The 114381-nt window shown below is 61.5% G+C and carries 110 protein-coding genes (1 of these 110 only partly in view); 51 read left to right on the top strand and 59 right to left on the bottom strand.

The window, feature by feature from the left end:
- The 5 genes from C8D92_RS10195 to C8D92_RS10175 all read right to left on the bottom strand — a co-directional run.
- A protein-coding gene (locus C8D92_RS10195; RefSeq protein ID WP_243402422.1) for a TonB-dependent receptor family protein crosses the window boundary here: on the bottom strand, nt 1-1261 show its 5' portion. The gene continues 800 nt to the left of window position 1, outside the view; only the first 1261 of its 2061 coding nucleotides appear in the window; it begins with the start codon at nt 1259-1261; its stop codon lies beyond the left edge, outside the window.
- Nucleotides 1262-1281: 20 nt separating this feature from the next.
- Nucleotides 1282-2814, bottom strand: a complete 1533-nt coding sequence (locus tag C8D92_RS10190) for a cryptochrome/photolyase family protein (protein WP_116919314.1) — start codon at nt 2812-2814, stop codon at nt 1282-1284.
- 52 nt (nt 2815-2866) lie between these two features.
- Nucleotides 2867-3859 carry a GTP 3',8-cyclase MoaA gene (gene moaA, locus C8D92_RS10185; RefSeq protein WP_095610411.1) on the bottom strand — a complete coding sequence of 331 codons (993 nt, stop codon included), beginning with the start codon at nt 3857-3859 and terminating at the stop codon, nt 2867-2869.
- A 118-nt stretch (nt 3860-3977) separates the two neighbouring features.
- On the bottom strand, nt 3978-5051 hold the full coding sequence (locus C8D92_RS10180; protein ID WP_116919313.1) for a fatty acid desaturase family protein: 1074 nt from the start codon (nt 5049-5051) through the stop codon (nt 3978-3980).
- A gap of 53 nt (nt 5052-5104) precedes the next feature.
- Nucleotides 5105-6208, bottom strand: coding sequence for a ferredoxin reductase (locus C8D92_RS10175; protein ID WP_095610413.1), 1104 nt, complete (start codon nt 6206-6208; stop codon nt 5105-5107).
- A gap of 259 nt (nt 6209-6467) precedes the next feature.
- On the opposite strand from C8D92_RS10175, the gene C8D92_RS10170 reads away from it, so the two are divergent.
- Complete coding sequence (locus tag C8D92_RS10170; protein ID WP_095610414.1) at nt 6468-7118, top strand: TetR family transcriptional regulator; 651 nt, start codon at nt 6468-6470, stop codon at nt 7116-7118.
- A gap of 84 nt (nt 7119-7202) precedes the next feature.
- Here the strand turns inward: C8D92_RS10170 and C8D92_RS10165 are convergent, their stop codons facing one another.
- Together C8D92_RS10165 and C8D92_RS10160 are read right to left on the bottom strand one after the other, a co-directional pair.
- A complete protein-coding gene (locus tag C8D92_RS10165) occupies nt 7203-8603 on the bottom strand; it encodes a WS/DGAT/MGAT family O-acyltransferase (RefSeq protein WP_095610415.1) in 1401 nt (466 codons plus the stop codon).
- 192 nt (nt 8604-8795) lie between these two features.
- Nucleotides 8796-9725 (bottom strand): lipase family alpha/beta hydrolase, encoded by a 930-nt coding sequence (locus C8D92_RS10160; RefSeq protein ID WP_116919390.1) that lies wholly within the window; start codon nt 9723-9725, stop codon nt 8796-8798.
- Between the two features lie 233 nt (nt 9726-9958).
- Here C8D92_RS10160 and C8D92_RS10155 point away from each other — a divergent pair, with 233 nt between their 5' ends.
- Nucleotides 9959-11020 (top strand): lipase secretion chaperone, encoded by a 1062-nt coding sequence (locus C8D92_RS10155; RefSeq protein ID WP_165819268.1) that lies wholly within the window; start codon nt 9959-9961, stop codon nt 11018-11020.
- On the opposite strand, the gene C8D92_RS10150 is transcribed toward C8D92_RS10155, so the two are convergent.
- The gene (locus tag C8D92_RS10150; RefSeq protein ID WP_116919311.1) at nt 10993-11610 is read right to left on the bottom strand and encodes a LysE/ArgO family amino acid transporter; all 618 of its coding nucleotides are present in this window, start codon (nt 11608-11610) and stop codon (nt 10993-10995) included. The genes C8D92_RS10155 and C8D92_RS10150 overlap by 28 nt on opposite strands.
- A gap of 101 nt (nt 11611-11711) precedes the next feature.
- Between C8D92_RS10150 and C8D92_RS10145 the strand changes: the two genes are divergently transcribed.
- The gene (locus C8D92_RS10145; RefSeq protein ID WP_095610418.1) at nt 11712-12581 is read left to right on the top strand and encodes a LysR family transcriptional regulator ArgP; all 870 of its coding nucleotides are present in this window, start codon (nt 11712-11714) and stop codon (nt 12579-12581) included.
- 2 nt (nt 12582-12583) lie between these two features.
- Here C8D92_RS10145 and C8D92_RS10140 read toward each other — a convergent pair whose 3' ends face one another.
- Nucleotides 12584-14524: a metallophosphoesterase family protein gene (locus C8D92_RS10140; protein ID WP_116919310.1), complete on the bottom strand. Its 1941-nt coding sequence runs from the start codon at nt 14522-14524 to the stop codon at nt 12584-12586.
- A 101-nt stretch (nt 14525-14625) separates the two neighbouring features.
- On the opposite strand from C8D92_RS10140, the gene C8D92_RS10135 reads away from it, so the two are divergent.
- A complete protein-coding gene (locus tag C8D92_RS10135) occupies nt 14626-15585 on the top strand; it encodes a threonine ammonia-lyase (RefSeq protein ID WP_116919309.1) in 960 nt (319 codons plus the stop codon).
- A 226-nt stretch (nt 15586-15811) separates the two neighbouring features.
- Entirely contained in the window at nt 15812-16888 is a 1077-nt protein-coding gene (locus C8D92_RS10130; protein ID WP_116919308.1) for a DUF2156 domain-containing protein, read from the top strand.
- 53 nt (nt 16889-16941) lie between these two features.
- On the opposite strand, the gene C8D92_RS10125 is transcribed toward C8D92_RS10130, so the two are convergent.
- The 5 genes from C8D92_RS10125 to tmpT all read right to left on the bottom strand — a co-directional run bounded on the left by C8D92_RS10125 (nt 16942) and on the right by tmpT (nt 23508).
- Nucleotides 16942-17712, bottom strand: coding sequence for a class II aldolase/adducin family protein (locus tag C8D92_RS10125; protein WP_116919307.1), 771 nt, complete (start codon nt 17710-17712; stop codon nt 16942-16944).
- An 82-nt stretch (nt 17713-17794) separates the two neighbouring features.
- Nucleotides 17795-19333 (bottom strand): SpoVR family protein, encoded by a 1539-nt coding sequence (locus C8D92_RS10120; protein WP_116919306.1) that lies wholly within the window; start codon nt 19331-19333, stop codon nt 17795-17797.
- A complete protein-coding gene (locus C8D92_RS10115; RefSeq protein WP_095610424.1) occupies nt 19330-20628 on the bottom strand; it encodes a YeaH/YhbH family protein in 1299 nt (432 codons plus the stop codon). Before C8D92_RS10115 ends, C8D92_RS10120 begins: the two co-directional genes overlap by 4 nt.
- 66 nt (nt 20629-20694) lie before the next feature.
- On the bottom strand, nt 20695-22617 hold the full coding sequence (locus C8D92_RS10110) for a PrkA family serine protein kinase (RefSeq protein ID WP_095610425.1): 1923 nt from the start codon (nt 22615-22617) through the stop codon (nt 20695-20697).
- A 228-nt stretch (nt 22618-22845) separates the two neighbouring features.
- On the bottom strand, nt 22846-23508 hold the full coding sequence (tmpT, locus tag C8D92_RS10105; protein ID WP_116919305.1) for a thiopurine S-methyltransferase: 663 nt from the start codon (nt 23506-23508) through the stop codon (nt 22846-22848).
- 255 nt (nt 23509-23763) lie between these two features.
- On the opposite strand from tmpT, the gene C8D92_RS10095 reads away from it, so the two are divergent.
- From C8D92_RS10095 to C8D92_RS10075, 5 genes are all read left to right on the top strand, one after another.
- A complete protein-coding gene (locus C8D92_RS10095; RefSeq protein ID WP_095610428.1) occupies nt 23764-25293 on the top strand; it encodes a methyl-accepting chemotaxis protein in 1530 nt (509 codons plus the stop codon).
- Nucleotides 25294-25354: 61 nt separating this feature from the next.
- The gene (locus C8D92_RS10090) at nt 25355-26104 is read left to right on the top strand and encodes a substrate-binding periplasmic protein (RefSeq protein ID WP_095610429.1); all 750 of its coding nucleotides are present in this window, start codon (nt 25355-25357) and stop codon (nt 26102-26104) included.
- A gap of 219 nt (nt 26105-26323) precedes the next feature.
- Nucleotides 26324-27277: a D-2-hydroxyacid dehydrogenase gene (locus tag C8D92_RS10085; protein WP_116919303.1), complete on the top strand. Its 954-nt coding sequence runs from the start codon at nt 26324-26326 to the stop codon at nt 27275-27277.
- Between the two features lie 49 nt (nt 27278-27326).
- On the top strand, nt 27327-27884 hold the full coding sequence (locus tag C8D92_RS10080; RefSeq protein WP_116919302.1) for a class I SAM-dependent methyltransferase: 558 nt from the start codon (nt 27327-27329) through the stop codon (nt 27882-27884).
- Between the two features lie 37 nt (nt 27885-27921).
- Complete coding sequence (locus C8D92_RS10075; protein ID WP_116919301.1) at nt 27922-29274, top strand: YihY/virulence factor BrkB family protein; 1353 nt, start codon at nt 27922-27924, stop codon at nt 29272-29274.
- A 1-nt stretch (nt 29275) separates the two neighbouring features.
- Here the strand turns inward: C8D92_RS10075 and C8D92_RS10070 are convergent, their stop codons facing one another.
- The 6 genes from C8D92_RS10070 to C8D92_RS10045 all read right to left on the bottom strand — a co-directional run bounded on the left by C8D92_RS10070 (nt 29276) and on the right by C8D92_RS10045 (nt 38461).
- The gene (locus C8D92_RS10070) at nt 29276-30250 is read right to left on the bottom strand and encodes an HDOD domain-containing protein (RefSeq protein WP_243402420.1); all 975 of its coding nucleotides are present in this window, start codon (nt 30248-30250) and stop codon (nt 29276-29278) included.
- 203 nt (nt 30251-30453) lie between these two features.
- On the bottom strand, nt 30454-31683 hold the full coding sequence (locus C8D92_RS10065) for a DUF445 domain-containing protein (protein WP_116919299.1): 1230 nt from the start codon (nt 31681-31683) through the stop codon (nt 30454-30456).
- 192 nt (nt 31684-31875) lie between these two features.
- Complete coding sequence (locus C8D92_RS10060) at nt 31876-35052, bottom strand: efflux RND transporter permease subunit (RefSeq protein WP_116919298.1); 3177 nt, start codon at nt 35050-35052, stop codon at nt 31876-31878.
- Nucleotides 35049-36317: an efflux RND transporter periplasmic adaptor subunit gene (locus C8D92_RS10055; protein WP_116919297.1), complete on the bottom strand. Its 1269-nt coding sequence runs from the start codon at nt 36315-36317 to the stop codon at nt 35049-35051. Before C8D92_RS10055 ends, C8D92_RS10060 begins: the two co-directional genes overlap by 4 nt.
- 48 nt (nt 36318-36365) lie before the next feature.
- Nucleotides 36366-37106, bottom strand: coding sequence for a 16S rRNA (uracil(1498)-N(3))-methyltransferase (locus C8D92_RS10050; RefSeq protein WP_116919296.1), 741 nt, complete (start codon nt 37104-37106; stop codon nt 36366-36368).
- A 5-nt stretch (nt 37107-37111) separates the two neighbouring features.
- Nucleotides 37112-38461 (bottom strand): adenosylmethionine--8-amino-7-oxononanoate transaminase, encoded by a 1350-nt coding sequence (locus tag C8D92_RS10045; RefSeq protein WP_116919295.1) that lies wholly within the window; start codon nt 38459-38461, stop codon nt 37112-37114.
- A gap of 198 nt (nt 38462-38659) precedes the next feature.
- On the opposite strand from C8D92_RS10045, the gene C8D92_RS10040 reads away from it, so the two are divergent.
- Nucleotides 38660-39151 carry a DUF2505 domain-containing protein gene (locus C8D92_RS10040; protein WP_095610439.1) on the top strand — a complete coding sequence of 164 codons (492 nt, stop codon included), beginning with the start codon at nt 38660-38662 and terminating at the stop codon, nt 39149-39151.
- A gap of 13 nt (nt 39152-39164) precedes the next feature.
- Here the strand turns inward: C8D92_RS10040 and C8D92_RS10035 are convergent, their stop codons facing one another.
- The 4 genes from C8D92_RS10035 to C8D92_RS10020 form a co-directional block, all read right to left on the bottom strand.
- On the bottom strand, nt 39165-39911 hold the full coding sequence (locus tag C8D92_RS10035; protein WP_095610440.1) for an amino acid ABC transporter ATP-binding protein: 747 nt from the start codon (nt 39909-39911) through the stop codon (nt 39165-39167).
- Nucleotides 39912-39923: 12 nt separating this feature from the next.
- Nucleotides 39924-40595 (bottom strand): amino acid ABC transporter permease, encoded by a 672-nt coding sequence (locus C8D92_RS10030; protein ID WP_095610441.1) that lies wholly within the window; start codon nt 40593-40595, stop codon nt 39924-39926.
- An 84-nt stretch (nt 40596-40679) separates the two neighbouring features.
- Complete coding sequence (locus tag C8D92_RS10025) at nt 40680-41444, bottom strand: transporter substrate-binding domain-containing protein (protein ID WP_095610442.1); 765 nt, start codon at nt 41442-41444, stop codon at nt 40680-40682.
- A 128-nt stretch (nt 41445-41572) separates the two neighbouring features.
- Nucleotides 41573-42853 carry a cyclic di-GMP phosphodiesterase gene (locus tag C8D92_RS10020; RefSeq protein ID WP_116919294.1) on the bottom strand — a complete coding sequence of 427 codons (1281 nt, stop codon included), beginning with the start codon at nt 42851-42853 and terminating at the stop codon, nt 41573-41575.
- 235 nt (nt 42854-43088) lie between these two features.
- Between C8D92_RS10020 and C8D92_RS10015 the strand changes: the two genes are divergently transcribed.
- Complete coding sequence (locus C8D92_RS10015) at nt 43089-43328, top strand: TIGR02647 family protein (RefSeq protein ID WP_095611177.1); 240 nt, start codon at nt 43089-43091, stop codon at nt 43326-43328.
- Here C8D92_RS10015 and C8D92_RS10010 read toward each other — a convergent pair.
- The 3 genes from C8D92_RS10010 to C8D92_RS10005 are packed head-to-tail and all read right to left on the bottom strand — an operon-like array spanning nt 43317 to nt 44741.
- A complete protein-coding gene (locus tag C8D92_RS10010) occupies nt 43317-44321 on the bottom strand; it encodes a 2-dehydropantoate 2-reductase (protein ID WP_116919293.1) in 1005 nt (334 codons plus the stop codon). The two genes, C8D92_RS10015 and C8D92_RS10010, sit on opposite strands and share 12 nt — an antisense overlap.
- Before the next feature lie 55 nt (nt 44322-44376).
- Nucleotides 44377-44520 (bottom strand): hypothetical protein, encoded by a 144-nt coding sequence (locus C8D92_RS15695; protein WP_165819267.1) that lies wholly within the window; start codon nt 44518-44520, stop codon nt 44377-44379.
- Entirely contained in the window at nt 44520-44741 is a 222-nt protein-coding gene (locus C8D92_RS10005; RefSeq protein WP_116919292.1) for an aldo-keto reductase family protein, read from the bottom strand. Before C8D92_RS10005 ends, C8D92_RS15695 begins: the two co-directional genes overlap by 1 nt.
- Nucleotides 44742-44830: 89 nt before the next feature.
- Here C8D92_RS10005 and C8D92_RS10000 point away from each other — a divergent pair, with 89 nt between their 5' ends.
- Nucleotides 44831-45304, top strand: coding sequence for a DUF4112 domain-containing protein (locus C8D92_RS10000; protein ID WP_116919291.1), 474 nt, complete (start codon nt 44831-44833; stop codon nt 45302-45304).
- Here the strand turns inward: C8D92_RS10000 and C8D92_RS09995 are convergent, their stop codons facing one another.
- From C8D92_RS09995 to C8D92_RS09965, 7 genes are all read right to left on the bottom strand, one after another.
- Nucleotides 45305-45811, bottom strand: a complete 507-nt coding sequence (locus tag C8D92_RS09995) for a DUF2244 domain-containing protein (protein WP_116919290.1) — start codon at nt 45809-45811, stop codon at nt 45305-45307.
- A gap of 66 nt (nt 45812-45877) precedes the next feature.
- Complete coding sequence (locus tag C8D92_RS09990; RefSeq protein ID WP_116919289.1) at nt 45878-46678, bottom strand: SDR family NAD(P)-dependent oxidoreductase; 801 nt, start codon at nt 46676-46678, stop codon at nt 45878-45880.
- Between the two features lie 121 nt (nt 46679-46799).
- Entirely contained in the window at nt 46800-47693 is an 894-nt protein-coding gene (locus C8D92_RS09985) for an alpha/beta hydrolase (RefSeq protein WP_116919288.1), read from the bottom strand.
- Between the two features lie 125 nt (nt 47694-47818).
- Complete coding sequence (gene metF, locus C8D92_RS09980) at nt 47819-48688, bottom strand: methylenetetrahydrofolate reductase [NAD(P)H] (protein ID WP_095611169.1); 870 nt, start codon at nt 48686-48688, stop codon at nt 47819-47821.
- A gap of 62 nt (nt 48689-48750) precedes the next feature.
- Nucleotides 48751-50145, bottom strand: coding sequence for an adenosylhomocysteinase (gene ahcY, locus C8D92_RS09975; RefSeq protein WP_095611168.1), 1395 nt, complete (start codon nt 50143-50145; stop codon nt 48751-48753).
- 240 nt (nt 50146-50385) lie between these two features.
- Nucleotides 50386-51576: a methionine adenosyltransferase gene (gene metK, locus C8D92_RS09970; protein WP_095611167.1), complete on the bottom strand. Its 1191-nt coding sequence runs from the start codon at nt 51574-51576 to the stop codon at nt 50386-50388.
- 140 nt (nt 51577-51716) lie between these two features.
- Nucleotides 51717-52784, bottom strand: coding sequence for an ArsR/SmtB family transcription factor (locus C8D92_RS09965; protein WP_116919287.1), 1068 nt, complete (start codon nt 52782-52784; stop codon nt 51717-51719).
- Between the two features lie 216 nt (nt 52785-53000).
- On the opposite strand from C8D92_RS09965, the gene tkt reads away from it, so the two are divergent.
- The 6 genes from tkt to C8D92_RS09935 all read left to right on the top strand — a co-directional run bounded on the left by tkt (nt 53001) and on the right by C8D92_RS09935 (nt 59863).
- Nucleotides 53001-55001, top strand: coding sequence for a transketolase (tkt, locus tag C8D92_RS09960; RefSeq protein ID WP_116919286.1), 2001 nt, complete (start codon nt 53001-53003; stop codon nt 54999-55001).
- On the top strand, nt 55002-56012 hold the full coding sequence (locus C8D92_RS09955) for a type I glyceraldehyde-3-phosphate dehydrogenase (protein WP_116919285.1): 1011 nt from the start codon (nt 55002-55004) through the stop codon (nt 56010-56012).
- A gap of 114 nt (nt 56013-56126) precedes the next feature.
- On the top strand, nt 56127-57287 hold the full coding sequence (locus C8D92_RS09950) for a phosphoglycerate kinase (protein WP_116919284.1): 1161 nt from the start codon (nt 56127-56129) through the stop codon (nt 57285-57287).
- Nucleotides 57288-57310: 23 nt separating this feature from the next.
- Nucleotides 57311-58375 carry a class II fructose-bisphosphate aldolase gene (fba, locus tag C8D92_RS09945; RefSeq protein ID WP_095611162.1) on the top strand — a complete coding sequence of 355 codons (1065 nt, stop codon included), beginning with the start codon at nt 57311-57313 and terminating at the stop codon, nt 58373-58375.
- 172 nt (nt 58376-58547) lie between these two features.
- Nucleotides 58548-59522: a DnaJ C-terminal domain-containing protein gene (locus C8D92_RS09940; protein WP_095611182.1), complete on the top strand. Its 975-nt coding sequence runs from the start codon at nt 58548-58550 to the stop codon at nt 59520-59522.
- Nucleotides 59519-59863: a chaperone modulator CbpM gene (locus C8D92_RS09935; RefSeq protein WP_116919283.1), complete on the top strand. Its 345-nt coding sequence runs from the start codon at nt 59519-59521 to the stop codon at nt 59861-59863. Before C8D92_RS09940 ends, C8D92_RS09935 begins: the two co-directional genes overlap by 4 nt.
- On the opposite strand, the gene C8D92_RS09930 is transcribed toward C8D92_RS09935, so the two are convergent.
- Complete coding sequence (locus C8D92_RS09930; protein WP_116919282.1) at nt 59860-60825, bottom strand: NAD(P)H-dependent flavin oxidoreductase; 966 nt, start codon at nt 60823-60825, stop codon at nt 59860-59862. The genes C8D92_RS09935 and C8D92_RS09930 overlap by 4 nt on opposite strands.
- A 162-nt stretch (nt 60826-60987) precedes the next feature.
- Here C8D92_RS09930 and C8D92_RS09925 point away from each other — a divergent pair, with 162 nt between their 5' ends.
- Both C8D92_RS09925 and trhO read left to right on the top strand, forming a co-directional pair.
- Nucleotides 60988-61716 carry a DsbA family protein gene (locus C8D92_RS09925; protein WP_207775159.1) on the top strand — a complete coding sequence of 243 codons (729 nt, stop codon included), beginning with the start codon at nt 60988-60990 and terminating at the stop codon, nt 61714-61716.
- A gap of 147 nt (nt 61717-61863) precedes the next feature.
- On the top strand, nt 61864-62847 hold the full coding sequence (gene trhO, locus C8D92_RS09920) for an oxygen-dependent tRNA uridine(34) hydroxylase TrhO (protein ID WP_095611157.1): 984 nt from the start codon (nt 61864-61866) through the stop codon (nt 62845-62847).
- Between the two features lie 116 nt (nt 62848-62963).
- Here trhO and C8D92_RS09915 read toward each other — a convergent pair whose 3' ends face one another.
- The 5 genes from C8D92_RS09915 to C8D92_RS09895 form a co-directional block, all read right to left on the bottom strand.
- A complete protein-coding gene (locus C8D92_RS09915) occupies nt 62964-63908 on the bottom strand; it encodes a YbgA family protein (protein ID WP_095611156.1) in 945 nt (314 codons plus the stop codon).
- Nucleotides 63909-63976: 68 nt separating this feature from the next.
- Nucleotides 63977-66220 (bottom strand): glycosyltransferase, encoded by a 2244-nt coding sequence (locus tag C8D92_RS09910; protein WP_116919281.1) that lies wholly within the window; start codon nt 66218-66220, stop codon nt 63977-63979.
- On the bottom strand, nt 66217-67269 hold the full coding sequence (locus C8D92_RS09905; RefSeq protein WP_116919280.1) for a lysylphosphatidylglycerol synthase transmembrane domain-containing protein: 1053 nt from the start codon (nt 67267-67269) through the stop codon (nt 66217-66219). The genes C8D92_RS09910 and C8D92_RS09905 overlap by 4 nt, the downstream gene beginning before the upstream one ends.
- A 97-nt stretch (nt 67270-67366) precedes the next feature.
- Nucleotides 67367-68365 carry a DUF6160 family protein gene (locus C8D92_RS09900; protein ID WP_116919279.1) on the bottom strand — a complete coding sequence of 333 codons (999 nt, stop codon included), beginning with the start codon at nt 68363-68365 and terminating at the stop codon, nt 67367-67369.
- A 161-nt stretch (nt 68366-68526) separates the two neighbouring features.
- A complete protein-coding gene (locus tag C8D92_RS09895) occupies nt 68527-69189 on the bottom strand; it encodes a GntR family transcriptional regulator (RefSeq protein ID WP_095611152.1) in 663 nt (220 codons plus the stop codon).
- 188 nt (nt 69190-69377) lie between these two features.
- On the opposite strand from C8D92_RS09895, the gene gloA reads away from it, so the two are divergent.
- Nucleotides 69378-69926, top strand: coding sequence for a lactoylglutathione lyase (gene gloA, locus C8D92_RS09890; RefSeq protein ID WP_116919278.1), 549 nt, complete (start codon nt 69378-69380; stop codon nt 69924-69926).
- Nucleotides 69927-69981: 55 nt separating this feature from the next.
- Here gloA and C8D92_RS09885 read toward each other — a convergent pair whose 3' ends face one another.
- Nucleotides 69982-70287 (bottom strand): ComEA family DNA-binding protein, encoded by a 306-nt coding sequence (locus C8D92_RS09885; RefSeq protein ID WP_116919277.1) that lies wholly within the window; start codon nt 70285-70287, stop codon nt 69982-69984.
- 489 nt (nt 70288-70776) lie between these two features.
- Between C8D92_RS09885 and C8D92_RS09880 the strand changes: the two genes are divergently transcribed.
- Nucleotides 70777-71328 carry an isochorismatase family protein gene (locus tag C8D92_RS09880; protein WP_116919276.1) on the top strand — a complete coding sequence of 184 codons (552 nt, stop codon included), beginning with the start codon at nt 70777-70779 and terminating at the stop codon, nt 71326-71328.
- 49 nt (nt 71329-71377) lie between these two features.
- Entirely contained in the window at nt 71378-72721 is a 1344-nt protein-coding gene (locus C8D92_RS09875; protein ID WP_116919275.1) for a nicotinate phosphoribosyltransferase, read from the top strand.
- Nucleotide 72722: 1 nt separating this feature from the next.
- On the opposite strand, the gene C8D92_RS09870 is transcribed toward C8D92_RS09875, so the two are convergent.
- The 3 genes from C8D92_RS09870 to C8D92_RS09860 all read right to left on the bottom strand — a co-directional run bounded on the left by C8D92_RS09870 (nt 72723) and on the right by C8D92_RS09860 (nt 76134).
- Entirely contained in the window at nt 72723-72986 is a 264-nt protein-coding gene (locus tag C8D92_RS09870; RefSeq protein ID WP_243402419.1) for an ACT domain-containing protein, read from the bottom strand.
- The gene (ilvG, locus tag C8D92_RS09865; protein WP_116919274.1) at nt 72983-74683 is read right to left on the bottom strand and encodes an acetolactate synthase 2 catalytic subunit; all 1701 of its coding nucleotides are present in this window, start codon (nt 74681-74683) and stop codon (nt 72983-72985) included. Before ilvG ends, C8D92_RS09870 begins: the two co-directional genes overlap by 4 nt.
- 287 nt (nt 74684-74970) lie before the next feature.
- Nucleotides 74971-76134 (bottom strand): GNAT family N-acetyltransferase, encoded by a 1164-nt coding sequence (locus tag C8D92_RS09860; RefSeq protein ID WP_095611146.1) that lies wholly within the window; start codon nt 76132-76134, stop codon nt 74971-74973.
- Nucleotides 76135-76199: 65 nt separating this feature from the next.
- On the opposite strand from C8D92_RS09860, the gene C8D92_RS09855 reads away from it, so the two are divergent.
- From C8D92_RS09855 to C8D92_RS09825, 7 genes are read left to right on the top strand one after another with little or no spacing between them, the layout of a single operon-like run.
- Nucleotides 76200-76808 (top strand): YigZ family protein, encoded by a 609-nt coding sequence (locus C8D92_RS09855; RefSeq protein ID WP_095611145.1) that lies wholly within the window; start codon nt 76200-76202, stop codon nt 76806-76808.
- A gap of 14 nt (nt 76809-76822) precedes the next feature.
- Complete coding sequence (locus C8D92_RS09850; RefSeq protein ID WP_095611144.1) at nt 76823-77365, top strand: DUF4136 domain-containing protein; 543 nt, start codon at nt 76823-76825, stop codon at nt 77363-77365.
- Nucleotides 77366-77378: 13 nt separating this feature from the next.
- Complete coding sequence (locus tag C8D92_RS09845; RefSeq protein WP_095611143.1) at nt 77379-77729, top strand: putative signal transducing protein; 351 nt, start codon at nt 77379-77381, stop codon at nt 77727-77729.
- Nucleotides 77730-77748: 19 nt separating this feature from the next.
- Nucleotides 77749-78111: a translation initiation factor Sui1 gene (locus C8D92_RS09840; RefSeq protein WP_095611142.1), complete on the top strand. Its 363-nt coding sequence runs from the start codon at nt 77749-77751 to the stop codon at nt 78109-78111.
- A gap of 59 nt (nt 78112-78170) precedes the next feature.
- Nucleotides 78171-79424 carry a D-amino acid dehydrogenase gene (locus C8D92_RS09835; protein ID WP_095611141.1) on the top strand — a complete coding sequence of 418 codons (1254 nt, stop codon included), beginning with the start codon at nt 78171-78173 and terminating at the stop codon, nt 79422-79424.
- Nucleotides 79425-79483: 59 nt separating this feature from the next.
- Nucleotides 79484-80149: a glutathione S-transferase family protein gene (locus C8D92_RS09830; protein ID WP_116919273.1), complete on the top strand. Its 666-nt coding sequence runs from the start codon at nt 79484-79486 to the stop codon at nt 80147-80149.
- Nucleotides 80136-80582, top strand: a complete 447-nt coding sequence (locus C8D92_RS09825; protein ID WP_095611139.1) for a hypothetical protein — start codon at nt 80136-80138, stop codon at nt 80580-80582. Before C8D92_RS09830 ends, C8D92_RS09825 begins: the two co-directional genes overlap by 14 nt.
- 5 nt (nt 80583-80587) lie before the next feature.
- On the opposite strand, the gene C8D92_RS09820 is transcribed toward C8D92_RS09825, so the two are convergent.
- From C8D92_RS09820 to C8D92_RS09750, 15 genes are all read right to left on the bottom strand, one after another.
- Nucleotides 80588-82237 carry a fatty acid--CoA ligase gene (locus C8D92_RS09820; RefSeq protein ID WP_116919272.1) on the bottom strand — a complete coding sequence of 550 codons (1650 nt, stop codon included), beginning with the start codon at nt 82235-82237 and terminating at the stop codon, nt 80588-80590.
- Between the two features lie 210 nt (nt 82238-82447).
- The gene (gene mnhG, locus C8D92_RS09815) at nt 82448-82846 is read right to left on the bottom strand and encodes a monovalent cation/H(+) antiporter subunit G (protein ID WP_095611137.1); all 399 of its coding nucleotides are present in this window, start codon (nt 82844-82846) and stop codon (nt 82448-82450) included.
- Entirely contained in the window at nt 82843-83109 is a 267-nt protein-coding gene (locus C8D92_RS09810; protein WP_095611136.1) for an MrpF/PhaF family protein, read from the bottom strand. The genes mnhG and C8D92_RS09810 overlap by 4 nt, the downstream gene beginning before the upstream one ends.
- Before the next feature lie 9 nt (nt 83110-83118).
- Nucleotides 83119-83592: a Na+/H+ antiporter subunit E gene (locus C8D92_RS09805; RefSeq protein ID WP_116919271.1), complete on the bottom strand. Its 474-nt coding sequence runs from the start codon at nt 83590-83592 to the stop codon at nt 83119-83121.
- Nucleotides 83589-85103: a Na+/H+ antiporter subunit D gene (locus C8D92_RS09800; RefSeq protein WP_116919270.1), complete on the bottom strand. Its 1515-nt coding sequence runs from the start codon at nt 85101-85103 to the stop codon at nt 83589-83591. The genes C8D92_RS09805 and C8D92_RS09800 overlap by 4 nt, the downstream gene beginning before the upstream one ends.
- On the bottom strand, nt 85100-85447 hold the full coding sequence (locus C8D92_RS09795) for a Na+/H+ antiporter subunit C (protein WP_095611133.1): 348 nt from the start codon (nt 85445-85447) through the stop codon (nt 85100-85102). Before C8D92_RS09795 ends, C8D92_RS09800 begins: the two co-directional genes overlap by 4 nt.
- Nucleotides 85448-85487: 40 nt before the next feature.
- Nucleotides 85488-85907, bottom strand: coding sequence for a Na+/H+ antiporter subunit B (locus C8D92_RS09790; protein ID WP_116919269.1), 420 nt, complete (start codon nt 85905-85907; stop codon nt 85488-85490).
- The gene (locus tag C8D92_RS09785; RefSeq protein ID WP_116919268.1) at nt 85904-88213 is read right to left on the bottom strand and encodes a putative monovalent cation/H+ antiporter subunit A; all 2310 of its coding nucleotides are present in this window, start codon (nt 88211-88213) and stop codon (nt 85904-85906) included. The genes C8D92_RS09790 and C8D92_RS09785 overlap by 4 nt, the downstream gene beginning before the upstream one ends.
- A gap of 187 nt (nt 88214-88400) precedes the next feature.
- Complete coding sequence (locus tag C8D92_RS09780) at nt 88401-88733, bottom strand: Na+/H+ antiporter subunit G (protein WP_095611130.1); 333 nt, start codon at nt 88731-88733, stop codon at nt 88401-88403.
- A gap of 52 nt (nt 88734-88785) precedes the next feature.
- A complete protein-coding gene (locus C8D92_RS09775; RefSeq protein WP_095611129.1) occupies nt 88786-89055 on the bottom strand; it encodes a K+/H+ antiporter subunit F in 270 nt (89 codons plus the stop codon).
- The gene (locus C8D92_RS09770) at nt 89052-89540 is read right to left on the bottom strand and encodes a Na+/H+ antiporter subunit E (RefSeq protein WP_095611128.1); all 489 of its coding nucleotides are present in this window, start codon (nt 89538-89540) and stop codon (nt 89052-89054) included. The genes C8D92_RS09775 and C8D92_RS09770 overlap by 4 nt, the downstream gene beginning before the upstream one ends.
- On the bottom strand, nt 89537-91057 hold the full coding sequence (locus C8D92_RS09765; RefSeq protein WP_116919267.1) for a monovalent cation/H+ antiporter subunit D: 1521 nt from the start codon (nt 91055-91057) through the stop codon (nt 89537-89539). Before C8D92_RS09765 ends, C8D92_RS09770 begins: the two co-directional genes overlap by 4 nt.
- Nucleotides 91054-91422 (bottom strand): Na+/H+ antiporter subunit C, encoded by a 369-nt coding sequence (locus C8D92_RS09760; protein WP_095611126.1) that lies wholly within the window; start codon nt 91420-91422, stop codon nt 91054-91056. The genes C8D92_RS09765 and C8D92_RS09760 overlap by 4 nt, the downstream gene beginning before the upstream one ends.
- Before the next feature lies 1 nt (nt 91423).
- On the bottom strand, nt 91424-94234 hold the full coding sequence (locus C8D92_RS09755) for a monovalent cation/H+ antiporter subunit A (protein WP_116919266.1): 2811 nt from the start codon (nt 94232-94234) through the stop codon (nt 91424-91426).
- A 207-nt stretch (nt 94235-94441) separates the two neighbouring features.
- Nucleotides 94442-95257, bottom strand: coding sequence for a crotonase/enoyl-CoA hydratase family protein (locus C8D92_RS09750; RefSeq protein ID WP_116919265.1), 816 nt, complete (start codon nt 95255-95257; stop codon nt 94442-94444).
- A 140-nt stretch (nt 95258-95397) separates the two neighbouring features.
- Between C8D92_RS09750 and C8D92_RS09745 the strand changes: the two genes are divergently transcribed.
- The 20 genes from C8D92_RS09745 to C8D92_RS09655 all read left to right on the top strand — a co-directional run bounded on the left by C8D92_RS09745 (nt 95398) and on the right by C8D92_RS09655 (nt 114136).
- Nucleotides 95398-97452, top strand: a complete 2055-nt coding sequence (locus tag C8D92_RS09745) for an NADPH-dependent 2,4-dienoyl-CoA reductase (protein WP_116919264.1) — start codon at nt 95398-95400, stop codon at nt 97450-97452.
- A gap of 10 nt (nt 97453-97462) precedes the next feature.
- The gene (locus C8D92_RS09740) at nt 97463-98527 is read left to right on the top strand and encodes a helix-turn-helix transcriptional regulator (RefSeq protein ID WP_116919263.1); all 1065 of its coding nucleotides are present in this window, start codon (nt 97463-97465) and stop codon (nt 98525-98527) included.
- Between the two features lie 142 nt (nt 98528-98669).
- Nucleotides 98670-100325, top strand: a complete 1656-nt coding sequence (locus tag C8D92_RS09735; protein ID WP_133243124.1) for a carboxypeptidase-like regulatory domain-containing protein — start codon at nt 98670-98672, stop codon at nt 100323-100325.
- 86 nt (nt 100326-100411) lie between these two features.
- A complete protein-coding gene (locus C8D92_RS15690; protein WP_165819266.1) occupies nt 100412-100579 on the top strand; it encodes an FXYD domain-containing ion transport regulator in 168 nt (55 codons plus the stop codon).
- Between the two features lie 37 nt (nt 100580-100616).
- Entirely contained in the window at nt 100617-101489 is an 873-nt protein-coding gene (locus C8D92_RS09730) for a hypothetical protein (RefSeq protein ID WP_116919261.1), read from the top strand.
- Nucleotides 101490-101870: 381 nt separating this feature from the next.
- Complete coding sequence (gene urtA, locus C8D92_RS09725; protein ID WP_243402427.1) at nt 101871-103148, top strand: urea ABC transporter substrate-binding protein; 1278 nt, start codon at nt 101871-101873, stop codon at nt 103146-103148.
- A gap of 81 nt (nt 103149-103229) precedes the next feature.
- Nucleotides 103230-104813, top strand: coding sequence for an urea ABC transporter permease subunit UrtB (gene urtB / locus C8D92_RS09720; RefSeq protein ID WP_116919259.1), 1584 nt, complete (start codon nt 103230-103232; stop codon nt 104811-104813).
- A gap of 19 nt (nt 104814-104832) precedes the next feature.
- On the top strand, nt 104833-105957 hold the full coding sequence (urtC, locus tag C8D92_RS09715) for an urea ABC transporter permease subunit UrtC (RefSeq protein WP_116919388.1): 1125 nt from the start codon (nt 104833-104835) through the stop codon (nt 105955-105957).
- Entirely contained in the window at nt 105954-106778 is an 825-nt protein-coding gene (gene urtD, locus C8D92_RS09710) for an urea ABC transporter ATP-binding protein UrtD (protein ID WP_116919258.1), read from the top strand. The genes urtC and urtD overlap by 4 nt, the downstream gene beginning before the upstream one ends.
- On the top strand, nt 106778-107476 hold the full coding sequence (gene urtE / locus C8D92_RS09705) for an urea ABC transporter ATP-binding subunit UrtE (RefSeq protein ID WP_116919257.1): 699 nt from the start codon (nt 106778-106780) through the stop codon (nt 107474-107476). Before urtD ends, urtE begins: the two co-directional genes overlap by 1 nt.
- Nucleotides 107477-107479: 3 nt before the next feature.
- Nucleotides 107480-108376 (top strand): urease accessory protein UreD, encoded by an 897-nt coding sequence (locus C8D92_RS09700; RefSeq protein WP_116919256.1) that lies wholly within the window; start codon nt 107480-107482, stop codon nt 108374-108376.
- Between the two features lie 3 nt (nt 108377-108379).
- Nucleotides 108380-108682, top strand: coding sequence for an urease subunit gamma (locus C8D92_RS09695; protein WP_095611115.1), 303 nt, complete (start codon nt 108380-108382; stop codon nt 108680-108682).
- An 11-nt stretch (nt 108683-108693) separates the two neighbouring features.
- Complete coding sequence (locus C8D92_RS09690) at nt 108694-109020, top strand: urease subunit beta (protein ID WP_095611114.1); 327 nt, start codon at nt 108694-108696, stop codon at nt 109018-109020.
- Entirely contained in the window at nt 109017-110720 is a 1704-nt protein-coding gene (gene ureC / locus C8D92_RS09685; RefSeq protein ID WP_116919255.1) for an urease subunit alpha, read from the top strand. Before C8D92_RS09690 ends, ureC begins: the two co-directional genes overlap by 4 nt.
- A gap of 12 nt (nt 110721-110732) precedes the next feature.
- Complete coding sequence (ureE, locus tag C8D92_RS09680; RefSeq protein WP_116919254.1) at nt 110733-111209, top strand: urease accessory protein UreE; 477 nt, start codon at nt 110733-110735, stop codon at nt 111207-111209.
- Entirely contained in the window at nt 111187-111873 is a 687-nt protein-coding gene (locus C8D92_RS09675) for an urease accessory protein UreF (protein ID WP_116919253.1), read from the top strand. The genes ureE and C8D92_RS09675 overlap by 23 nt, the downstream gene beginning before the upstream one ends.
- 178 nt (nt 111874-112051) lie before the next feature.
- Nucleotides 112052-112690, top strand: a complete 639-nt coding sequence (gene ureG / locus C8D92_RS09670) for an urease accessory protein UreG (RefSeq protein ID WP_116919252.1) — start codon at nt 112052-112054, stop codon at nt 112688-112690.
- 37 nt (nt 112691-112727) lie between these two features.
- Nucleotides 112728-113303 carry a HupE/UreJ family protein gene (locus C8D92_RS09665; protein WP_116919251.1) on the top strand — a complete coding sequence of 192 codons (576 nt, stop codon included), beginning with the start codon at nt 112728-112730 and terminating at the stop codon, nt 113301-113303.
- 18 nt (nt 113304-113321) lie between these two features.
- Nucleotides 113322-113672 (top strand): SMI1/KNR4 family protein, encoded by a 351-nt coding sequence (locus C8D92_RS09660; RefSeq protein WP_116919250.1) that lies wholly within the window; start codon nt 113322-113324, stop codon nt 113670-113672.
- Nucleotides 113673-113785: 113 nt separating this feature from the next.
- A complete protein-coding gene (locus tag C8D92_RS09655; RefSeq protein WP_116919249.1) occupies nt 113786-114136 on the top strand; it encodes a hypothetical protein in 351 nt (116 codons plus the stop codon).
- The last annotated feature ends 245 nt before the right edge of the window (nt 114137-114381 follow it).

The following is a 114381-nucleotide window of genomic DNA, read 5'->3' as shown; positions in this document are numbered from 1 at the left end:
CATCCCCGTCCGAAAGCCGCTGGTCGTCGATGGCCAGGCGCAGCCGGTCGAACCGGGCGCCCAGTGATAGCGACAGGGCCGATGTCAGGGCCAGATCGCCCTGGGCAAACACACCGGCTTCGGTCGCCGTCTGGGTTTCGTCCTGAACCTGCCCCTGATTGTCGCCATTCACGCCGATCTCGTACCGGCGTCGTTCGTCGGACTGGTGGTTGACCTCGGCACCGACGCTGTAGCGCAGGCGATGCCCGACCAGTGACGTGCGACCCTGGTAGTCGGCACCCGAGCCGTAGAAAAGCCGGTCGTAGGAGATGCGGCTGCTGCCGGGAAAGGGCAACTGTTGGGCGAAGTCCCGGTGAGTGAAAAAGGTATTGAGGGTCAGTGTGCCCGGCAGCAGGGCCGGGTCTTCGTAATTGAGGCCGATCGTTTGCTGATCGACCGTCTGTCCGGAATCCAGGCTTCGGGCGAATTCCGTGGCCTGTTGCCGGTCCTCGGCGACTTCCGTCCGGCTCAGGCCGCTGGGATCTTCCGCTGTCGGCGTATCCAGCGCATTGAGCGTGACCGTCAGGCGCTGTCCGCCCGACCAGTCATGGGCGATGCGGGTGTTGAGCCGGCCCTGTCGGACCTCGCTCTGCTCCCGGTAGCCCTCGAAGTCCAGCCAGCTCAGGCTGGCATGGGCGCTGGTGTCCGCCCACTGTTCGCTGGCTTCCACCGTGCCCTTGCGATAGCCATGGCTACCACCGTCGAGCCGCAGCGTGGCGCCGGGCGGTGACTGATCGCCGGAGGCGGTGGTGACGGCGATGGCTCCGCCCGCCGCATTGCCATACTGGACGGACGATGGCCCGCGGACGATCTCAATCCGTTCGGTGGAATCCAGGCTCAGGGCATCGATCTGGGCCTGTCCGTCCGGAAGGGTGGAGGGAATACCGTCGACCTGGATGTGAATGCCCCGGATGCCGAACGGTGCGCGCGCCCCGAACCCGCGTGTCGACAGCCGCAGGCCCTGTGCGAAGTTGGTCCGATTCTGGAAAAACAGCCCCGGGACCGTGTCGAGTGACTCCGACAGATGCAGCCGTTGCTGACCGGTCTGTATGGCGGGGCGATTCACCACCGAGACCGCCGCTGGCGTCTCGTAGAGTGGTCGGGTGAGGCGGGGCGAACTGACCTTGATTACCGTATCATCCGGGTGGCTCGGACCTTGACTCTGCGCCGCCTCGGCCAGGAGCAGAATACTGAATACGCCGATAAGGTGTCGCTGTCTCACGTTGATGCCCTGTCTCGTGATTAGAGCGTTTCGAGTTGTGACAGAAGGTACTCGCCCCTGGCAATGATGGCGTCTCGGCGTTCGGTCGGCTGGCGGTCCCAGTTCCGGTAGATCATTCCCATCCGATGATTGCTGCCGAACTGATCCCGGTGGCGATCGACGAAATGCCAGTACAAAGCGTTGAATGGACAGGCGTTTTCGCCAAAAGACTGCTTTACGTCGTAGCGGCAGTGCTTGCAGTAGTCGGACATGCGCTGAATGTATTTGCCGCTGGCGGCGTAGGGCTTGGAGCCCAGATAGCCACCATCGGCGTGCATGACCATGCCCAGCGTGTTAGGCAGCTCCACCCAGTCGTAGGCGTCCGCATAGACGGCCAGATACCAGTCGCAGATTTCCGCCGGTGTGACGCCGGCCAACAGGGCAAAGTTGCCGGTCACCATCAGACGCTGGATGTGGTGAGCGTAGCCGTTCCGGCGGGTGGCGTCGATGGCTCGGTGCATGCAGTGCATGTCCGTGTCGCCGGTCCAGTAGAACCAGGGCAGGGCGCGGGTGTTGCCGAGTCGGTTCTCCTCCGCGTAGGCGGGCATATGAAGCCAGTAGATGCCGCGCACGAATTCGCGCCAGCCGATGATCTGGCGGACGAAGCCTTCGACGGCGTTTAGCGGTGCCATGCCGTCGTGGTAGCGATCCACCGCAGCCTGGCAGACGGCAAGCGGATCCAGAAGGCCGCAGTTGATGTAGGGCGACAACACGGAGTGGAACAGCCAGTCCTCGTCGTCGGACATGGCGTCCTGGTAGTCGCCGAAACACGGCAGTGCGAAGTCGAGGAAGTGCTCGAGAGCGCCCTGTGCGTCTTGGTGTGTGACGGCGAAGTGGAAGTCGTCAGTGGTGCCAAAATGGTCCGGGAAGAACTCGTTTACCGATTCGATCACGTCACGGGTCATGGCATCTGGCGTGACACGGAACGGGCCCGGAGCCGGAGGGGCGCCCTTCCATTTGCGGCGGTTGTCGGCGTCGAAGTTCCACTGACCACCCTCGGGCTGGCCATCGTCCGTCATCAGCAGGCCGGTCTTGCGACGCATCTCCCGGTAGAAAAATTCCATCCGCAGCTGTTTTCGGTCTTTGGCCCAGGCGGCGAATTCGGATTTGCTGGCCAGAAACCGGGTGTCTTCGCGGATGTCGACCGGGCAGCTCAGCCGGTCCGCCCACCCCATCATCTGCTCATGCAGCCGCCACTCGCCGCATTCGGTGACGACCACGCGTTCCGGCGCGTTCTCCCGGATGGTGCGATCAAGCACGGCTTCAAGAGACTGATTGGGGTTGTCCGGATGATAGCGCTGGTAATCCACCGTCCAGCCGACGTCTTCGAGTGCTGCCGCGAAGTGGCGCATGGCGCTGAACAGCAAAACCAGTTTCTTGCGGTGATGGTTGGTGTAGGAGGCCTCGTTGTGCACCTCGGCCATCACGATCCGGTCCTGAGCCGGATCGGCATCGGCCAGGGCACTGATGCCGGTTGTAAGTTGATCGCCGAGTATAAGGATGAGGTGGCGCATGTGGTGTCTCCTGACAGTGGTCCTCCGGGTACGCGTCGGGAGACGGACCGGTTCAGCCGCCGGTCATGTTCATGAAGCGCAGGATCTGGACGTCGCCGTCGGTGCTGAAGTGGTGGCGTTCGGGCTTGAGGTCCATCGCCTTGATGATGGTATCGCGCACGGGCGTGTCATCGGTCGGATGGTTGCGCAGGACCTCCCGCAGGTCCACCGAGTGCTCGTTGCCCAGGCAGAGCAGCAGCCGGCCTTCCACCGTCAAGCGGACGCGATTGCAGGTGTCGCAGAAGTTGTGGGAGTGCGGTGAGATGAATCCGACCCGGATCGGGCTGTCGGGCATTCGGTAGTAGCGGGACGGGCCGCCGGTGTCAGTGGCAGCCGGCAGCAGCTCGTGACGCTGGCGGATGATGTCCCGCACCTCGTCGCTGCTGCAGAAGCTTTCTGCCCGGCTGTGCTCGCTGATTTCCCCCAGCGGCATTTCTTCGATGAAGCTGATGTCGATCTGTTTTTTCCGGGCAAACTCGATCAGCTCCGGAACCTCGTCGTCGTTCCGGCCCTTCAGGATCACGGTGTTGAGCTTGATGCCCGGGAATCCCGCTTCGCGGGCCGCGTCTATGCCGTCCAGAACACGCTCGAGGCGACCCGTTCGGGTGATCTGCGAGAACCGTTGCGGGTCGAGGGAATCCAGGCTGATGTTGACCCGGTGCAGACCCGCTGCGCGCAGCTCATCGGCAAATCGCGGGAGCTGGTTGCCGTTGGTGGTCATGGTGAAATCCCGCAGGCCCATACCACCGATTTCCCGCACCAGCTCCATCACATCGCGGCGGACCAATGGCTCGCCGCCGGTCAGGCGGATCTTGTCGGTGCCGAGATCGACGAATGACCGTGCCACCCGGGCCAGTTCCTCCAGCGAGAGGATCTGGGGTTTGGGCAGGAATTCCATGTCTTCGGCCATGCAGTAGACGCAGCGGAAGTCACAGCGGTCCGTTACGGACAGCCGGACATACCGGATGGTCCGGCCGAAGCGGTCCACCAGTTGACTGGTTCCCATGACAGCTCCGAAACGAGAAACGCCGGGACCGCCGCTGGCGGCCCCGGATGAATGCGTCGGGAACAGTATGACAAATCAGGTCGGCCCTGCCGATAGCGGGATCGGCAGGGAATGGTCTTTATGCGGCCTGCAGGCGGGTGCGGATCCGATCCGGCAGGGAGTAGTGGAACACCTTGCGCAGCACGGTCTTGTACTGGCTGGCGAAGCTGGCGGAGTTGTAATGCAGGCCGTACTTCTCACAGATCTTCTGGACACGCGGCGCGATTTCCCGGTACCGGTGGGCCGGCATGTCCGGGAACACGTGATGTTCGATCTGGTGGCTCAGATGGCCGCTCAGGATGTGCATCCACTTGTTGCCCGTGAAGTTGCTGGAGCCGGTGAGCTGACGCAGGTACCACTGACCGCGGCTCTCGCCTTCCAGCATGTCTTCACTGAAGGTTTCCGCGTCTTCGGTAAAGTGGCCCAGGAAGATGACGTTGGATGCCCAGAGGTTACGGATCAGGTTCGCCCCGATGTTACCGGCCAGCACGATCGGTGCGACCGGAAAGGTCAACAGCGGGAAGAATACATAGTCCTTGAACGCCTGCCGGCCGCCTTTGCGCATCAGGTCGCGAAGCACCTCGCGCTTGTCCGACAGCTTGATTTCACCCCGACGCATACGCTCGGTTTCCAGCTCGTGCAGGCCCACACCCCACTGGAAGAACACACTGAGCAGCGTGAAATTGATGAACTGCAGCAGGTGCCCCGGATGCCATTTCACGTCGTCGCTCAGGCGCAGGACGGCATAGCCGTAGTCCCGGTCCTTGCCGATGACATTGGTGTAGGTGTGGTGCTCGTAGTTGTGGGTATAGCGCCAGGAATCGCCGGTGCAGACCGTGTCCCACTCGTAGGTCTGGGAGTGGAGCGACGGATCGTTCATCCAGTCGTACTGGCCGTGCATGACGTTGTGGCCAATCTCCATGTTTTCCAGGATCTTGGCGATGCCCAACGATGCCGTGCCCGCGATGAATAGCGGCGGCAGGAAGCCGAACGGCAGCATGGCGCGGCCGCCGATTTCCAGGGCACGGTGTGTGCGGATGACGCGGCGGATGTAGCGGGCATCCCGCTCGCCGACATCGGCCATGACCTCATCGCGGATCGCGTCCAGGTCACGGGCCAGGTTATCGAGTTGTTCGTTGGTCAGCTGTTGCATGTCGATTTCCTCCTGTGTGCGTCCGATCAACCGGTGGGTGATGAACAGCCGGTTCAGACATCCACTTCAACGTCGCCCTGCGGCACTGAAATGCAGAGCTGAATGGTCTCCTCGCCGGGCCCGGATGCTTTGCCGGTCAGCCGGTTAACGACAGTGCCGCTGGTCTTGCGGCAGCTGCACTGGTGGCAGATGCCCATGCGGCAGCCGTGCTTGGGGTTGAGCTTCGCCGCTTCGGCAATTTCCAGAAGCGGGGCATCCCCCTCGGATTCGACGGTAACGTCGCTGCCGGCAAAGCGGACTTCGCCGCCCAGCGGCTCGCTCACCTCGACCGGCGTCGGTGCGGTAAAGAAGGTGGCGCTGATCTGCTCCTCCCGGATGCCAAAGCGGCCGAGCAGGTCCTGCGCCAGATCCATCAGCCCGGGCGGGCCGCACAGGAAGCAGTGACGGGCTTTGATGCCCGGAACCTGCTCCAGATGCGCCTCGTTCATCAGGGCCGACGGGCCGTCCTCATCCGTGCGATGAATGACCAGCGTGAGCGCCGGCCAGCGCGCTTGCAGCGCCCGCAGCGTTTCGGCGCCGATCTCATCGGCCTGGGTGCGCACGTAATAGAGCACAGTGACCGGCGCGCGGTAGTCCTGATCCGCCAGTGTCACCAGGTGGCTCAGTACCGGCGTCACGCCGCTGCCGCCCGCAAGATAGAGCAGCGGTTGCTCGACGTTGGGGATGTCGAATTCGCCGAACGCCTCACTGATGCCAACGACCGTGCCGGTCTCCAGCCGGTCGTGGAGCCAGTTGGTCACCTTGCCGCCCGGCAGGCGCTTGATGGTCAGGGTGATCGTGCCGTCCTGTTCCCATTGCGCCGGCGCGGAGGACAGGCTGAACGTGCGGTGGCAGCGAACGCCGTCGATTTCCACGTTGATGTTGATGTGCTGACCGGCCCGGAAGCCGGACCAGCGCGGTGACGGCTTGAGGTGAAAGGTCTTCGTGTCCCGCGCGGCGTGGGTGATGGCTTCCACGCGCGCCGGGGTCAGACCGCGGACCATCATCGGGTTGATGATGGACAGGATCGGGTCGAAAAACGCGGCCGGATCCTCGCGGTTAAAAAGCTGTTTGCCGAGCCAGCGCATGGCGCTGTTGTTCTCAAAAACCGACAGCATGGTGCGTCTCCTCATCTGCCGTGTGTACGACTGTTCACATTCTGTGAACGAATGTACACACAGAGACTTTTGCTGTCAAACACTAAAATCGGATTTCCATCGGTATTTTTATGGGGAGCTGAGAAGTGACTGTTCTGAATAGGGTTTTATATTGATGGATGTTGGTTTGGCCGGATCGGAGTCGTGTGTGCGGGTGTGTTTTAGTTACTGAGGCGGGCTGGAAAAGGTAGACTAACGGTTTTGTGAAGTGACGCCCCCTATGACCGATCGCAAAAAGCGCCGGAAGCCGGGAGAGACCCGGGAAAAACTCATGGAATCGGCCCTGACACTCGTGGGCAAGGGCCGCCACTATGCCTCACTCGGTATCCGGGAAGTCACCCGGCAGGCTGGTGTGGTGCCGACCTCGTTCTATCGCAATTTCCGCAACATGGACGATCTGGGCCTGGAACTGGTGGATCAGCTTGGGTTGGTACTGCGCCGTATGATGCGCGAGGCGAGGATCAATGTCGTCCAGGCGGACGAGCGCCTGATTGAGGAGTCCGTGGATATCTTCATTCGCCACGTGGAGGCGAACCGCGATTTCTTCTTTTTTATGGCGCAGGGTCTGGCGGGTGAAAGTCGGGCGGTCCAGGACGGCATCCGCAGCGAGATGCGCTATTTCGCCACCGAGCTGGCCAACGACCTGCGCCGGATGGGGGTCATGAGCCATCTTGGCGACGCCGATCTCGAACTGACCTGCGACCTGGTGGTCCGGACCGTGGCGTTCAGCTTTACGGATCTGCTCGGTGTCTCTCCGGACGACGACGCCCAGATCCAGCAGATCCGTGACCGCACAACCCGCTTCCTGCAGCTCATCTTTATCGGGGCGGAGCACTGGGAGTCGGGGCGGAAGGCAAAGGAAGGGGTTTAAAACTTTCAGACTTTAAAACCTCATAGTCCGTCCGAAGGACGCGTCCGTGATTGCCGTGTTCTTCCGTGGCAATACAGCGTTGTTCTACGACGCCCCCGCCAACACTCCTTCCAACTCATCCAATGCCTCGCCGGTGTATACCGCCAGTCGTTGCATGCTCGGCAGGGTGTCGCGACAGCCGGTGTAGCCGAAGTTCAGCGAGCCCGCGTAGCTCAGGCAGGTGATATTGAGTGCACCGCCATGGGCGATCAGGGACACCGGGTACATTGCCTCCAGCCGGGCGCCCTCATAGTAGAGCGGTTCTTCGGGGCCGGGCACGTTGGAAATCGTGACGTTGAACACCGGCCGCATCCGGCCGCCCAGTCCTGACATCAACTGCAGGATGTAGGGTGACATCAGCAGCATGGTGTATTGATTCAGCGCATGACGGGGCAGGCTCTGCAGGTGCTCCTTGGCGATGCGCGTCGACGTCTTGATGGCCTCCAATCGCGCTTTCGGCGTCGCTTCGTCCGTGGCGAGACTGGCAATCATGAAGCTGATGGCCGTGCCCGTTCCTTCATCGTCCGCCGGGCGGATGTTCACGGGGATGCCCGCCGTCAGCGGTGCTTCCGGCAGATTGTTTTGCTCCACCAGGAAGCGTCGCAGAGCCGTGCCACAAAGATACAGCACGATGTCGTTGAGCGAGGCGTCCGCCTGTTTGGCGAGGCGTTTCAGCCGGTCCAGATCATAGTGCTGTGTGGCGAACCGGCGCTGACCCGTCACCCGGCGATTAATGCTGGACCGCGGGCCCGTGAATGGTGCTGTCAGCCGGTCATCGTCGTGCCGGGCTGCGTTGGCCAGTCGCGTCATCGCACTGGTCAGTCGCGGGAGGGTATCCGCCTGGATGCGCAGCGCCTTCATGGCTTCACGATAGGCGGACGGGATCGTCGGCGCGGTTTCGGGTGTGCTGCGGTCGCGCTTCTGTGGCGCCACCGACCAGGGGGCCAGCATGTTGCGCTTGTCCGGATCGGTGGAAAGGATTTTCTGCATCAGCCGCACACCACTGATGCCATCGATCAGTGAGTGGTGCATCTTGGTGTAGAGCGCGAACCGGTTGTCTTCCAGCCCCTCAATGATGTGGCACTCCCACAGTGGGCGGGAGAAATCCAGCGGGTGGGAGTGCAGCCGGGAGACCAGAACACCGAGTTCCCGCTCACTGCCGGGGCTAGGCAGCGCGGAATGGCGGACGTGATAGTCCAGATCAATGTGCTTGTCGACTTTCCAGGCCGGAGCGAGTATCCGACCGATGGTGCCGGGACGAAAAAGCTTGTCGTTCCACGGAGGTTCCACCTCACAGTTGGCCTTCATGCGCTGGACCATATCCCGCAGGAACGTGTCGGAGGCGTCCGACGGCAGCGAGAAGATCTGCAGGGTGCCAACGTGCATGGGCGTGTCGTCAGACTCGACCGCCAGCCAGGCGGCGTCGAGGGGGCTTAGCCGTTTCATGAGACTCCTTTATGCAATCCGGCCGATGCAGTGGGCGCACGATTACGCAGGTTACAGAACGTAATGCGGGCGTGACAGGTTCCCGTTCACAATCTCTGTGAGTTTGTCGGACAGTCGGCCGGAATGCCAGGAGGGAATGGTGGGAAAGGGAATCGCCTGCCGGGCGTTCATGGGCCCGACAGGCAGACGGCGTTACAACCCCCGGTGCTTGAGCCGGTTGGCCTGCTGACGGAAGACCGTCACCGGATCGGTCTCCCACAGGTCCACAATGCCCAGAACCTGATTGACCTCGTCCAGGTGGTTCATTCGGTAGTCATCACGAATGACGTTACCCAGATGGCTGGAACAGGTGCCCACCAGGCCATCGCTGCGCAGGCCCTGTATCGAATAGAGCAATCCTGTGGTGCCCAGAGCGCCGTCGAGTGGATCGAAGATGCTGGTGACCGGCTTGGCGCCAGACCAGGAAAAATAACGAACGCCATTACTGGCCAGCTCCGCTGTCTCCCCACAACGTGATTGTGGAATGCCCTCCGGGTGGCGCTGGTTGAATGCCTCAGAGCCTTCGGTGGTCAGCGAGTTCAGCGCCGCAAGTGAGTTCTGGTCATACCCGCCACCGGAAATGAAGTCGATGAATCCGGCGAAGAATGTGTCCACGATGCTGCCAATCAGTGCACCGTCATTGGGCAGGGCTCCGGCCACACCAGCAACGGCGTCGGCTATCAGCGAGCCCTTATTGACGCCGGCAACGGTCGTAACGGAGGCGACATACTGCGGGTAAACGGACCCGACATACCGCGCCGTCGGACCGCCGTGACTGTGGCCGATCAGGTTGACTTTGCTGGCGCCGGTGCTGGCGAGAATGGACTCCACCTGGCGCGCCAGTTGTTCTCCCCGCACTTCCGTGCTGTTGGCGGCGGCAACCTGGGTAACATGCACCTCGGCGCCGCCACTGCGGAGCGCCTCGGGAATCTGATACCAGTAGTCATAACCGGCAATGTCGTCAAAGCCGAACAGACCATGGGCCAGCACAATGGGGTGACGGGTGTCGGTGTAACCGGCACTCGCGACGGTGGGCAGACACAGGGCGATGGCGATCGCCACCGCGGTCAGGCACTGTTTCATTGTCATGTTTGACCTCTTGTTGTTGTTCGTTCTCATTTTTTGGTGGCGTTTGATTGTTGTTGTGTCCCGGCTGAAAGCCGGGGCGATTCATCAACGCACGATTTGAGTGTAGCCAACTCGCGATCAGAAACGATGGTCAGAATGTGCCAGTCTCTCAGAATCCGGGATCTTATCGGGAACGGTGGTGGACAGGCGCGCTAAGCTGGTAATTCATGAGCTTCGGAGTGGGTTTGATGAAAAAAATCAGTCGCGTGGCGTTTTTTGTCAGTGTTTTTGTGGTCCTGGCCGGTGGGTTCTGGCTGGTTGTCGGGGCCTTGTCGGTCGAACCCGGGACATCCGTTGGATCATCGGATGCCCCCGCAGGGGAGTCCACTGAACTGAACGGAGGTGATCCGGCACTCCCGACCGGCAGTCTGGCCCGGTATGCCCGCGAGGGCCGCCAGCAAGCGCGCCCGGAGTCGCTGGAAGGCACTCGGGTGGATGGCAGCCTGACGACCGACGCGGCGGGCAACCTGAAACTGACGCCGGATGTGCGACGGGTGTTCGAGTACTTCCTGTCCACCATCGGCGAGGTGGATCCGGAGACCGCTAGCGCATTGCTGGCGGCCCACATTGAATCCAGCCTCCCACCGAAAGCGGCCTCCCAGGCCTGGGACCTGTTTCTGCGATACCTCGATATGAAGCAGGCGCTGTCGGAAATGCCCGCCCACGACGGCACGGTGTCGGACATGGAGGCGACGCTGGCCCAGCGGCAGGCGATCCGTGAAAGCGTACTGGGCGCCGAGGCGGCGGATGCGTTTTTTGGTATGGCGCATCAGTACAGTGACTATCGGCTGTCCCGTCAGGCGATTCAGGAGAACCCGGACCTCTCGGCGACCGAGCGCCAGCGGCAATTGGATCAGTTGCGGGACAATGCGCCTGAGCGTATCCGGTCGCTGCTGACCCAGCCGGATTCTCCGGCCGCGGTCAGCCAGGCCGTTTCCTCCATGCGGCAGGAGGGTGTCAGTGATCAGGCGATTCAGGCCTACCGAATGGAAAAGCTGGGGCCGGAGGCCGCCCGGCGTCTTGAACAATTGGATCAGCAGCGGGAACAGTGGCAGCAGCGGTATGATCAGTACCGGCAGGAACGACAGGCCATTCTCAACAGTGGACTGGCGGCGCCGGACCGACAGGAGGCGATCCAGCGGCTTCGCGACCGGCATTTCGATGAGTCGCAACGGCGTCGGGTCGAAGCGCTGGACCGAATTCGGGCCAGCGAGTCATCGGATCAGGCAGCCGGGGCCACCGGCCCCTGAGCCAGACCCACCGCAATGACCAGCATGGTCAGGCCGATGCCGCCGTCGATGATCCGCCAGGCGGCCGGCTTTGCCAGCCAGGGGGCGAGCCGGGAGCCGCCCCAGGCCAGCAGTGAAAACCAGAGAATGGAGGCACTGATGGCTCCCACGAGGAAAAGCAGTGGGTATGATTGCTGGATGCCAATGGCGGGAATCAGCAGCAGGGTGTCCAGATAGACCTGGGGGTTGAGCACCGTCACCGCCAGGGTGGTCAGCAACACGCCTTTGAGGCCCTGACCGGCCGCACCGTCCTCTTCGAGCCCGGCTCGGCCCTTGGCTGCGCGCCAGAAGGACTGCGCTGCCAGCCAGCCCAGAAAGACCACACCAACCCATCGAAGGACTTCGAGTGCTGTGGGCATTGCCACGAGTGCCGCGCTGACGCCGAGCATGCCGGCGCTGAACAGCACCACATCAGAGCTGATGCACAGGGCCGCACTGGGCCAATGATGCTGGCGACGTACGGACTGGCCCAGCAGGTAGGCATTCTGGGCGCCAATGGCGACGATGATGCCGATGCAGACCACCAGCCCGGTCAGATAGCTTGCAACCACGCTCTTTCCCTCCTTCCGTGCGTTGTCCTGTTGAAGGCCTATCTTAGGGCGGTGCTATCATCCAAAAAAATCATTCTGATGATAAGGCATAAGAAAACCTGATGATCGATTACAAGCTGCTTCATGCGTTGGCCCTGGTCGTTGAGTGTGGCGGTTTTGAACGTGCTGGGGAGGCTCTGGGGTTGTCCCAGTCCGCCGTCTCCCAGCGCATCAAAACCCTCGAAGTACGACTCGGACAGCCGGTTCTGGCCCGCCAGTCGGTGCCGCGCGCCACGCCCGCCGGTCAGCGGTTGCTGAACCACTACCATCAGGTCCGGCTGCTGGAACGGGACCTGAGCGACACGCTGCCGGCGCTGGCTGAGAGTACGGCACGGGTTCGCATCGCCATCAATGCGGACAGCCTGGCGACCTGGTGGGGCAGTGTCGTTGGGGCCTTCTGCCGGGAGTCCGGTCTACTGATGGACCTGGTGATTGAAGATCAGGATGTCGGGCTGCGTCGGATGCGCGAAGGCGATGTGGCGGCCTGTCTGTGCAGTAGTGACCAGCCCATCGTCGGGGCGCGCTGCGTCCGGGTGGGGACCATGCGTTACCGGCCACTGGCTTCTCCGGACTACATGGCAAGCCAGTTCCCATCGGGTGTCACGGTGGCGGCGTTCGGGCAGGCTCCGGCCATCGTATTCGGCCCCAACGATCAGCTTCAGCACCGGTTCATGGCGGACCGGGGGTACACTGGTCCGTTCCCGCATCACCTGTGTCCGTCCTCTGAAGGGTTTGTGCGACTGGCGCTGGCCGGGATGGGCTATGGCATGATTCCGGAAAGTCAGGTCACCTCGGAACTGGAGGCTGGCGCGCTGGTTCGCGTGGATCCGACCTACGCGCTGGATGTGCCGCTTTACTGGCACTACTGGCGTCACAGCGGCGATGCATTGGCGCAGCTCACGGATCGGTTGCAGGACACGGCGATCCGCTGAGATCAGTGCTCGCGTTCATCCGAGGCGTGAAATCGAGTGCCGCCGCCGCTGGCACCGAGCTGCTGGATGTCGTCGGGCTGGCCATCCGGCTGGAAATGCACCAGCCCGACCCCCGCCTGGTTCCAGAGCCGTTCTCCGGCATCCCGGCCTTCCGGACGACGCGGCATCACCTTCATGCGGCGCCGCTTGGTGAACCAGTTCAGTGGTGACCAGGGCGCGAACAGCCACCGATTGAGACGATCCAGCCATTCCAGCAACTGATGCGGGAATTCGTTGCGAAAGCCGCTGCTGGTGATCTGCCAGATTGAGGGCCCGCCGGGGCGGCGCCGCAGTCGAATGTCGTAGGCAAAGGAATAGTGAACGTCTCCAGAGAGAATGGTGAAGTATCGTGGCGTGCGCCGGTGGCCGAAAATGTTCAGCAGCACACTGGCCGCGCCCCGGTGAGCCATCCAGTTTTCCGCGTCCACCGTCAGGGGCTGACCAAGGAAGGTGAATGCTTTCTGGATGGCTTCGATCAGCTTGACCCCGAACATCGGGGCGGGTGAGACGACGATCACCGCTTCCTGATCGAGCATATCCTGCTGGAATTCGGTCAGTGCCTCCCAGTCCAGCAGGCCCGACGGACGGCTCGGATCGATTTCACTGCGCCAGCGGCGTGTTCGGGTGTCCAGCACCACGATTCTGGGCGATGTGGGCAGTGTGTAGTGCCACTGCTCGAAGCGCAGAAGCCGGTCGATCATGTGATTCTGGTCGGTCGACGGAAGCCAGCCGTCGTTGACCTGATCGAGCAGGCTCCGGACGCCGTCGATCAGAGGACGAACCCGCTCCGGCGCATTGCCCCAGGCCTGGCACAGAAGGTAGGCGAGCAGGGCGTTGCCGATGATGCGCCGTGAGAAGGGATGACCGTAAGCGGTTTCCTCCCAGGCGGCGGACAGGTTCCAGTCGTCGGTGACGTCGTGATCGTCAAAGATCATATAGACCGGCAGATGCGCCATGGCCCGGGCCGCTTCGGGCAACCCCGTCACGAACTGATGGACGATGGGGGCTTCGCGCCGGTAATGCGCCGACTCGTCCGCTGGCAGTTCCGGTGCGGTCATGTCGATCAGACGCCAGGGTACGGGCGACCAGCACAGCAGGTACATGGCCATCACTTCGCTGAAGGTGGCCAGGTGATTCCAGGCGTGGTCGCTGGTGAAAATCGGTTTGCGGACCCCGCCAAAGACCTGCTGAATCATGGTCTGGTTCGGACGCGAGTCGGGCAGGAGCCTTTGGCGGCCATAGAGGCTGTGCTCGTGTGCCATCAGGGCATCGCTATCCTCAACGATGGCCCCCTCCAGCGACTCGCCGAACAGCCCCAGCCGCCGGATCAGCTGTTGGATGGCATGCAGCACGGGGCCGGCGACGTCGTCGGCGTAGATCTGATCACCGGTCATCAGCAGCATCGCTGGCCGGTCGGCGCTGTCGGGACCTTTCTCCCGGATCGTTGCATCGACCCGGCACAGCCCGTCATCGGAGTCGTGATGGGGACGTCGACAGGAACCGTGAAGTATCTGGCGGATGCGTTGGCTGACCACCATCGTCGGTGAGGACTGCCCCTCGTGGCACAGGTGCGGTGCCCAGTCGGCGATCCAGGCGGCGGGTTCGCCCAACAGACCAAGATCCCAGTGCAGGCACTGATCCGTCGGGAAGGGCGTATCCGGGGAAACGGTAATCTGCTGAACGAATGCCGATCGACCGATGGGCAGCGCCTTCTCTGGCGCGTGCTCCAGCCGCTGGTCCAGTAACTCGCGCCCATCTGCACCGGTGACCCGTACCCGCAGCTTGAGGGGTCGTGTGGTGACAAGCCACAGTGTCATACGGTCCGGTGTCAGCTCTCTCAGAATGGGCCCGGTAATGACGGGTGGCAGTGAGTCGCCGATGTCGACGGACGCCGGATCGGTCATATGGGATCGATTCCATTGAGTTGTTATAGCGGTACGATATCCCCTGAGAGTGGGTTTGTCAGTGATGACGCCGGTTGCCTGAGAGAAGGGAGGATTTCGTCATGCCGGATCTGCCATTGACTCGTCCTGAGATCGAGCAGGCCGCCGAACGCCTGTCCCCACACCTGCCGCCCACACCGCTGCTCCGCGCACCGGATCTCGACACGTTCCGGGACCACCCGCTCTGGCTGAAAGCCGAGTCGCTGCAGCGGACCGGTAGTTTCAAGGCCCGGGGGGCGTTGAACTGGTTGCTCACCGCCTCTGATGACGAACTGGCGAATGGCCTGATCACCGTATCGGCCGGCAATCACGCGATGGCACTCGCCTGGGCAGGCGCGAGGCGTCAGGTGCCGGTGACGGTCGTGATGCCGGAGGGGGCCAGCCCCATGAAGGTGGCGCGGACGCGCGAACTGGGCGGTCATGTGATTCTGCACGGTGGTATTCAGGAGGCAGTCGCGGAGTGCCACCGCCTGCGGGAGGAGTACGACCTGACGCTGGTGCACCCCTATAATGACCTTCGCGTCATGGCCGGGCAGGGGACCGTGGGGCTGGAACTGCTCGAGCAGCAACCGGATCTGAACCGGATTGTGTGCCCAATCGGCGGCGGTGGCCTGATTTCCGGTCTGGGAGTGGCGGTCAAGGCGGTACGCCCGGACATCACGGTGATCGGTGTCGAGCCAGCCGGTGCGGGGACCATGCGCAATGCCTGGCAACAACAGGATGCCACTGCGAGCCTGTCGACGGTGACGACCTGGGCCGGCAGTCTCGCTCCCGCCGTGGTTGGCGAGCACACCTATCGGGTGAGTCGGGCGGTGGTGGATGACATTGTCACGGTGAGTGAAGCGGCCATTGTCGAGGCGACCCGCGAGCTGCTGACCCGGGCCCGGCTGATGGTGGAGCCGGGGGCGGCTGTCGGGCTGGCAGCGTTGCTGGAGGACCGGGTCCCATCGGCGGTGGACGAGGGCGCGGCGCTGATCATCACCGGAGGCAATGCGGACCTCAATCAGATTGCAACGATCTGATTTATAACCACTTATGTCGTCATCCCCGTGGCGCTACCACCCCGTCATGTGTATAACGATGCGACATTCGTCACGGATTCCCGCTGGAAGTGTGTCGGTTCCATCTATTTTTGTGCTCGCCGTCAAGAAACGAACAACTCGTCCTTCATCATGGGCCACCGCGTCCTGTAACTTTGTGTAAAAATCAATCACAAAAACAATGTCTCGGTAAGGACGCTTGTCTACCATGACTTATCTGCCGCCACGGGAGCTGTTTTCCCGATCAGTCGTTTCCTTCAGTGGAAATCCGGATCATTCATTGACGGACGACCAATGCCAACAACTGGTTGCCCGTTACGGAAGCCAGTCCAGTGCCTACTTCAACCTGCAGGCGGGTGTGTCGCGGTTTGGCTCAGCGGACGTCGGATTCGTGGCCTACTTCCCGATTCGCACCATCGCCGGGCGTTTCAACCTGGTCTTCGCCAATCCCGTCTGTGAACCGGCCATGCGCTACTGGTTGCTGCGAGCGTTTCTGAATGAGGTGCCGGGGCGTCACATGTTCATGGGAATTGACGCCAGCGTGGCCCGGGATCTGGAAAAAGCGGGTCTGCGAATCAACGAGTTCGGAACCGAGTTTGCGGTCGATGTGGGCAACTTCTCTGTTGCGGGTAAGAGCAAGAAACAGCTCCGCCATGCCTCCAACCTGGGCAAGCGCGAGGGTGTGACCGTCCAGGAGCAGACCTGGGAGACAGTGGACCGGGCGCGTGTCGAGTCCATTTCCGAACAGTGGCGTGGTCACAAGGCGGTCGGCTGCCGGGAGCTACGGCTGTTGACGCGTCCTCCGGTGATGGACAACGAGTGGGGCGTCCGCAAGTTCTACGCCTACCAGGGGGATCGCATGTTGGGCTATGTGTTCTTTGACCCCTACTTCGAGAACGGCGAGGTGGTGGGCTACACCGCCAACATCCTGCGGCAGGATATGGAAAATGCGCCCACCGGCCTGCTCGACTTCATCATTATCGAGGCCATCAATCGGTTCCGGGAAGAGGGCATCCGCGAGCTATCGCTTGGCATTTCACCGTTGCACGGCGTTGAGGCCATGGAGGGTGACCGTCCGCTGATCCGGCGGATTGCGCAGCTCGTCTACGAACGCGGTAACAGTCTCTACGCCTTCAAGGCGCTGAGCTACCATAAGACCCGTTACCGCGGCCGGGAAACCAAATGGTATCTGGCGACCGACCAGAGCTCGGCGCTGAGCGTCGCCTGGTCCATCCTGCGTGGTACCGGCATCATGCCTCTGGCCCCCGCGCTCGCCAGCTCCTGAGCCGGGGCGCCATTCCCTGGCGGTCCGCCGGCTCAGTCAACGGGTGGATCCAGTCAGTCTTCGTAGCCCGGATTGCAGCGGTCCAGCTTGCGCAGCAGCCCCGGCCAGGCCAGGTTGCCGCCCATTCCTTTCGTCACCTGATCCGCCTGCTGGCGAATGGTCTCGACGATGCCGTCCGGGATCGGTGTCATGGCCCGGTTGCCGGACAGGGCCTGAATCTGGACCTCACAGGCTTTCTGCAGAATGTACATGCCCAGGAACGCATCGGCGATGCTGCCGCCGGTGGTTAGCAGCCCGTGGTTGCGCAGGATCATAAAGTTGTTATTGCTCAGATCCTTCTGGAGCCGGGCTTTCTCGTCCTCGCGCAGCGCCACGCCCTCGTAATCGTGATAGGCCAGGTTCGACAGTGGAAACAGGCTCTGCTGGGACAGCGGCAATAGCCCGTCCTGCTGGGCCGACACCGCGACGCCTTCGGTGGTGTGGGTGTGCATGACACAGGCCGCATCCTCGCGGATGGCATGAATGGCGCTGTGGATGGTGAAGCCGGCCGGGTTCACATCGTAATCATCGGGGTTGAGCTTGTTGCCGTCCTGATCGATCCGCACGAGGCTTGAGGCGGTGATTTCGTCGAACATCATCCCGTAGGGGTTGATCAGAAAGTGATGTTCGTCGCCGGGAATGCGCACGGAGATGTGCGTGAAGATCAGGTCATCCCAGCCATAGAGGGCGATCAGCCGGTAGGCCGCGGCCAGATCCACCCGCAGTTGCCATTCCTCGTCACTGACGACGCCTTTTTTGGAGGGGATCGGTTGCTGTGCGGACATGGTTCGTCTCCGTCTTATTGTTGTAGGTCCCGTCGAGTGTACCGGATGGATCACGGGGCGGATATCCTCTGGAGTAGACGCTCTATTCGTCCTCCATCGGCTGCGGCGGACAGTGATACTCGCCCACCACGGTGCCGTCCTCCACGCTTTCCAGGTGCACATCGAACCCCCACAGCCGATGCACATGGCGCAGCACTTCCTGTGTGCTTTCGCCGAGTGGAATCCGGTCTTGCGGTGTGTGGCGCAGTGTCAGTGAGCGGTCGCCGCGCAGGTTGACGTTCCAGACCTGGATGTTGGGTTCGCGATAGCTCAGGTTGTATTGTCGGGCCAGCTTTTCCCTGAGATTCCGGTACCCGGCTTCGTCGTGAATGGCGGTAATGCGATACACGTCTTCCTGATCGTCATCGGAGATGGCGAAGAGTTTCAGGTCCCGCATGACTTTAGGGGACAGAAACTGCTGGATGAAGCTCTCGTCCTTGAAGTTGCGCATGGCAAAGTGGACGGTTTTCAGCCAGTCGCCACCGGCAATGTCCGGGAACCAGTGGTGGTCCTCTTCCGTGGGGGCCTCGCAGATGCGGCGCAGGTCGCAGTAGATCGAGAAGCCCAGTGTGTAGGGATTGAGCCCGGAGTAGTAGGGGCTGTCGAACGGTGGCTGGTAAATGACGCCAGAGTGGCTGTCGAGGCACTCCAGCATGAATCCGTCCGTGACCAGGCCCTTGTCGTATAAACGGTGAAGCAGGGTGTAGTGCCAGAAGCTGGCCCAGCCCTCGTTCATGACCTGAGTCTGGCGCTGGGGATAGAAATACTGCGCCATCTTGCGCACGATGCGGATGATTTCCCGCTGCCAGGTGTCCAGCAGCGGGGCGTTCTTCTCGATGAAGTACAGCAGGTTCTCCTGTGGATCGGCAGGGAAGCGCTGATGCTCGCTGTCCTCACCGTCCTCGTCGGGATTCATGTCCGGAATGGTCCGCCAGAGATCGTTCACCTGCCGCTGCCGATATTCTTCACGTTCCTCCTGCCGTCGGCGCTCCTCGATGGCGGATACTGGAGAAGGGCGTTTGTAACGGTCCACACCAAAGTTCATCAGGGCATGACAGGAGTCCAGCAGCTTTTCGACCTCCTCGACGCCGTATCGCTCTTCGCATTCGGACACATAGCTCCTTGCGAATACCAGATAGTCAATAATGGCACTGGCGTCGGTCCAGGTGCGGAACAGGTAGTTGCCCTTGAAGAATGAGTTGTGGCCGTAGCAGGCGTGGGCGATCACCAGCGCCTGCATGGGCAGGGTGTTCTCCTCCATCAGGTAGGCGATGCAGGGGTTGGAGTTGATGACCAGCTCGTAGGCCAACCCCATCTGACCGCGCTTGTAGCCGCGCCAGGTTTCCAGAAACTGTTTGCCGAATGACCAGTGGTGGTATCCCACGGGCATGCCCACCGAGCTGTAGGCATCCATCATCTGCTCTGCGCTGATGACTTCGATCTGGTTCGGGTAGGTGTCCAGCCCAAACTCGGCCGCGCACTCGTCGATGGCTTCGTTGTACTGCTCCACCAGATCGAAGCTCCATTCCGAGGCTTCGGAAATCGGGCGCCGGTGCGTGCGGGTGTCGGCGGTATTGCTCATGCGGCTTTCCTCTCGAACAGCTGTCGGAAGACCGGGTAGATGTCCGCGGCGTCCGTGATCTGCTCCATGGCGAAGCTGTCCGGGTCCTGCTCCATCAGCTTCTCGTATTCGTACCAGAGCATCTGGTGATCCTGCGGCGTGATCTCGACATAGGCGTAGTACTGAATCATCGGTAACAGGTACTCGCCCAGGATCTTGCCGCAGATCGGGGAATCGTCATTCCAGTTGTCGCCGTCCGAGGCCTGGGCGGCGTAGATGTTCCATTCCGAGGGCGGGTAGCGCTCGTCGATGATCTGTTTCATCAGTTTCAGGGCACTGGAAACGATGGTGCCGCCGGTCTCGCGGGAGTAGAAGAATTCCTCCTCGTCCACTTCCTTCGCGCTGGTGTGGTGGCGGATGAAGACCACATCGATCTTCTTGTAGTTCTTCTTGAGAAACAGGTACAGCAGGATGAAGAAGCGCTTGGCGATGTCCTTGTGCCCCTGGGTCATGGAGCCGGAGACGTCCATCAGGCAGAACATGACGGCGCTGGTCGCCGGGCGCGGGCGCTTCACATGCTGGCGGTAGCGCAGGTCGATTTCGTCGAGAAATGGGACGCGCTTGAGATTCTGCTTCAGCTCGGCGATCTTCTCCTCCAGCTCGGCAATCTGCTCGCTGGGGCTGAAGGCCGGGTCGTCGCTCTCGGGGTGAGCCTTCAGTTCCGCCAGTTGGGCTTCCATGTCACGAAGCCGGCGGCGGCGCTTACCACTCAGGCTCAGCCGCCGGGCGTGGGCCCCACGTAGTGACCGCAGCACGTCCAGCTTGGCGGGAATGCCCTGGGTGGTGAAGCCCGAGCGCTCGTAATGGAATGTTTCGGTGTCTTTGAGTTTCTTCCGGGCAAGGTTGGGCAGCTCCAGATCATCGAACAGGAAATCGAGAAACTCCTCCTGAGTGATCTGGAAGGCGAAATCGTCCATGCCTTCGCCATCGGGGCTGGCCTGTCCCGACCCCTGGCCTTCGCCCTCGCCGCCCTGGGGTTTGTCCAGTTCGTCCCCGGTGACGAACTCCTTGTTGCCGGGGTGGACCATCTCCCGGTGTCCGCCACGACCGTGGTGGAAGACCGGTTCATCAATGTCCCGGCTTGGGATGCTGACATCTTCCCCGCGCTCGATGTCGGTGATCGAACGGCGCTGGACCGCGTCGGACACGGCACGCTTGATGTGCTTGCGGTAACGACGCAGAAACCGCTCGCGGTTCACGGCACTCTTATTCTTGCCGTTCAGGCGACGGTCAACGATGTGGGTTCTCATCCCCATAATGGCGGTACTCCCGTGAGTCTGCCTGTCGGCTCCGGCGGGCCCGGCGCCCGCCGGAGCACCGTTTTACTGCGACTTGCGGACCCGCAGGTACCATTCAGCCAGCAGACGCACCTGCTTCTCGGTGTAACCGCGGTCGACCATCCGTTCCACGAACTGCCGGTGTTTCTTCTGATCGTCTTCCGACGCCTTCGGGTTGAAGGAGATGACCGGCAGCAGGTCTTCGGTGTTGGAGAACATCTTCTTCTCAATGACGCTGCGCAGCTTCTCATAGCTCAGCCAGGACGGGTTCTGGCCCTGATTGTTGGCCCGCGCCCGGAGGACGAAGTTGACCACCTCGTTGCGGAAGTCCTTCGGGTTGCTGATGCCGGCCGGCTTCTCGATTTTCTCCAGTTCGTCGTTGATCGCAGACCGATCGAACATCTCGCCGGTCTCCGGATCACGATACTCCTGGTCCTGAATCCAGAAGTCGGCATAGGTCACGTAGCGGTCGAACAGGTTCTGTCCGTACTCGCTGTAGCTTTCCAGATACGCCGTCTGGATTTCCTTGCCGATGAACTCGACGTAGTGCGGCGCCAGGTATTCCTTGATGAAGCGCAGGTAGCGTTCCTGCACATCCGCCGGGAACTGCTCCTGCTCAATCTGTTTTTCCAGGACGTAGAGCAGGTGCACCGGGTTGGCCGCCACCTCGGTGGTGTCGAAGTTGAACACCTTGGAGAGGATCTTGAACGCAAACCGTGTCGATAGTCCGTCCATGCCCTCGTTGACGCCGGCCGTGTCGCGGTACTCCTGGATCGACTTGGCCTTGGGGTCGGTGTCCTTGATGTTCTGGCCGTCGTAGACCCGCATCTTGGAGTAGATGGACGAATTCTCCGGCTCCTTGAGGCGTGAGAGCACCGTAAACTGGGCGAGCATGTCGAGGGTGTCCGGCGCGCAGGGCGAGCCGGCCAGCGAGCTTTCGCGCAACAGTTTGCGGTAGATGTCGATTTCCTCCGTGACCCGCAGGCAATAGGGCACCTTGACGATGTAGACCCGATCCAGGAACGCCTCGTTGTGTTTGTTGTTCCGGAAGGTCTGCCACTCCGTCTCGTTGGAGTGCGCGAGGATGATGCCGTCGAACGGCACCGAGCTCATCCCTTCGGTCGTATTGTAATTGCCTTCCTGAGTGGCGGTCAGCAGCGGGTGCAGCACTTTGATCGGCGCCTTGAACATCTCGACGAATTCCATCAGCCCCTGGTTGGCCTTGCTCAGGCCGCCGCTGAAGCTGTAGGCGTCCGGATCATCCTGGGAGAAGTCCTCCAGCATGCGGATGTTGACTTTGCCGACGAGCGCCGAGATGTCCTGATTGTTGTCATCGCCGGGTTCGGTCTTGGCCACGCCGATCTGGTCGAGCACTGACGGGTAGCGTTTGACCACCCGGAACTGACTGATGTCGCCGCCGTATTCGTGAAGCCGTTTCACCGCCCAGGGCGACATGATTGGCTTGAGGTAGCGCACGGGGATGCCGTATTCCTCTTCCAGAATCGGGCCATCCTCTTCCGGATCAAACAGGCCCAGCGGGGACTCGTTGACCGGTGAGCCCTTGATGGCATAGAAAGGGATTTTCTGCATCAGGTGCTTGAGTTTGTCCGCCAGGGAGGATTTGCCACCCCCGACTGGTCCGAGCAGGTAGAGGATCTGTTTCTTTTCTTCCAGTCCCTGTGCCGCGTGACGGAAGAACGACACGATGTTCTCGACGGCGTCTTCCATGCCGTAGAACTCGGAGAATTCCGGGTATCGCTTGATCACCTTATTGGAGAATATGCGGGAGAGTCTGGCGTCCTGGGAGGTGTCCACCAGCTCCGGTTCGCCGATGGCCATCAGCATCCGTTCGGGTGCTGAGGCGTAGACCGATGGGTCCTTCTTGCAGAGTTCCAGGTATTCCTCCAGGGAGAGTTCTTCCTCCCGGGTGGCCTCATACCGGTCTTGGAATTGCTGCAGAATACTCATAGTCGCCCCTCGCTTCGATGACTACACGCCCGTTGACTCCGTTTCCATTGTCCAAAACCGCGTATACCGGCGGCTCGTTGGTGAGTGTCGTGAATATGGCAGGTTGGGTTCCGGTTGCGCCGGTCGCGGATTCCGGGTCCCCTGACGTCAGTCTAGTTCAGGTTTCACTCTTGAGACAGGTCTGAGACCGATCCGTTCGTTCCGATTCGGCTCTTTCTGACCCGTTTATTATGAGGTGCGCCGTGTGAGCCGGAAGACGCTTTCTGTCGCCCCGGTCAGCCCGCGGCGCTTCGCGAATGGGTGGTCGTGGGCGAGTGTGTTGGTCAGCACATGCTCGACTCGGAAATCGGCACCGAACAGCTCATCAACCTCGTCATCCCGCACGTTAAAGGGCGGTGCCTTCAGGTCCGGATTGTCGTAGTCGAGTGTGATCAGCAGCATCGCGGCGCTGTCGGGCAGGATTGCGCTCAGATGCACGGCATACTCCTTGCGCAGCTTCGGCGGCAGGGCGATCAGCGCGGCCCGGTCATAGACCAGTCGCACATGCCGGACATCCTCCGGCACCAGTTGGAAAAAATCCCCGCACCAGAGCTCAAGGTCGTCATGTCGATAGCGGGTGAATGGCTGGCCGGGTGTCACGTGTGCCCGGGTTTCCGCCTCCTCGAAGAAGTCCTTGCAGGCAATCGGGCTCAGTTCGACGCCCATGACCGGGTGACCGTGATCGTGAAGCCACCACATATCTCGCGCTTTGCCGCACAGGGGCACGAGCACGGTTTCGTTGCCGTGGCGCACCAGTTCCGACCAGTGATCATGGAGGTAGCGGTTGACCGTCCCCTCGTGGAAACCGATTTCCTGTCGGGCCCAGCGGGCATGCCAGAACTCGTGATCCATGATGTGTCTCCTGTCGGGTGAGGCTCTACTGTGACTTCACTATGGATGGTCTGGCGCAGAACGTGACGCAAGTCACTATTTTTGAAATGTTGTTAATCATCAATGCGACGTTCGTCGGAGTCGCGATTATTGACTACGCTTTATTGCAGACCCTAACGAAATCATACTCGTTAAGGCTGCGGGCGTTGAGGGATGAAGCGCACCAATCGACGTGTCAGGGAGGCGATCTGATCTCCTGATAGGGCGCTGAGCGTCATGAAAAAGAGTTTGAGTCTTCGGGTCAACGTTCTGGTCGCGATCACGGTTCTTGTGCTGATGGCCGGTTTCGGCGTGTACAGTTATCAGTCAACGAGCGAGAGCTTTCGTGACCAGATGGACAGTCAGCTTGAAGCAACCCGCGGACGGCTGGCCCAGAATATTCCGCCCACTCTCTGGAATTACCAGTTCGATCAGACCGGTAACATCGTGAGGGCCGAGGTCGTCGCTGACGCCGTACGGGCCATTGTGGTGTTCAATGATGCCGGCGAAGTGGTGGCCGGCCTTCAGAGTTCGGCAGAAGCCGAGGAGCCCCAGGCGATCGAGGCTATCCCCGAGAATGCCGCAATTGCCCACGATGAGCCGCTCAAATACGACAACAATGGCGAGATGAAGACAGTCGGGCGCCTGGTGATCGTCGCGGATTACAGCGCCCTGGCCGCGCTTCAGTCGTCCGCCCGAAATCTGCTGTTGGTTCAGGTGGTGATCATGGTGGTGGTGCTGGTGGCGGCCACTCGCCTGATCATCGGCTACTTTGTCACGCGCCCTATCCGCAACGTTTCCGCAGCGCTTATGGACATTGCCCAGGGGGAAGGCGACCTGACACGGCGCCTGGAGGTGGATCGACAGGATGAGATCGGGCAGCTCGCAACCGGTTTCAATCAATACACCGAAAAGATTCACACCCTGGTGCGCCAGTTCGTCCAGTCGTTTGATGATCTCGATGCCCAGGTGGCGCGTCTGCAGGACATCGCGCAGGACACGGCCGCCGGCTCAAACCGCCAGAGGGAGGAGTCCGACCAGGTGGCGACGGCGATGACCGAGATGAACACCTCCTCTCAGACCGTGGCCGAAAACGCGGCGGAAGCGGCCAGCGCTGCCAGTGAAGCGGATCAGCAGGGCAATCGGGCGAAAGATATTGTCGAGGGGACTGCCGAGTCCACTGGTCGGCTGGCGGATGAGGTGAAGGAAGCGTCCCAGGTGATCGGCTCGCTGCAGGAGGAGGTTGGCGAGATCGGCACTATTCTTGACGTCATTCGCGATATTTCCGATCAGACCAATCTACTGGCGCTTAATGCGGCAATCGAAGCCGCTCGGGCCGGTGAGCAGGGGCGGGGATTTGCGGTGGTCGCGGACGAGGTCCGGGCCCTTGCCAAGCGGTCCCATGACAGCACCGAACAGATTCAGGGCATGACCGAACGGCTGCAGAAGCGGGCGAGTGACGCGGTCGCGGTGATGGAAAAAAGTCGCCAGCAGGGCGATGAGACCGTCGAGCGCTCCCGCGAGGCGGATGAGGCCCTCAATCAGGTTTCCGAGGCGATTGGCACTATCCACGAAATGAATACCCAGATTGCCAGTGCGGCCGAACAGCAGACCGCTGTTTCCGAGGACATTCAGAAGAGCCTGCACGCGATGCTGGAGGTGACCGAGTCGGCCGCACAGGGCACCCAGGACACGGAAGGCGCAGCAAACAGCCTCAGAGAGCTGTCGGACAAGGTGGAGCGTCTGATCAAGCAGTTCCGGGTGTGACGTCCGGAGCAGCAGATCGTTTGCTGTCGAAGACCAGAAACCCACGACACAAGGTGAGCGTATGCGAATTCAGACTCTACTTTGCACTGCCATCCTGGCGACGGCGTCGGTGTTCAGCAGCATGGCGACCGCTGATCTGAAGGACTACCAGATGATGACCGAGACCTACCCGCCCTTTAATTTCAGGGTGGATGGAGAGCTGAAAGGCATCAGCGTTGACATGCTGATGGCGGCCTCCGACAAGGCCGGCCTCGGTATTCAGCGATCGGATATTCAGTTACTGCCCTGGGCACGCGGCTATCAGACGCTTCAGAACAAACCGCAGACCATGCTGTTTGCGACAACCCGGACCGAGAAGCGCGAGCCGCTTTTCAAATGGGCCGGCCCGATCACGGATACAAAGATCGCCCTGATTGCGAAAAAGGGCAGTGATGTGACGTTGAACAGCGCGTCGGATTTCGCCAGCCCGAGCATCGCCGTCGTCCGGGACGACGTTGCCGAGGAGCTGGTCCGTGATGCCGGCGCCACCGACGGCAACCTGGATCTCAACCCCAAGCCGGAACCGGCGATGCGCAAGCTGCAGGCCGGTCGGGTCGACCTCTGGGCTTATGAGCAGAACGTGGCGTTCTGGCTGATTAACAATGCCGGGTTTGATACCGACAACTTTGAAGTGGTGCACGTCCTGAGCGAGGGCGAACTGTTCTATGCCTTCCACAAAGACACGCCGGACGAGGTCGTCAGTACGTTGCAGAGTGCGCTGGATGCGTTGTCCGATCAGGAGCGTGCCTCGGTTCTGAGCCAGTACCGCTGATCGGGCGGCTGAGATGATTGTTTGGTCAACCCACACCCTTCGGTGGGTTGTTCGCGCCGGGGTCCGCTCCGGCGCTTTTTTGGTGATGCCCTGTCACTTTCCCGTAATCCCCCGTTCACGGTATGGTTATCCCCGATTTTGAGTGTAAGCTACAGGGGCTCAGGAAACCGTTGGCCTCGTGCTGGTTTCCAAACCCTCTGCCCGGATGGATAAGGAGCCATGAGCGCAGTATTTCTGGATGCGGCCACCCTCGGCGACGATATCGACCTGACACCTATGGAAGAGGCGGCTCGCGGTCTGACCTGTTACCAGAGGACGGCGCCCGACCAGGTGCTGGAGCGTATTCGTGGTTTCGGGGTTGTCGTGACCAATAAGGTGGTTCTGAACCAGTCCCATTTCGATGCCTGCCCTGATCTCCATACCATCGTCCTGACGGCGACTGGGAAGAACAACATTGATCTGCCGGCCGCCGAGGCCGCCGGCATCACCGTTTTGAATGCCACCCGCTATGGCACCTCGACCGTCGCGCAGCATACGGTGGCGTTGATGCTCGCCCTGGCGACGCACCTGATCGATTATCACCAGGATGTCCAGGCCGGTGCGTGGGCGGAGAGCCCCCAGTTCTGCCTGATGAATCATCCGGTGATGGAGCTGGAAGGCAAGACCCTGTGCATTGTCGGGTTCGGCGATATCGGTCGCGCCGTGGCGCGCCGGGCCGAGGCATTTGGGATGAAAGTGGTGCTGGGTGCCCGTCCGGGACAGTCGGCCGGTGATGTGGATGGTTACCCGAGAGCACCGATTGAGGAGCTGTTGCCGCATGTCGACGTGCTTTCCCTCCATTGCCTGCTGACGCCCGAGACGGACGGGTTGATCGGAGCGTCGGAGCTGGCGGCAATGAAAAACGAGGCGCTGATCATCAATACCAGCCGGGGTGGGCTGGTGGATGAAACGGCGTTGGCGGAGGCACTTCGTGAGCGTCGCATCGGTGGTGCCGGCTTTGATGTGCTGACGGGGGAGCCGCCTCGCAATGGCAATCCGCTGCTCGCAGGGGACATTCCCAACCTGATTGTCACGCCCCATTGCGCCTGGGCGAGCCGGGAGGCGAGACAGAGTATTGTTGAGAAGACGGCTGAAAACCTGAGAAACAGTGTCCATAAACACGCAACCGGTTGAATGGCAGGGCACCACTGCAACAACAAGAAGAGCCAGAGGACAGCGCCTGATGAGAAAGCACTGGCGTTTTATCAGGAAATTCATTGAATCGCCGGCCCAGATCGGCAGCGTTCTGCCCAGCTCCCGGATGCTGGTGGGTTCCATGATGGAGGCGGTCGATTGGCAGAGGGCCAATACCGTGGTCGAGCTGGGTGCCGGAACGGGCGTGGTCACCCAGGCCATCAATCGATTGCGCAGCCCGCAGTCCCGGTTCTACTGCTTTGAGCAGGATCCGCACATGCGGACCGATCTGATGTCGCGGTTTCCGGGCGTCTGGCTGGAGAGGGATGCCTTTGAGCTGGAGCGGGTGCTCAAACAGCGCGGCCCGGGGCAGGCGGACTGCATTGTTTCCTGCCTGCCGTTTGCCAACCTGGACGACACAGCGCGCGAGCATCTGCTGGCGGTCATCCACCGAACACTCAGTCCCGGAGGACTGTTCATCGCCTTTCAGTACTCCCGGCAGCTGTTACCCTACCTCAGTGCCATCTATGATGACGTGGACACCCGATGGGTGATGCTTAACATGCCACCGGCCTGTGTCTACATCTGCCGCAAGAAACAACCCTGACAGGCGGGCGGCGCCTCAAAGCGACGGGATAACCACTGTGACGACGATTCGATTGAAGGACCGCCTGCAGGCGGCGGAGAACTGGATTCTCGCCAATCCCAACCCGCCGGAATCGTTCCCCTGGACCTGGTTGTACCGTGTTGGTCGAACCGGCTATGCGGTGATCCGCGATGTCATCAATGGTCAGTTGACGCTGCATGCCATGAGCCTGGTCTATACGACTCTTCTGAGCATTGTGCCGCTGATGGCTCTGAGCTTTTCAGTGCTCAAAGCCCTCGGTGTTCATCAGCGTATGGAGCCGCTGATGTACCAGTTCTTCGAGCCCATGGGCGAGCAGGGGCTCGAGATGGCGGACCGCATCCTCGGATTCGTGGATAACATGAAGGTCGGGGTATTGGGATCGGTCGGGTTGGTGCTGCTGGTCTACACCGTCATTTCCCTGGTCCAGAAGATCGAGCGATCATTCAATATGATCTGGCGAGTTCCCCAGATGCGTTCGGTCGCCCAGCGGTTCAGTAACTATCTGAGCGTCATTATGGTAGGGCCGCTATTGATGGCTTCGGCCATTGGGATCAGCGCGACCATTCTGTCGTCGGACATCGTTCAGGCGCTGATGACCGTCGAGCCCTTCGGCATGCTGATTCTGGAAGTCAGCCGTCTGATGCCCTTCTTCCTGGTGGTGCTTGCCTTCTCCTTTGTGTACGTCTTCATGCCCAACACGCGGGTCCGGATTGGTTATGCCCTGGTCGGCGGTCTTCTGGCAGGGGTATCCTGGCAGGCCGGCAGTCTGTTGTTTGCCTCCTTCGTGGCGGGGTCTGCCAAGTACGCGGCCATTTATTCCAGCTTTGCCATCGGCATCATTCTGTTGATCTGGCTGTACCTGAACTGGCTGATCCTGCTGATTGGCGCCAGCATCGTCTTCTACCTTCAGCACCCGGCGGCGGTTGCCAAACGGGCCGAGGTGCGTTACTCCCCCGAGCTGCAGGAATCGGTCGGGCTGGCTCTGATGTGGATGGCCGCGGTGCCGTTCAGCCGGGGAGAACCGGCGCCGTGTCAGGAGGTGTTGGAGCATCGCATGCGTGTGCCGGGAGAAGTCACCCGTCGGGTGAGCGACAAGCTGATCCGGGCCCGGTTACTGAGTCTGGCCGGGGAGAGTGGTGACGGGCTGATTCCCGGCAAAGCATTGGACCTGATTACCGTCCAGGACATTCTTCGTGTCGTGCGTGCCGACGAAGACGGTCTGGTCGAGCGGGTGCCAACCGTTGTCCCTGACGATATCCGGAGCGCTGGCGGTGGCGATGACCGCCGAACACTGGCGGAGCTGCTGGCTTCGGGGCAGGCCCCGGCAGGCGCATCGTCGGCCACGGAGCCTGCGGAAGCACCCGACTGAATCAGGCGCTGGGAGTGTCCGGTTTCCCGGATCGGTCGCTCTGAAGCATCGTCAGAAGCGAGGCGCGGATGGACTGAAACTGGGATTCGCTGAGCTGCAGCGCCGCCTGCAGCGTGTCCTCGGGGAGGTTGAGCTGGTTGGCGCGGCGCAGAACTTCGCGCGTGCCAAGGATAATGCCGTCATTGAGTGGGCTGTGTGCCGTCCGGGGCGCGGGCCGTTCCGCCGCCAGAAGCCAGGCGTGGTACTGCGGTGGCAGGTGCCAGGCTTCGGCGATTTTCTGTGTGGTTTCCCAGTCCCAGCTCTTTAACAGGCTGCGGATCAGCGCCGGCGTGACCGCGATCCGGTCGCCGGTTCCCTTCGCAATATGGACCACTTCCCGGCGTAGTGTGATGTAGGACAGTGCCGGCAGCAGGCCTACCATGAAGAAGCCGTTACCGTCCCCACCATGCGTGTTGGCGATCAGTTCGGCTGATCGTGCACAGGCAAGGCCCCAGCGCCAGGTGCGCTGGGCGAATAGGGCCTCCTGGCTGTTCCGCGCAGCCATCATCGGGCGCATGATCGCCGCCGAGGCAACGTTGCGGATGCCATCCAGGCCCAGCATGAATACCGCATGCTCCACGGATTCAATAGACTGGTCGCCTGGTTTGAAGAATGGGCTGTTCGCGACGTCCAGCAGTTGAGTGGTCAGCGACGGGTCCGCAAGCAGGATCTCGGTAAGGTCATGCCGGTTGATGCGTTCATCTGCCAGGGCGCTCATCAGTCGGGGCAGCACCGATGGCTTGCGGGGGAGCTCCGTCAGTCCGGATTGGCGCAACCGTCGTTGAATCTCCTGGCGGACCTCGGGTTCGTTGGGGTCCTCGTGGCGAAGCTTGTGCGGAGGGGTGTCGAGCAACCAGCAAAACAGCGATGCTTCCAGCCGTCGCAATGGCAGCTGCGTGTCGTCGCCAGCCGGTGTTTCATGAGCCGTATTGAGCAAGTGACTCCGAGTGGGGGGAGCCGATGGCTGCTCTCTCTTGAACCAGCGTAAAACGCGCCACATTCGTTTGGCGACTCCCTGCGTGTTGGCCGTCCGGATCAAGCGGTACGGACACTGTCGGGCCTGCAACGGGCGCCTGCACTGAGGCGTCCCTCAACTGGTCAGTATAGAAAGGGTGTGGGAGGTTGCCACCCACCCGGGTCCTACATGAATTGATGGCCGAAGATGAAGATCAGCTGGGAGATACCGGCGCACATCCCGAGAAATGCCCCCACCATGATCAGCTTGATCTCATCTTCCTGGAAGCAGGGCCGCAGCAGGTCCTGGAATTCCTCTGAGGAGAGCGCCACCATGCGTTCGACCATGATGCGCTGGACTGCCTCCGCCCGGTCTTTCTCGAACACCGGGTTGTGGAAGGAGGTGGCCGACAGTTCCAGGGCCTTCTCGCCGACCTTGTTCTTGAGCGTCGCGAACCCGGTTGGGCCGAACGCCATCTGGGTGAGCGCCTTGCCCATACCGGCGGTCTCGTCAACAAGCGGTTTGATGTGCTTGCGGACCATGTTCTGCGCACGCTCCCCGTTGGGACCGTTGAGGACTGAGCCAATGATGTTGCCTACCGTCAGAATCTCGTGAGTGACGATGTAGGTGAACGATTCAGCCACCTCGGGCTGGCGTTTCAGAAACAGCCCTTGTACCCGTACCGGGCCGACCTTCTTCTCGTTGAGCGGTCGGAAAATGACGTTGAGCGCAATCCAGTTGGTCGCCCACCCAACCAGCAGACCGAATAGCGGCAGGACCCACCAGGCGGAATAGAAATACCAGACCGTCATTTGGACCAGGCCGAACAGGAAACCGAAGTACAAGCCCGAATTGACGATAAAACGGAACTCTTTGTCGCCGCACTCCAGGAATATTCTGTTCAGAAGGCGTTTATCTTGGGCCAGATGATCCACCACCATGCCCTTGATATCCAGCAGGTCCTCAATGTTGTCCGAAATGTCACCGACAAGATTGTCCACCTGACCCGGCATGGATTTGCGCACCCGGTCATAGACCATGTTGCGGGCCGAGGTTGGCAGGTTTTCCCAGAAAGTTGGGTACTCGTGGAGCATCAGCTCGTCCACGTACTCCTCGATTCTGGGATCGACGGACTCGACCACATACTCGGCCAGTACGCCGGGATCGATCTGCTCGAAGATCTCCTGCACCGTGCCGATTTTTGAAATGGTGGCGTCGACGCTGATGGCTGCCATTTTCCGGGCCTTGGAGGGAATGATGCCCTGCCAGCCGTAGATGGGGCGGATGCCGATGAACTCGAGGGGATAGAAGGTCATCTTGATGGCCAGCCAGTTGGTGACCCAGCCGATCAGGGCCGCAATCACCGGAATGCTCAGGTATTGCCAGAATTGTGTGTCTTGCAACAGCGCGCTCATGGAGTCACTCGTCGGTTATTTTTTTCTCGCGGCTGCACGTGCCGCAGCCTCTTATTCTTTTGGGTTGTTCTTCTTGTCCGGGGAGCCTTTCGGTGGCCCCTCCACCGGTCACACGCTCATGGTGTCGTCCGGGTTCCCGCATCATCTGTTCGGGAGGTCGGGATGTCAATGACGCTCAGGCCGACCGTCCGGTCAATGTGACCACTCTTCGGAAGCGGGTTGGGAGCGACCTGAGCCGCCCGGACGTGTCCGCCCGGGCAGTCGTGACCGACCGTCCTCAATGAACGACAGCAGCACCGGAATCACCAGCAGGATCAGGAAGGTACCGACCGCGAGGCCGAATGCGATGCTGGCTGCCATCGGAATCAGGAACTGTGCCTGAAGGGACGTTTCGAACAGCAGCGGCAGGAGCCCGCCGATGGTGGTCAGTGAGGTGAGCAGCACGGCTCGGAGCCGTGCTGAGGACGCTTCAAGCAGCGCCTCACGGACGGGCACATCGCGCTCCCGGAGTTGCTTGTAGAACGTCACCAGAATAATCGAGTCATTGATGACGATCCCGGCCAGGCCGAACATCCCGAACAGCGACAGAATGGTCAGGTCGATGCCCAGCAACAGGTGCCCCAGAATGGCGCCGCACAGACCGAACGGGATCGCGAGCATAACCGCCAGCGGCCAGGTATAGGTGCCGAACACCCAGGCCAGGATCACGTAGATCAGCACCAGCCCGATCAGCGCGCCGGTCTTCATGTCGCCCGTGGTCTCGCGCTGGTCCTCCGCTTTACCCTGAAAGCTGGCCTGAACACCGTACTGGCGGGTCAGCCCCGGCAACACGTCCGCCTCCAGATCGCTCAGGACCTGGTTGGCGTTGGTGACGGTGGTATCGACGTCCGCGGTGACGTGCACGCCCAGCTTACCGTCCGTATGGCGGAGCAACTCCAGTCCGCGACGAGGCTCGATTCTGATGACGTTCGCCAGCGGCGTGGTCTCGCCGGCCGGCGTCACGATCGGGAGCGTCTGCAAGGTCTCGGTGCGCTCCTGTTCCTCCGGAGTCAGCATGATCCGGACTTCCACTTCGTCGTGCTGGTCGTAGAACACCTGCAGCAACTGGCCATCAAATGCGGCCCGCATCTGCCGCCCAACGTCTTCAATGGTCAGGCCGACCGATTCGGCCATGGGCGTCAGGGAGAAAATCGACTGCTGCTGCCCCCAGGGCAGGTCGTCTAGGATGTCGGTTACACCCTCGTATTGTCTCAGTTCCGTCTTGAGGGCTTCTGCGGCCTTCTTCAGGGTGTCGGCGTCGGCGCCCGACAGGAACACATCCACCGGCTTGCCCGGGGGGCCGCCGGACGGGCTGGTAATCGACAGCTGTTCCAGTCCTGACGGCCTTGGCAGGGCTTCCCGCCAGGCCTGGATCAGCTCCGGGTTGCGGACTGTCCGCTGGTCCGAAGGCACCAGCTCCACGGACACCATGGCGTACTGCTCGCCACGCTCCATGTTCATCCCGCCGTCGAAGGAGCCCCGGTTCAGCTCCAACAGGGCGACATCAATCAGTGCGTCGTCCTCGCTGGTGAGCCGGTCCGTTACCTGCCTTAGCACGTCCTCCATCTGTCTTCCATAGTCTTTCACCGTTGTCGGGGGCGTACCGGCCGTGAACTTGACGCTGGCAATCACGCGCGAGGATTCCGGTGTCGGGAAAAAGGTGAATCGGACATGGCCGCTGATCACGACCGACAGGCTCAGCGCGAGCGCGGAGAGGGTGGCAACGATCACGGTGCCGCGGTGGTTGAGACTCCAGTGGGCGACGGGTCGGAACACATTATCCCGGAAGCGCGCGAAGGCCCGGTCCAGGCGTTCGCGTAACGGTCCTTCGTCGCGGTGCTGGTGACGATGGAAAGAGGCGCGCAGGTGCCCTGGTAGAATCAGAAAACTCTCAATCAGTGACGCCACGATCACGCAGATCACGACAAATGGAATATCCTTCAAAATGTCGCCAATGATGCCGCTGACCAGCATCAGCGGCAGGAAGGCGGCAATTGTGGTCAGCGATGAACTCATCACCGGGACCAGCATCCGTCGGGCGCCGCCTTCGGCGGCCTGAAGTGACCGTTCGCCGGACTGGTAGTGCGTCATCGCGTCTTCGGCCACCACGATGGCATCATCAACGATGATGCCCAGCGCCATGATCAGCGCAAACAGGCTGATCATGTTGATGCTGCCACCATTGAGCCAGAGGATGGCCAGCGTCCCCATCAGAGAGATGGGAATGCCCGCCGCGACCCAGAACGCGATCCGGCCGTTGAGAAACAGGAACAGAATGCTGACGACCAGAATCAACCCGCCGATGCCGTTCTTAAGAAGCAGATTGATGCGCTCGACGATGTACTGGTACTGCTCTTTATAGGCGAGCAGGGACAAGCCCTCCGGCAGGGTGGGTCGGGTGTCCGCCAGCCACTGATTCATGGTGTCGGCTGAATCCAGCGCGTCAGTCGTTTCGGCTCGCATGAGCTGCATTAGAACGGCGGGCTGGCCATTGTGGAACACCTGCACGCTGTTATCCTTTGACCGTTCCCGTACCCGGGCCAGATCATCAAGTGTCAGGCGACGGCCGTCCGCTGTGGTGAGTACCGGCATGTCTCCAAACGCCTCTGCCGTGCGTCCTTTCTGCAGGCTCCGAACGTCCCTCGCGGCTTCCGACTCGCCTACGGTACCGGCAGGGATGTCCTGGCTGCGCTGGATAACACGCTGACCGATCTGCGGCAGTGAGAGACCGAGCTGGGCAATGGCATTGCTGCGGACTTCGATGGCGATCTGGCGCTCCGGCAGGCCGGTAATGTTCACCTTCGCAATGCCCCGGTCGAGCAGTTCCTCCTCATACTGGTACGCCAGGCTGCGGAGGGATTCGAGGCGAGTATCGCCGGTGAGAATGACCGTGGCGATCTCCTCATTGCGGATCACCTTGCTGATCTCAGGGCGTTCGGAATCCGAGGGCAGGTTGCGGACCAGATCCACATGCTCGTTGACCTGATCCAAGGCAATGCCCATGTCGGTTCCTTCCTCGTACTCGAGCACGATGCTGCTGGCGCCCCGGTAAGAGGTGGAGCTCATCTCCTTGACGCTGTCCAGGTTGCCCAACTCCTGCTCCAGCGGTGTGGTGATCGAGCGCGCCACATCTTCGGCGCTGGCGCCGGGCCAGGTGACGTGGATCGTGATGAAGTCGGTGGCAAAGTTCGGAAAGAACTGGCGATTCAGGTTGCCCAGGGCAAACGTGCCGGCCATGACCATCAGCAGCATCAGGAGGTTGGCCGCCACCCGGTGACGGGCGAAACGGCTCAGAAGATCCGTTCGCTGAGGACGGTCACTGTCTGTCATTCGTCACCTGCCTGATTCCGTATCCGCACTCGCAGGCCTTCAACGGCATTGGGCAGCGCGGTCGTCAGAATGCGATCGCCGGCGGAGAGGGCGTCGCTGCGAACCAGCCGTTGCTGCTGCCCGTCCACATACCGGCTGCCGGCCACCGTGACATCGACGGCCCTTAATCGTTGCTCCTCAACCCGGTAAATCGTGTCTCCCTGATACATCGCAGAGACGGGAACGGCGAACAGGCCGCTCTGCTCCGGGAGTGTCAGGGTCAGTTCCAGAGTCTGGTTGAGCGGCAGGGCCGGAGACCGTTCCCGGAAGCGGAAGAAGCCGTCGACGCCACCGGCTCCGGCGTTCACCTGGCCGGAGAGGCGCGCCAGCCGCAGCGAATAATGCGCTCCGTCAATGGTCAGTCGAGCGTTCAGCGGGGCGTCCGAATGCAGACCCTGGCGAATCAGTGAGAGCTGGCCCATGGGGAGTTGCGCCCGCACTTCCAGCGGATCGTTACCATACAGACTGGCCAAAGGCTCTCCCGGGCGGACCCGTTCGCCGGGGCTGACGGCAATGTCGGTGACCGTGCCGCTGAACGGTGCCTGTACCGTCGTCCGCTGCTGGTCCAGCCGGGCCTGTTCGAGCTGGGCCTTCGCGCGCTCAAGACTGGCGTTGAGGGCCTGCATGCGGGCCTCGTGCTGACTGACGGCGAGTTCGCGGTTGATGCGTGTCATCCGCGCGGAGGCCAGTGCCTGCCGGGCCTGGTCAACCTGGGACTGGCTGCTCAGATCGGATTGTCCGAGTCGCTGTTCACGCTCCAGGCGCCGCTTGGCAATGGTCACCAGGGACCGCTCCTGATCAAGCAGCTGTTGATTGGCGGCATGCTGTCGCCGCTCCTGATCGATCTGGCTCTGCAGCTCCGTCACATTGGCCTGGCGCTGGCGGAGGGTCAGGTCGACATCGCGGTCATCGAGCCGGACGATCACCTCACCCTGTTCAACCGACTGGCCTTCCAGAACCGGCAGACTCTCCACGTCGGCGGTCACCGCCGCCGTCAGCGTTGTCTGGAACGGCGTTTCGACCCGGCCGAACAGCCGGATCTCCGGGGCGTGGCGCCGGTCGGTCAATTCGGTGACCTGGACCGGCCATGTCTTCTCAGTCGCCTGGGATTCGGGAGGCGCTGGACGAAGAACAAACAGCAGCGTGACGATGGCTGTCGTTGCAAGAACAAGAAGCAGCGGTATCAGCCAGCCGCGCCTCCGGAGTGGAGCAGTGAATGCAGGCACTTGGTCGTTCTTCCTTCTGGTTGATCCGGCACCGGGGCGATTCTCACTCTACGGCCCCTGCGCAAAGTCTCCCCAAAGCCACTGGCATACTGACAGGGCGGCAACTGGGGCGGTCTCTGTCCGCATGACACGGGGGCCAAGCGCGGCCGGGTGATAGTTGTGTGCCAGTGCGGTCTCAATTTCCGCCTCATTCAGGCCGCCCTCGGGACCAATCAGCAACGCCAGCGTTCCCGGCCGACCCCATTCCGACAGTGAATGCTCGGTGCGATGATGCAGCACCAGCCGGAGGTCCGCTGAGCCGTTCCGGGCGAACCAGTCGGACAGGGACGTCACCGGGTGGATGGCTGGCACCCGCGCCCGACCGCATTGCTCGGCCGCGCTGATGGCCACCTGTTGCCAGTGCCGCTGGCGTTTTTCGGCCCGGTCGCCTTTCAATCGCACCTCGCAGCGATCACTGAACAGCGGTGTGATGCTGGCAACACCCAGTTCGGTGCTTTTCTGAATCGCATAATCCATGCGATCCCCCCTGGACAGGACCTGCCCGAGATGCACCTGTAGTGGCGATTCGGCCTGGCCCGGTACGGGCGTTCCCGGTCGGGCGGTGACGGTCGACTTGGTGACCTGCACCAGCTCCGCCGGGTAATCGTAGCCGTCACCATTGAACAGCACCAGCGACTGACCGGGCTGCATCCTGAGTGCGCGTCCCACATGCTGGGCGGCCGGCGAGTCGAGTAGGGTGTCGTCGCCTGGCGTCAGGGGGCTGTCGGTGTAGATCCGGGGCACGCGCACGCGGTTCAGTCCCTCGTCGCCTTATCGATGCCTTCGGTGGCCACCTGCGCCAGGTGCTGGATCTGGCTCTCTGTAATGACGTACGGCGGCATGAAGTAGATCACGTTGCCCAGCGGCCGCAGCAACGCCTCGCGGGTGATCGAGTGCTGATAGACGCGGATGCCCCGTCGCTCCTGGAAGGGGAAGGGCGTTTTGGTGGCCTTGTCCTTGACCAGCTCAATCGCCAGCGTCATGCCGTGCTGGCGGATGTCGCCGACATGGGGGTGGTCGGCCAGATGCGCCACCGAGTCACCCATGCACTGGGCCAGCGCCTTGTTGCGCTCAATGACATTGTCGTCCCGGAAAATGTCGAGGGTGGACAGGGCAACGGCGCAGCCAATCGGATTGCCCGTGTAACTGTGGGAGTGGAGGAACGCCTTGAGGGTCTCATAGTCGTCATAGAACGCGTCGTAAACGTCGTTGGTGGTCATGACGATCGACAGTGGCAGATAGCCGGCGGTCAGGCCCTTAGACAGGCACATGAAGTCCGGTGAGATGCCGGACTGTTCGCAGGCGAAGAGCGTACCCGTGCGCCCGAAACCCACTGCGATCTCATCGGCAATCAGGTGCACGTCATACTTGTCGCACGCCTTGCGCAGCATGGTGTGGTAAATGGCGTGGTGCATGCGCATGTTGCCGGCACACTGGACCAGCGGTTCCACGACCACCGCGCAGATCTCATCGTGATGCTCGGCGAGGATGCGCTCCATGTGCTCGAACTGCCGGATCGCGTAGTCTTCCCAGCTCTCGCCCTCTTCCCGGTTGAAGGCGTCCGGAGACGGTGCGGTGAATACCTCCATCAGCAGCGGCTGGTAGGTGGCCTTGTAGAGGCCCACATCGCCCAGAGCCAGCGCGCCGAGGGTTTCGCCGTGGTAGCTGTTCCCCAGATTGACGAAGTTCTTTTTCCCGGGTTTGCCGTGGTTTTTCCAGTAGTGGTAGCTCATTTTGAGCGCGGCCTCGATGGCCGAGGAGCCGTTATCGGCGTAAAAGCACTTGTTCAGCCCGTCCGGAGTGACCTCGATCAGCCGTTCCGAGAGGTTGATCACCGGCTCATGGGTAAACCCCGCCAGCATGGCGTGTTCCAGTGTCTCCGTCTGCTCGCGGATAGCGGCATTGATGCGCGGATTGGCATGGCCGAACAGGTTCACCCACCAGGAACTGACGGCATCGATGTACTGGTTGTTCTCAAAGTCCTCCAGCCAGACGCCCTTGCCACGCTTGAAGGGGATGAGTGGCAGCGTCTCATGGTCCTTCATCTGGGTGCAGGGGTGCCAGACGGCGTTCAGATCCCGTCGTACCAGGTCGGCGTTGTTCATTGGCGCTTGTCTCCATCCCGGGGTTGTAAGGGGCTCCATGATACTGACCCGCCGGGATACTCGTACAGTCGGTTCGTGAATGATCCGGGCAAAGGCCGGCGTCCTGACTCTTTTGCCCCGGGGCTCTGGTGGTCGGGCCAATGTCGGATTTCCGCCGGATCATGGATGATGACCGGCACTGAGAACAGGAGACAGGCAATGAAAGTCGAGGTGGTTCATCCGTACGACGCCGGCATCGACCGGGTGCTCGATACGTTCTTCGATGAATCCGTGATTCATGAGAAAAACAACCGGTTGGGAAACCGCAACGTGGCGGTGAAAATCCGGGATCGGGACGAGTCGTCCGGTAAGTTGGTGGTGGCCCGGGATGTGGCCTCTTCCGTACCGGTACCGAATGCGTTGTCCGCCTTCCACCGACCGTGGAATGCCGTGCGCCAGGAGGAACACTGGTTTCGCAAGGACGACCGGGAATGGCACTGTGAATTCCGGATACACGTCGATGGTGTGCCGGCGAGGATTCGCGGCAACATGCGCCTGAAAGACAATGGGGATATCTGTACCAACCATGTCTCGTTGAACGTGCGGTGCGATGTGCCGCTGTTGGGCAAGAAAATCGCCCGGTTTCTGGTGGAAGACTCCCGCTACAAAATGGAGCGGGAGTACGACGTCATAAGGGAGCTGATGGCCTGAGGGGCAACGCCCCTCAATGCTTGAGTACCCGTGAGAGGAACGATTGTGTGCGCTCGTTCTGAGGATGGTCGAACACGTCTGCGGGTTTGCCTTCTTCCACGATACGACCACCGTGGATGTAGATGACCCGGTCGGCCACTTCGCGCGCGAAGCCCATCTCGTGGGTCACCACCATCATGGTCATCCCTTCCTTCGCCAGTTCCCGCATGACGTCCAGCACCTCCCCGATCATCTCCGGGTCCAGCGCCGAGGTGGGCTCGTCAAACAGCATCAGGCGGGGTTCCATGGCCAGGGCCCGGGCAATGGCTACGCGCTGCTGCTGACCGCCCGAGAGCTGCTTCGGCGACTTGTCCGCCTGATTGGCAATACCAACCCGGTCCAGCAGTTTCATGGCGCTGTCGGCCGCTTCTGACCGGCTGGCGCCGCGCACCTTCATGGGCGCGAGCATGACGTTGTCCTTGACGGACAGGTGCGGGAACAGATTGAACTGCTGGAACACCATGCCCACTTCCTTGCGAATGTTCTGCAGGTTCTGCTGGTTGGCGCCTTTGGGCGCCAGCTCATGGCCATCCACGACCAGTGAGCCGGACTCGAACTCCTCCAGTCCATTGACGCAGCGGATCAGGGTGGACTTGCCCGACCCGCTGGCGCCGATCACCACGACCACCTCGCCGGGGCTGACGGACAGGTTGATGTCCTGCAGCACGTGGAGGTCGCCGAAGTATTTGTCGAGATTGGTCATGTCGACAATGTGTTGCATGAGACGGCTCCGTCAGGTTGAAGCAATGCCGCGACGTTCGACGATCCGCAGCAGCAGGGACAGTGTCAGGGTGATCGCCAGGTACAGAAGGGCCACCATGAAGTACACCTCGAACGCGGTGAACGTCGTTGCGATGTAGACCTGGCCCTGACGGACCAGCTCGCCCACGCCGATCACCGAGAACAGCGACGTGTCCTTGATGCTGACAATGGCCTGATTGCCCAGCGGTGGAATCATCCGACGAAGTGCCTGGGGCCAGATGATGGACCAGAACGTCTGGTTGCGGGTCAGGCCCAGCGACAGGCCGGCCTCGCTCTGGCCGGAGTCAATCGACTGGACGCCGCCCCGGACCACTTCGGAGATGTAGGCCCCGGAGTTGAGCGCAATGGCGGCAATGCCGGCTGTCAGCGCGTTGATCGGGCCGCCGACAATGTCCGGCAGGCCGTAGAAGATGAACAGTACCTGTACCAGAATCGGCGTGCCTCGAAACACCTCGATATAGGCAGTGGCGGGCCATCGCAGCAGCCGGTTCTTGTTGATACTGAGAAGCCCGAAAATGATGCCGATCACGAACCCAATGGCGAGGCCGCCAAAGGAAATCAGCAGGGTGTAGGGAATGCCTTTGATCAGATACGGCAGGGAGCCAAAGGCTGCTCCCCAGTCAAACGTGAAGCCGGAGTCCACAGGGAATCTCCTGTCAGGTTCTGAAAGCGTTCAACCGGCCTCCCGGGCGGGAGGCCGGTTCATTCCGGGTGGACAGGATGACGGTTACATACCCATGTCTTCCGGCATCTTGCCGAACCACTTCTCATAGATCGTCTTGTAAGTGCCATCTTCTTTCATGGCGGCCAGCGCATCGTTGACGTCGTCCACCCACTCGCTGCCGTCTACAAGGGCGATGCCGTACTGCTGACCTTCATACAGCGGGCCGACAGTTTTTACCTTACCTTCGCCCTTGGTGCGGGAGAAGTAGCCCACATTGGGAGCGTCGTAGAAGACCGCATCGACGCTGCCGGACATCAGAGCCATGTACATGTCGGAGCTGCCTGGATACGGCGTGACCCCTTCTGTGTCGTCCAGGTTCGCCGTCAGGTAGTCGTAACTGGTCGAGCCGATCTTGGTGCCAATCTTCTTGCCCTCCAGGTCCGCCAGCTCGTCGACGTTGTCATTGCTGGCCCGGATCAGCAGACGCAGGCCGGAGTCGTAGTACGGATCTGAAAAGTCGACGATCTTCTCGCGCTCCTCGGTGATGGTGATCCCAGCCAGTGCAATGTCGGCATTGCCGGTCTGAAGGGCCGGGATAATGCCGTTGAAGTCCATGGTCCGCAGGTTGTAATCAAAACCGGCGCGCTTGGCGACTTCCTGCAGGATGTCCATGTCGAAACCGACCATCTCGCCGGATTCCTGGTCCATCATTTCAAAGGGAACGAAGCTCGGATCGGTGACCGCGGAGAGGGTCTCGGCACTCGCCATGGTGGAGCCGAGTGACAACGCGACGGCGGCACTGAGAGAGGTGAGCCATTTGCCGTTCATGAATCCTCCTGTTCTTTTATCGTTAATGGCATTCCTTGTCAGCATAGACCATTGATGACCGGATGGAAGTGGTCGGACTTCGCCTTTGGTCTAATTGCAAAACGAATTGAGGGCGCCATCGGGATGCTTCAGCCGGCAGCGGTGCCCTGTTGCTCGATGTGGGCCTGCAGGGAGAACCCGTAGGCGCCATCCGGGAGTGGTTCGGTGATGGCGTAGGGTGTGCCATCGCCCGATTCGGGGTGCGTTGCGAGGTCGAGTACCCGTCGACGGCAGGGTTGCCTGTCCGGCCCGAGAACTACCTCTACCTTCGGAGCGAGTTTGTAGCGCGGGTTGTTGGCCAGCACGAGGGCGACTTCGCCGGTGTTAAGAGCCACCAGGCTGCCGGGCGGGTAGATGCCGATCATTCGGATGAAGTGCTCGACCAGTTCCGCATCGAACTGGTCACCCCGATTCTTGAACAGGATGCGCAGGGCGTCGGCGGTCGAAACGCCTTTTTGATAGGTGCGGTCGCTGGTCATGGCGTCGAACGCATCGACAATCGTGACAATGCGGGTGAAACGGCTGATGCAGGAGCCCGGCTTACCGCCTGGGTAGCCCCGCCCGTCCATTCGCTCGTGGTGGGACAGGGTCGTGTCCTGAACGATCGGGTCGAAGTCGCCCTGTTTGGTGAGCAGGGCATAACCGTACTCCGTGTGGCGCTTCATTTCCGCCATCTCCTCCGGCGTCAGCCGACCGGGTTTGTTGAGGATGGCGTCGGGGACTCGCAGTTTGCCGATGTCGTGCAGCAGGCCGCAAAGGCCGAGGGTGGTCAGGTCCGCGTCGTTCAGCCCGAGGCTACTCCCGAAACCGATGGCCAGTATCGCCACCCGCACGCAATGCTCCGCCGTGTAGGCATCCTCTGAACGGACGCGACCCAGCCAGAACATGGCGTTGGCATTCGCCTGGATGCTGGTGGCGCATGCCTCAATGACGGGGCGAGCCTCCTCAAGCTCGATGGTCTGCTGGTTGCGGATGTCCGCCAGCAGGGAGTCTACGTAATTCCGGGTTTTCCGATAGGCTTTCCGGGCCCGGGGCAGTTCTTCCGACAGCGGATGTTGCTCCGGGAGCGGGTGCACAGTCCGGACGGCTCCGCGTTTCATGGCCATGGCGCCCCAGTCCGCGTCGCACTCCGAGGCATTGGCATCCACCCAGACCCAGACGCAGTAATGGCGCAGGGTGGATAGCTGCTCTTCAGTCCGGATCACAAAACGCTGAAACAGAACCGGTACGTCCGTCCACGGACGATCCAGTTCCTCCACATGCATGCCGAGGGTTAATGCGTCGACGGGCACCTGTATCTGATGGTGCCGGGAGGCAGAGCCGTTCTGTCCGGCGCCCGCACTGGCACCGTCAGAGTCTGTGGATCGCATGACAGCAATGGACCCCTGGTACTGCGGCGCTGCACCGAGCGGCTGCCACCCATGCGTTCAGCCGGTCGCGGAAACGAACGCCATCCCTGATCGTGCATGCCTGTGACAGACACGCCCCCATCAAAGGAGAATGGTCGATGCCGGATGCGTGGTCAAAACCTCGCTTTCTTTTTTGTGCGCTGGTCCATCCTCGGTTACAAATGAATGAGGCACATCAACAATAGGAATAGCGATCATGGCCTTTACCCCGAGTCTGCTGGACGAACTGAACCTGCTGGTCCAGTTCCGCGACGCCACTGCCCTGGAAGGGATCAAGGTTCACCAGCATTCGGCGTCGCCGGAAATGGTGGACGCCGCTGAGCGCCTTTATGGCAAGGGCCTGATTACGCAAAAAGATGGTGGCTACCTCACCACGTTGGGGATTGAGGCGGTGGATCAGGCCCACAAGCTCCTCGCCATTCTCTCAACTCAGTGACGACAGCAGTTCGGAGGCTGTCCATCGGCGCCGGTGCTGTTCGCATTCGTGGACCAGTCGGGTCAGGGCCTCGTTGACGGGGGCGCGTCTGCCAAGGTTTTGGGCGAGCGTGACCACTTCCCCGTTGATCCAGTTGACCTCGGTCGGTCGACCGGCTTCCAGGTCCTCCCACATGGAGGATCGGGCCACCGGATCAATGGCGAGCATCTTTGAGGCCAGTCGCTTGAACAGCCAGTCCGGGAGTTGCATGACGTACGGAATGAGCCAGGTCGGCACGCTGGTCAGCTGTATGGGGCGAATGCCTGCGGTTCTCAGAAGCGACAGGGTTTCGAATTGTGCCATGGCGAGACAGCGCCGGTAGTCCCGCTGGTAGAGCTCTTCAAGCAGCGGGACGCCGGCCAGTGCGTTGATCGGATTGTTGAGATTCAACAGAAGCTTGGACCAGAGCACGGAGGTCATGTCACTGCGAAGCTCCAGCGGCAGCCCTGCCGCTTTGAAGGCGTCCAGAAACGGGGCAAGACGGTCGTCCCGCGCCGCCATGAGATGGCCTTCGGTGCCGTGGTGAAAGTGCGCCGGCGGTTGTTGCAGCACATTGAACGGAATCATGCCCGCAAGGACACGGGCCCGGGGCAGGGCGTCCGCCAGCTGCTGCGCATTGGATACGCCGTTCTGCAGACTGATGACCGGTGTGTCATCAGGCAGCACGCTCGACAGTTGTTCGCCCATCTCACGAGTGGCCGCTGATTTGACGGTGACCAGCACAAGGTCCACCGGGCCCACCGCGTCGGGCGTTGTTACGTACTGATCGCCGGACAACCGGGTTTCAAAGCGGAACCCCTCGTAGTCGGTGACGAGCAGGGGATGCTCGGCCAGCACGGACTGCAGTCGTGGTCGACCGAGAAACACCACATCGGCACCGCCGGCCAGAAGGCGGGCGCCGACGTAGCAGCCCACGCTGCCGGCGCCGGCGATGAGGATTCGGGGACGTGCCATGGAATGGTCCTTTCTTTCACAATCAACGATGACTGTAGGGGGCTGACGCGGCAAGTCAATGCGTCTGCCGGGTGGACAGAGTCCGGGCGATGACGCTGAGCAGCGCGGCGCCGAACAGCATGCCGCCGGACAGGGATGCATCCAGTATAAGCAGAGTGGCGCCGTTGAACAGGCACCAGATGGTCGGTATGACCAGCATCAGGTGATTCCGGGCGCCGGGGCCAGATTCTCCCGGACGTGGTCCACGCGTGTGGTGGCCGGAATGGCGCAGGTGATTGCCGGGTGTGACAGCAGATACTGCAGTGTGAACTGGGCCCAGGATCGGGCTCCGGTGTCTCGGGCGCTATCGGGAAGGGCATAGCCGTCCAGTTTTCGCAGCAGGGCACCCCGCTGATAGGGGCGATTGAAGGATGACGTCATGGTTTCCCCCGGCTCATAGGCACATGATAGGTGAGACCGGCCGATCTGGATTATGATCCACGGGACGAATTCACAACCAAGGCTCAGGAATGACCCAGCAGGAATCGACCACGGCCCCCGGAACCATCCGTTACGAGCAGTCGCTGGCTCGGATCGACCGGTATGCGCGCCTTCTCGACAGTCAGTTTCGCGTCCCCTTCACTCGGATACGATTTGGTCTGGACCCGTTGATCGGGTTGTTGCCCGGCATTGGTGATCTGGCCGGCTTCGGACTGTCGCTGTACCTGATTGTGGAGGCCATAAAAGTCGGGGCCGGGTCGAAACTCGTCACCCGGATGCTTGGTAACGTCCTTGTGGAGTTCGTTGTCGGGTTGGTGCCGGTGGCCGGCGATGCCTTTGATCTGTTCTGGCGGGCGAACGATCGCAATGCCGCCATGCTCCGTGCGCATCTGCACGAGAAGATGGCGCCCACACCTCCCCGGCCAGCCTGGCGACGTTGGTTCTGGCCCGGTGTGATGATTCTGATCGGTATCGCTGTCGTGGCGGGACTGGTGGTGCTGTAATCAGAACCAGGCCATGGTGGGTGGCGCCCGCTTCTGGAGCTGGACGCCCTGTTCCTCCAGGATGCCGATCAGGATGGTCACGTCCTCATGGTTGAGAAAGGGGGCCAGTGACACGTCCCGGGCATGGTGCCGCAGGGAGAGCTTGGGAGTGGTCCAGGGATGCCGGGGGGTATGAATGTCGATACGGGCCGTCTGGCGGGGCCATTCCCACTCGCTGTCCTTGTGATCGATGCCTTTCTCCAGGCGGATCGTGTCCGCTGACAGCGTCAACACCTCCTTCTGCTGACAGTGGCGCGCCGTGACGTAGAGTGCGGCCGCCAGTGCCGCCAGTTCCAGCCCGGCAAACGGGAGCACCAGCCAGGCGCCGGCGAGACTCATTCCGCTCACCACGATCATGGAAAGGGCCACCAGCGCGAGCCAGACACGGACGTTGCCGTGCCAGCTCAGGGACCGGTTGGGGGTTAACAGCAGTCGGGTGCCGGTATCGGCCGGGAGCTGTTCGACCATTGCGATGCCCTCATGGAGAGGTGATCTTACCCCTCCATTATAGGGCGAACGTCGACAGGGAACAGCTCAGCCGATCCGGTTCAGTGTCCGCCGGACCAGAGGTAGCAGCAGGCTGCGGGGTGTGTGGCGCCCGCTGTGCAGGAACAGCTTGGCCAGCGCGCCCGGAACAACCGTCCGTTGTCCGTTTTCCAGACCCGCGACGGCGCTTCGCGCCACCTGATCAGCGGTCAGCCAGGCCCATCCGGGCACTTGATGCTCGGCTTTGGGGACGTTCGCGGCCTGCATGAATTCCGTGTGAACCGGACCGGGTGCCAGCAATGTGCAGGTGACGCCGGTGCCCTGAAGTTCCGAATGAACCGCCTCGGAAAAGGTATTGGCGAACGCCTTGGTCGCGGAGTACGTGGCGGCGCCCGGAAGAGGCTGAATGCCGGCGGTTGAACCAACGATCAGCACGGCCCCCGCGCCCCGTGAGACCATGCCGGGAAGAACCGCCATGGTGAGATCCTGGACGGCCGCGACGTTCAGTTCCACTTCCTGCCGCTCGCGCTCCGGGTCGCTCTTCCAGAGCTTTCCAAATGTGGCGAAGCCCGCGTTGTTGCAGAGCACAGAAACGGTCTGGTTTGCCAGCTCCTCACGTAGCGTGGCCCGTGCCTCCCGGTCGGTCAGGTCGCAGGGGCGCAGATCCACCGTCACCCCGTGTTCGGTCTGCAACTGCTCGGCCAGTGTTTCCAGCTTGTCCACGCGGCGGGCCACCAGCATCAGTGAGTGACCACGCTGGGCCAGCTCATGGGCGAGGCGTTCCCCGATGCCTGAGGAAGCACCGGTGATGACGGCCCGGGCGTCTGGGGTTGGTTGTGGTAATGGCATCGGTCGATCCTCGTTGACGGTGTATTATCGATCTTTCAGTTTTATAATTCGATAACTATCAAATCGAAAGTCGGTCAGCATGTCAACCAGTCAGAGGTTCCAATGCAACACGCCGACGATGTCAGCGCTGGCGTCGGATGTACTGAACGATCCGTTTGAGATCCTGATTGGCCTCCGGCACAAAGGGCACGAAGATCGGCCAGACATGGAACAGTCCTGACCGTTCAAGCCACTCCACCGGCACCCCCGCTTTTTCCGCCGAGGCCTTGGCATCGAGGGCGTCGCCGTAGAGGACTTCCTCGTTGCAGGCAGTGATCATCAATGGCGGGAGTCCGGTGTGGTCTGCGGTGCCTGGTGAGGCGTACGGGTGGCTTCGGTCGTCCGGGTTCGGTACGTAGACCTCAATCACGTTGCGAATGGTGTCGGCCGACAGCATGTCGTCTGTCGGGTCATTGCGTTTCAGCAGTTCCTCGTTCGGAAAGCAGTTGGTGCCGGGCGAGAGCAGCACACCGCACCGCGGCATGGGCAGCCCCTTGTCACGGGCGTGCAGCAGAGTAGCCAGCGACAGCCCGCCCCCGGCGGAGTCCCCGCCAATCACAATATTGGCCGGATCCTTGCCCTGATCCAGCAGGTACTTGTACGCCTCGAGGCAGCGGTTGACGGCCGCAGGAAACGGATGTTCGGGAGCAAACGGGTAGGTCGGGAGATACACCTCGCCCTGAAGCTGTTTGGCCAGTCGTCCCGCCAGGTTGTGGTAAGTGCGGGTCTCACCGGCGATGTAGGCGCCCCCGTGGAAAAACAGGACGGTGACCTTCGGATCGGAGTGGCCCAGATAATCGCCCCGAAAGGCGAGGGTGTCGATCCGTTCGGTCTCGATACCCCGCGGGATCAGCCGGATCACGGGGGTGTTGTTGAAGGCGCGGCGCAGGTGGCGCACCAGCCGGTCACCGGCCAGCCCTTCGCGACGCAGGGCACGGCGACTGAATGCTTTGACCAGACGGGCCTGAATGCTCATGGAGACTCCTGTTGTCGGGTTATTGTTGGCAACAGTCGCCTACATTAGCGCTCTGTCGCCCAGATGCCGAGGGGCGCAGAGGCCAGTCGGGGCGACCACGCTTGTATGGCCGCTGCCCATGGGGGTCAAAAAGCGATGCGTTTGGACTGATCCAGCCCCAGGTTGCGCCAGATGTGAGTGCTGGCGTTGGCCTGGTTCAGGGTGTAGAAGTGCAGGCCTGGTGCGCCGGCATCGAGGAGCTGTTCGCAAAGCCGCGTGACCACGTCCTCGCCAAACTGTTTGATGCTTTCCGTGTCGTCGCCATAGGCGTCCAGCTGCTTGCGGATCCAGCGGGGGATCTCCGCGCCGCACATATCGGAAAACTGCACCAGCTTGCTGTAGTTCACAATCGGCATAATGCCCGGCACGACGGGAATCGTCACGCCCATCTTCTCCAGCCGGTCGATGAAGTAGAAATAGCTGTCCGCATTGAAGAAGTACTGGGTGATGGCGCTGTTCGCGCCGGCTTTCACCTTGCGGACGAAATTCTGCAGGTCCGCTTCGGCCGTCGGCGCCTGGGGGTGGAATTCCGGGTAGGCGGCCACCTCGAGGTTGAAGTAATCGCCGCTGTGTTCGCGGATGAATTCCACCAGCTCGTTGGCATAGCGCAGCTCGCCGGCCCCGCCCATGCCGGAGGGCATGTCGCCGCGCAGGGCGACGATCCGCTCAACACCGTTTTCCCGGTACAGGTCCAGCAGCTCGGCAATGCTCTCGCGCGTTGCGCCGACGCAGGACAGATGTGGCGCTGTTGAGATGCCCTGACTGTGCAGGCGGGTGACCGTCTCAAGCGTCCGGTCCCGTGTGGAGCCACCGGCTCCGAACGTGACCGAGAAGAAATCGGGGTTCAGTTCCGCGAGCCTGTCGCGTGTTTTCTGGAGCTTCTCTTCGCCCTTGTCGGTTTTTGGCGGGAAGAACTCGAAACTGAATCGACGTTTGAACTGTTTCTGGGATTCCATGACTGCCTCGTTGGTCATCACCGGCCTGCCCGCGGTAGCAGGCAGGCCGGGAAAGCACCCGATCAGTACTTGTAGCTGTCGGGCTTGTAGGGGCCTTCGACATCGACGCCGATGTACTGGGCCTGTTCCGGCGTCAGGCGGGTGATCGTACCGCCGAAGCCTTCCACCATGGCCCGGGCCACTTCCTCATCCAGGTGCTTGGGCAGCACGTGGACATAGACGCCCTTGGCCCGTGCGTCCTCCGGCAGGTCGCCGAAGCGGCGCTCGAACAGGTGCATCTGGGCGAGAACCTGGTTGGCGAATGAGCCATCCATGATCCGCGACGGATGACCGGTGGCGTTGCCCAGGTTCACCAGACGGCCCTCGGCCAGCAGGATCAGGTGATCACCGGCGTTCTTGTCGCGGTGCACCAGATGGACCTGTGGTTTGATCTCGTCCCACTCCCAGTGCTTGCGCATGTACTCGGTGTCGATCTCGTTATCGAAGTGACCGATGTTGCACACGACCGCACCTGATTTGAGCGCTTTCAGCATGTTGGCGTCACAGACATTGACGTTGCCGGTTGTGGTCACTAGCAGGTCCGTGTTCTGCAGCAGATCGGTGTCGATGGACGACTCGGTGCCGGAATTGACGCCGTTCTTGTACGGCGACACCACCTCAAAGCCATCCATGCAGGCCTGCATGGCGCAGATCGGATCGGACTCGGTGACCTTCACGATCATGCCTTCCTGGCGCAGGGAAGCGGCAGAGCCTTTACCGACGTCGCCGTAGCCGATCACCAGTGCTTTCTTGCCCGCCATCAGGTGGTCGGTGGCACGCTTGACGGCATCGTTCAGGCTGTGTCGGCAGCCGTACTTGTTGTCGTTCTTCGACTTGGTGATCGCATCGTTGACGTTGATCGCCGGGACCTTGAGCGTGCCGTCCCGCAGCATCTCCTGCAGGCGATGGACGCCGGTGGTGGTTTCCTCGGTGACGCCATGGCAGCGGCTCAGAATCTCCGGGTACTCATTGTGGAGCAGAGCCGTCAGGTCGCCACCGTCGTCCAGAATCATGTTGGGTTCCCAGCCGTCGGCTTCGGCGCCCACGGTCTGGTGCAGGCACCACTCGTATTCTTCCTCGGTCTCGCCCTTCCAGGCAAAGACGGGAATGCCCTGATCGGCCATCGCCGCAGCGGCATGATCCTGCGTCGAGAAGATGTTGCACGAGGACCAGCGCACCTCCGCGCCGAGCGCCTTCAGCGTCTCGATCAGCACGGCCGTCTGGATGGTCATGTGGATGCAGCCCATGATGTGGGCGCCCTGTAGCGGCTTCTCACCCTGGTACTTGTGGCGCAGCGCCATTAGTGCCGGCATCTCGCTCTCGGCGATGGCGATTTCCTTACGGCCCCAATCGGCGAGGCTGATGTCGCGAACCTTGAAGTCCGCCTGGTCGGTCATTTTTTCAGCCGGAGTGCTCATGGTGTTCTCCTGTCATTAAGAGAGTTGTGGGCCACGGAAAGACGCGGAAAGCACGGAAAAAGAATGATCTTAATGTCTTAAAGTTTGAAAGTTTAAGCGCGGGGGAAGCGCCTGAGGGCAATGCCCTTCAGACCTTAAAACCTTAAAACTTTCAAACCTTTTAAATCTCGCCCGAAGGGCGTTTCCGTGCTTTCTGTGTCTTTCCGTGGCCAATACCTGGTCAGTTCCCGGTCGCCGGCCTTACAGCCCGGCGTCGGATTTCAGGATGTCGGCACGATCGGTCTTCTCCCACGGGAAGGTGGTGAAGGTGTCGTTGCCGACGGTGACTTCGCGCGGTGTGCGTCCGAAGTGGCCGTAGGACGCCGTGGCCTGGTACATCGGGTGCAGCAGGTCCAGCATCCGCGTGATCGCGTACGGGCGCAGGTCGAAGTGTTCCCGGACCAGTTCGGTGATGCGGGCTTCACTGACTTTGCCGGTACCGAAGGTGTTGACGGAGATGGACGTCGGCTCGGCCACCCCGATGGCGTAGGACACCTGGATTTCACACCGGTCTGCCAGACCGGCCGCCACGACGTTCTTTGCCACGTAGCGGGCGGCGTAGGTGGCCGAGCGGTCCACTTTGGACGGGTCCTTGCCGGAGAACGCGCCGCCACCGTGACGGGCCATGCCGCCGTAAGTGTCGACGATGATCTTGCGGCCGGTCAGGCCACAGTCACCCACTGGGCCGCCGATGATGAACTGGCCGGTCGGGTTGATGTGGAATTTGGTGTCCTTGTGCAGCAGTTCGGCCGGAATGGTTTTCTTGATGATCTCTTCCATCACCGCTTCGCGCAGATCGGCCTGGCTGATGTCCTCGTCGTGTTGGGTGGACAGTACCACGGCGTCAATGCCGGAGACGCGACCGTTCTCATAACGGCAGGTCACCTGACTCTTTGCGTCCGGGCGCAACCAGTCCAGGGTCCCATCGCGGCGCGCCTCGGATTGGCGTTCCACCAGCCGGTGCGCGTAGCAGATCGGGGCGGGCATCAGCACGTCGGTCTCGTTGCTGGCGTAGCCGAACATCAGGCCCTGATCACCGGCGCCCTGATCCTCCGGTTTCTGGCGGTCGACGCCCTGAGCAATATCGACGGACTGTTTGCCGATCATGTTGATCACGCCACAGGTGTCACCGTCGAAGCCGACGTCGGAAGAGGTGTAGCCGATGTCCTTGATGACCTGTCGGACGAGATCTTCCAGATCGACCCACGCCGACGTTGTGATCTCGCCGCCGATGATCGCGACACCGGTTTTGACCAGCGTTTCGCAGGCCACACGTGCGGCCGGGTCTTCAATCAGAATCCGGTCCAGAACCGCGTCTGAGATCTGATCCGCCAGTTTGTCCGGATGGCCTTCAGAGACCGATTCGGAGGTGAAGAGGCTGTAGTCCGACATAGTGAATCAACCCTTTTGTTGTGTGTGCGCAATATGCGCGTCTAAAAATGACTGGGAACCTCTGAAAAAGTCCCTGCTACGGCGAATTTCTTCGTTACGCGATGGGCGTGCGCGCCCTCGGTCAAAAGCTCACCTACCAGTCAGGTATGCCTCGCTTTCTGCGCTCCGTGCGCCTCGAACTTCACCGCATCAGAAACTTTTTCAGAGGTTCCCTGGGTAGCGGTGTGTGACGGCTTCCGGAACTCACGGACCTGAATCTGGAAGCCATTACGTAAACCGATAAACAGTGTCTCACCGGCATCGAGGCCGGCATCGCCGGCCCACGCTGTCAGTTCCTCCGGCTCGAACCCGAGCCAGAGATCACCGCAGGCGTTGCGGGCCCAGTTCTGGTCGTGGCGACACAGATCGCTGACGATCAGGGTGCCGCCGCCTGCCAGCAAACGGGCACTGTCTGACAGGATGGCCGCCGGGCTGGCCACGTGGTGCAGCACCATGTTGGCAACGATGAGATCGTACGACGTGGTCGCGTCCGGTGCCAGCGCATCCGTTGAGCCGAGCACAAAGTCCACATTGTCCAGTCCGGCCTGTCGGCAGCTTTCCTCGCTGCGCGACAGCATGTCCGAGGAATTGTCGAGTGCGGTCACCGATGTACACAGTTCACTGAGCGTGTCAAGAAAGGCGCCCTCCCCGGGGCCGATCTCCAGGGCCCGTTGCCAGCCCGTCCGGTCGGGATGGTCCCGCAACAGTCGCGTCACCGGACCGGCATACCGATCAAAAGCGGCGATCAGTTCCTGCTGCTCTCGAAACTGATCTGCATGCCGGGCAAAAAACGCCTGGGACTGATCCGCACGTTGTTTGCGGATGGCGTCGATCCGGTCCCGCCGCTCCTTCGCCAACGGCATCCGGTCGACGAGCTCAAACACCTGCCGCACTGCCGCGCCACTGGTGCTGTCATCCCGGCCGTGAAGCGGGCGGCGGTAGAAAATGGCGTTGCCTTCGCGCTGGGCCTCAAGCAGCCCGGCCCGGCTGAGGACTTTCAAGTGATGACTCATACCGGACTGGCGCATGTCGAAAATGTGGCTCAGCTCCAGTACGCCGAACGTGTCCCGCTCCAGAACCCGCAGAATTTCCAGACGCAACGGATCACCGCTGGCCTTGAACACGGGGGCCAGAGAGTTGAGTCGTGTGTCCGGTGCATTCTGGGTCATGGCACTCGAGTGTATGCCGGTGCCTGTTGGGTTTCAAGAGCAATATCAAAAAAAATTGATATAGAGTTTTAGGGTTGTGGAATGTCCCTGATCGGGCGCCATGGCGCGATGCATCGGCAAGGGGCATTTGCTCCGCCAGCCCGAAATCGGCGAAAATGTCGGCTTTTCCAAACTGGCTTCGCCGCTCAAATTCTGAACACCTCCGGGAGAGACTGAATGCCCTCGCGAAACGATCTTGCCAACGCCATCCGCGCGCTCAGTATGGATGCCGTCCAGAAAGCCAAGTCCGGTCACCCGGGCGCCCCGATGGGCATGGCTGATATCGCGGAAGTGCTCTGGAATGACTACCTGAAGCACAATCCGGTGGACCCGTCCTGGCCGGACCGGGATCGCTTCATTCTGTCCAACGGTCACGGCTCCATGCTGCAGTACTCGCTGCTGCACCTGAGTGGCTACGATCTGGGCATTGAGGACATCAAGCAGTTTCGCCAGCTGCACAGCCGCACCCCGGGGCATCCGGAGTATGGTTATACGCCGGGCGTTGAGACCACCACCGGCCCGCTGGGTCAGGGGATTGCCAACGCCGTCGGTTTTGCCGCCGCTGAAAAGACCCTGGCGGCCCAGTTCAACCGCGATGGTCATGAAATCGTGGACCACTACACCTATGCGTTCCTCGGCGATGGCTGCCTGATGGAGGGCATCTCCCACGAAGTGGCGTCTCTTGCCGGCACGCTGGGGCTGGGCAAGCTGATCTTCTTCTATGACGACAACGGCATTTCCATCGACGGTGACGTGGACGGCTGGTTTACCGATGACACGCCGGGGCGCTTCCGGGCCTACAACTGGCAGGTCATTGCGGATGTGGACGGCCACGATCCGGCGGCCATTCGCGATGCGATCGAACAGGCCCGGGGCAATACCGAACAGCCCACGCTGATCTGCTGCAAGACCGTGATTGGTTTTGGCGCGCCCAACAAGCAGGGCAGCGAGAGTGTGCACGGCGCCGCGCTTGGTGACGATGAAGTGGCGGCGACGCGCGAAAACATTGGTTGGCCCCACGCGCCGTTCGAGGTGCCGGACGAGATCTACGCTGGTTGGGACGCCCGCGAGAAGGGGCAGGCCGCTCAGCGTCAGTGGCAGGACCGGTTCGAAGCCTATCGCCAGGCGCACCCGGAGCTGGCTGCCGAATTTGAGCGCCGCATGAAGGGCTTGCTGCCGGCGGATTTCTCCGAACGGGCCGATGCCTTCATCAAGGAAACCCAGGCCAACGGCGAGAAGATTGCCAGCCGCAAAGCGTCCCTGAAGACCCTGAATGCCTATGGCCCGATGTTGCCGGAGCTGCTGGGCGGCTCCGCCGACCTGGCCGGCTCCAACCTCACGATCTGGGACGGTGCCAAAGGCCTCACAGCCGAAGACGCCAGTGGCAACTACATCTACTACGGCGTGCGTGAGTTTGGCATGACCGCGATGATGAACGGCATCGCGCTCCATGGTGGCTTTGCCCCGTACGGTGCCACCTTCCTGATTTTCATGGACTACGCCCGCAACGCCACCCGTATGGCGGCGCTGATGAAACAGCGGTCCATTCTCGTCTATACCCACGACTCCATTGGTCTGGGCGAAGACGGCCCGACACACCAGCCGATCGAGCAGCTCACTACGCTGCGTGCGACTCCCAACATGAGTGTCTGGCGCCCGGCGGATGATGTGGAGTCGGCCGTTGCCTGGAAGGCGGCGCTGGAGCGCCACCACGGGCCGACCTCACTGGTGTTCTCACGTCAGGGCCTGCCCCATCAGGACCGGACCGAGCAGCAGCTTGCCAACATCAAGCGCGGCGGCTACATCCTGTCCGACAGCGATGGCCACCCGGACCTGATCCTGATTGCAACGGGCGGCGAATTGCCGATCACCATGGAAGCCGCCGAGACCCTGCGCGCTCAGGGGCACAAGGTGCGGGTCGTGTCCATGCCGTCCACGGATGTGTTTGACGACCAGGATGCCGCGTACCGGCAGTCGGTCCTGCCGATGGACGTGCTCAACCGGGTGGCGGTCGAAGCGGCGGCGGACACCTTCTGGTACCGCTATGTCGGCATCGACGGTCGCGTCGTCGGCATGCGGACCTTTGGTGAATCCGCTCCGGGCGGTGACCTGTTCGAGCACTTTGGCTTCACTGCCGATCATGTGGTGACGGTCGCCTCCGAACTGCTGGATCAGTAAATGGCGCATCGACTGGCGATCAACGGCTACGGTCGGATCGGGCAGTGTGTCCTGCGAGCGCTCTACGAGAATGGCTACCGCGATGATATGCAGGTGGTGGCCATCAATGAGCTGTCGGACCTGGACACCATTGCCCACCTGACCCGCTACGATTCCACCCACGGTCGCTTTCAGGGCGAGATCCAGGTGGAAGAGGGCGGGCTGCGGGTCTGCGGAGACCGGATTGATGTCTTCCGGGAGCGCGACGCCGCAACGCTGCCGTGGGACGAGCTGGGCATCGATCTGGTGCTGGAGTGCTCCGGCGCATTCCGGGATCGGGCGTCGGCCGAGCAGCATCTCTCGGCCGGTGCCCGCCGGTTGCTGTTCTCGCAGCCGGGCGAACCGGCCAACGACCGTACCATTGTCTACGGCGTCAATGAGGACACCCTCCAGGCCGATGATCGCATTGTCTCCAACGCCTCCTGTACGACAAACTGCATTGTGCCGGTGATTCAGGCGCTGGATGAGGCACTGGGCGTGGAACATGGCTCGACGACGACGATTCACGCCGCCATGAACGATCAGCCGGTGATCGACGCCTATCACCACCAGGACCTGCGCCGGACCCGCAGTGCCCTGCAGAATATCGTGCCGGTGGACACGGGGCTGGCCCGGGGTATCGAACGATTGCTGCCCCACATGAAAGACCGGTTCAGCGCCGTCGCCATGCGGGTGCCGACCACCAACGTCTCGGCCATCGACATGACGGTACGGGTCAGCGAACCGACGGATGTCGCCTCGGTGAATGGCCTGCTGAAAGCAACGGCGGACCGTCTGCCCGGCATCGTCGGCTACACCGATGAACTGCTGGCCAGTGTCGACTTCAATCACGACCCGCATTCGACCATCGTCGATGGCGGTCAGACCCGCGTGACCGGCGGGCAATTGGTGAAGGTGCTTTGCTGGTTCGACAACGAGTGGGGGTTTGCGAACCGGATGCTGGACGCGTCGAAGGTATGGCTGGAGCGATAGCTAAAGGGTCTGAAGGTTTTAAAGTTTGAAGGTCTGAAGGAAGTGGCGGGCGCTTCGACTTTAAAACTTTCAGACTCTCTGACTTTTAAACCCATTAAACAACGGAACCTGACTATGGCCATCAAACGAATGACCGATCTGGATCTGGTCGGCAAGCGTGTGTTGATCCGCGAGGATCTGAACGTACCGGTCAAAGACGGCAGGGTGACCAGTGATGCGCGCATCCGTGCCTCGCTGCCGACCATCAAGGCAGCGCGGGATGCTGGCGCCAAGGTGTTGCTGATGTCCCACCGTGGGCGCCCGACCGAGGGCGAGTACGATGAAGAGTCGTCCATGAAACCGGTGGCCGAGCATCTCAGCGAGCTGCTTGGCGGGACGGTGCGTCTTGAGAAACACTATCTCGAGGGCGTCGAGCTGGCCGATGGCGAGGTCGTTCTGTGCGAGAACGTGCGCTTCAACAAGGGCGAAAAGAAGGATGACGAGGCGTTGGCGAAACAGTACGCCAACCTCTGCGATGTCTACGTGATGGACGCCTTCGGAACCGCACACCGGGCCCAGGCCTCCACCCATGGCGTTGCCCGTTTCGCGCCGGAAGCCTGCGCCGGGCCGCTGCTTGCCGGCGAGTTGGAGGCGCTCGAGAAAGCGCTGGAAAAACCGGAAAAGCCGCTGGTGGCCATCGTCGGTGGATCGAAAGTTTCCACCAAACTGGATGTGCTCAACGCCCTGTCCGGGATCTGTGACCAGTTGATCGTGGGCGGCGGTATTGCCAACACCTTCCTGGCGGCTGCCGGTCACCCTGTCGGCAACTCGCTGTGCGAACACGACCTTCTTGACACCGCCCGCGACATTGCCAGCCGTGTAAACATCCCGCTGCCGGAAGACGTGATCGTGGCCTCTGATGTGTCGGAGTCAGCCGAGGCGGTGACCAAGTTCATCGATGAGGTCACCGACGGCGACATGATTCTCGACGTTGGCCCGAAAACGGCGGCGACGTTTGGCGACCTGCTGCGCTCGGCGAAAACCATCCTCTGGAACGGCCCGGTCGGCGTGTTCGAGATCGACCAGTTCGGTAGCGGCACCAAAGCGCTGGCGGAGGCGATTGCTGACAGTGACGGTTTCTCACTGGCTGGCGGGGGCGACACGGTTGCGGCCGTCGACAAGTACGGCGTGAGTGACCGGATTTCCTACATCTCAACCGGCGGTGGCGCGTTCCTCGAGTTTGTCGAAGGCAAGACGCTGCCCGCCGTCGCTGCGCTGGAAGCCCGCGGCGCCTGATTCATTCTTAAAGGAGACCTCTCATGGCACTCATTTCACTGCGCCAGCTGCTCGATCACGCGGCCGAGCACGATTACGGCGTTCCCGCGTTCAACGTGAACAATGTCGAGCAGATGCGGGCCATCATGCAGGCGGCGGACAAGACCGACTCGCCGGTGATTGTCCAGGCGTCGGCCGGCGCCCGTAAGTACGCCGGTGCGCCGTTCCTGCGCCACCTGATCCAGGCCGCGACCGAAGAATGGCCGCACATTCCGGTAGTCATGCACCAGGACCACGGCACCAGCCCGGCGGTCTGCCAGCGTTCCATCCAGCTCGGTTTCAGTTCCGTGATGATGGACGGCTCACTGGGCGAAGATGGCAAAACGCCCGCCAGCTACGACTACAACGTGGACGTCACCCGCCGGACCGTCGACATTGCCCACGCCTGCGGCGTGTCGGTGGAAGGCGAGCTGGGTTGCCTCGGATCGCTGGAATCCGGCGAAGCCGGTGAAGAAGACGGCGTTGGTGCGGCGGGCAAGCTCAGCCACGACCAGATGCTGACCGATCCGGAAGAGGCGGCCGATTTCGTCAAGCAGACGCACGTGGATGCCCTCGCCATCGCCATCGGTACCAGTCACGGCGCCTACAAGTTCACCCGTCCGCCCACGGGCGACATTCTCGCCATCGAGCAGATCAAGGCGATTCACGAGCGCATTCCGGACACGCATCTGGTGATGCACGGCTCCAGCTCGGTGCCGCAGGAGTGGCTCGACATCATCAACGAATACGGTGGCGAGATTCCGGAAACCTACGGTGTTCCCGTTGAGGAAATCGTCGAAGGCATCCGGCACGGCGTCCGCAAGGTCAACGTCGACACCGACCTGCGTCTGGCGTCCACGGGCGCGATTCGCCGCTTCCTGGCGAAGAACCCGGCGGAATTTGACCCGCGCAAATACCTGAAGGAATCCATTGCCGCCATGAGTGAGATCTGTGTGGCGCGCTACGAAGCCTTCGGTACGGCCGGTAACGCCAGCAAGATCCGGCCGATCGGGCTGGAAGCTATGTACCAGCGCTACGACAACGGCGAGCTGGACCCCAAGGTCAACTGATCGCCTGCGGCCGGGACGGCTTGTCCCGGCCGTTTTTCCCGCCTTTCTTTCCGTCGTCCCGCCACACCCCTTGTATTGCGTGTTTACGACCTTATTGGTTGTCATTAGGAGACGCCGTCAAAAACGGTACACACTCGCTTGAAGTGGATCGAGCGCATTCATGGGGGAGTCCATGGAATTCAAGGATTACTATCAGGTCCTCGGGGTGGATGAAAACGCCTCGCCCGAGGAGATCAAGAAAGCCTATCGCAAGCTGGCGCGCAGGTACCATCCGGACGTCAGTCAGGAGGAGGGCGCCGCTGACCGGTTCAAGGAAGTCGGCGAAGCGTACGAAGTGCTGAAAGATCCGGAAAAGCGCGCGGAATACGACCAGATCCGTCAGTACGGCGCCCAGCATGGTGGCCAGTACGAACCGCCGCCCGGCTGGGAGAGCGCGTCATCCTTCGGTGGTGGCGGGTTTACGGACGCCGATTCAGCGCAGTTCAGTGATTTCTTCGAGTCCATTTTCGGGGGCGGTCGTCGAACCGGTGGGTTTGGTGGCTTCGGACAATCCATGCGCATGCGGGGTGAGGATGTTCATGCCCGGCTGGCCTTGTTGTTGGAGGAAGCCTACGAGGGCTGTCAGAAGACTCTCCGGTTCGAGGTGACCGAGCCGGACGACCAGGGCGTGCCCCGGCGCCGCAACAAGAGCCTGAAAGTGACGATCCCGGCCGGCATGCGCCAAGGCCAGTCCCTGCGACTGAAGGGGCAGGGCTCGCCGGGCTTCGGCGGCGGCGACCCGGGCGATCTCTTCATCGAAGTGGATCTGGCGCCCCATCCGTTGTTCACGGTCGAGGATCGCCACTTGCTGATGACCCTGCCGGTGGCGCCGTGGGAGGCCGCGCTGGGCACGTCGGTGGAAGTGCCGGCCCTTGGTGGCCGACTGCGACTGAAAGTGCCCAAGGGGGCGACGGGTGGCCAGAAGTTACGACTGAAAGGCAAAGGTATGCCCGGCAAGCCGCCCGGCGACCTCATCGTCACGTTGCAGGTCGCGATGCCGAAGCAGCATTCGGAACGGGCCGAGGCACTCTATCGGGAGCTGTCGGAAGTCGAGCAGTCCTTTGATCCACGACGTCACCTGCACGGCGCCAGGGAGGCCGCATCATGAGACGCGAGCAGACAACATGGCAGGTTGAAGTCCTCGGCGACCGGGCGGTTTTCACACTCCGGGAGCTGTGCGAGCGCTCCGACGTTCACGCCGAGTTTGTGGTCAAGCTGGTCAACTACGGGGTGATTGCGCCGGTGGAAGAGGGGCAACTCGGCGACTGGCGTTTTGATGCCGTCGCACTGACCCGGCTGCAGAAAGCCCGTCGACTTCAGCGCGACCTGAAGCTGAACGTCCCTGGCCTGGCGGTATCGCTGGACCTGCTGGACGACGTCCGGTCCCTGCGTCAGGAGGTCAATCGCCTGCACCAGCAGCTCCGGCAGATGACCGGGGAGGATTTTTAGGGAGCCAGTCGGGCCTGGGCGGTCCGGTACTCGTCCTTCAACTGGTCGACCAGCGTTTTGACGGGCAGAACATCGTGAATACGGCTGACGCCCTGGCCGGCGGACCAGACGGTTTTCCAGGCCTTGGCCTCATCGTCCATGGGCTTGAGTTTCTGGCCATAGTCGATGTTGCCGGCCTCATTGAGGCGGTCCATCGGATAACCGGCGGCCTCCAGGCTCTGGCGCATGAAGTTGGCCGGCACGCCGGACACGGCAGGCGTATGGATGATGTCATCCGAGACGGCCTCCAGAATCATGTTCCGGTAGGCCGCGTCCGCCTGGGATTCTTCGGTGTTGATAAAACGCGTGCCCATGTAGGCCAAATCGGCGCCCATGGCCTGAGCGGCCAGCACATCGCTGCCCCGTGAGAGGCAACCGGCCAGAATGATGGTGCCGTCGAATACGTCGCGGATTTCCTCCACCAGCACAAACGGGTTGGTCGTGCCGGCGTGGCCACCGGCGCCGGCGGTGACTGCAATGATGCCGTCCACTCCTGCCTCTGCCGCCTTGCGGGCGTGCTTATGGTTGGTGACGTCGTGAAACACCAGGCCGCCGTAGCTGTGAACCGCCTCGACGACTCGGCTTGCCGCGCCGAGTGAGGTGATCACGATCGGCACTTTGTGCGTCACGCACAGTTCCAGATCCGCTTCCCAGCGTGGGTTGGTCCGGTGGACGATCAGGTTCACCGCGTACGGCGCGACCGTGCGCTCCGGCTGTGCCTGTTTCGTCTCGTCGAGTCCGTTGTTCATCCGGATCAGCCACTGCTCAAAGCCGTCACTGGTGCGCTCATTGAGCGCCGGAAAGCTTCCGACGATGCCTTGTCGGCAGCAGGCCAGCGCCATTTCCGGGCCGGAGATCAGGAACATGGGGGCGGCAATGACCGGAATGTCGAGCTGATTCCGGAGCGTCTTCGGTAGCGGCATGGAAACTCCTACAGTCCATCAACAGGCCTTTGAAACAATACGGAAATTTCGTTGGCAGGGGAACCTTCCCCTGCGGACCGGTCGAAACGCATCAGTACGCTATGATGGCGGGTGCTATTGGCTGCATTACAGCGTTCGTTCAGATAACAAAGGAGGTGTCTCTTGGGTGAGGCAAAACGACGTCAGGCGAAAGGTCAGGGTCCGACCCGGTCCGGATCCGGTAAAGGCTGGGGCATCGGGCTGCTTGTGCTCGGTGTGGTCATTGTGGTCGGCTCCGGTCTCTGGTGGCTGATGCAACCACCGGAACCCACGTCCACGGCGTTACCGGATGTCAGTGACGACACGCCGGCGTTTCCGGCCGCGCGCGATGAGGTGGGTGTCTCAATCGGCGATCCGGAGGCCCCCGTGGTCGTCCGGGAATTCGCGGATTACCAGTGCCCCGCCTGCGCCCGGTTCGCCCCGGCCACCCATGAGCTGCGTGAGCAGTATGTGGAGAGTGGGCAGGTCCGGTTTGTTTTCTTCGATCTGCCTCTGCGTATGCACGACAACGCGCGTCCGGCGGCGATGGCCGCTCGCTGTGCCGGTGATCAGTCGGCCTATTGGCCCATGCATGAGCGCCTGTTCGAGCAGCAGGGCGAGTGGGACACCAATGCCGATCCCCAGGGCACCTTTACACGCTATGCCGGCGAGATGGGGCTTGATGAGCGTCGCTTCCGTCGCTGCATGGAGACACGGCTCCATGCGGAAACCATCGATGAGAGTGTTGGGCTGGCACGCCAGCTTCAGGTGTCGAGCACACCGACGGTCTACGTCGACAACATTCCGTTGAGTCGGCCGGGCTGGTCCCAGCTCCAGGCGGTTGTGGAACGCGAACTGAATGACAGGAACTGAATGAGAAGCAACGCCATTCCCTGACTTTCGTTTGTTACGGGCGTTGGTTAAACTCTGCGCTCTTTTCGGGGCGGCGGCTCAGGTCCCCGTCCCGTCGGACACACACCTTGCTCCGGATTGACGATCCGGCCCGCAGGAGACAAAACGATGAATGAGATCGTGGTATGCGCGCTGTACCGGTTTACGGCGCTGGACGACTTTGAACAGCTGCGACAGCCGCTGCTGGATCGGATGCAGGAGAACGGCGTGCGCGGCACCCTGCTGCTCGCCCATGAAGGCATCAACGGTACCATTGCCGGTTCCCGCGAGGGTATTGATGCCATCCAGCAATGGCTCGCCCGGGATGCCCGGTTTGACGGTATCGACTACAAGGAATCGCTGGCGGATATTCAGCCCTTCAAGCGCACCAAGGTGAAGCTCAAGAAAGAGATCGTGACCATGGGCGTCGAGGACATCGATCCGAACCATTCTGCCGGCACGTACGTCGAACCAGACGAGTGGAATCGGCTTCTTGCCGATCCGGAAGTGCTCGTCATCGACACCCGCAATCAGTACGAAGTCGAAGTCGGCACCTTCGAGAACGCGGTGAACCCGTCCACGGACACCTTTCGGGAATTCCCGGAGTACGTGGATCAGGCTCTGGACCCGAACCAGCACCGCAAGGTCGCCATGTTCTGCACCGGCGGTATCCGCTGCGAGAAGTCCACCGCGCTGCTGCGTGAGAAGGGCTTTGACGAGGTCTATCACCTCAGGGGCGGCATCCTGAATTATCTGGAGCATGTTCCCGAGTCTGAAAGCCGCTGGCGGGGCGAGTGCTTTGTGTTCGATGATCGGGTCACGGTCAATCACCGGCTGGAGCGGGGTGGCTACGACCAGTGCCACGCCTGTCGTCGCCCGATTACCGAGGACGACAAAGGGCGGCCGGAGTACGAGCAGGGTGTGAGTTGCCATCAGTGTGTGGACGAACACTCGCCGGAGCAGAAAGCCCGCTTTGCCGAGCGGGAGAAGCAGATCCGCCTGGCGCGGGAGCGGGGCGAGGTCCACGTCGGCGGGGACGCCGGCGCTGTCATCGAAGCCCGCAAGGCTGAGAAGCGGCGGGAGCGCCGCCGGCAGGCCGAGCGGGCATCCTGACTGGGAGTCTGTTGGATCGAACGTCGCTTCTGTAGCACCGGAAACAGCGCCACCGGGTTTGGATTCAGGGTGGACCCGATCCGATGGCCGTCCAAAATACGTCGTGCTTCTGGTGATCAGACCTGGTTGCGCAATCCCAGCTCGTCCGGGTACGGCGTGAGGTACTGCTGTTTCTCCAGGTAGTCGACCGGTTCGCGGCGCTGGGCCATGCGCAGCAGCGTCATCGGGACGACCAGGGGCACTTCCTCGCGGCGGTAGGCTTCAATCTGTTCCATCAGCATCTGCCGGTCCGCGTCCGACAACGCATCGCGCAGGAAGCCCATCATGTGCTGCATGACGTTCACGTGGGCGCCGGGCTTGATCTTCTGGCTCATGGCGGCCATGAACTCGCGGATGTACTCGTCGGCGATGTCCTCCAGCGGTGCGGATTTCAGGTCACCGATCATCGGGCCCAACCGGCGATAGGTCGGCTCGTCGTGGGCCAGTAACTGAAACTTGTGCCGGGTGTGGAAGTCCACGAGCCCGCCGCGGGTCAGGCCGTTTTCCCGCAGGGTCATCCAGTCGTCGTAGGCGTAAACCCGCTCGATGAAGTTCTCCCGAAGCCGGGCGTCATTCAGGCGGCCTTCCTCCTCGACCGGCATATCCGGAAACGCCTGGATCAGGGCGTCGGCAAACAGGCCGCGGCCGTCCCGGGCAATGACGTTGCCCTCCGGGTTATGCACCTTGATTCGTTCCATGCCACAACTGGGCGACTTGGCCATCAGGATGTAGCCGCGCAGGTGCGCCAGCTCGGGCATGATGCCGGTGATCCAGTCACGCATCCGCTGGGTGTGGTCGGTCCCGTTCTTCGTTTCCGTCAGACGCAGACCATCGTCGTACTGGCGCAGATGGATGGTCGGGCGGGGAACGCCTAGGCCGGCTTCCAGTTCCGGGCAGACCGACTTGAAGGAAAAATGCTTCGCCAGAATGCCGGTACAGAACCGGGAATGCTTGTGACCGCCATCATGGCGGACTTGGGCGCCCAGAAGACAGGCGCTGATGCCGACGGGTATTTCGCTCATTTGATGTCCTCGGGGGTCGTGGTGCTGGTCAAGGCCTGTCAATACTTGCCTGACGCGTCTCACCCTATTTACGAATCGTGGTCTGAATCCGTTTTCTTCTTGTGGAAATCCGCGAGTACTTCAGCATAGATACCGTGCACATCCCGCGCAAAGTGGTCCACCGAGAAGTCTTTCGAGAACGACAGCGCGTTTGCCGACAGCGTCTGATGCAGCGGCTCGTCCGACATCAATCGCAGTGCCGAGTCCCGCCATGGACCAATCTTCTCCGGTGTCTTGAAGCCGTTATAGCCGTCACGCACCACATCATCGATACCGCTGGAGCGCACGGCCACCACCGGCAGACCGGCCGCCATAGCCTCCAGGATGACCATGCCCTGAGTCTCGGACTTTGAGGCGAACAGGAATGAGTCGCCCAGTGAGTAGTACACGGGCATCCGGTCCGGTGGTACGGCACCGACGAGCGTGAAGCAGCCCTCAATCCCTTTGTCGCGGATACGCTCGGCCAGCCGGGCGTGTTCGTGTCCCTCGCCAATCATCAGGAAGCGGAACCGATGGTCGGTCTTTTCCCGAAGGCTGGCGATGGCATCGATCATGAAATCAATGTTCTTCTCGGTCGACAGACGGGACACGCTGACAAATACATGTTCATCGCCGATACCCAGTTCCTGCCGGAGCGATTCCACCGCCGAATGGGAAACCGCCCGGAACCGGTCGTACTCGATGCCGGTCGGCTGAACGAACGTCAGGCTCTTGACCCCGATCATGCGCAGGTATTCCTCGGCCGAATAGGTCGGCACAATGACCCCGTCGCAGCGATTGGCGAAGCGCTTGATCAGGGCATGGGAAATCAGATTCCGGAACAGCCGGCCCGGCAGGGGGACAAAGTGCGCGTAGTGTTCCAGCCGGGTGTGATAGGTGTAGACGACCGGTACCCGCATGATCTTTGCGATCCACAACCCCAGTGACCCGAGCCAGAAGGGGTGATGCACGTGGATCAGGTCTGGATTGACGTCCTTGATCTGCCGACGAATGCGACGCAGAAAAATATTGGCCAGTCGGAACTCGCGATTCTCGCCCATGGCGAGGATGGAGGGGACCCGTATCACGTCCGGCTCCTCCTCCGGCTGCGGCTGGTCACGGTATCGCGGTGCGACGATCCGGACCTTGTCTCCGGCCTGTTTCAGACCGCGGTGCAGCCGGTCAATCGACAACGGCACACCGCCAATGAACGGCAGATAGTTATTGGTGAACTGGGCGATGCGCAGGGTCCGTTGCTGCCAGGGCGAGGGGTCCAGATCAAAGTCCGGGTAATAATCGCGGTCAACGAAAACCAGCGCGTGAAGCCGGATCGCGAGGGCGATAAAGAAACACAGAATCAGGATGAAGTTCAGATAGCCCACGAAGAACAGGGAGTGGACAAAGAACCACAGGCTCTCAAGCGTTTTCAGAATCGGTTGCTGGCCAATGTCGAGTTTGTGCAGCTCAAGCCCGATGTCTTCCGGGGTTACGGTGACGGTCAGGTAGTGATAGAAGCTCGTGTCGTTGTTCATGACCAGGCCGCCGCCACCCCCGGTGGTGATGTACCGTACCCCGTTCACCGTCTGGCTGTCGTAAAGGGGCAGGTTCGCGGAGAAAACGACGTCCACCTGGTGAGCTTCGAACTGCTCGATCAGTGCCTGGCGGAACGCGTCCGGCTTGAGATCGTTGTCCTCGTAGTCGAAGAGGGGGTCGGCGTCCGGTTTGCGTAGTGGGTGTCCGAGGAACACGAACGTATGTTTGCTGGTGTCGCTGCGCAGCAGGTCGCCGAGCCAGCGCAGCTGCCAGCGGTAGGGTGTCTTGCCGGTTGAGTCGAGAAAGATCAGGCGGCTGTTGGCCACCTGCACCGTCCAGAAATGCGGTCCGAAGTGCTTGTAGAACCGGAAGCTGCCGAAGTTGCTGAATTCGTTGTCACCGAAGGTCAGCAGATAGGGCATGTCCAGATAGCCGAGTGACCCGTGGATAGCCCGGTACTTGTCTTCTCCACCGCTGCTCACCGCATTGCCGGGGGAGACGACGAACGCCGGGTCAGTCGAATTGAGCATGGGGACAATGCGGCGTTCAAACACCCCGATTGAGTTGTTGATGTTCCCGACAACGGCGAACCGGAACGATGTTTTGCCCTCCAAAGCGCTGTGCAGGCGCTCCACCTGTTCCGCGTGCACCGCCTCGAACTCCGGCTCGAAGAAATTCAGGTAGACCTTGTAGCCCAGCAGGCCAGCAACCGCGAGCAGGCAGAGGTAGTAAAGCGCTTTCAGGGACCGGCGCTGGATCATGAGCGTCCTCGTCGGGTCACTTCAAACTGGGTAACGATCAGGCCAATCAGCATGCCCAGGTAGATGGTCAGGAACCGCCAGGCCACAGTCACGAGCACCAGGTGCGTCGAGCCGAGCAGGGGGCTGAAAAAGCTGCCAAAGACCCCCTCGGAGATACCGGAGGCGCCGGGGGTGGGGGCGAAATACATGATGAAGGTGGTCACGAACAGCAGACCCAGCACGGTCACGTAGTCCACCGAATAACCGAGCGCCCACATCAACAGTGCCGGGAAACTGAACAGGCTGATCAGGAACACCAGCGTCAAGGCGATTGAGAGTAGTACGAAACGCCAGTCGCCCCTGAGATACGTCGAGAAACTGCGGGCGAAGCGCAGCAGTTCGCGCCGAAGCTTGAATTGCCAGCGATGCGCGCGGGCGTCGCTGATCAGGTGCAGCCGATGCAGGCCATTGACCACGGCGGTCAGTAACGGCGAAAGCCATCGGGTCCGGAACAACACCACCAGAAAGAAGGCCAGATACAGCAATATCAGCAGCGCAAGCAGCCCGGACAGCCTGTCGACGACCGGGCGACCCTGCAGGGCATCCAGCCACAGCAGACAGACGGGCGTGACCGAAAAAATGAACAGGATGGCCAGTATCGTCCGGATGGTGGTGGCGGCGGTCGCGGTACCGATGGGCACGCCACGTTTGTGCAGGTACCAGATCTGTGCAAAACCGCCACCGGTGGCCAATGGCGTCACGTTGGAAAAGAAAATATTGATGAACACCAGCCGGAATATCGGCCGGAAGGCCAGATGGTGACCGAGGGCTCGCAGCGTGAAGTGCAGGCGCAGGCCGTCTGCCAGGAAATAGACCAACAGCAGCCCCAGCGCGGCCAGTAGAGTCTCCGGGGCGAGCAGACGCTCGTCAAAGCGGACGTCCCGGCCCGCAAACCGGTCGTAGATTGCCCAGGTGCCCAGGCCACTCAGCAGAAGGAACAGGGAAAGAAAACCGGCCAGCCGTCTGGCCGAGGTGTCCGGCTGTTGAGACACATCAGGGTAATGGGCCATGGGCCACTCCGCAGTCAAAGCGGCAGCAGTTTACTGTGACCCATGGGGGCGAGGGCAAGTGATCTGGCGTTCTGGTAATAATGTTGGCCGGAATCGCCTATTGATGCCCGTAGACGACAGCGTTGGTGTTCTTGATCACAAAGTCGGTGAACTGGACCGAACCGATGCTGGTCCCGCCAATCTTGAATGTGGGCATGTCGATGTCGGCGCGGAATTCCACATCATGCAGGGAGAGCCCCTCCTTCCCGGTCGCCGCACTGATGCCCCGTGCGACGTTGGCCTGGGCGTAGGCCATGCCAAAGTGACCGGTGGTGTCCTGGCCCCGGCGGTTGTGAATCTGCATGCCCTCAATGCGAACACCGGCGAAGTTGAACAGCAGGATTACGTCGGCGGCATCCCAGTTCAGAGAGCCCTGATCAACATCAAAGTGCGTGCTGAACTGCAGCTCCGACTCGCCCACCTGCGTTCCGTTGGCCAACGTGCGGGTGCCGTTCCCATTGTTGGTGATCACCAGATCCGTCGGGCCGATGTTGCCCTGCAGATTGATGTCGGAAAACATCGAGGCACTGCCTTCGGAGCCGTTGGTGTTGATGCCATCGATCGTCAGCCCGAAGTCGACCGCGTTCAGGTAGTCGTCGATGGACGTGACGTCGCCACTGTCGGTCGGACCGATGTGGATCGCCACGTCGCCACTCCCGTACTGGCGACCATAGGTCCCCCCCTGATCGTAACGGCTGATCACATCCGCAACGTCCGGATCATTGGCGTCGATGAGCCCCTGACCGCCCCGGCGGGCCAGTTCCGAGAAGCCATGGGTCAGCACCTCGCCGTCACCGGCAATGTCGATGGTGGCCTTGAGATTATCAAGTGGGGAGCCGTCCGGGTCGGAGAGGGTGAGGTTGTCAATACCGATGGTCCCCTCATCGGTCCAACTGATTCGATCGACGTCGATGCGGCTCTGGAGTTCGATGGTGACGCCTGACTGACCGGTCACCTCGCTCATGACCGAGTCATTCAGTGCCCGAATGTCCGCGATGGCTGGTGCATGCACCAGGCTCAGTGTGATGGCGAGGCCCGTTACCCGAAGCGGTCTCATGTCTTCGATCCCTGTCAGCTGTTGTTGTTATCGGTTTGTTGAGTCGCGGCAACCGGTACCGTCTCCGATGGTTACATACCGTTACGTTACGGGCGGGGTAACCTGTCGTCTGTGATGAGGGTCACGCCAGGGGAAGGTGAGGGCGAAGGCGTGTCAGCAGGTCACTTGTTGTCGAGTGCGTGGATAATCAGTGTCTTCTGGTGTTCCGCAAACTGCACAATCTGGCGCTCGGCCTCGTCCTTGTCGCGCCGCAGCACCGCCTGGGTCAGTTGGGTGAAGAACGCACTGGTGCGGTCCAGATCCTGCCGGTAGCGATCAGCGCTGAAGTAGAAGGTACGACTGACCGCCGGCTTGAAATTGGACAGGGCCTCCGTCAGATACGGGTTGTTCACCACGTCGCAACTGATGTCCATAACGCCGAAGCTGGCCTGGACCACGGCGCTGATGTCGGGGGTCGTGTTGCGGAGCGTATCGGTCACGGAACGGATGCGCGCCAGAAGTAATTCGCGATCTTGCTCTTCCCAGCGCTCACACAGCCGCCGTGCGAGCATAATCAGCAGGTGCATGTAGACATCATAGAGCTCGGAGGCATGGTGGGCGTCCATAACGGTGGCCGTGGCGCCCTTGCGGGGGGTGATGTCCACCAGATGCCAGCGCTCCAGCGTGTACAGCGCTTCCTTTACCGAAGCCCGGCTGACATCCAGATCACTGGCAATGGTCGCTTCATGCACGCGGGCACCGGGGGCGATGTCGCCGGTCATGATGCGGTCGGCCAGATAGTTGGCGATTTGTTCTGCCAGTGTGTTCGGGGCCTGGAATTCCATGAGTGATCCACTCCGTCAAAGACGACGGGAGTCTACCACAGCGCTTCCGCACGTCGGGATGGTGTGGCGCACGGGCCCGCCTTGAAATGAGGGGATTCATCCCAACGTCGTGCCATAGTTGAGCGGCGCACTGACTGTCGCTCGATATCGTGATGTCATCACCCACCCCACGTCACAGGAGCCTGTTCATGACTCGCCACTTTGAGGACGCCCCCGGTCTTTGCGAGGATGCCGATCCCGCGACGGAAGGGTACGTGTTCAATCAGACCATGATGCGCATCAAGGACCCGGAGCGCAGCCTGGACTTCTACACCCGCGTGATGGGGATGCGGCTGGTCCGTAAGCTCGAATTCCCGGAGATGCAGTTCACGCTCTACTTTCTGGCGTACCTCGACGATCGTCAGGCGCAAAGTGTGCCTTCGGACGACGGGCATCGAACGATGTTCACGTTTGGTCGCGAGGCGATGTTGGAGCTGACGCATAACTGGGGGACGGAGAACGACGAATCGTTTGCCTACCACAATGGCAATGATGAGCCGCAGGGGTTTGGCCATATTGGCGTGGCCGTGCCGGATGTCTATCAGGCGGCTGAGCGGTTTGAATCGCTTGGCGTGCCGTTCGTCAAGCGACCGGATGACGGGAAGATGAAGGGACTGGCGTTCATCCAAGACCCTGATGGCTACTGGATTGAGATCCTTCAGCCGGACATGCTCGAACGCCAGCGCAAAGGCGAGTGAACCACGGAATGGATCAGGAGAAGGCCCGCACCCCACGGTGGCGGGCCTTTCTCTTTTATTGGGCGACCATGCCCGCCTGATTGGCGTCCACGGTTTTCGGGCCGATACCCGTAACGTTGGTCAGCTCCTGGGCGGACGCAAAGGGGCCGTTCTCCTCACGGAAGGACACAATCGCTTCTGCTTTGACGCTACCGACGCCGTCCAGGTGTTCGGCCAGTGTGGCCGCGTCGGCCGTATTGATGTTGATGGCCTCAGTGGCGGTTGTGTCGTCGGCCGCGGACCCGGATGCGGCCTCGTTGGCCATCGCAGGCGCGGTGCCGAGAGCCAGTACGATCAGCATGGCGCGGATCAGTGATGTCATGAGTGATCTCCTGTGTTGTCTTTCCTTGATGGATGGCTCAGGAGTGACGGACTGCTGCGATCCGAAGGGCTCAGTGCGTGTGCGGGGCAAAAAAAGAGGGCATGTGAAACACATGCCCTGCCGGGGGAAGTCACGGAAAGCGGGTAAACGTCTCCCTGTTCACCCGATCCGTGGCTTTTGCCTGGTCCATCAGGCGCTCATGTCCCTATCGAGCCCGGTCCGTCGAGCCATCGTCCCTGAGTGCCAGATTCCTTCTGGCGCGGCCCATTCCCTGTGGCCGTTATCGCTTCCTGCGATTGCCTCCCTGCTGATGATCAGTGTACGGATCGTCAGGCTCAGCCCAATCCGAGACTGCCCCTCTGGCCTGTAGGAAAAAGCTTACGTTCGTGTAATCCGCGTGGCTTCGGCGTGTGTGTCGGTTGCCGGGGTGAATGACACCGGATTACCGGCGTATCATGAAAGACACATCCGGTTAAAAGGAGGTGGCGCATGAGTGCAACACCGAAAACCGCGTTGTTACTGGTGGATGTTCAGTATGATTTCTGCGAGGGAGGCAGTCTGTCTGTACCCGACAGTCAGGCGGTCTTTCCAGCCATCAACCGGCTGATTGCCGAGGCCGAGGAAGCCCGCGAGCCGATTATTGCATACAGGGATTGGCATCCGGTCGATCACTGCAGCTTTGAGTCCTGGGGTGGCCCCTGGCCGGTGCACTGTATTCAGGACAGCCACGGTGCCGCCTTCCACGAGGAGATGGATCTGCCGGACGATGCCGTGCGCGTCAGCAAGGGCACGTCCTTTGATCAGGACAATTATTCCGCCTTTGATGGCACCGGGCTGTCCGGCTACCTCCGACGGCTGGGCGTGGAACAGGTACGCATCGCTGGTCTGGCGCTGGATGTCTGCGTGCAGGCCACCGTCGATGACGCCCTGGGCGAAGGGTTTGGCGTGGAACTGGTTGCGGACGCCACACGCGCGGTCGAGCCAGAGGCGACCAACAGGGTTCTCGGCACACTGAAAGATGCAGGTGCACGGATCGTGTGAGTATCCTCACCGGGACGATTCCGACCATGAACTGGCTCAGGGAGCGTGCATGATTGGCGAGCAGGACCTGTCTCTGACGGTGGATCTCTACGAACTGGCCATGGCGCAGGCCTATCAGGCCGAGTCCATGAACGGCACGGCGGCGTTCAGCCTGTTCTTTCGCACCCTGCCGAGGAACCGCAATGTCATGCTGGCCTGTGGTCAGACGGAGGTTGTCCGGCTGATCGAGGGGCTACGGTTTTCCGACGACCAGCTCCGCCGGCTGGCGACGCTGGAGCGCTTCCAGCCCTGGTTTCTGGACTGGCTGGCCCGGTTCCGGTTCAGTGGCACCATCCATGCGCTTGCGGAAGGCACGCCTGTGTTCCCACAGGAGCCCATCCTCGAAATCGAGGGCCCAATCGCCGAGGCCCAGCTTCTGGAAAGCCTCGTTATGAACTACATCCACCTCGAAACGGTAATGGCGTCCAAGGCGCTGAGACTCAAGCAGACCGCGGCCGGTCGACCGGTGATCGATTTCGGCATGCGGCGGATGCATGGGCTGGATGCGGCCTGGCGGGGCGTGCGGGCATTCCGGCTGGCGGGGCTGGACGGCACCAGCCACGTTCAGGCCGGGCTGGACTTCAACATGCCCGTCCGCGGCACCATGGCCCACAGCTTCGTTCAGGCGCACGATGACGAGATGGCGGCGTTCCGGGCCTACGCCCACCTGTATCCCGGCACCACGCTGCTGGTTGATACCTACGACACAGAGCGTGCCGTTGCGGACCTGATCCGATGGATGACGGCCTGTCCGGACGTCGACATCGGCGCGATTCGTCTGGATTCCGGCGACCTCGGCACCGATGCCCGCCAATGTCGGAAAGCACTGGATGCCGCAGGCTTTCGTCATGTGCGTATTCTCGCCAGCGGCGGCCTGGATGAGGACCGGATTCACCGGCTTCTGTCGGAAAGGGCGCCGCTGGATGGTTTCGGCGTCGGGACGGCACTCGGTGCAGCGAGCGATGCGCCTTCGCTGGAACTGGCCTACAAGCTGACCGAGTACGATGGTCAGCCCCGGCTCAAAAACTCCCCGGGCAAGGCGTCCTATCCGGGCCGGAAACAGGTCTGGCGTGAGAGTGACCGGCAGGGGCAGTACATCGGCGATGTTGTCACCGCCCGCGATGAATCCGCCCCCGGCCAGCCGTTGTTGTTGCCCGTGATGGTCGGTGGTGAGCGCCTGAGTGATGCCATCGTACCGTTCGAAAGCGCGGTTGCCGAGGCGCATCATCGCATCGCGCGCCTGCCGGAGGCTCTTCGGGGGCTGGCGCCAGCGAGCTATCCCGTCGCCATCAGTGACCGGCTGAGTGACCTTCGGCAAACCACTCTGACCCGTGTGAGTCCACCGATCAACTGAGTCAGGCCGTTTGCCGGGCGGATTCAGGAGGGGCGCAGGTCACCGATTCCACGGAAATCAGCTTCTCAAGCTGGGATTGCAGCATGGCCGGAGACCGTTGACCGGTGGCGGTAAACGCCAGTGTCAGCCGCCCGGCGTCACGCCCCATCGCCAAAGCCTCGAGCCGGAAACCCCGCACGCGCACCACCTGGCAGAGTCGTTCCATGGCCGCGGGTTCGTCCTGCATGATGCAGTGAAAGCGGTGTTGGTGGCCGAACTCAGTCATGCCAGGGTCTCCTTGTCAGCGTGGTGGTTGTGCGCATCCATCATGTCTCGGTTGGCCGCGCCGGGGCGGACGATGGGCCAGACGTTCTCCTGCCGGTCGATCGCCACATGCAGCAGCATCGGCCCATCGAAGGCGAGCAGGGCCTCAATACCGCGCCGCATCTGATCGGCGCGGCGAATGTGCAGGGCGGGGATGTCGAAGGCGCGCGCCAGCGCGGCGAAATCCGGGTTGTCGTCCAGATCGATCTGGCTTTCCCGGCTTTCGTAGAACAACTCCTGCTGCTGGCGCACCATGCCGAGACACTGGTTGTCCATCACGATGATCTTGACCGGCAGCCGGTAGCGGCGAATGGTGGCCAGTTCCTGCGCGTTCATCATGAACGACCCATCGCCGGTGACATTCACGACCGGCTGATCCGGGCGGGCAAACTGCGCGCCCATCGCGGCCGGCAGACCAAAGCCCATGGTACCGAGCCCGCCGCTGGTCAGGTGCCGGCGTGGGTGGTCGAAATCGTAATACTGGGCCACCCACATCTGGTGCTGGCCCACATCGCAGGCCACGGTGGCCTCGGGCGGCAGGGTTTCGGAGAGCTGGCGAACGAACGCCGGACCGGTGATCGGGGCCAGCGGCTCGTGGTTGGTGGCCGCCCGGAAGCCGGCGGTCTTGGCCCGGTCCCGGCAGTGCTGTCGCCAGTGCTCAATATTCAGCGGTCTGGCTTCGAGTGCATCGGCCAAGGCGTCGAGTGTCGGCGCCAGCGGCGCGTCCGAAGCCAGGTCCGCTGTCCGCAGCTTATGATGTTCCGCCCGGTCCGTATCCAGGTGGATTACCCCGGCATTCGGGGCGAACCCGTCCAGATGTCCGGTCGCGCGGTCATCAAGGCGTGCTCCGGCGACGAGCAGCAGGTCGCAGGCTTCCACCGCCTCATTGGCGGCGCGGGAACCGTGCATGCCCAGCATGCCCAGATTGTCCGGGCAGCCCCGGCCGGGGTTGCCGGTACCGTGGAGGGTCACAACGCCAGGGAGTCCGGAGGCCGAGGCGAACCGTCGGAATGCCGTTTCCGCCCCCGCCAGGCGAATGCCGCCGCCGCTATAGAGCAGGGGACGTTCCGCCTGCCGAAGCCGTGAGAGAATGCCGGAGACATCTGTCGGCGTCTGCTCTGCGTCGCCTGATGGGGCGTCGCCAGACGCTGTTGGCGTCGTAACGGGATTCAGCAGGACGTCTTTGGGCACATCAATCCAGACCGGGCCGGGGCGTCCGCTCTGGGCCAGCTCGAAGGCCTCGGCCATGACGTCGGGGATATCGTCCGGATTGGTGACCAGGTAGCTGTGTTTGACCACACCCAGCGCCATGCCCAGCACATCGGTTTCCTGGAAGGCGTCGGTGCCAATCATGCCGCTGGCCACCTGACCGGTGATGACGATCAGTGGAATCGAATCGCGATGGGCATCGGCGACGCCGGTCACCAGATTGGTGGCGCCGGGGCCGGAGGTGGCAATGCAGACGCCCGTCTGCCCGCTGGCCCGCGCGTAGCCACCGGCGGCCAGCGCGCAGGCCTGCTCGTGACGGCACAGCACATGCCGGACGTCACTCTCCACCAGTGCATCGTAGAGCGGCATGATGCAGCCGCCCGGGTAGCCGAAGACCGTGTCGATGCCGTGAGTCCGGAACGTCTCCAGAATATGCTGCGCGGCGTTCACTGTGATTCCTCCGTGTTTTGGTCAAAAACGTCTCGGTGAAAAAAACGGGTGCAAAAAAAAGCCCCCGGGACCTGTCGGTGCCGGGGGCTTCTCGTGTTCGGTGTCGTCGTCTTGTCAGTTCGATCGTCCGTCCACGCAGAAACCCCCGGATGGCACCACGACCACCAGGACAAGGTTCACAATGACGAGGACAAGACGGTTCAGCATGAAATCACGACGTTCTGTTCGGTTGATATGGGGTAAACAATAACCCGCGGATTCGGCCGGATCAAGGTGGGATTGTGTGATTACGGTTCCGTTTTCCGGAACGGCAACGCCTCCAGCGCGGCGTCCCGATACGCCAGCACATCCTCGGCTTCCTCCTCGGTGAATCGTTCCACTGCCTCCCGGAACCCCTCGTGCGCCACCCAGTGCCACGAACGGGTGATCACCGGCTCGAAGCCGCGTACCAGTTTGTGCTCGCCCTGGGCACCGGCGTCGAAGCCGGTCAGTCCTTTGTCGATGGCCAGGTCGATGCCCTGGTAGTAGCAGGTCTCGAAGTGGAGCTGGTCGTATTCCTCCAGGCAGCCCCAGTAACGTCCATACAGTGTGGTGTCGCCTGCCAGAAAGAGGGCCGCGGCGACGTACCGGTCGTCCCGGACGGCCATGACCACATGGAGCTGTTCGGGTTGATTGGCGCGTAGCGCCTGGAAGAAGGCCTGGTTGAGATAGGGCCGCTGCCCGCGCTTCAGGTAGGTGGCCGAGTAGAAGAGGTAGAACGCTTCCAACGCGTCGTCCGGCAGATCGTGACCGGAAAATCGCTGGAACGTGATGCCCTGCTCGGCGATCCGGCGCCGCTCCTTGCGGATGGATTTGCGTTTTCGGGATGTCAGCGTCGCAAGAAAGTCCTCGAAGGTGTCATAGCCATGGTTGAACCAGTGGAACTGGCAGCCGATGCGCCGCAGGCCGGTGTCACGCCCCAGTAACGGCTGATCCTCTGCGTTGGGGAAGAGCAGGTGCCAGGAGTGGCAGCCCAGCTCCTGTGCCACGTCGTTCAGGGCATCATGCAGGGCAGCCGGTTGTATGCGGCCACGTGCCTCCGGGCTCAGCAGCAGTCGCCGGCCAGTGGACGGGGTGAACGGCACGGCCATCAGCAGCTTGGGATAGTAGGGCAGCCCGTACCGCTGCCAGGCATCGGCCCAGGCCCAGTCAAAGACATACTCGCCCATCGAGTGGTACTTGCGGAACGCGGGGACCAGCCCCACCGCCTCGCCGTCCAGTTCCACAGAGAGATGCGCCGGTTCCCAGCCCGTTGCGCGCGTTGTGCAACCCGTGGTTTCCAGCGCGTGAAAGAACGCATGACGCAGGAATGGGTTGTCCCGACTGGCGAACCTGTCCCATTGCTCCGGCGGTATGTCGCAGGCCGAGCCAATGGGGATGAGTTGCAGCCGCGTGTGTGAAGGTCCTGTCATGACGCTCCGTCCGGACGATGAACTGGTACACTAGTGTCATTACTGCCGTAACCGACAGGGAGACGATGGCGACAGCGTATCCGATTCCGGCGGCGGCCATCGAGCGAGAAACGGTGGTCCGCAAAAGCCGCTTCATAGCCCGCATTGCCCGTGTCACGAACCGGGATGAGGCCATGACCTTCCTCGACCAGGCCCGGCTGGACCATCCGGATGCCCGTCACCATTGCTGGGCCTACCAGATCGGCGCTCCCGAATCGGCCACCCAGGCCGCGATGAATGACGACGGCGAGCCTTCGGGGACGGCGGGCAAGCCGATTCTCGGCGTCATTCAGCACAAAAACCTCGGTGACGTCATGGTGGTCGTGATCCGTTACTTTGGCGGCATCAAACTCGGTGCCGGCGGGCTTGTCCGGGCATACGCCGGCGCGGCGGAATCGGTTCTGTCCGCCGTGCCGACGGAGGAACGCCAGCCCCGTTCGGTCGTCGAACTGACGATGGGCTTCGCTGACGAGCAGCCGGTCCGGCTCTGGTGTCAGCAGAACGGAGCCGACGTATTGAACGTAGATTATGGACAGGGCGTTCTGATGCAGGTGGGTCTGCCCACGGTGCTTGAGAGTGAGCTGCGGTCGTTCTGCCAGGCCAATGGCATCGAACGACAGGCCGAAACGGAATAACGGAGAGACAACCCATGCGTGCCGTACTGAGCCTTATCATGGTGTTCTGGCTGGCCGGATGCGCCAGCCTGGCGACCACGGATTACGATGTCGCCGCCCCCTTCGACGACTATCAGACCTGGCGTTTCGCGTCGGCTTCCGACGAGTCCGGAAAGCCCGGAGTCGTGGGGTTGGATGACGCTCGCATCCGGGATGCCATTGAAACCGCGATGGCGGGTGAATCCCTGTCGCTGGCGGAAGCCGGCCCGACAGACCTGATGGTTCGCTACCGTATTGAGCAGAAACAGCGTCTGGAGACGGATGGTTTCTCCTATGGGCTGGGGCTTGGCCGGGGGAACTTCGGATTCGGCCTGAGCTTCCCGCCGCGCGTCGAGGAAGTCAAAGAAGGTAAGCTCGTGGTGGAACTGGTGGATCGGGCCCGTAATCAGGTTATCTGGAAGGGCATTGGCCGACGGTACCTGAACGAAGACCAGTCCCCCGAGACGCGACGCGACGTCATTGATGAGGTGATCCGGGCGATGTTCGAGCGTTATCCCCCGGACGGTTCTGACGCCTGAACAGGCCATTGCGATGAGCTGGGTGACGCTGAGACGCTACACACTGCCGATGGAGGCGCATCTGGATCGCGGGCGCCTGGAATCCGAAGGCATTCAGGCCATTATCGCGGACGAACACACGATTCATATGCAGTGGCTCTATTCCAATGCGCTGGGCGGTGTGCGGCTACAGGTGGATGAGGGCGATGTCGAGCGTGCCGAGCGCGTGTTGAGTGAAGACCGTTCCGACGTGGTGGACGAGTCCCTGGCCCCGGGGCAGGCGTACCGGGATACCGGGGAGGCGCCGCGACTGAGCCGGCTGGCTCGGGACCGGTCCAGAAAGGGGTTCTTCGCCGCGTTGCTCATCTGGTTATTCGGAACGTGATATCAGAACAGGAGGGGTGATGGGAAAGAAAAACCGCGATGGCGGTCTGGTGTTTTCCACCGAGAGCGGACGCATGTGCCCGGACTGTCGCGAGCCCGTGGATGAGTGTCGTTGTCGCAGTGAGTCGCCGGTACCGGAGGGTGACGGCATTGTCCGCCTCAAACGCGAAACCAAGGGGCGCAAAGGGAAGGGCGTGACGCTGGTGACCGGCATCCCGCTCGCCGGCAAAGAGCTCAAGGACTACGCCAAAAAACTCAAGGCCAAATGCGGCACGGGCGGCACCGTGCGGGATGGCATTGTGGAGATTCAGGGCGACCAGCGGGACGTTCTTCTGCCGCTTCTGGAGAAAGAAGGGTGGACCGTGAAGAAAGCCGGCGGTTGAGCGGCCGGCCCCGATCCATATCTGACGTATATTGTTGAAGCCACAGGAGGAGTGCATCCATGCATATTCTGGTTCTCGGTGCGGGCGTTGTTGGGGTGACCACCGCGTGGTACCTGAAACAGGCCGGTCACGAGGTCACGGTCATCGAACGCCAGACCCGTGCGGCCCGTGAAACCAGTTATGCCAATGGGGGCCAGGTCTCCGTGTCCCATGCCGAACCCTGGGCCAATCCGTCGGCGCCCCTGAAGCTCCTCAAGTGGCTGGGCGACCCGGAGGCGCCCCTGCTCTTCAAATTGCGCCTGGATCCGGCTCAGTGGCTCTGGGGGCTGAATTTCCTGCGTCAGTGCACCGCCGCCCGGGCCCGTTTCAATATCCGCCAGATGGTCAACATTGGCACCTACAGCCGGCAGAGGCTCCAGGCTTTGCGGGAGGACCTGAACCTCGACTATGACCAGAGAGAGCAGGGCATCCTCCACTTCTACACGAACTACAAGGAATTCGAGGGCGCCCAGGAACCGGCCCGGATCATGCGCGAGCTGGGCTGCCAGCGGGATGTGATCGACGCCGACCGGGTGGTGGAGCTCGAACCGGCGCTGCGACCGGCCCGCCACCAGATTGTCGGTGGCACCTACACCGCCCAGGACGAGTCCGGCGATGCCCGCAAATTCACCCAGGCGCTGTCGGAAAAGGCCGAGGCGGCGGGCGTTGAGTTTCTCTACGAAACCGAAGTGGTGGGCCTGGAGCACAACAGCAGCGACGTGACCGGTGTCCGGGTCATCCACAACGGCTCGCACCGTACCCTGCGGGGCGATGGCTATGTGCTGAGCCTGGGCAGCTACAGTCCGATCATGGCGCGCCCGCTCGGGGTGCGGCTGAATATCTATCCGGCGAAGGGCTACTCCATCACTGTGCCGGTCAAGGACCCGAAAGTCGCCTATGAGGTCAGCCTGACGGATGATCAGTACAAACTGGTCTATTCCCGGCTTGGTGACCGTATGCGGGTGGCCGGCACCGCCGAGCTGAATGGCTACAACCGGGACCTCAATCTGCAGCGCTGCCGGGCCATCGTCCGGCGCACGGCCGAACTCATGCCGGATGCCGGTTATTGGGACCAGGCCGAGTTCTGGGCCGGCCTGCGCCCCGCAACGCCGTCCAACGTGCCGTATATCGGTCGCACCCGCTACCGGAACCTGTATCTCAATACCGGCCACGGCACACTCGGCTGGACGCATTCGTGTGGTTCGGCGGCGGCACTGGCGGACATCATCTCGGGCCGGCAGCCGGATGTCGACTTCGCGTTCACCAGCGTCTGATCCGTGCCGCCGGTCAGGGCGTAGCCACGGGGTTACGTTCACCCAACAAAGGAATGATCATGATTACCGTCCATCACCTGAACAACTCCCGTTCTCAGCGGGTTCTCTGGATGCTCGAGGAACTGGGCGAGGCCTACGAAATCCAGCGCTACGAGCGGAATCCGGAGACCATGCTGGCGCCGGAAAGCCTCAAGGCCGTGCATCCGCTGGGTAAATCGCCGGTGCTGACGGACGGTGAGCTGACCATCGCCGAATCCGGAGCCATCCTCGAGTATCTGGCGGACACCTATGGCGATGGCATGATGCGACCGGGCGACGAACCACAGGAGCGTATCGACTATCGCTACTGGATGCACTACGCGGAAGGATCGTTGATGCCGCCGCTGGTGATGCGACTGGTGTTCGAGAAGATCAAGAACAGCCCCATGCCGTTTTTTGCCAAACCGATTGCCCGTCAGATTGCGGACAAAACCCAGAGCACCTTCCTGGCGCCGCAGATCCAGCGGCATCTGGACTTCATTGAGGCGCATCTGAAAGAGCGCAGCTGGTTTGTCGGGGACCGGCTGACGGCGGCGGATGTGCAGATGAGTTTCCCGCTGGAAGCCTCGGTCGCGCGGGGCACTGTCGGCAACCGACCGGCCATCCGCGACTACGTGGCGCGCTATCAGGCCCGTCCGGCCTATCAGCGGGCGCTTGAAGCGGGTGGTGAGTATGCCTTTGCCTGAGCCGGGTCTGGTTCGCCGTGGCGGGCTGGTCATCGGCCTGCTGATGCTGACCGGCTGCAGTGCGCTGCAGCCGACGGTCTCTGCTGAGCGGGAGAAAGCCCACCGAGAGGCCATCAGCAGTCGCTTTGGCGCCTATCAGGCCTGCATGGCCGAGCAGGTGGACCGGTTTGCCGGCTTCCCGGACGCGCCGCCCAGTGACATCGCCCGTGCGGCACAGGCCGGCTGCGAGGCAGCGTTCGACCAGTATCGCCAGGCGGTCCGGACGCATTTCCAGGCCGTGGTGTCGGATTCCGGCCAGTCACTGGCCCGCGAGCGGGCTCGACGCCATGCGCAGGAAAAGCGCCGGATCACTCTGAACAAGGCGATCCGGCGCGTGATTGAGGCGCGCATCCTGTCGGCCCCATCGGAGTCCGGCGGGGCGGAGGACCAGTAGCCGGATTACTGCTGGATCTGATCCCGGATCAGCTTTTTGTTGACCTTGCCAACGCTGGTCTTGGGGATATCCTCGGTAAAGTCCACGGCGGACGGAATGGCCCATTTGTTGATGTCGCCCCGGTCCACGAACTGCTGGAGATGGGTCTGGATGTCTTCCAGCGTGGCCGTCTGGCCCTGCTGCAGAACCACCACCGCGTGGGGACGCTCGCCCCATTTCTCGTCCGGCACACCCACCACCGCGGCCGCCGCGACAGCCGGATGCTGGCTGATGAGGTTCTCCAGATCCAGTGATGACAGCCACTCGCCGCCGGTCTTGATCACGTCCTTGATGCGGTCGCGGATCACCAGCGTGTTGTCCGGCTCGATGGACGCCACGTCCCCCGTATGCAGCCAGCCACCGTCCCAGAGTTCCTCGCTCTTTTCCGGGTTCTTCAGGTAGCCCTGCGTCAGCCATGGTGAGCGGGCGACCACTTCGCCCTGTGCCTTGCCATCATGGGGCAGCGACTCGCCGTTGCCGTCGATGATGCGCAGATCCACCATCGGGACCGGAATGCCGGTCTTGATGCGCTTGTCGGTCTGCTGTTCCAGCGGCAACTCCAGATCCTCCGGCTTGAGGTACGTGGCGGCCAGCAGCGGGGCGGTCTCGGACATGCCATAACCGGTGTACATGCGGATTCCGAGCTTCGCGCCGGCCTTGCACAATCCTTCGGTCAGGGCGCTGCCGCCGATCAGCACATGCCAGTTGCTCAGGTCCGCAGTCTTGATGGACTCGGTGGCGAGCATCATCTGCATGATGGTCGGTACGCAGTGGGAGAAGGTCACCTTGTGGGTCTTGAGCAGGTCCACCAGCAGTTCCGGCTCATAGCGTCCGGGGTAGACCTGTTTGATGCCCATCATGGTCGCGGCGTAGGGCACACCCCAGGCGTGAACGTGGAACATCGGGGTCACAGGCATGTAAACGCTGGATGAACGCAGCAACGGCATCTCATCGCTGCAGCCCATGGTGGCGGCCGCCGTCATCGTGTGCAGAACCAGTTGCCGATGGCTGAAGAAAACGCCCTTGGGATTGCCGGTGGTGCCGGTCGTATAAAAGGTCGTGGCGATGCTGTTCTCGTCAAAGTCCGGGAAGTCGAACCTGTTGTCGGACTGACTCAGCAGTTGCTCGTATTCGCCTTTGACGTTCTTCAGGCCGGTACTGACCGCCTGCTCGCTGTCGGTAACCTGGATGTAACCGATCACGGTCTCCAAATCGCCGCTCACTTTCTCGATGAGAGGGGCGAAATCGTCGTGAACGATCACCAGATCGTCCTCGGCGTGATTCATGGTGTAGACGATCTGCTCCGGCGCCAGCCGCACGTTCACGGTGTGCAGAATCGCGCCGATCATGGGGATCGCGAAGAAGCATTCCAGGTACCGGGGCGTGTCCCAGTCCAGCACCGCGACCGTGTCACCGGGCTTCACGCCCGCATCGGTCAGCGCATGGGCGAGCCGGTGGATGCGGTCCACCAGGTCGCGATACGTGTACTCGCTGCGGTCGGCGTAGACGATTTTCTGGTCCGGGTTGTAGCGTGGACCGGACAGCAAAAGCTGTTTGATCAGCAGCGGATATTGGTAGGCGTTGTCTGCCGACGGCAGAAGGCGGGTGTTAGCCATTGTTGCCCCTTCCTCGTGTTTGTTGGTTTTGTTAACGGATAACCCTCAATCTGCCACAGATTTCCACCGGCAGATAGATGTCACGAAAAGAGACGTCGATGTCAGTAATGACTTTGAATCTGTGCTTCTTGAGGTCGTCTGCAATGGGGGCATAACTGAACGCAGGCTTTGGGTGTCTGCTGTCAATGCACTGCGTGGTGGGGCGGATTGTCAGCTGGGCGGCTCCGAGTTTTCCGTGTGCTGCGAATCGTGTTCAAGTCCGCTGGAAAGCGTGTGAGTGTCCGGATCATAGCGCTCTCTCAACTCGTCCTTGACCGATCCCGGCCAGAGATCGATGCCCGTGAAGTAACCGGCTCTGGCAATCACGTGAGCGGCGACCGGCGCAGTCAGTAACACAAACACGATAAATGCGAGGGCCCTTGTCGAAACGGCACTATCAGCAAAGTGGACTGCAACGCCGATCATAACCAGCATCGCACCCATGGCGCCCGCCTTTGTGGAGGCATGCATGCGGGTGGTCAAATCGGGCAACCTCAGAATCCCGATAGCGGCAAGCATCATGAAGGAAGCCCCTGCCACCAGCAGGATCGAAACAACCGCCTCGCTCATTCCTTTGCCCCCCGTTCCACAAACCTGGCAAAGCCAATCGCTGCCAGAAAAGCCGTCAGGGCGATGACAATGGCGACATCCAGAAAACTGGATACCCCGGTATCAATGGCGTGTACGCCTACGTAACCAAAAACCACCGATGCGATTAGTTCCAGAGCAACGACCCGGTCCGGCAGGGAAGGCCCCCGAGTCAGACGAATAAATGCAAACAGCAACGCCAGAGATAACATGAAATAGACAACATCAATAGCAATACTGAGCACGGTAAGCTCCTAACGCATAATCTTCAGAATTCGGTGCTCCAGTTCCCTCAGGTCGTTTCTGAGCTGATCCTCATCCTGAAGAAACATGGCGTGGATGAACAGAACACGACGATCGTCGGAAACGTCCAGACTCAACGTGCCTGGTGTCAGCGAAATGACGCTGCTCAGAAACATGATTTCCATATCGGTGCGCGCTTCCAGAGGGAACGCGATCACCCCCGGGTTCATATACCAAACGGGTGTTGCAATGTCATAAGCCACCCGGACGTTCGATTTCACCAACTCTTTCAGAAAAAAAACCAGAAACGCGCCAAGCCGGGGAATTCTCCGGGAATAACCTTTGAGAACGGGGATCTGATTCTGCAAGACCATGAGCGCAAGGTAGCCGAAGAGAAAGCCGGCAAGCAGATTCATGCCCGTGACGCTGCCGCTCAATGCGACCCAGGCCAGGGCGAGCAGGAGGTTCCAGAATAGACCAATCATTTCGCTTGCCCCCCAAGAACCGCGTCGATATAGAGCTGCGGGTTCATCAGTTGATGGGCGGCCATTTCGGCGAGTGAGTATATTGGCTGACCGTAGAGGCCAATAATGAGTGTGCAGGTGGCCAGGCCAATAACCGGCGCATAATAGGCCAGGGTGTGTCTCGGTTGGAGTCCCGAGTTCAGTCCGCCGCCATCAGTCACATGATCAGGAACCTGTTTCCAGAACACCTCGGCCCAGATCTTGATCATCGAATACAGCGTCAGTAGGCCAACCACTAAGGCAATAGCGGCGATGAGGTATTCACTGGACTCCAGACTCGCCCGGACAACAATAAACTTGGCAAAGAAACCCGACAGGGGTGGAATACCAGCCAGTGACAGCGCCGGGATTAAAAACAGGATTGCCAGGTAAGGTCGCTGACGGTAGAAGCCACCGAGATCTTTCAGCTCATAGCTGCCCATCAGGCGATAGGTGATGCCACTGACCAGGAACAGGTTCGTCTTCACGATGATATGGTGCATGATGTAAAACACCCCACCTACCAGTGCCAGAGGCGAGAGCAGAGCGAGTCCCAAAAGCATGTAACCGATCTGGCTGACAATATGAAATGAGAGAATACGGCGAAACTCGAACTGCGCAGCTGCCCCGAGCACGCCGGTCAGCATGGTCAGTGCAGCAGCCCACAAAAGGATGTTATGGGTGTAACCGATATCCTGGGTGAACATCAGCGTGAACACCCGGTACAGAGCGTAGACCCCAACTTTGGTAAGCAACCCGGCGAAGAGGGCCGAAACAGCGACCTGGGGGGTGTGATAAGACGCGGGCAGCCAGAAAAACAGAGGGAAAGCGGCGGCTTTGATGCCAAACGAAATCATAAACATCAGGGAGACGACGGTGATCATCCCAGGGTCTTCCAGGCTGTTTACCTTTTGCGCAATATCCGCCATGTTCAGGGTGCCGACCATTCCATAGAGTAGACCGACAGCGGAGAGGAACAGGGCTGACGAGAACAGATTCAGGGTCACATACTTGATTGCACCCTCCATCTGTGCGCGCTCACCGCCGAGGGTAAGCAGGGCAAACGAGGCCAGCAGCATCACCTCAAACCAGACAAACAGGTTGAAAATGTCGCCCGTGAGAAAAGCGCCCGCCACTCCGGCCAGCAGAAGGTGCATCAGTGGGTAATAGCCGAATTTTTCGTGGCCTGTGGGGGTTGAGGCCAGAGAGTAGATCGCGATGGCGAGGCCGATAATGCCAGTGAGTAGGACCATAATGGCGCTGAGAACATCGGATACAAACACGATGCTGTAGGGAGCTGGCCAACTGCCCATTTCGACCACCAGAAAACCTTGTTCGACGGTCGAGCGCATGAGCCAGATTCCGGCCGCCAGTAAAAGGCCGGTGGCCAGAACGCCAAGCAGGCGCTGTAGGCGGACAGAGCGCCAAAGCGCCAGTGATAAAGCCCCTGCGGTCAGGGGAATAAGAATCGGGAGAACAACTTCCAGCTTCAAGTGTCCGTATCCTTCATCTCATCCAGGTCATCGGTGCCCACCACTTCGTAGGCTCGGCGTATCAGAACAACGGCAAAAGCCAGCACGCTGAAGGCGATCACAATGGCTGTAAGAATGAGCGCCTGCGGGAGCGGGTCAGCCACGACGCCGGTCACCTCACCTGCGCCGTCCGGTATCAGGGGTGGGCTGCCTCTTGTCAGCCCGGAGACAACAAAAATCAGGAGATTGGCCGCGTTGCTCAGGATAATCAGGCCGATCACCAATTTTACGATGGATCGTCTGAGCATCATGTAGATACTGGCGGCGAACAAAATGCCTATGACATACGCCATCAGGGTTTCCATAGAGTTCCTCGCGGCAGGTTGGTCGCGGTTCCCATCACTCTCATGACTCCATCAGCCCGATTACGAATGTCATCAGTGTGCCCAGAACGGCAAGATAAACACCAATGTCGAAGACCAGTACCGTTGATAGTTTCAGATACCCTTCACCGGGCAGGGGCAATTGCCACCACATGGCGGTTAACATCGCCTCGCCGGCCAGCAGCGAGGGGATGGTTGAGGCCAGTCCGAACAGTAGACCGACAGCAAGCAGGTCTTTGGGACTCACACGCAACAGTTTGCGCGTGGACCCCACTCCGAAAGAAAAGGCATAGAGCACGAAAGCGCTGGCCGCAACCAAGCCACCAATAAACCCGCCCCCGGGCTCGTCGTGCCCACGCAGCAGCAGGAATACCGAAAACATGAGCTGTAGCGGCATGATGGCAAGCGCAGCGGTGCGAAGAATGAGCGTGTTGGACTTCATGGCTTGTGCTGGTCCTCAGCCTTGAGTTTGACCATCGCGTAGACCCCGATTGCGGCAAGACCGAGGACGAAGATTTCCCCCAGTGTGTCCAGTTGCCTGAAGTCCACGAGAATCACATTGACAATGTTCTTTCCAAACGCCATCTCATAGCTGTTTTCAATGTAGTATCTCGAAATACTGTCAAAGTACCGGATGTCCAGAACGGCAAGTGTCAGCAGGGTCATGACCACACCCGCGAAAACGGCGACCGCAAGATCCCGACAGCGTTCCAGCGGGGAAGAGAAACTCGCGAACGGCGGCAGCTTGAACAACACGAGAACCAGGAGTATCACGGTGAGCGTCTCAACCAGCAACTGTGTGATGCCAAGGTCCGGAGCGCTGAAGTGAATGAAAATCAGTGCCACCCCGAAACCCAGAACCCCCATGGATGCAACAGAGCCCAGACGGGACTTGGTAATGCTGGCAAAAACGGTTGCCGTGACGATCAGAAGTGCGATGCCGAATTCGTAGAAATAGCCGTCGCTGAAATCGAGGCTGAGATGGATGCCGTTTCGCGAGAACAGCGTATAGCCGGTCAGACCGAAAGTGACCAGCACAAGCGTCAGTAGATAAACCCCAAGGACGCCGTTTTGCAACAGGCGTGTTTGCCAGCCAGCGATCTGGGTAATCCCCTGCATCATGCGGAAATAGGCGGCTTCCGGCCCAACCCGGCCAGCGACCGTATTGATGATAGCAAGTCCGGGTTGCAGAGCCTGCCAGCGGGCAAACAGGAGCGAGCCTGCCAGCAGGCTGACAACGGAGAGCATGAGCGGGATATTGACGCCGTGCCACAGCGCCAGAGCCGTCTGAACATCACCGCCAAAGATTGCAGTCACTGCGGGGTTGAGAAGAAGCACCTCCGGCACGAATGGCGCCAGACCAAAAAACAGACTGAACAGTGAGAGTGTGGCCGGGCCGATCAGCATTGAAAAAGGCGCTTCGTGCGGCTGTCTGGGCGTGGCCTGGGGTGGCCCGAAAAACGGCTTGAAGAACACCAGACACGCCACTGCCACCAGAAGAATGGAAGACACCAGTGCGAATGTCGTCAGTGCCCAACCACCAACGGGCGCATTCAGCAGAGACTCGAAAATGAGTTCTTTGGCCACGAACCCAAAGAGTGGCGGGATGCCGGCCAGCGAGAGTACCGCCATGCAGGCAATGGCGGACGTCCAAGGCATGCTACGCCTGAGCCCCCCCATTTTGGTGAGGTCCTTGGTGCCGGTTTCATGGTCCAGCGCGCCTGCGAGCATAAACAGCGCGCCTTTATAAAGGGAATGAGCGACGAGCATGCAGACGAAGGCGGTGATTGCCAGCTCTGTCCCAACTCCGATCATGAGGGTCAGGGTGCCCAGGGCAAAAACGGTCGAGTAGGCCAGAACCTTCTTGATGCCTGTGCTGCTGAACGCCAGATAGGTGCCGGTAATCATCGTTACCGTACCAACTACCATCAGGGTATGGCTCCAGAGGGGCGTTTCTCCCATGGACGAGTTCAGGCGTGCCAGCAAATAGATGCCTGCTTTCACCATAGTAGCTGAGTGCAGGAATGCCGAAACCGGGGTGGGGGCGGCCATGGCGTTTGGTAGCCAGAAATGGAAAGGCACTTGGGCTGACTTGGTGAAGGCGCCAATCAGAATGCAGATCGCAGCGGCGGTGTAGTATCCGTGATCATGGATTGAAACGTCGGATGACAGAATGTCAGCGAACGAGTAACTGCCAGTAATGAAGATCAGCAGAATGAGACCCGCCATCAGGACCAATCCGCCACCGGCTGTGACGAATAACCCCTGCAGCGCGCACTTTCTCGCCTCGACATCCTCATGGTTGAAGCCGATCAACAAGTAGGACGTGATACTGGTCAGTTCCCAGAAGACAAAGAACGCAATGAGGTTATCGGACAGCACCAGCCCCAGCATTGAAGCCATGAACGACAGCATGATGACGTAAAATCTGGCGAGATCCCGATGGCCTTTCAGGTAGGACCCGGCATAAATGAGGATGAAGGTGCCAATGCTGCTGATCAGCAGCGCAAACACCAGAGACAGGCCATCGACCAAGAAATCGAGAGACACGCCGAGGCCTGGCATCCACTGGTTTTCAATCAGCAGAGAACCGCCATCACGAATTGCGGGAATCAGGCCAGCGAAGTAAGCCGTCAGTGAGGCTGGCAGTAGCGCCAGAAACCAGCCGATATAACGCCCTGTCAAGCGGTAAAGCACGGGTACCGCCAAGGCCAGCAAAAAACCGGACAGCACAGCCAGCAGCATCATTCGAGTGTGTTCCCTGTAGACCTAGGCAAAGGCGCTCCGCCTCCGGGCAGATATCTGGTTGACAATACGAGTCAACGACAAAAAGGAGTTTAGAGCCTATCCGAGCTCATTCGGGATGGCAAGATTCCTCAGAGTTTGCAGGACGTTAGATGTAAGCGCGTGCACTGAATCAAAGACACCGGAGGACTCACTGGTCCCAGGGTTGGCCGCGGGTGTTATCCGTGGTCTTTACTTTGAGGTGCATCGCGGCTTTTGCCAGAAAATTCGCGCTGATCGGTGCGGTCATAAAAAGGAAGACCATGATCAGCAGCTCAATCAGGTCATAACTGGCATTGGCGCCGGCAAAGTATGCAAACGAGGCCAGAGCAATGCTTCCGACGCCAATGGTGGTCGCCTTGGTCGGGCCATGAAGACGGGTGTAGAAGTCTGGCAAGCGCGCGAGGCCAATTGCGCCAATAAGGGCAAACACACCGCCGATGATCAACAGTATCGAGATACCCAGTTCGATTGCGAGTGTCATCGATGTTCCCTCCAGTCGGTGCGGCACGGCTCTGCCTTAGGCGAAGGCTCAGTCATTCAATGACGCTGCCGCGTTTGAGATATTTCGCCAGTGCGACCGTGCCGATAAAGCCCATGACTGCGATGAGCAGGGCTGATTCGAGATACAGACGAGTGTCTAACTGAATATCCAGCAACAGGATCAGAGCAATCGCATTGATGTATAGCGTATCAAGGGCCAGCACCCGGTCTGTGGCGTCTGGTCCCCGGATCAGACGGTAGACATTCAGCACGACAGCCAACGCAATTAAAGCGATCGTGACCTTAAGGGCAATTTCAATCATTGGAACACCTCAAGCAAGGCCTTTTCGTATCGATCGTGAATGTCCTCAATGAGCTCCTGGTCGTCACTGACGTCGACTGCGTGAATTAACAGGACTCTGTGATCATCGCTGACGTCTGCGCTCACGGTGCCGGGCGTCAGTGAGATCGTGCTGGCCAGCATGGTGATTCCCATTGGGTCCGTCAGAGTCAGCGGGTAACAAACGAACGCGGGTTGTGGCTTGCGCCGGAAGCTCAGAACCAGACGCGCGACGGTCAGGCTGGCGATGATAATGTCCAGTATGACCTTGAGGGTGTAGGGCAAGAGCTTCCAGGGCTTTTTGATACGCGGCGTATCAGGCCAGAACCCACGGGTTACCAGTGGCAGGATCCAGGCGAGCAGCAGCCCGAGCACGACATAGCCCGCTGATGCTCCGGCCAGCATCAGCCAAACAAAAAAAAGCGCGAAGCTCAGTAGCGGGTGCGGCAGGCCGAAGCGTGCGTTCATCGGCGGCTCTCCGTAACAACAGGCATTTGAAGGACTTCGGTGTAGCCCGCGGGGCTGTTCAATTGTGCGGCGGTTGCCTCGGTGTAGCGATTTATTGGGCCAGCGAGTGCGACAATCACAAGGCTGAGCCCGACCAAGCCCGCTGTTGACAAGGTCACCGGTAAACCGAGCTTGCCGTCATGTTTTATATGGCCCTCGCTGTTTCGCCAGAAAACGATGCTTCCTGCGTGACTATAGGCGATCAGGGTAAAGAATCCCCCAACCAGAATCACGGACCAAAGCAGCACCATTTCGGTGCCTGGAGTTGCGGCCTGGAGTATCAGCAGTTTTGAGAAAAAACCACTCAGTGGGGGCAGGCCAATAGCGGCCACCGCACTGATCAGGAACAGAGTGCCCAACAATGCGTTATTGCGCATCTTCGGCGCTGTCACAATCCTGTCGTCGGCAGAACCGCGCTGGCTGGACACCAGATCCGCAAGAAGAAACAGTCCGCCAACAACCCAGGTTGTATTGATGAGATAGAACAGGGCGGCGGAAATACCTGCTGGCGTTGTGAGGCCAATGGCGGCCAGCATGGTGCCCACTGATATAATGACCTGCCAGGCAATCATGGTTTTCAGTTTCTTTGAACCGAGCAATCCAATCACTCCGATGGCAAGAGTAAACAGTGCCGTTGGGAACAGCCAGTTCATTCCCAGATGGGCCAGTTCGCCCGCATTCTCGCCAAAGATGAGGGTGTACACTCGAAGGATTGCGTAGATGCCAACCTTGGTCATTACGGCAAAGAGAGCGGCGACCGGAGCCGTCGCATTGGAGTAGGCCCGCGGTAGCCAGAAGCACAGTGGCAGGATTGCCGATTTCAGACCGAATACAACCAGCAAAAGCAGGCCGCCAGTCTTGACGAGTGGAAGATTTTCACTGCTTAGCTGGGGGACTTTCACCGCCAGGTCAGCCATGTTCAGGGTGCCCGTCACGCTGTAGATCATACCCACGCTGAAGAGAAACAGTGCCGAGCCGATCAGGTTCAGGACGACGTAGTGAAGGCCAGCTACCGTGCGTGTGGTTCCGCCGCCATGCAGTAGCAGGCCGTAGGACGCGATCAGCAGCACTTCAAACGCGACAAACAGGTTGAACAGGTCGCCGGTCAGAAACGCAATGTTCAGCCCCGTGAGCTGGAACAGGAACAGCGTGTGGAAGTGCGGCCCCTGGGTGTCTGTTTTTTGAAACGCGTAAATGTGGCAGAACAGGGCCAGGACTGCGGTCACAATCAGCATGAGCGCGGCCAGCCGATCCAGGACCAGCATAATGCCAAAAGGCGGCTGCCAATTGCCGAGCGCGTAGACGCGATAACTGCCATCGTCCGCCAGTCCCAGAAGAACAATAGCGGCAAGCAGAGTGAGGATGGTCGTTGTCAGAGCCAGCGTCCGGCGCAGCTGCATGGGCGCATAGGACATGAAGATCTGCAAAACGCCGCCAAGCAGGGGAATCAGGATTGGTGCGGTTAACCAATTATTCATTGGTCGGCCTCCTCCCTACCCGACGACTCTTTGGTCGTTGATGACTGTTCTGCCCCATCCACATGGTCCACGCCGGTATCGGCATGGCTGCGCAGCGCCAGCGTCACCAGAAACGCCGTCATCGCAAACCCAATGACGATGGCAGTCAGCACAAGCGCCTGAGGGAGCGGATCGCTGTAAATATCGGCACCGCCAATGATGGGCTGCCCATCACGCACGAGGCGACCGGTTGAAAACAGGAACAGGTTCACCCCATAGGAAAGCAGAGTCAGTCCAAGGACGACGGGGAAGGTTCTGGCGCGCAGCATGAGGTAGATGCCGGTACTGGTCAGTGTGCCAATGGCTAAAGCAAATACGAGTTCCAAGTCAGACCCCTCCCTCGTTATGGCTCGCTGAGACTTTGGTTGACGGATCAGAAAGCTTACCAAGGCTCGTGAGGGCGAGCAGAGTGGCGCCAACGACAGTCAGGTAGACACCAAGGTCGAAAATCATGGCAGTCGCCAGTTCAAATTTTCCGATCACCGGAAGCGAGGCATAGGTGAACCAGGATGTCAGGAATGGATACCCAAAGGCATAGCTCCCAACACCGGTCAATGTGGCTATGGCAACGCCAAGTGCAACCACGATCTGGTAGGGCGTTTTCACGCGCTGTTCACTCCAGTCGACGCCGCTGGCGATGTACTGGGATATCAGAGCCACCGCAGTGATCAGGCCAGCAATAAAGCCGCCACCTGGCAGGTTATGCCCCCGGAGGAAGATAAAGACAGACACCATTAGAGCCAGCGGCAGGAGGGGCCGGGAAATCTGCATCAGCATCGTCGGATGGGGATCTTTGCTCCACGGATTCCCCAGTCGGTCGGTTGCGGGTGCTTGCAGCTTGGTGTACTTCATCATGGAATAGATACCGAGCGCCGCAATGGCGAGAACCGTAATCTCACCCAACGTATCGAACCCACGGAAATCCACGAGGATGACGTTCACGACGTTGGTGCCACCCCCTCCGGGCTTACTGTTTTCGAGAAAGAATTCTGAGATCGACGAAAACGGCCGTGTCAGTAAGGCCAGCGTTACCAGCGTCATGCCAATTCCGGCAGCCAGCGCAATGCCAACATCCCGCCAGCGAGTGAACGCTGTTGTTTCGACCGGCGTTTGGGCGGGCAGATAAAACAGCGACAGTACGAGCAAGATGATGGTAACGACCTCAACCGACAGCTGAGTCAAGGCGAGGTCCGGCGCGGAGAATGTGGCAAAGGCAACGGCCACAAGCAGCCCGACCACACTCAGAAGAATGAGCGACGTCAATCTCTGTCGGTGCATGACCACGGTTCCGATGGCCGCTCCGATCAGCACCAGCGCACCCAGTGCCGATGGATAATCGACGGGGCTTAGCTCGTTGCTGCCTATGGAGAAACCGAGTTCGGTAAGCGGCCAGAGGGTTACCGTGAAAGCGGTCAGGAATAAAAGAAGGGCGTATCGCTGCAGGGAGCCGTTTTCCAGTTTATTGGTAACGCGTTCAGAGAGGTTGCCGACCCACGTCACCACGGATTCAAACACGGCCTTTTCATCAATCTCCTTGAAACGTTCGTGAAAGTCGAAGAAGCGCTGGCGCTGACTGTACATGACGAGCCCGCCTGAAAACGCGGCAAAGCTCATCAGCAGAGGAAGATTGAATCCGTGCGCCACGGCTAGCGTGTAATCTGGGACTTCCCCGCCCAACGTTGCGGAAGCGGCGATAAAGAGCAACGGTCCGACGGAAAATGCCGGGAACATGCCAACGGCCAGGCAGGCGAAAACCAGAATTTCGACCGGAATCTTCATATACCGGGGCGGTTCATGAGGAGGAAAAACGGGCAGGTTCTTGGGCTGGCCATTGAAGAAGACGTCGTGGATAAAGCGAGCCGAATAAGCGACTGCAAATATACCGGCGAGAGTGGCCACCAGGGGCGGCAGGTAAGCCCAGATGCCGGGCAGATTCAGTTCAAGGGCTTCGGCAAAGAACATCTCTTTACTGATGAACCCGTTCAGCAGTGGGACACCCGCCATGGACGCGGCCGCCACCATGGCCAGCGTGGCCGTGTGAGGCATGTATCGCCACAGGCCGTTGATCCTGCGCATGTCACGAGTGCCGGTTTCATGGTCTATGATGCCGGCCGCCATGAACAGTGATGCCTTGAACGTGGCATGGTTGACGACATGGAAGACGGCCGCCACCGCAGCCAGCTTGGTGCCCATGCCGAACAGCAGAGTAATCAGCCCCAGATGGCTGACAGTCGAGTGAGCCAACAGACCTTTCAGGTCGTGCTTGAACATGGCCACGTAGGCGCCAATCAGCAGGGTGATCATTCCGGTGAAGCTGACCATATAGAACCACTGCTCTGTTCCGGCCAGCGCCGGATACAGGCGCGCCATCAGAAAAATACCCGCTTTTACCATGGTGGCGGAGTGCAGGTAGGCCGAGACAGGGGTGGGGGCCTGCATCGCATGCGGTAACCAGAAATGGAACGGGAACTGCGCCGATTTCGTGAACGCTCCGACAAGAATCAGCGCCAGAGTGATCGGGTAGAGAGCGTGCGCGCGAATCTGATCACCAGCGGCCAGAACGACCTCAAGCTCGTAGCTGCCAACGATCTGCCCAATGAGCAGAACGCCCGCCATCAAGGCGAGCCCACCGCCGCCGGTAATGGCGAGCGCCATCCGGGCGCCGCGACGGGCGTCCTGCTTATGATTCCAGAAACTGATAAGCAGAAACGAGACGACGCTGGTCAGCTCCCAGAACACCAGCATCAGCAGCAGGTTGTTGGATAGCACGATGCCCAGCATGGCGCCCTGAAACAGCAGGAGCAGCGAATAGAACTTGCCGACGTTCTCGTGCTTCTTCAGGTAATAGCGCGCGTACAGGATGATCAGGATGCCAATCACCAGGATCAGCAGGGCAAACAGCAATGCCAGACCATCCAGCCGGAAGCTCAGAGACAGTCCGATCTGAGGGAGCCATTCGACATGCTGGATCACTGCGTTGCCGCCAGCGAGCCGTTCCCAGTAAGGGAACAGTGTCATCAGAGCGACCAGAGAAGGGACGCTCGATGCGATCGCAATCGCTGTTCGCCCGGCCTGGGCGAACTGGGGCGCGATAACCGCGCCCATAAAAGGGAGCATGACGACCAGCGCTAGCGACATCAACCACCTCGTTGTTTATTCGTCGGTATGGGGTGGACCGCACACCGGTGTATCCGGAATGCACACAGCTTAGCCGACACGACACCGGTCTGCCGACCGTTCGTGGCGACCAACGATCATACGGCCACTCAGGGAAACGTCAAGACAGAGCCTTGGTCGCCGCCGTTGGCGAGGAAAGGGGATCTCCCGGTTTGTATGGCCGCTTGATTACAGGCCCCAGCGGCGATTGTGGTAGGGCCGCTCCGAGTCGCTGGTGTTTCTGGCAACCGCTGTGCGCTGGTTTGTTCGGGCCAGAATCTTCTTCTGAAGCCGCGTCTCTTCGGCCAGCGCGGTTTTGTCGCCGGCCCGCCAGGCATTGTTGAACAGCTGCTTGGTCGCGGACATCGCGTCCGGGGACCGGTTGGCCAGTTCCTTCGCGAACGCCCGCGCGTCGTTGAACGGGTCGTCGCTCAGTCGTGTGACCAGCCCCAGCGATTTCGCTTCATCGCCCTTGACACGACGGGCGGTCATGGCCAGTTCCTTTGCCTGGTCCATCGGCATCAGATCGGGCAGGGTGGTCATCAGGCTCATGTCGGGAATCAGCCCCCACTTGCTCTCCATGATCGCGAATTCGCAGTCCCGCGTCGAAAAGCGGAAATCCGCGCCCAGTGCCAGTTGCAGGCCGCCTCCAAAGCAGTAGCCGTGGGTGACCGCAATCACCGGCACCGGCAGCTGACGCCATTGATAGCCGACATCCTGTGCCATATTGCTGATGCGCCGACCCGGCTTGGCGAGCAGCTTGAGGAAATTGAGAGGGTTCTTGGAGACGGTGGCGACGTCGAGCCCCGAACAGAATGCGTCGCCGGCGCCGAGCAGGACCACGGCCCGCAGGGATCGATCGTGGCGAAGGCGCTTTGCCGTTCGCGTGATGGCCTCGAACATGGGCATATCCAGGCCATTGTATTTGTCCGGGCGGTTGAGAATGACGGTCGCAATCCCGTCTTCTATGTCCAGCAGGACCCGGTCGACGCTCTCGTGGCTCATGGGTGACTTGCCCTCATACTTTCGTCGAAAGATCGCTATGCTACCATTCCCAGCCGGTTTGGAAAGTGACGGCTGGAAAGAACGACACAAAAGCCGCCGCCAAAATCGGACACTCCTGATGACAACGCACTGGTGAGACCATGACTGCCCCCTATCCGCATCTTCTCGAACCCCTTGATCTGGGATTCACCGAGCTGAAAAACCGCGTCCTGATGGGCTCGATGCACACGGGCCTGGAAGACCGCTTCTGGAACATCCACAAGCTGGCCCGGTATTTCGGCGAGCGTGCCGAGGGCGGCGTGGGACTGATGGTCACGGGCGGCTTCTCGCCGAGTTTTGTCGGCCAGCTCGCGCCGCTGTCGTCGATGATGACCAACCGCCGCACCGCCCTGATGCATCGCCATGTGACCAGCACCGTGCACGATGCCGGCGGCAAGATCTGCCTGCAGCTGCTGCACGCGGGGCGCTATGGCTATCACCCGTTCTCGGTCTCGGCCTCGGCTACCAAGGCCCCGATCACACCGTTCAAGGCGCGCGCGCTGTCCACGAAAGGCGTGGACAAGCAGATCAATGCCTTCGTCAACGCCGCCAAAATGGCCAAAATGGCCGGGTATGACGGCGTCGAGGTAATGGGCTCGGAAGGCTATTTCATCAACCAGTTCCTGTGCGAGCGCACCAACCATCGCAAGGACAAATGGGGTGGCCCGTTCGAGAACCGCATGCAGCTACCGGTGGAGATCGTCCGTCGCATCCGCGAAGCGGTGGGGCCGGAGTTCATCCTCATCTATCGCCTGTCCATGCTGGATCTGGTGGAAGGCGGCCAGACCTGGGATCAGGTGGTCACCCTCGGCAAGGCCATTGAGAAAGCCGGCGCCACCATCATCAACACCGGCATCGGCTGGCACGAGGCGCGGGTGCCGACCATCGTCACCTCGGTGCCGCGGGGTGGCTTCGCGGATGTGACCGCCAAATTCTACGGCGAAGTGGACATCCCGCTGTGCACCACCAACCGCATCAACACGCCGGAGAAGGGCGAAGACATTCTCTCGGCCGGCAAGGCGGACATGGTGTCCATGGCGCGCCCGTTCCTGGCGGACAGTGAGTTCATGCGCAAGGCCGAGCAGGGCCGGTCGGATGAGATCAACACCTGTATTGCCTGCAACCAGGCCTGCCTGGACCATGTCTTCCAGCTCAAACGCGCCTCCTGTCTGGTCAATCCGCGCGCGTGCCACGAGACCGAGCTGACCCTGACCGTCGCCCCGGTACAACGCCAGGTGGCCGTTGTCGGAGCCGGACCGGCCGGGCTGGCGGCCGCAACGACCGCCGCCAAACGCGGCCACAGGGTCACGCTGTTCGAAGCGGACGACCGGATCGGCGGCCAGTTCAACTACGCCAAGCGCATTCCGGGCAAGGAAGAGTTCTACGAAACGCTGCGCTACTACCAGCGCCAGATTGAACTGTTGGGCATCGATCTGCGCCTCAATACCCGTGTGGACGCCGACGCGCTGTCGAAAGACGGGTTTGATGACGTGCTGATTGCCACCGGCGTCAAACCCCGTACACCGACCATCGAAGGCATCGACCATCCCAAGGTTATGGGCTATCTCGATGTGCTGCGTCACGACAAACCGGTGGGTGATTCGGTGGCCGTCATCGGCGCCGGGGGCATCGGCTTCGACGTCAGCGAATTCCTGACTCATGATGCGACCGGCCATGCCGAGGGCGAACAGGTCTCCGTCAGCGAGTGGCAGCGCGAATGGGGTGTGTCGCCGGACTTCGATGGCCCCGGTGGCCTGACCGAGCGCGGCGCCACCACCAGCCCGCGCAAGATCTACCTGATGCAGCGCAAGACCACCAAGGTGGGCGGCGGCCTGGGCAAGACCTCCGGCTGGGTGCACCGCAACAGCCTCAAGCACCGGGACGTCGAGATGATGCGCGGCGTCACCTATGAACGGATCGACGACGACGGCCTGCACATCACCCTCACCGTCAAGGACGGCAAGAACCCCGAGAAGCGGGTGCTGGACGTGGACAATGTGGTGGTCTGCGCCGGCCAGGTGTCCTTCCGCGACCTGCATGACCAGCTCACCGAGCGGGGCATCCGCTCCCGGCTGATCGGCGGGGCGGACGTGGCCGAGGAGCTGGACGCCAAGCGCGCGATCCGCCAGGGGACGGAAGTCGCTGCTGAACTTTAGGTCGTTGGCAATGGAAAAGGCGATTCGTGACAGGCTGGAGGTACTGACCGGGCTCGCCATGGCACCGGCGGCGGCTGTGCCCGACGCGCTTGATCTGCTGGAGGACGCCATTCCCCAGACCATGGGCAGCATGCTCATCTGGGCGTCCGGAACGGGCGAGGTGGCGGGTGGTTTCTCCCGGCTCATCGGCATTGAAAAGGGGCTGGCAGCCTACGCTGAGGGGTTTGGAAACACCGCCCGTGAGGAGAGCTTGTCGGGCGCCACATTCCGCCAGGAGATGCGTCGTCAGACCCGCTCCCGGCGTCTGACGGATATCATCCAGATGTCCCGTGAGGCCTTCCGCCGGACCGACGTCTATCAGCAGATGCTCGCGCCCTGGGGAATCGACGACATGGCGCGATGCGTGGTGAGCCACGGCGATGCCGCGTTGGGGGGACTGGTGGTCTTTCGCCCTGGCGGATCGCCTCCCTACACGAACGCGGAGCTGAAAACGCTGGATGTCGGCGCCGATCTGATCGGCCGGCTCCTGCAATGCCGGAGTCGGGAGGCGGTGCCCGGCGTGGATGAGGTGGCTCCGGGGATGGCGGAGCTGGACACCGACGGCGGCCTGATCCGGGCCACCCGTGCCTTCCGCCTGCATCTGGCCATGCAGAATCAGACCGAGCCGGGCACGACACCGGCGAATTTCGACTTCCGGATTCCCCCGGAGCTGTTGCAGGCGGCCAGGACGCTGAAAGACCCGCCGCGGTCAATGATGGTCGACAGTGTCTGGGGCTCATTCCGTCTCACCCTCGACCGCTTCCTTGACTCTGGCGTGATCGGCCTCACCAGCCACCGCCGCATCCCCGCCGGTCTTTGCATGTTCCGCCGGATCCTTGATGCGGACCTCTCGAAACGCCAGAGGCAGGCGGCCTGCGCGCTGGCCGAAGGCGCCTCTTTCCATGACATGGCCGAACGCTGGGCGATCTCCCGCAACTCGGTCATCACCCACGTCAACAACCTCTACGACAAGCTTGGCGTCACCGGCAAGAGCGACTTGATGAATCGCTATGTCTGGAGCAGTGACCCCATGTGACGACGACCCCGTCGTGGCAACCTGTTTTTTGTCGCCTCCCTATATATGAGGAAGCCGAACGGCTGGCGCATCCCTAGACTCGTCTCGAGGGTGGCAGGTCTTAGCCTGCTCGATGTAACAGGGACAGGATGGGAGTGAGACGATGACGGGATGGACGTGGCGATGCGTGATGATGTCCACTGCGGTGGTGGCTCTGGCCGGGTGTGCGGATAGTGGCAGTGATGGCGGTGGTGGCGTTGATCCGGGCGATTCGCAGGCCGCATCGGTTCAGGGGACGTCCCAAAAGGGGCCGTTCCAGCAGGGCGCCAATGTGACCGCCCGGAACCTGCAGGCCGATGGCGCGATTGGCACCCAGTCCGCTGCCACGACGACCACTGACAGCCGGGGCAACTACGCCTTCGATGGCCTCGAATGGAGTGGCGCCACCCGGCTGCGCATTGAAGGCACGTTCTTCGACGAAGTGCAGGGCAGTCTCTCCAGTGAGAGTCGCTATCTGGACGCGGTCATCGCGGCCAGCCAGGCCAGTGAGGCCAACATCAACCTCTTCACACATATCCAGTCCCAGCGCGTCCGCACGCTGATGGGCAATGGCCAGTCTTTTGCGGATGCCCGATCGCAGGCGGAGCAGGAATGGCAGTCCATTGTCGGCACCAGCACGCCGGCCACCGAACTGGATCTTTTGGACGGACAGTCCGGGTCAGCGGAGAGCGACAATGTCAGTTTGTTGCTGTTCTCGGCCGCTGTGCTGCAATCCGGCCTGAGCCAGACTGATCTCGACGGCCTGCGGGATGATTTTGCCGACGACGGACAGATCAATGGCAACGCCCAGTCGGCCTATCAGTCCGTGACAACGGCGGCTCAGGATCCGCAGCTGCTTCAGGATGCCCGGGACAACCTCCAGTCCGAGTTCGACACCGAACCGCCCAACGGCGATGCCTCGGGCATCGGCTGGATTCCCGGCGCCTGCGAGCAGACCCGTCTGAACGTGTCCAACCGCCAGATCCTCTGTACCAGCGACGACCCCCTGGCCGATCTCAATCGCGGCGCCCCGGGCCAGTCTGACACGGCCCGCACGGCCGCTGCCGTGGTTTTTGAGACGGCCGGTCACTACCGCATTGAAATCTCCAAGTCGTCTGGCAACGCCTTTGGCGGCAATAACTGGACGCTCTACAACTTTGATGATCAGGATACCCGCGAGCAGTGCGAGTCGTCGGCCGAGCAGGGCAGTGCGACCGGCGACTCAGTCGTGGAGGGTCTGACGAACCGGCTCAATGATGACGAGAGAACCTGCCTCGAGGTCTACTACGCACCGACTCCGGACAACGGCGGTCCGTCTGAGCTGCGCGTCGGGCTCGTTCCGCTCAACGACGGCGGCCCGTCACTGGACGAGGCGGTGCCGCTGACGCTGGGCGAGCGGTTCGCCGGCAAGATCGGGAACTACGTGGGTTCTGGTTCAGACTTCCCGGCTTACAGTTACTATCGGTTCCAGGCGCCGACTGATGGCACCTACCGCATCACGGTCGATGGCTACAGCAACCTGGGCTCGGGCTCCATGCGTATTGCACTGTTCGAAGATCAGGATAACAACGGCAGCATCACGTTCTTCAACGATCAGGAACGGTTTGACTTCACGGGTGGTCCGGGCACGGACAGCACCTCGACCACATTGGAGCGATCGCTCTCGGCCGGCACCTACGTCGTCCGGGTCTTCAACGGGACCGGTTACCGCGCCACTTTTGAGAGCGACCCGTATTACCTCACCAGTCTGGAGCTCAGCATTCTAGTGGAACAGCCCTGAAGCGATTCCGGCCGTCAGCGCTGCCGTGACGGGCGGGGCTGACGGTCGCGGTCTGATCAGCCCGCCTGTGAAAAGGAGTATCCCCTATGCAGTCCTCTTTTCTACGGCGCTGGGGCCTGCTGGTCCTGGCGACCCTGTTCATCCTTGGTCTGGCGGCCTGTGGTGGCGGTGGCGGAGGCAGCGACGCTTCTGTCGAGCCCGCCGCAGCCGGCAAGTGGAACGAAATGAAATGGAATGAGGGCGAGTGGCAGTAGACGCCCCGTCCAATGTGGTCTGAAAGGAGCAATCACCATGACACCGATCAAAACCTTCACCGCCGCGATCACGGTGGCAACCCTGCTGCCGGTGGCGAGTCACGCCGAGGTCAACGTTCCCAACGAGTTCCAGTCGGGGACACCCGCGCGGGCCGAGGAAGTGAACGAAAACTTTGAAGCCCTGCGCACGGCCTTGAACGACGCGATGGCTCGAATCGAGCAGCTGGAGCAGCAGACATCCAACCTGCGGGACATGAACGAGCATGTGACGGTGCAGGCGGATGCGGCTCAGCCGAATGAGCAGCGGATCGTGTTTGAGGGCGTGAACATCCAACTGACCGATGGAGCGGGGAAAAACGCTCAGGAAAACAACCAGACGAACGGGCTCGGTAACCTGATTGTTGGGTACGGTGGTGCCCGAGTCAAAGCGACCTCCACCGTGCCCGAAGTCTGTTCGGACGGACAGTACGATGACCGGACGGCCTGCGAGGGTGCGGGCGAAGTCTGGTCGGCTGACCACCGGAGCGGTTCGCACAACATCGTGGTCGGGTGGGAGAATGCCTACAGTGGGAATGGCGGCCTGACGGTCGGGTACAAGAACGCAACCACCAGAAAAAACGCGATCAGCCTTGGGGCGCTTAATATCGTGCGAGGTGAGAATGGCACGATCAGCGGGGGGCGTCAGAATACCGTACTGGGCCGGGATGGCCACGTCTCAGGCGGGCGTTTCGGCACGGCGGAGGGTGAACGCTCGGTCGTTGTCGGCGGTTACTTCAACGAGGCACGAGGAAACAAATCCGTTGTCGTTGGCGGTCATTTGAACAAGGCCTCGGGCGAGGAGAGTGCCGTCCTGGGCGGCAAGCTGGAAAATGAGCTGGATGATGAGGCCACCATTCCGGCGATTCCCTGATAAACGCTTCTATCTGCGTGTCGCCGCCCACTGCGGCGGCGACGTCGCCTCTCTATTCTCCCGTCTGCACCACTCTGGCACTCCATTTACAACACGCACCAATACCATGCCGTTTCCGTTTTTCGAGTGCTGAGCTGGTGCGTTTTGCGATTTCGGATGCACCAGTCTGGTCCTGAGTGGCTGGCGAAAAATTCGCCACAACGCTGCAAGCGTTTGAAATAAATGCGCAAAAAATACGTTCTCTCCGGTGGCACATTGCTTGCAATTGCAGGTGCACGTCGTCGGCGCATTCGTGTCGGCCTGCGCCAGTTCGGCGCAGCATCATAATGAGATTGCAAGGAGAACGACGTGAATACACCCAAGACCCGCATTGCCAGTGTACTGGCCGCCGCGTCCCTGGCGCTGGGCGCGACCGGCGTTCACGCTCAGGATGAGGACCCGATCAAGGTCGGCATTCTGCATTCACTGTCCGGCACCATGGCCATCAGTGAGTCCACCCTGAAAGACACCGTCATGATGCTCATTGAGGAGCAGAATGAGAAAGGCGGTCTGCTCGGCCGGGACATTGAGCCGGTGGTCGTCGATCCGGCGTCCGACTGGCCGCTGTTCGCCGAGAAAGCCCGCGAGCTGCTCGCCGAGGAAGAAGTGGACGTGATCTTCGGCAGCTGGACCTCCGTGTCCCGCAAATCCGTGCTGCCGGTGGTCGAGGAACTCAACGGCCTGATGTTCTACCCGGTGCAGTACGAGGGTGAGGAATCTTCCGAGAACATCTTCTACACCGGCGCTGCCCCCAACCAGCAGGCTATTCCCGCCGTGAACTACCTGAAGGACGAACTGGGCGTTGAGCGCTGGGTGCTGGCGGGCACGGACTACGTCTACCCGCGCACGACCAACAAGATCCTTGAGACCTACCTGAACGATCACGGCGTGTCGGATGACGACATCATGATCAACTACACGCCGTTCGGTCACTCCAACTGGCAGTCCATTGTTTCCGACATCAAGGAGTTCGGGAACCAGGGCAAGAAAACCGCTGTGGTCTCCACCATCAACGGCGACGCCAACGTGCCGTTCTACCAGGAACTCGCCAACCAGGGCATCGAAGCCACCGACATTCCCGTCATCGCCTTCTCGGTGGGTGAGCAGGAGCTGTCCGGCATCGATACCGGCCCGCTGGTCGGCCACCTGGCGGCATGGAACTACTTCATGAGCGTCCCCACCGATGCCAACTACGACTTCATCGACCAGTGGATCGAGTACAACGACGACGACACGGTTGTGACCAACGATCCGATGGAAGCCCATTACATCGGCTTCAATATGTGGACCCAGGCCGTCGAGAAAGCCGGCACGACCGAGGTGGAAGCGGTGAAGGATGCCATTATCGGCGTCTCCGTGCCGAATCTGACCGGCGGCATTGCCACCATGATGCCGAACCACCACATCACCAAGCCGGTATTGATTGGTGAAATCCAGGACAACGGCCAGTTCGCCACCGTCTCGCGCACACCGGGTGCGGTTGCGGGCGATGCCTGGTCGGACTACCTCGAAGGCTCACGTGACCTGATCAGCGACTGGCGCGCTCCGATGAAGTGCGGCAACTACAACGTTGTGAAGGGCGAGTGTGGCGGTCAGCAGGAAGCTGCCGAAGCGGAATAACACCGCAATCGGGGTCCGCGGCCCCACGCCGCGGCCCCTCATTCCCCGCCCACGATTCCGATAACGAGCAAGGACACGATCATGAGCATCCGTCGATGGCTCACACCGGTGCTGCTTGCCTGGCTGATGGCATGGACCGGACTGGTCGCCGCTGAAACGGACGGTCAGGCGCTACTGAACAACCTGACAGAGCGGGACAAGGCCGCTGCTGTCACCGCGATTGCCGAGAGTGGCGATCCCCGCGCCCGCCGCTGGCTGGAGGCGTTCGCGGACAACAAGCTCAGCCGCATGAAAGACTCCGGCCAGTTCGTGGTGGTTCTGGAAAACCGCGGTCGCGACTGGACTGTGGAGGACGCCCTCACGGGTGAGGCGATCGGGGAAGTCTCCCGCCGTAACCTCGACCGGGTCCGGATCAACAACGCCATGCGCAGTCAGATCGCCAACACGCTGGCACTGCTGGACCTGACCGTGGACGACATCGACCAGCGCCGTCAGGCCGCCGGCGATCTGCGCGGGCAGGTGGACGAGGACCTGGTCGGCCCCGTCGAGACATTGATGAATCAGGCCAGCGACGAGGATGTGCGCGAAAAGCTGGCCCAGGCCCTGGCGATCTACCGCGTGGAGCAGGGCGATGTCAGTGCGGTGTCCGTCCTGTCGGGCAGCCTCAACAGTGACGCCCGCTCGGCCCTGAATGGCGCCGCCGGTAGCGACGACCCGGCGATGGCCGCGGCCGCGCAGGAGGCCATGGCCTCCATCGAGCAGAAGCTCAAGCTCAACAAAGCCGCCGAGACGCTCTACTTCGGCCTCAGTCTCGGCTCGGTACTGGTGCTGGCGGCCATTGGTCTGACCATCACCTTCGGCGTCATGGGCGTGATCAACATGGCCCATGGCGAACTCATCATGCTCGGTGCCTATACCGCCTGGGGCATGCAGCAGCTCCTGCCCGGTCAGCCGGGGCTGGCGCTGATTCTGGCCATTCCGGCCGGCTTTCTGGTGTCCGCGTTCGCGGGCATCATCATCGAGCGCAGCGTCATCCAGTTCCTCAAGGGGCGCCCACTGGAAACCCTGCTCGCCACCTTCGGCGTGAGCCTGATCCTCCAGCAACTGGTGCGGACCGTCATCTCCCCGCTCAACCGGACCGTCGTCACGCCGGAATGGATGAGCGGCTCGATCATGATCAACGAGGCGCTCTCGCTGACCCTCAACCGCCTCTACATCATCGGCTTCGCCCTGGTGGTGTTCGCGGGCCTGATGCTCGTCATGCGCCGCACCCGGCTCGGGCTGGACGTGCGCGCCGTCACCCAGAACCGCGCCATGGCCCGCTCCATGGGCATCCGCGCCACCCGCGTGGACATCATGACCTTCGCGCTGGGCTCCGGTGTGGCCGGGCTGGCCGGCGTGGCGCTTTCGCAGACCACCAACGTCGGTCCGAATCTCGGCCAGAACTACATCGTGGACTCATTCATGGTCGTGGTCTTCGGCGGCGTCGGGAACCTCTGGGGCACGCTGGTCGCGGGCCTGTCGCTGGGCACCATCAACCAGTTGCTCGAACCCTGGGCGGGCGCCGTGCTGGCGAAGGTTGTGGTGCTGGTCTTCATCATCCTGTTCATCCAGAAACGCCCGCGCGGACTCTTCCCGCAGAAGGGCCGGGCAGCGGAGGGCTGATATGACCGATTCCAACCGAATGTGGCTCACCCGTCCGCTGACGGAAGGGTCCACCCGACTCTTTCTAGGCCTGCTGGCGGCGGCCATGACCGCGGTGGTGCTCATGCACCTAGTCTTCCCGGAAGGTCACGCGCTGCACATGAGCATCTACACCGTCACGCTGATGGGCAAATACCTGTGCTACGCGCTGCTGGCGGTGGCGGTGGATCTGGTCTGGGGATATCTGGGCATCCTGAGTCTCGGCCACGGCGCCTTCTTTGCCGTTGGCGGCTACGCCATGGGCATGTACCTGATGCGCCAGATCGGCACCCGGGGCGAGTACGGCCATCCGGTACTGCCGGACTTCATGGTCTTCCTCAACTGGGATCAGCTGCCCTGGTACTGGCACGGCTTTGACATGGCCTGGTTCGCCTTCCTGATGGTGCTGCTGGCCCCGGCGGCGCTGGCGTTCGTGTTCGGTTATCTGGCCTTCCGCTCACGGGTGACCGGCGTCTACCTGTCGATCATGACCCAGGCGCTGACCTTCGCCCTGATGCTCGCGTTCTACCGCAACGAGATGGGCTTCGGGGGCAACAACGGGTTCACGGACTTCAAGGACCTGCTCGGGTTCTCGCTGTTGACGGATGGCACAAGACTGGGCCTGTTCATCGCCACGGGCGTCGCCCTGGCCATCGGCTACGTGCTCTGCCGGGCCATCGTCACCAGCAAGCTCGGAAGGGTGAGCGTCGCCTGTCGGGATGCCGAAGCCCGAACCCGCTTCCTGGGTTACCGGGTCGAGCGTGTGCAGCTGTTCATTTTCGTGGTCTCCGCGATGCTGGCGGGCGTGGCCGGGGCGCTCTATGTGCCCCAGGCGGGCATCATCAACCCGAACCAGTTCTCGCCCATCTTCTCCATCGAGATCGTGCTCTGGGTGGCGCTTGGTGGTCGTGCGACGCTCTACGGCGCGGTGATCGGCGCGCTGGTGGTCAACTACGCCAAGTCGGTGTTCACCGGCATCATGCCCGAGGCCTGGCTGTTCGCGCTGGGTGGCCTGTTCGTGTTCGTGACCGTGTTCCTGCCCAAGGGCATCGCCGGGCTGCTGCCCAAGAAAAAGCGGCCGGATGACGACGACAGCGACACGACCGCACAGGAGGCCACCGCATGAGCATCTTCACGGAATTCACCGAACGGGACCGGGTGTTCGACTTTCTCGCGCCCACCGCCTCGCCGGTGGACGTACGCCACGGCCCAATCCTGTATCTGGAGGACGTCACGGTCAGCTTCGATGGCTTCCGGGCCATCGACGACCTGAACCTGACCATCGATGACGGCGAACTGCGCTGCATCATCGGCCCCAACGGCGCGGGCAAGACCACGATGATGGACATCATCACCGGCAAGACCCGCCCGGACACCGGCTCGGTCTGGTTCGGCAGCCGTCACAACCTGCTGCGCATGAACGAGCCGGACATCGCCTCGCTGGGCATCGGCCGCAAGTTCCAGAAGCCCACCGTGTTTGAGGCCCTGTCGGTGTTCGAGAACCTGGAACTGGCCATGGCCGCCGACAAGCGCGTGTTCCCCACGCTCACCGCGCGCCTGACCGGTGAGCACCGCGACCGCATCGGCGAGGTGCTGGAGATGACCGGCCTAAAGGATCTCTGGCGCCGCGAGGCGGGCGTGCTCTCCCATGGCCAGAAACAGTGGCTGGAGATCGGCATGCTGCTGATGCAGCGCCCGCGACTGCTGCTGGTGGACGAACCAGTTGCCGGCATGACCGAACAGGAAATGGAACGCACCGCCGAACTGCTCACCGGCCTGGCGGGCCAGCAGTCCGTGGTGGTGGTCGAGCACGACATGGGCTTCGTGCGCTCCATCGCCCGCACCGTCACCGTCCTGCACCAGGGCAGCGTGCTGGCCGAGGGCAGCATGGATGCGGTCTCCAATGACCCCAAAGTCGTCGAAGTCTATCTCGGGGAGGGGATCTGATGCTGTCGATCAACGGACTCAACCAGTACTACGGCGAGAGCCACACCCTTTGGGATCTGGACCTCGATGTGCCCACCGGCCAGTGCACCTGCGTTATGGGCCGCAATGGCGTCGGCAAGACCACGCTGATGAAATGCGTGATGGGCGAGGAAGCCATTGCCAACGGCCAGATGCGCTACGCCGATGATGTCGAACTGGCCAAACGCCCGCTGGAGGATCGCGCTCGGCTCGGCATTGGCTACGTGCCCCAGGGCCGTCAGATCTTCCCGCTGCTAACGGTGGAAGAAAACCTCAAGACCGGGCTGGCGGCGCGGGGCGATGGCGTGCGGCGGATTCCCCAGCGGGTCTACGACCTGTTCCCGGTGCTGGACGAGATGAAGCACCGGCGCGGCGGCGACCTCTCCGGCGGCCAGCAGCAACAACTTGCCATCGGCCGGGCACTGGTGATCGAGCCGCGCCTGCTGATTCTCGACGAGCCGGGTGAGGGCATCCAGCCCAACATCGTCGCGGAGATCGGCGAGGTTATCCGACGGCTGATCGCCGAGGACGGCCTGACGGTGCTGCTGGTGGAGCAGAAACTGCCCTTCGCCCGGCGCTTCGCGGACCGCTTCGCGATCATGGACCGGGGCCGGCGAGTGGCCCAGGGCGGCATCGACGAGCTGTCCGATGACCTCATCAAGCAATACCTGACGGTGTAGCGAATGACGGTCTATCAGCCCATTGGCCCCGAATCCGATTCCGGCCACCGGTTCGACCCGGCTCGGCGCTGGGCCGCCTGGCTCGACCTGCGGTTCGCCCAGCGCCCGTCCGGGCGTGGCCCGGTGACGCAACTGGTCCGCAACGCCCACGACGGGCCGCTACGGGTCCAGCGGCCGTTCCATCCGGAGGGGCCGAACGGCTGCTGCCACGTTTACCTGCTGCACCCGCCCGGCGGGCTGGTGAGCGGCGATGCACTGACCTATCACACCACCGTCGAGACCGGTGCCCATGCGCTGGTCACCACCCCGGCGGCCGCCAAGCTCTACCAGACCGACAGCCACGGCGTCGCCTGGACCCAGCACGCGGATTTGCACGTGGAACCGGGCGCGACGCTCGAATGGCTGCCGCAGGAAACCCTGGCCTTTAACGGCTCACGCGGCACCCAGAGCACCCGCATTGATCTGGCTGACGGCGCCCGCTGCCTCGGCTGGGAAATGCTGGCCCTCGGCCGCCCGGCCAGCGACCTGCCGTTCGTCACGGGCCGGTTGGAGCAACGCTTCCACCTCACCCGCAACGGCCAGCCGCTGTGGATCGAGCGCCAGACCCTGGACCCGCATCACCGGCGTTTTCGCGGTGCCTGGGGGCAGGGCGGCGCGACCGTTCAGGCCACGCTCTGGGCGGTTGGACTGGAGGATGACCGCGCCGCCATCGAGGCCCTGCGTGAGGCCATGCCGGCCAGCGGGCGCTGGGCGGTGACCCAGCGTCAGGGCGTGCTGCTGTTGCGCTACATCGGCGACGACCGCAACGAGGCCTGGGACCTGTGCGAACAGGCCTGGACGATCCTGAGACCCCAACTGACGGGCCAGACCGCCCGTCGCCCCCGAATCTGGAGCACCTGAACCATGGAACTCACTCCCAGAGACAAAGACAAGCTGCTGCTGTTCTCCGCCGCGCTGCTGGCCGAGCGCCGCAAAGCGCGTGGCGTGAAGCTCAACTACCCGGAATCCGTCGCGCTGATCAGCAACGAGATCGTCGAAGGAGCGCGGGAAGGGCGCACCGTCGCCGAGCTGATGACCGCCGGCACCGAAGTGCTCACCCGTGAAGACGTGATGGAGGGCGTGCCGGAGATGGTCGACGAGGTGCAGGTCGAGGCCACCTTCCCCGATGGCACCAAGCTGGTCACGGTTCACAACCCCATTACCTGAGGAGCGCCACCATGATTCCCGGCGAATACCAACTGGCCGAGGGCGATCTGACCCTCTGCGAGGGCCGCGAGCGCATCGTGCTGTCCGTCGCCAACACCGGCGACCGGCCGATCCAGGTCGGCTCCCACTACCACTTCGCGGAGACCAACCCGGCGCTGCGTTTCGACCGCAACGCCGCCACCGGCTACCGGCTGGATGTGCCCGCCGGCACCGCCATCCGCTTCGAGCCGGGGCAGACCCGCGATGTCACCCTGATTCCCTACGCGGGCCGCCGCCACATCTACGGCTTCCATGGCCAGGTGATGGGCCCGCTGCCTGACGACGGAGGTGAGGCATGAAGCTCTCCCGCGACGCCTACAGTGACATGTACGGCCCCACCACCGGCGACCGGGTCCGCCTGGCCGACACCGAACTCTGGATCGAGGTGGAACGCGACGCCACCCACTACGGCGATGAAGTGAAATTCGGCGGCGGCAAGGTCATCCGCGACGGCATGGGCCAGAGCCAGCGCGCCGACGACACGGTGATGGACACCGTCATCACCAACGCCCTGATCCTCGACTGGTGGGGCATCGTCAAAGCCGACGTCGGCCTGCAGAACGGACGCATCGCCGCCATCGGCAAGGCGGGCAACCCGGACACCCAGCCGGATGTGGAGATCGTCATCGGTCCGGGCACCGAGATCATCGCCGGTGAGGGCAAGATCCTCACCGCCGGCGCGCTGGACGCCCACATCCACTTCGTCTGCCCGCAACTGGTGGATGAAGCGCTGATGAGCGGCATCACCACCATGCTTGGCGGTGGCACCGGCCCGGCCACCGGCACCAACGCCACCACCTGCACCCCCGGCACCTGGCACATCAGCCGCATGCTGCAAGCCGTGGATGAGATGCCCATGAACATCGGCTTTCTGGGCAAGGGCAACGCCTCGCTGGCCGAACCGCTGGAGCAGCAGATCCGCGCCGGAGCGATGGGCCTCAAGCTCCATGAGGACTGGGGCACCACCCCGGCCTCAATCGACAACGCCCTGACCGTCGCCGACCGCTTCGACGTGCAGATCGCCATCCACACGGACACGCTCAACGAGTCCGGCTTTGTGGAGGACACGCTGGCGGCCTTCAAGGAACGCTGCATCCACACCTACCACACGGAAGGGGCGGGCGGCGGCCACGCGCCGGACATCATGACCGCCTGCGAGAAGGACTATGTGCTGCCGTCCTCCACCAACCCGACGCGGCCCTACACGGTGAACACCATCGACGAGCATCTGGACATGCTCATGGTCTGCCACCACCTGGACCCGAAAATTCCCGAAGACGTCGCCTTCGCCGACTCGCGCATCCGCCGGGAGACCATTGCCGCCGAGGACATTCTGCAGGACATGGGCGTGATCTCCATGATCGCCTCGGACTCCCAGGCCATGGGCCGGGTCGGCGAGGTCGTCTGCCGCACCTGGCAGACCGCCCACAAGATGAAGGTCCAGCTCGGCCTGCTGCCCGAAGACGAACAGATCGGCGCGGACAACCTGCGTGCGAAGCGCTACATCGCCAAGTACACCATCAACCCGGCCATCACCCACGGCATCGGGCACGAAGTGGGCTCGGTGGAAGTCGGCAAGATGGCCGATCTGGTGCTCTGGGACCCGGCGTTCTTCGGCGTCAAACCCGCGCTGATTCTCAAGGCCGGCATGATCGCCGCCGCGCCCATGGGCGACCCGAACGCCTCCATCCCCACGCCCCAGCCGGTCCACTACCGGCCCATGTTCGGCGCCTACGGCAAGGCCTCCGCCGCCACCCGCGCGACCTTCGTCAGCCAGGCGGCGCTGGACGCCCACATCGGTGAGGAGCTGGGCCTGAGCAGCCGGCTGGTGGCGTGCAAGAACGTCCGGCAGGTGCGCAAGAAAGACCTCAAGCACAACAGCGCCTGCCCGACGCTGAGCGTCGACCCGCAGACCTACGAGGTCCACGCCGACGGCGAACTGCTCACCTGTGAACCGGCCACGGAACTGCCGCTGGCCCAACGCTACCACCTGTTCTGAGGATCAACGACGATGCTGGAACTGACCGAACGACTCGACACCGTCGAAAGCAGCGAGATCTTCGACACCCTCACGCTGCCCTTTGAGCAGCGCCAGCGCGGCCGCCTGCGCGCCGCCACCGACACCGGCCGGGACGCCGGACTGTTCCTCGACCGCGGCCCGGTGCTGCGCGAAGGGCAGTGCCTGCAGGCCGTCAGCGGCGAGGTGATCCGCATCCGGGCCGCCGCCGAACCCGTCGTCACTGCGCGCATTGCCAATGGTCTGCCGCTGGCCCGGCTGTGCTACCACCTCGGCAACCGCCACGTCTCACTGGCCATCGGCGAGGACGGAGACGGCCAGGGCTGGGTGCGCTTCCCGCCCGACCACGTGCTGGAAGAGCTGGCCCAGCGCCTCGGCGCCACCTTGGAACACCATCAGGCCCCGTTCGATCCGGAACCGGGCGCGTACAACCAGGCAGGGCACAGTCATGGCCACAGCCACCACCACTGACGTCACCGACCTGTCGCTGCTTGGGCTGATGCAACTGGTCAGCCCGGCGCTGCCCATCGGCGCCTTCGCCTGGTCGCAGGGCCTGGAAAGCGCCTTCGAGCTGGGCTGGGTCAACAACGAAACGGAACTGGGCGAGTGGCTCGGCGGCGTACTCGAAGACGGCCTCGGGCGGTGCGAACTGCCCGTGCTCGCGCGCCTGCAACGCGCCTGGGCTGAGGGCGACGCCGAAACGGTCGAGCACTGGAACGGCTGGCTCCGCGCCGTGCGCGAGACCCGGGAACTGAGCGAAGAAGACCGCTACCTCGGCTCCGCGCTCGTGCGCCTGCTGCGCCAGCTTGAGCTGCTTCCGGAGACGCTGCCGGCGATGCCAGGCTACGTCACCATGTTCGCCTGGGCCGCCCATGTGCGGGCCGTGCCCGAGCGCCAGACGCTGATCGGCTTCGGTTGGGCCTGGCTGGAAAACCAGCTCGCTGTCGCCTGCAAGGCCCTGCCACTGGGCCACACCGCCGCCCAGCGCCTGATCGAACAACAGCGCCCGGAACTGGTCCGCATCGTGGATCGGGCCCTGGCGCTCGAAGACGACGACCTGGGCCCGATATTACCGGGCCTGGCCCTGGCCAGCGCCCAACACGAAACACAGTACTCACGATTGTTCCGGAGCTGATGACGGCGCAATCCGAACCAGCTCATAAAGCGGTGCCGGGGAGTCCCGTCCGGGGACATCCTGCGGCAGGGACGCCGCAGGTAGCCTACAGGGATGTATGTACGGCGCGTCCCCGGACGGGACTCCCCGGCACCGCGACTCCGTAATGTCGGATCGCATCAAAACAGGAGAACACACCATGCCACATTGTCTGAGAGTGGGAGTCGGTGGCCCCGTCGGCTCCGGCAAAACCGCCCTGCTGCGCCAGCTCTGCTCGGCCCTGCGGGACCACTATGACCTCGCCGTCGTCACCAACGACATCTACACCCGGGAGGACGCCGACTTCCTCCTCAAACACAACGCCCTCGGCGACGACCGCATCGTCGGCGTCGAAACCGGCGGCTGCCCCCACACCGCCATCCGCGAAGACGCCTCCATGAACCTGGAAGCCATCGACGACCTCCAGGCCCGCCACCCGGACCTGGAGCTGGTGCTGGTCGAATCCGGCGGCGACAACCTCTCCGCCACCTTCAGCCCCGAACTCTCCGACCTGACCCTGTACGTGATCGACGTCTCCGCCGGCGACAAGATCCCGAGAAAGGGCGGGCCGGGCATCACCAAGTCCGACCTGCTGATCATCAACAAGATCGACATCGCCGAACAGGTCCACGCCTCGCTCGACGTCATGGACCGCGACGCCAAAACCATGCGCGGCGACCGGCCCTTCGTCTTCACCAACCTCTACGACGGCGTGGGGCTGGACGACATCATCGGGTTCATTCTCGAAAAAGGCATGCTGCCGGAGCGGCGACCCGGGAAACAGTCGGCAACAGCCTGACCCTACGACGAACAGAACGCACGAACGGAGACACACCATGACTCGACTCACCCAAACCCTGCTCACCGCCGGCCTGCTGCTCACGGCTACCACTGCCGCCGCGCACCCCGGCCACGCCGAAGGCGGCTTCACCAGCGGCCTGCTGCACCCCATGCTCGGCCTCGACCACCTGCTGGCCATGGCCGCTATCGGCTTCTGGAGCGTGCGCCAGAGCACCGTCCTCAAGAACGCCACCCCCGCCTTCGTCATCGGCGGCATGATCCTCGGCGCCAGCCTCGCGTGGGGCGGCCTCAGCCTGCCGGGCACGGAAACGGGCATCACCGTCTCCGTGCTGTTGGCCGGCATCCTCATCGCCACACTCGCCAAACTGCCCACCGCCATAGGCGGCACCCTGGTCGGAGCCTTCATGGTCTGCCACGGCTTCGCCCACGGGACCGAAATGCCCGCTGGTGCGGGGCTGGTCAGTTATCTGGCTGGGTTCTCAATTGCGACGTTGGGGATTACCTTTGCTGGGCGTGGACTTGGAGTGCTGATGCTCCGCGCCGACAATCGCCTGACCCGGGCCTTCGGTGGTGTGGTGACTGTGGCCGGAGCGTATCTGGCTGCGGTCTGAGCGAGCGCCGAACAAACAATGGAAGGTCCAAAGCCGCCGGGAGACTGGTGGCTTTTTCGTGTCCGGGGGCGGAGATATACGACACCTGTCGCTTATCTCCAGAGGTTGTTCCGTAACGCTTTGATTTCAGGAAAAGAAAGTTCTAGTCTCTTGGAGGTAGGCGACAGAATCAGGCCGGAGATATACGTCAGGTGTCTGGAATATCGGGGGCTTGCCAGGCTGCTTCCTTTTTGTGAGGACAACAGCGATTTTTACTGCTTAACTCCAACCGGTGAGGTGGTATTTTGGTCGCACAACGGGTCAACAGCAGAGAGCTGGCCAAACCTGGCAACTTGGATCTTCCAAGTATGGATCGGGGAACATGCCTAACAAATTGTTGTAGTACGTTCCGGGCCTAACGGCCCTCCACCGGACGGCTTTTTCTCCGCTTCGCTACGCAAAATCCGCCGCTAAACAAGGCGTTATGGCTACAAGGAAGTCGAGTGAAAACGAAGGTTTATCTATCCATTTTTGCCAGCCTCATACTGGCAGTCCTTGTCAGCGCACTCGGCGGATCTTTTGGGGAGGCACTGACAGAGCACGTCAAGAAAGAGACCGTTGAATTGGCACTGGATGGTCGGTCGATAGCAGATATTTCCCGAGAAGAAGCCAATGAACTGATGCGCTCTCCGGGATTTTCAGACCGCCTGATAGCGGCAGAGAAAGAGGTGTCTCGGGAGTACTGGTGGTATGTTGGTGCGAACTTCGCCATTCAAATTTTGCTAATTCTTGTCATTAGTTTGGCTTGCGGAAAGTATGTGATTCACACGGTGGCTCGGCATGCGAGGCCATAACCAGGCGGTCAACCGGACGCCAAAAGCGTACCGCTTTTGGTTCCCTCCGCTGTCGCTCCGGCGCCGGTTACCTCAGCGTTATGTTTCGTGAGATATGTACGAGCTACCTGAAGAGTCGCATTGGCAAGACCTAGTTGGGCAAGAGGTTAAGGAACCTCTGAATAACCGGGCTTGAACACCGATTCCCGGTCTCTATCCGGAGATGAGCCGATTTCAGCGATAAATCCCCAGTCTATTTGTTCATC

Source organism: Tamilnaduibacter salinus, from assembly GCF_003096655.1.
In the GTDB taxonomy this organism is placed as follows: domain Bacteria; phylum Pseudomonadota; class Gammaproteobacteria; order Pseudomonadales; family Oleiphilaceae; genus Tamilnaduibacter; species Tamilnaduibacter salinus.
This window is presented reverse-complemented; position numbering and strand designations above follow the sequence as displayed.

Bases quoted from the DNA above. Each gene is read 5' to 3' on its own strand.
- ureC (WP_116919255.1), top strand. From the start codon at position 109,017: ATGAAGCTCTCCCGCGACGCCTACAGTGACATGTACGGCCCCACCACC.
- C8D92_RS09770 (WP_095611128.1), bottom strand. From the start codon at position 89,540: ATGAACGCACGCTTCGGCCTGCCGCACCCGCTACTGAGCTTCGCGCTT.
- C8D92_RS10140 (WP_116919310.1), bottom strand. From the start codon at position 14,524: ATGACCGATCCGGCGTCCGTCGACATCGGCGACTCACTGCCACCCGTC.
- C8D92_RS09765 (WP_116919267.1), bottom strand. From the start codon at position 91,057: ATGAATAATTGGTTAACCGCACCAATCCTGATTCCCCTGCTTGGCGGC.
- C8D92_RS09830 (WP_116919273.1), top strand. From the start codon at position 79,484: ATGATTACCGTCCATCACCTGAACAACTCCCGTTCTCAGCGGGTTCTC.
- C8D92_RS10015 (WP_095611177.1), top strand. From the start codon at position 43,089: ATGGCCTTTACCCCGAGTCTGCTGGACGAACTGAACCTGCTGGTCCAG.
- C8D92_RS09735 (WP_133243124.1), top strand. From the start codon at position 98,670: ATGACGGGATGGACGTGGCGATGCGTGATGATGTCCACTGCGGTGGTG.
- C8D92_RS09845 (WP_095611143.1), top strand. From the start codon at position 77,379: ATGAGCTGGGTGACGCTGAGACGCTACACACTGCCGATGGAGGCGCAT.
- C8D92_RS09955 (WP_116919285.1), top strand. From the start codon at position 55,002: ATGGCGCATCGACTGGCGATCAACGGCTACGGTCGGATCGGGCAGTGT.
- C8D92_RS09910 (WP_116919281.1), bottom strand. From the start codon at position 66,220: ATGATCCAGCGCCGGTCCCTGAAAGCGCTTTACTACCTCTGCCTGCTC.
- mnhG (WP_095611137.1), bottom strand. From the start codon at position 82,846: ATGAGCGAGGCGGTTGTTTCGATCCTGCTGGTGGCAGGGGCTTCCTTC.
- C8D92_RS10095 (WP_095610428.1), top strand. From the start codon at position 23,764: ATGAAAAAGAGTTTGAGTCTTCGGGTCAACGTTCTGGTCGCGATCACG.
- C8D92_RS09790 (WP_116919269.1), bottom strand. From the start codon at position 85,907: ATGAAGTCCAACACGCTCATTCTTCGCACCGCTGCGCTTGCCATCATG.
- C8D92_RS09740 (WP_116919263.1), top strand. From the start codon at position 97,463: ATGGAAAAGGCGATTCGTGACAGGCTGGAGGTACTGACCGGGCTCGCC.
- C8D92_RS10045 (WP_116919295.1), bottom strand. From the start codon at position 38,461: ATGAACAACGCCGACCTGGTACGACGGGATCTGAACGCCGTCTGGCAC.
- moaA (WP_095610411.1), bottom strand. From the start codon at position 3,859: ATGGGAACCAGTCAACTGGTGGACCGCTTCGGCCGGACCATCCGGTAT.
- C8D92_RS10145 (WP_095610418.1), top strand. From the start codon at position 11,712: ATGATCGATTACAAGCTGCTTCATGCGTTGGCCCTGGTCGTTGAGTGT.
- C8D92_RS09930 (WP_116919282.1), bottom strand. From the start codon at position 60,825: ATGCCGCTACCGAAGACGCTCCGGAATCAGCTCGACATTCCGGTCATT.
- C8D92_RS15695 (WP_165819267.1), bottom strand. From the start codon at position 44,520: ATGCTGGTCATACCGACCATCTGGTGCCTGTTCAACGGCGCCACTCTG.
- C8D92_RS09690 (WP_095611114.1), top strand. From the start codon at position 108,694: ATGATTCCCGGCGAATACCAACTGGCCGAGGGCGATCTGACCCTCTGC.
- metK (WP_095611167.1), bottom strand. From the start codon at position 51,576: ATGTCGGACTACAGCCTCTTCACCTCCGAATCGGTCTCTGAAGGCCAT.
- C8D92_RS10170 (WP_095610414.1), top strand. From the start codon at position 6,468: ATGACCGATCGCAAAAAGCGCCGGAAGCCGGGAGAGACCCGGGAAAAA.
- urtB (WP_116919259.1), top strand. From the start codon at position 103,230: ATGAGCATCCGTCGATGGCTCACACCGGTGCTGCTTGCCTGGCTGATG.
- C8D92_RS10160 (WP_116919390.1), bottom strand. From the start codon at position 9,725: ATGAAACAGTGCCTGACCGCGGTGGCGATCGCCATCGCCCTGTGTCTG.
- C8D92_RS10115 (WP_095610424.1), bottom strand. From the start codon at position 20,628: ATGGGGATGAGAACCCACATCGTTGACCGTCGCCTGAACGGCAAGAAT.
- C8D92_RS10085 (WP_116919303.1), top strand. From the start codon at position 26,324: ATGAGCGCAGTATTTCTGGATGCGGCCACCCTCGGCGACGATATCGAC.
- C8D92_RS09785 (WP_116919268.1), bottom strand. From the start codon at position 88,213: ATGATGCTGCTGGCTGTGCTGTCCGGTTTTTTGCTGGCCTTGGCGGTA.
- C8D92_RS10025 (WP_095610442.1), bottom strand. From the start codon at position 41,444: ATGAACGGCAAATGGCTCACCTCTCTCAGTGCCGCCGTCGCGTTGTCA.
- C8D92_RS09805 (WP_116919271.1), bottom strand. From the start codon at position 83,592: ATGATTGGTCTATTCTGGAACCTCCTGCTCGCCCTGGCCTGGGTCGCA.
- C8D92_RS09915 (WP_095611156.1), bottom strand. From the start codon at position 63,908: ATGAGCGAAATACCCGTCGGCATCAGCGCCTGTCTTCTGGGCGCCCAA.
- C8D92_RS09995 (WP_116919290.1), bottom strand. From the start codon at position 45,811: ATGGTCGAACAGCTCCCGGCCGATACCGGCACCCGACTGCTGTTAACC.
- tkt (WP_116919286.1), top strand. From the start codon at position 53,001: ATGCCCTCGCGAAACGATCTTGCCAACGCCATCCGCGCGCTCAGTATG.
- C8D92_RS09775 (WP_095611129.1), bottom strand. From the start codon at position 89,055: ATGATTGAAATTGCCCTTAAGGTCACGATCGCTTTAATTGCGTTGGCT.
- urtE (WP_116919257.1), top strand. From the start codon at position 106,778: ATGCTGTCGATCAACGGACTCAACCAGTACTACGGCGAGAGCCACACC.
- C8D92_RS09850 (WP_095611144.1), top strand. From the start codon at position 76,823: ATGCGTGCCGTACTGAGCCTTATCATGGTGTTCTGGCTGGCCGGATGC.
- C8D92_RS09860 (WP_095611146.1), bottom strand. From the start codon at position 76,134: ATGACAGGACCTTCACACACGCGGCTGCAACTCATCCCCATTGGCTCG.
- ahcY (WP_095611168.1), bottom strand. From the start codon at position 50,145: ATGAGCACTCCGGCTGAAAAAATGACCGACCAGGCGGACTTCAAGGTT.
- C8D92_RS15690 (WP_165819266.1), top strand. From the start codon at position 100,412: ATGCAGTCCTCTTTTCTACGGCGCTGGGGCCTGCTGGTCCTGGCGACC.
- C8D92_RS10090 (WP_095610429.1), top strand. From the start codon at position 25,355: ATGCGAATTCAGACTCTACTTTGCACTGCCATCCTGGCGACGGCGTCG.
- C8D92_RS09750 (WP_116919265.1), bottom strand. From the start codon at position 95,257: ATGAGCCACGAGAGCGTCGACCGGGTCCTGCTGGACATAGAAGACGGG.
- C8D92_RS09895 (WP_095611152.1), bottom strand. From the start codon at position 69,189: ATGGAATTCCAGGCCCCGAACACACTGGCAGAACAAATCGCCAACTAT.
- C8D92_RS09950 (WP_116919284.1), top strand. From the start codon at position 56,127: ATGGCCATCAAACGAATGACCGATCTGGATCTGGTCGGCAAGCGTGTG.
- tmpT (WP_116919305.1), bottom strand. From the start codon at position 23,508: ATGGATCACGAGTTCTGGCATGCCCGCTGGGCCCGACAGGAAATCGGT.
- C8D92_RS09940 (WP_095611182.1), top strand. From the start codon at position 58,548: ATGGAATTCAAGGATTACTATCAGGTCCTCGGGGTGGATGAAAACGCC.
- C8D92_RS09880 (WP_116919276.1), top strand. From the start codon at position 70,777: ATGAGTGCAACACCGAAAACCGCGTTGTTACTGGTGGATGTTCAGTAT.
- C8D92_RS10175 (WP_095610413.1), bottom strand. From the start codon at position 6,208: ATGCTGTCGGTTTTTGAGAACAACAGCGCCATGCGCTGGCTCGGCAAA.
- C8D92_RS09905 (WP_116919280.1), bottom strand. From the start codon at position 67,269: ATGGCCCATTACCCTGATGTGTCTCAACAGCCGGACACCTCGGCCAGA.
- metF (WP_095611169.1), bottom strand. From the start codon at position 48,688: ATGGAATCCCAGAAACAGTTCAAACGTCGATTCAGTTTCGAGTTCTTC.
- C8D92_RS09965 (WP_116919287.1), bottom strand. From the start codon at position 52,784: ATGACCCAGAATGCACCGGACACACGACTCAACTCTCTGGCCCCCGTG.
- trhO (WP_095611157.1), top strand. From the start codon at position 61,864: ATGAATGAGATCGTGGTATGCGCGCTGTACCGGTTTACGGCGCTGGAC.
- C8D92_RS09840 (WP_095611142.1), top strand. From the start codon at position 77,749: ATGGGAAAGAAAAACCGCGATGGCGGTCTGGTGTTTTCCACCGAGAGC.
- C8D92_RS09795 (WP_095611133.1), bottom strand. From the start codon at position 85,447: ATGGAAACCCTGATGGCGTATGTCATAGGCATTTTGTTCGCCGCCAGT.
- C8D92_RS09885 (WP_116919277.1), bottom strand. From the start codon at position 70,287: ATGACATCACTGATCCGCGCCATGCTGATCGTACTGGCTCTCGGCACC.
- C8D92_RS09900 (WP_116919279.1), bottom strand. From the start codon at position 68,365: ATGAGACCGCTTCGGGTAACGGGCCTCGCCATCACACTGAGCCTGGTG.
- C8D92_RS09780 (WP_095611130.1), bottom strand. From the start codon at position 88,733: ATGACACTCGCAATCGAACTGGGTATCTCGATACTGTTGATCATCGGC.
- C8D92_RS09695 (WP_095611115.1), top strand. From the start codon at position 108,380: ATGGAACTCACTCCCAGAGACAAAGACAAGCTGCTGCTGTTCTCCGCC.
- C8D92_RS09820 (WP_116919272.1), bottom strand. From the start codon at position 82,237: ATGGCTAACACCCGCCTTCTGCCGTCGGCAGACAACGCCTACCAATAT.
- C8D92_RS10065 (WP_116919299.1), bottom strand. From the start codon at position 31,683: ATGAGCGCGCTGTTGCAAGACACACAATTCTGGCAATACCTGAGCATT.
- C8D92_RS09990 (WP_116919289.1), bottom strand. From the start codon at position 46,678: ATGCCATTACCACAACCAACCCCAGACGCCCGGGCCGTCATCACCGGT.
- urtC (WP_116919388.1), top strand. From the start codon at position 104,833: ATGTGGCTCACCCGTCCGCTGACGGAAGGGTCCACCCGACTCTTTCTA.
- C8D92_RS10130 (WP_116919308.1), top strand. From the start codon at position 15,812: ATGACTTATCTGCCGCCACGGGAGCTGTTTTCCCGATCAGTCGTTTCC.
- C8D92_RS10000 (WP_116919291.1), top strand. From the start codon at position 44,831: ATGACCCAGCAGGAATCGACCACGGCCCCCGGAACCATCCGTTACGAG.
- C8D92_RS10120 (WP_116919306.1), bottom strand. From the start codon at position 19,333: ATGAGCAATACCGCCGACACCCGCACGCACCGGCGCCCGATTTCCGAA.
- ureE (WP_116919254.1), top strand. From the start codon at position 110,733: ATGCTGGAACTGACCGAACGACTCGACACCGTCGAAAGCAGCGAGATC.
- C8D92_RS09700 (WP_116919256.1), top strand. From the start codon at position 107,480: ATGACGGTCTATCAGCCCATTGGCCCCGAATCCGATTCCGGCCACCGG.
- C8D92_RS10010 (WP_116919293.1), bottom strand. From the start codon at position 44,321: ATGGCACGTCCCCGAATCCTCATCGCCGGCGCCGGCAGCGTGGGCTGC.
- C8D92_RS10060 (WP_116919298.1), bottom strand. From the start codon at position 35,052: ATGACAGACAGTGACCGTCCTCAGCGAACGGATCTTCTGAGCCGTTTC.
- C8D92_RS09745 (WP_116919264.1), top strand. From the start codon at position 95,398: ATGACTGCCCCCTATCCGCATCTTCTCGAACCCCTTGATCTGGGATTC.
- C8D92_RS09660 (WP_116919250.1), top strand. From the start codon at position 113,322: ATGGAAGGTCCAAAGCCGCCGGGAGACTGGTGGCTTTTTCGTGTCCGG.
- C8D92_RS09875 (WP_116919275.1), top strand. From the start codon at position 71,378: ATGATTGGCGAGCAGGACCTGTCTCTGACGGTGGATCTCTACGAACTG.
- ureG (WP_116919252.1), top strand. From the start codon at position 112,052: ATGCCACATTGTCTGAGAGTGGGAGTCGGTGGCCCCGTCGGCTCCGGC.
- C8D92_RS10125 (WP_116919307.1), bottom strand. From the start codon at position 17,712: ATGTCCGCACAGCAACCGATCCCCTCCAAAAAAGGCGTCGTCAGTGAC.
- fba (WP_095611162.1), top strand. From the start codon at position 57,311: ATGGCACTCATTTCACTGCGCCAGCTGCTCGATCACGCGGCCGAGCAC.
- C8D92_RS10080 (WP_116919302.1), top strand. From the start codon at position 27,327: ATGAGAAAGCACTGGCGTTTTATCAGGAAATTCATTGAATCGCCGGCC.
- C8D92_RS09985 (WP_116919288.1), bottom strand. From the start codon at position 47,693: ATGAGCATTCAGGCCCGTCTGGTCAAAGCATTCAGTCGCCGTGCCCTG.
- urtD (WP_116919258.1), top strand. From the start codon at position 105,954: ATGAGCATCTTCACGGAATTCACCGAACGGGACCGGGTGTTCGACTTT.
- C8D92_RS10005 (WP_116919292.1), bottom strand. From the start codon at position 44,741: ATGACGTCATCCTTCAATCGCCCCTATCAGCGGGGTGCCCTGCTGCGA.
- C8D92_RS10020 (WP_116919294.1), bottom strand. From the start codon at position 42,853: ATGCGATCCACAGACTCTGACGGTGCCAGTGCGGGCGCCGGACAGAAC.
- C8D92_RS09730 (WP_116919261.1), top strand. From the start codon at position 100,617: ATGACACCGATCAAAACCTTCACCGCCGCGATCACGGTGGCAACCCTG.
- C8D92_RS10190 (WP_116919314.1), bottom strand. From the start codon at position 2,814: ATGCGCCACCTCATCCTTATACTCGGCGATCAACTTACAACCGGCATC.
- C8D92_RS09825 (WP_095611139.1), top strand. From the start codon at position 80,136: ATGCCTTTGCCTGAGCCGGGTCTGGTTCGCCGTGGCGGGCTGGTCATC.
- C8D92_RS10135 (WP_116919309.1), top strand. From the start codon at position 14,626: ATGCCGGATCTGCCATTGACTCGTCCTGAGATCGAGCAGGCCGCCGAA.
- C8D92_RS10040 (WP_095610439.1), top strand. From the start codon at position 38,660: ATGAAAGTCGAGGTGGTTCATCCGTACGACGCCGGCATCGACCGGGTG.
- C8D92_RS09855 (WP_095611145.1), top strand. From the start codon at position 76,200: ATGGCGACAGCGTATCCGATTCCGGCGGCGGCCATCGAGCGAGAAACG.
- C8D92_RS09935 (WP_116919283.1), top strand. From the start codon at position 59,519: ATGAGACGCGAGCAGACAACATGGCAGGTTGAAGTCCTCGGCGACCGG.
- C8D92_RS10035 (WP_095610440.1), bottom strand. From the start codon at position 39,911: ATGCAACACATTGTCGACATGACCAATCTCGACAAATACTTCGGCGAC.
- gloA (WP_116919278.1), top strand. From the start codon at position 69,378: ATGACTCGCCACTTTGAGGACGCCCCCGGTCTTTGCGAGGATGCCGAT.
- C8D92_RS09665 (WP_116919251.1), top strand. From the start codon at position 112,728: ATGACTCGACTCACCCAAACCCTGCTCACCGCCGGCCTGCTGCTCACG.
- C8D92_RS09755 (WP_116919266.1), bottom strand. From the start codon at position 94,234: ATGTCGCTAGCGCTGGTCGTCATGCTCCCTTTTATGGGCGCGGTTATC.
- C8D92_RS09835 (WP_095611141.1), top strand. From the start codon at position 78,171: ATGCATATTCTGGTTCTCGGTGCGGGCGTTGTTGGGGTGACCACCGCG.
- C8D92_RS10180 (WP_116919313.1), bottom strand. From the start codon at position 5,051: ATGCAACAGCTGACCAACGAACAACTCGATAACCTGGCCCGTGACCTG.
- C8D92_RS10165 (WP_095610415.1), bottom strand. From the start codon at position 8,603: ATGAAACGGCTAAGCCCCCTCGACGCCGCCTGGCTGGCGGTCGAGTCT.
- C8D92_RS10155 (WP_165819268.1), top strand. From the start codon at position 9,959: ATGAAAAAAATCAGTCGCGTGGCGTTTTTTGTCAGTGTTTTTGTGGTC.
- C8D92_RS09870 (WP_243402419.1), bottom strand. From the start codon at position 72,986: ATGACTGAGTTCGGCCACCAACACCGCTTTCACTGCATCATGCAGGAC.
- C8D92_RS09675 (WP_116919253.1), top strand. From the start codon at position 111,187: ATGGCCACAGCCACCACCACTGACGTCACCGACCTGTCGCTGCTTGGG.
- C8D92_RS10110 (WP_095610425.1), bottom strand. From the start codon at position 22,617: ATGAGTATTCTGCAGCAATTCCAAGACCGGTATGAGGCCACCCGGGAG.